Origin of the sequence: Tunturiibacter gelidiferens, from assembly GCF_013410115.1 — a bacterium.
Lineage (GTDB): Bacteria > Acidobacteriota > Terriglobia > Terriglobales > Acidobacteriaceae > Edaphobacter > Edaphobacter gelidiferens.
On record NZ_JACCCV010000001.1, the window covers coordinates 115343 to 230685 of the forward strand.

At 57.5% G+C, this 115343-nt stretch carries 101 protein-coding genes and 1 pseudogene (2 of these 102 running past the window's edge); 51 read left to right on the forward strand and 51 right to left on the reverse strand.

What is annotated here, in order from left to right:
- A protein-coding gene (locus HDF12_RS00435; protein ID WP_179580322.1) for a D-alanine--D-alanine ligase crosses the window boundary here: on the reverse strand, positions 1-286 show its start. The gene continues 929 nt to the left of window position 1, outside the view; only the first 286 of its 1215 coding nucleotides appear in the window; its start codon is at positions 284-286; the stop codon falls past the left edge of the window.
- A 232-nt stretch (positions 287-518) separates the two neighbouring features.
- On the opposite strand from HDF12_RS00435, the gene HDF12_RS00440 reads away from it, so the two are divergent.
- From HDF12_RS00440 to HDF12_RS00470, 7 genes are all read left to right on the forward strand, one after another.
- Positions 519-965, forward strand: a complete 447-nt coding sequence (locus HDF12_RS00440) for a DUF3253 domain-containing protein (protein ID WP_373563825.1) — start codon at positions 519-521, stop codon at positions 963-965.
- Positions 966-1106: 141 nt separating this feature from the next.
- Entirely contained in the window at positions 1107-1430 is a 324-nt protein-coding gene (locus HDF12_RS00445; RefSeq protein ID WP_179580324.1) for a hypothetical protein, read from the forward strand.
- 23 nt (positions 1431-1453) lie between these two features.
- A complete protein-coding gene (locus HDF12_RS00450; RefSeq protein ID WP_179580326.1) occupies positions 1454-1981 on the forward strand; it encodes a hypothetical protein in 528 nt (175 codons plus the stop codon).
- A 312-nt stretch (positions 1982-2293) separates the two neighbouring features.
- Positions 2294-2752, forward strand: a complete 459-nt coding sequence (locus HDF12_RS00455; RefSeq protein ID WP_179580328.1) for an MmcQ/YjbR family DNA-binding protein — start codon at positions 2294-2296, stop codon at positions 2750-2752.
- 138 nt (positions 2753-2890) lie between these two features.
- Positions 2891-3835, forward strand: coding sequence for an aldo/keto reductase (locus tag HDF12_RS00460; RefSeq protein ID WP_179580331.1), 945 nt, complete (start codon positions 2891-2893; stop codon positions 3833-3835).
- 25 nt (positions 3836-3860) lie between these two features.
- Complete coding sequence (locus HDF12_RS00465) at positions 3861-4244, forward strand: nuclear transport factor 2 family protein (RefSeq protein ID WP_179580333.1); 384 nt, start codon at positions 3861-3863, stop codon at positions 4242-4244.
- A gap of 148 nt (positions 4245-4392) precedes the next feature.
- Positions 4393-4794 carry a DUF1801 domain-containing protein gene (locus tag HDF12_RS00470; protein WP_179580335.1) on the forward strand — a complete coding sequence of 134 codons (402 nt, stop codon included), beginning with the start codon at positions 4393-4395 and terminating at the stop codon, positions 4792-4794.
- Between the two features lie 85 nt (positions 4795-4879).
- Here HDF12_RS00470 and HDF12_RS00475 read toward each other — a convergent pair whose 3' ends face one another.
- Complete coding sequence (locus HDF12_RS00475) at positions 4880-5269, reverse strand: DoxX family membrane protein (RefSeq protein ID WP_179580337.1); 390 nt, start codon at positions 5267-5269, stop codon at positions 4880-4882.
- Positions 5270-5340: 71 nt separating this feature from the next.
- Between HDF12_RS00475 and HDF12_RS00480 the strand changes: the two genes are divergently transcribed.
- The 8 genes from HDF12_RS00480 to HDF12_RS00515 all read left to right on the forward strand — a co-directional run bounded on the left by HDF12_RS00480 (position 5341) and on the right by HDF12_RS00515 (position 12385).
- Positions 5341-6162, forward strand: a complete 822-nt coding sequence (locus tag HDF12_RS00480; protein WP_257025280.1) for an SDR family NAD(P)-dependent oxidoreductase — start codon at positions 5341-5343, stop codon at positions 6160-6162.
- Positions 6163-6173: 11 nt separating this feature from the next.
- Positions 6174-7046 (forward strand): hypothetical protein, encoded by an 873-nt coding sequence (locus HDF12_RS00485; RefSeq protein ID WP_179580339.1) that lies wholly within the window; start codon positions 6174-6176, stop codon positions 7044-7046.
- A gap of 50 nt (positions 7047-7096) precedes the next feature.
- Entirely contained in the window at positions 7097-8152 is a 1056-nt protein-coding gene (locus HDF12_RS00490) for a PLP-dependent cysteine synthase family protein (protein WP_179580341.1), read from the forward strand.
- 160 nt (positions 8153-8312) lie between these two features.
- Complete coding sequence (gene fabZ / locus HDF12_RS00495) at positions 8313-8834, forward strand: 3-hydroxyacyl-ACP dehydratase FabZ (protein ID WP_179580343.1); 522 nt, start codon at positions 8313-8315, stop codon at positions 8832-8834.
- The gene (lpxA, locus tag HDF12_RS00500) at positions 8831-9616 is read left to right on the forward strand and encodes an acyl-ACP--UDP-N-acetylglucosamine O-acyltransferase (RefSeq protein ID WP_179580345.1); all 786 of its coding nucleotides are present in this window, start codon (positions 8831-8833) and stop codon (positions 9614-9616) included. Before fabZ ends, lpxA begins: the two co-directional genes overlap by 4 nt.
- Before the next feature lie 51 nt (positions 9617-9667).
- Positions 9668-10825, forward strand: a complete 1158-nt coding sequence (locus HDF12_RS00505) for a Gfo/Idh/MocA family protein (RefSeq protein WP_179580347.1) — start codon at positions 9668-9670, stop codon at positions 10823-10825.
- 18 nt (positions 10826-10843) lie between these two features.
- The gene (locus HDF12_RS00510) at positions 10844-11710 is read left to right on the forward strand and encodes an LpxI family protein (protein ID WP_179580349.1); all 867 of its coding nucleotides are present in this window, start codon (positions 10844-10846) and stop codon (positions 11708-11710) included.
- A 126-nt stretch (positions 11711-11836) separates the two neighbouring features.
- Positions 11837-12385 (forward strand): peroxiredoxin, encoded by a 549-nt coding sequence (locus HDF12_RS00515; protein WP_179580351.1) that lies wholly within the window; start codon positions 11837-11839, stop codon positions 12383-12385.
- A gap of 76 nt (positions 12386-12461) precedes the next feature.
- On the opposite strand, the gene HDF12_RS00520 is transcribed toward HDF12_RS00515, so the two are convergent.
- From HDF12_RS00520 to HDF12_RS00530, 3 genes are all read right to left on the reverse strand, one after another.
- Complete coding sequence (locus tag HDF12_RS00520) at positions 12462-13280, reverse strand: hypothetical protein (protein WP_179580353.1); 819 nt, start codon at positions 13278-13280, stop codon at positions 12462-12464.
- A 158-nt stretch (positions 13281-13438) separates the two neighbouring features.
- Complete coding sequence (locus HDF12_RS00525) at positions 13439-15322, reverse strand: transglycosylase SLT domain-containing protein (protein WP_179580355.1); 1884 nt, start codon at positions 15320-15322, stop codon at positions 13439-13441.
- Between the two features lie 147 nt (positions 15323-15469).
- Complete coding sequence (locus HDF12_RS00530; protein WP_179580357.1) at positions 15470-16744, reverse strand: PP2C family protein-serine/threonine phosphatase; 1275 nt, start codon at positions 16742-16744, stop codon at positions 15470-15472.
- A gap of 237 nt (positions 16745-16981) precedes the next feature.
- On the opposite strand from HDF12_RS00530, the gene lepA reads away from it, so the two are divergent.
- Positions 16982-18784, forward strand: a complete 1803-nt coding sequence (lepA, locus tag HDF12_RS00535; protein ID WP_179580359.1) for a translation elongation factor 4 — start codon at positions 16982-16984, stop codon at positions 18782-18784.
- Positions 18785-19218: 434 nt separating this feature from the next.
- Here lepA and HDF12_RS00540 read toward each other — a convergent pair whose 3' ends face one another.
- Together HDF12_RS00540 and HDF12_RS00545 are read right to left on the reverse strand one after the other, a co-directional pair.
- Positions 19219-19899, reverse strand: a complete 681-nt coding sequence (locus HDF12_RS00540; protein WP_179580361.1) for an OmpH/Skp family outer membrane protein — start codon at positions 19897-19899, stop codon at positions 19219-19221.
- Positions 19900-20065: 166 nt separating this feature from the next.
- Positions 20066-20758 (reverse strand): OmpH/Skp family outer membrane protein, encoded by a 693-nt coding sequence (locus HDF12_RS00545; RefSeq protein ID WP_179580363.1) that lies wholly within the window; start codon positions 20756-20758, stop codon positions 20066-20068.
- A 1013-nt stretch (positions 20759-21771) separates the two neighbouring features.
- On the opposite strand from HDF12_RS00545, the gene HDF12_RS00550 reads away from it, so the two are divergent.
- Positions 21772-22896 (forward strand): response regulator, encoded by a 1125-nt coding sequence (locus HDF12_RS00550; protein ID WP_179580365.1) that lies wholly within the window; start codon positions 21772-21774, stop codon positions 22894-22896.
- A gap of 128 nt (positions 22897-23024) precedes the next feature.
- On the opposite strand, the gene HDF12_RS00555 is transcribed toward HDF12_RS00550, so the two are convergent.
- The 3 genes from HDF12_RS00555 to HDF12_RS00565 form a co-directional block, all read right to left on the reverse strand.
- Positions 23025-23393: a histidine triad nucleotide-binding protein gene (locus HDF12_RS00555; protein ID WP_179580367.1), complete on the reverse strand. Its 369-nt coding sequence runs from the start codon at positions 23391-23393 to the stop codon at positions 23025-23027.
- Positions 23393-24709, reverse strand: a complete 1317-nt coding sequence (locus tag HDF12_RS00560) for a M48 family metallopeptidase (protein ID WP_257025281.1) — start codon at positions 24707-24709, stop codon at positions 23393-23395. Before HDF12_RS00560 ends, HDF12_RS00555 begins: the two co-directional genes overlap by 1 nt.
- Positions 24710-24789: 80 nt before the next feature.
- Entirely contained in the window at positions 24790-25248 is a 459-nt protein-coding gene (locus HDF12_RS00565; RefSeq protein WP_179580371.1) for a DUF6249 domain-containing protein, read from the reverse strand.
- 99 nt (positions 25249-25347) lie between these two features.
- Here HDF12_RS00565 and HDF12_RS00570 point away from each other — a divergent pair, with 99 nt between their 5' ends.
- The 5 genes from HDF12_RS00570 to HDF12_RS00590 all read left to right on the forward strand — a co-directional run bounded on the left by HDF12_RS00570 (position 25348) and on the right by HDF12_RS00590 (position 30388).
- Positions 25348-25908, forward strand: a complete 561-nt coding sequence (locus HDF12_RS00570; RefSeq protein WP_179580373.1) for an RNA polymerase sigma factor — start codon at positions 25348-25350, stop codon at positions 25906-25908.
- Positions 25890-26237, forward strand: a complete 348-nt coding sequence (locus tag HDF12_RS00575) for a hypothetical protein (protein ID WP_179580375.1) — start codon at positions 25890-25892, stop codon at positions 26235-26237. Before HDF12_RS00570 ends, HDF12_RS00575 begins: the two co-directional genes overlap by 19 nt.
- Positions 26238-26411: 174 nt before the next feature.
- Complete coding sequence (locus HDF12_RS00580) at positions 26412-28163, forward strand: metallopeptidase TldD-related protein (protein ID WP_257025282.1); 1752 nt, start codon at positions 26412-26414, stop codon at positions 28161-28163.
- A gap of 128 nt (positions 28164-28291) precedes the next feature.
- On the forward strand, positions 28292-29851 hold the full coding sequence (locus HDF12_RS00585) for a metallopeptidase TldD-related protein (protein ID WP_257025283.1): 1560 nt from the start codon (positions 28292-28294) through the stop codon (positions 29849-29851).
- A gap of 36 nt (positions 29852-29887) precedes the next feature.
- Positions 29888-30388 carry a hypothetical protein gene (locus HDF12_RS00590; protein WP_179580382.1) on the forward strand — a complete coding sequence of 167 codons (501 nt, stop codon included), beginning with the start codon at positions 29888-29890 and terminating at the stop codon, positions 30386-30388.
- A gap of 4 nt (positions 30389-30392) precedes the next feature.
- On the opposite strand, the gene HDF12_RS00595 is transcribed toward HDF12_RS00590, so the two are convergent.
- Together HDF12_RS00595 and HDF12_RS00600 are read right to left on the reverse strand one after the other, a co-directional pair.
- Positions 30393-30929 carry a septal ring lytic transglycosylase RlpA family protein gene (locus tag HDF12_RS00595; protein ID WP_257025284.1) on the reverse strand — a complete coding sequence of 179 codons (537 nt, stop codon included), beginning with the start codon at positions 30927-30929 and terminating at the stop codon, positions 30393-30395.
- 254 nt (positions 30930-31183) lie between these two features.
- Complete coding sequence (locus HDF12_RS00600; RefSeq protein ID WP_179580387.1) at positions 31184-31435, reverse strand: hypothetical protein; 252 nt, start codon at positions 31433-31435, stop codon at positions 31184-31186.
- Positions 31436-31770: 335 nt separating this feature from the next.
- On the opposite strand from HDF12_RS00600, the gene HDF12_RS00605 reads away from it, so the two are divergent.
- From HDF12_RS00605 to HDF12_RS00615, 3 genes are all read left to right on the forward strand, one after another.
- Positions 31771-32529: a hypothetical protein gene (locus HDF12_RS00605; protein ID WP_179580389.1), complete on the forward strand. Its 759-nt coding sequence runs from the start codon at positions 31771-31773 to the stop codon at positions 32527-32529.
- A gap of 52 nt (positions 32530-32581) precedes the next feature.
- Entirely contained in the window at positions 32582-33493 is a 912-nt protein-coding gene (locus HDF12_RS00610; RefSeq protein WP_179580390.1) for a hypothetical protein, read from the forward strand.
- A gap of 302 nt (positions 33494-33795) precedes the next feature.
- Complete coding sequence (locus HDF12_RS00615; protein WP_179580391.1) at positions 33796-35886, forward strand: radical SAM protein; 2091 nt, start codon at positions 33796-33798, stop codon at positions 35884-35886.
- A gap of 88 nt (positions 35887-35974) precedes the next feature.
- Here HDF12_RS00615 and HDF12_RS00620 read toward each other — a convergent pair whose 3' ends face one another.
- The 7 genes from HDF12_RS00620 to HDF12_RS00650 all read right to left on the reverse strand — a co-directional run bounded on the left by HDF12_RS00620 (position 35975) and on the right by HDF12_RS00650 (position 40155).
- On the reverse strand, positions 35975-36421 hold the full coding sequence (locus HDF12_RS00620) for an abortive infection family protein (RefSeq protein WP_179580392.1): 447 nt from the start codon (positions 36419-36421) through the stop codon (positions 35975-35977).
- Complete coding sequence (locus HDF12_RS00625; RefSeq protein WP_179580394.1) at positions 36391-36792, reverse strand: hypothetical protein; 402 nt, start codon at positions 36790-36792, stop codon at positions 36391-36393. The genes HDF12_RS00620 and HDF12_RS00625 overlap by 31 nt, the downstream gene beginning before the upstream one ends.
- A 21-nt stretch (positions 36793-36813) precedes the next feature.
- Positions 36814-37251 (reverse strand): type II toxin-antitoxin system VapC family toxin, encoded by a 438-nt coding sequence (locus HDF12_RS00630; protein ID WP_179580395.1) that lies wholly within the window; start codon positions 37249-37251, stop codon positions 36814-36816.
- Positions 37224-37475, reverse strand: coding sequence for a type II toxin-antitoxin system Phd/YefM family antitoxin (locus HDF12_RS00635; RefSeq protein ID WP_179580396.1), 252 nt, complete (start codon positions 37473-37475; stop codon positions 37224-37226). The genes HDF12_RS00630 and HDF12_RS00635 overlap by 28 nt, the downstream gene beginning before the upstream one ends.
- A 45-nt stretch (positions 37476-37520) precedes the next feature.
- Positions 37521-38030: a hypothetical protein gene (locus HDF12_RS00640; RefSeq protein ID WP_179580397.1), complete on the reverse strand. Its 510-nt coding sequence runs from the start codon at positions 38028-38030 to the stop codon at positions 37521-37523.
- Between the two features lie 256 nt (positions 38031-38286).
- Positions 38287-39051 carry a YcbK family protein gene (locus HDF12_RS00645; protein ID WP_257025285.1) on the reverse strand — a complete coding sequence of 255 codons (765 nt, stop codon included), beginning with the start codon at positions 39049-39051 and terminating at the stop codon, positions 38287-38289.
- Positions 39052-39249: 198 nt separating this feature from the next.
- The gene (locus HDF12_RS00650; protein WP_218892275.1) at positions 39250-40155 is read right to left on the reverse strand and encodes an ornithine cyclodeaminase family protein; all 906 of its coding nucleotides are present in this window, start codon (positions 40153-40155) and stop codon (positions 39250-39252) included.
- A gap of 71 nt (positions 40156-40226) precedes the next feature.
- Here HDF12_RS00650 and HDF12_RS00655 point away from each other — a divergent pair, with 71 nt between their 5' ends.
- The 3 genes from HDF12_RS00655 (at position 40227) to HDF12_RS00665 (ending at position 46005) form a co-directional block, all read left to right on the forward strand.
- A complete protein-coding gene (locus tag HDF12_RS00655) occupies positions 40227-40937 on the forward strand; it encodes a YceH family protein (RefSeq protein ID WP_179580400.1) in 711 nt (236 codons plus the stop codon).
- A 24-nt stretch (positions 40938-40961) separates the two neighbouring features.
- Entirely contained in the window at positions 40962-43973 is a 3012-nt protein-coding gene (locus HDF12_RS00660; RefSeq protein ID WP_179580402.1) for a PAS domain-containing protein, read from the forward strand.
- A 166-nt stretch (positions 43974-44139) separates the two neighbouring features.
- Positions 44140-46005, forward strand: coding sequence for a glycoside hydrolase family 2 protein (locus HDF12_RS00665; RefSeq protein ID WP_179580404.1), 1866 nt, complete (start codon positions 44140-44142; stop codon positions 46003-46005).
- A gap of 424 nt (positions 46006-46429) precedes the next feature.
- Here the strand turns inward: HDF12_RS00665 and HDF12_RS00670 are convergent, their stop codons facing one another.
- The 3 genes from HDF12_RS00670 to HDF12_RS00680 all read right to left on the reverse strand — a co-directional run bounded on the left by HDF12_RS00670 (position 46430) and on the right by HDF12_RS00680 (position 53817).
- Positions 46430-50011: a TonB-dependent receptor gene (locus HDF12_RS00670; protein ID WP_179580406.1), complete on the reverse strand. Its 3582-nt coding sequence runs from the start codon at positions 50009-50011 to the stop codon at positions 46430-46432.
- 396 nt (positions 50012-50407) lie between these two features.
- The gene (locus HDF12_RS00675) at positions 50408-51088 is read right to left on the reverse strand and encodes a Fe2+-dependent dioxygenase (protein WP_179580409.1); all 681 of its coding nucleotides are present in this window, start codon (positions 51086-51088) and stop codon (positions 50408-50410) included.
- Positions 51089-51168: 80 nt separating this feature from the next.
- Positions 51169-53817, reverse strand: a complete 2649-nt coding sequence (locus tag HDF12_RS00680) for a TonB-dependent siderophore receptor (RefSeq protein ID WP_179580411.1) — start codon at positions 53815-53817, stop codon at positions 51169-51171.
- A gap of 711 nt (positions 53818-54528) precedes the next feature.
- On the opposite strand from HDF12_RS00680, the gene HDF12_RS00685 reads away from it, so the two are divergent.
- From HDF12_RS00685 to HDF12_RS00695, 3 genes are all read left to right on the forward strand, one after another.
- A complete protein-coding gene (locus tag HDF12_RS00685) occupies positions 54529-57942 on the forward strand; it encodes a TonB-dependent receptor (RefSeq protein WP_179580413.1) in 3414 nt (1137 codons plus the stop codon).
- A gap of 179 nt (positions 57943-58121) precedes the next feature.
- Complete coding sequence (gyrA, locus tag HDF12_RS00690) at positions 58122-61025, forward strand: DNA gyrase subunit A (RefSeq protein ID WP_179580415.1); 2904 nt, start codon at positions 58122-58124, stop codon at positions 61023-61025.
- A gap of 292 nt (positions 61026-61317) precedes the next feature.
- On the forward strand, positions 61318-61863 hold the full coding sequence (locus HDF12_RS00695; RefSeq protein ID WP_179580419.1) for a hypothetical protein: 546 nt from the start codon (positions 61318-61320) through the stop codon (positions 61861-61863).
- A 175-nt stretch (positions 61864-62038) separates the two neighbouring features.
- Here HDF12_RS00695 and HDF12_RS00700 read toward each other — a convergent pair whose 3' ends face one another.
- Positions 62039-63019, reverse strand: a complete 981-nt coding sequence (locus HDF12_RS00700; RefSeq protein WP_179580421.1) for a hypothetical protein — start codon at positions 63017-63019, stop codon at positions 62039-62041.
- Positions 63020-63281: 262 nt separating this feature from the next.
- Positions 63282-63743, reverse strand: a complete 462-nt coding sequence (locus HDF12_RS00705) for a Fic family protein (protein WP_257025538.1) — start codon at positions 63741-63743, stop codon at positions 63282-63284.
- Here HDF12_RS00705 and HDF12_RS22110 point away from each other — a divergent pair.
- The gene (locus HDF12_RS22110; RefSeq protein ID WP_257025626.1) at positions 63678-63944 is read left to right on the forward strand and encodes a hypothetical protein; all 267 of its coding nucleotides are present in this window, start codon (positions 63678-63680) and stop codon (positions 63942-63944) included. The genes HDF12_RS00705 and HDF12_RS22110 overlap by 66 nt on opposite strands.
- Here HDF12_RS22110 and HDF12_RS00710 read toward each other — a convergent pair.
- Both HDF12_RS00710 and HDF12_RS00715 read right to left on the reverse strand, forming a co-directional pair.
- Positions 63941-64123 carry a hypothetical protein gene (locus tag HDF12_RS00710; protein WP_179580425.1) on the reverse strand — a complete coding sequence of 61 codons (183 nt, stop codon included), beginning with the start codon at positions 64121-64123 and terminating at the stop codon, positions 63941-63943. The two genes, HDF12_RS22110 and HDF12_RS00710, sit on opposite strands and share 4 nt — an antisense overlap.
- A 145-nt stretch (positions 64124-64268) precedes the next feature.
- Positions 64269-64868: a hypothetical protein gene (locus tag HDF12_RS00715; RefSeq protein WP_257025286.1), complete on the reverse strand. Its 600-nt coding sequence runs from the start codon at positions 64866-64868 to the stop codon at positions 64269-64271.
- A gap of 637 nt (positions 64869-65505) precedes the next feature.
- On the opposite strand from HDF12_RS00715, the gene HDF12_RS00720 reads away from it, so the two are divergent.
- The 3 genes from HDF12_RS00720 to HDF12_RS00730 all read left to right on the forward strand — a co-directional run bounded on the left by HDF12_RS00720 (position 65506) and on the right by HDF12_RS00730 (position 67222).
- The gene (locus HDF12_RS00720) at positions 65506-65715 is read left to right on the forward strand and encodes a DUF3606 domain-containing protein (RefSeq protein ID WP_179580427.1); all 210 of its coding nucleotides are present in this window, start codon (positions 65506-65508) and stop codon (positions 65713-65715) included.
- A 377-nt stretch (positions 65716-66092) separates the two neighbouring features.
- Positions 66093-66650, forward strand: a complete 558-nt coding sequence (locus HDF12_RS00725; RefSeq protein WP_179580429.1) for a hypothetical protein — start codon at positions 66093-66095, stop codon at positions 66648-66650.
- A complete protein-coding gene (locus HDF12_RS00730; RefSeq protein WP_179580431.1) occupies positions 66647-67222 on the forward strand; it encodes a hypothetical protein in 576 nt (191 codons plus the stop codon). Before HDF12_RS00725 ends, HDF12_RS00730 begins: the two co-directional genes overlap by 4 nt.
- Before the next feature lie 106 nt (positions 67223-67328).
- Here the strand turns inward: HDF12_RS00730 and HDF12_RS21945 are convergent, their stop codons facing one another.
- Both HDF12_RS21945 and HDF12_RS00740 read right to left on the reverse strand, forming a co-directional pair.
- Positions 67329-67661 (reverse strand): CsbD family protein, encoded by a 333-nt coding sequence (locus HDF12_RS21945; RefSeq protein ID WP_218892276.1) that lies wholly within the window; start codon positions 67659-67661, stop codon positions 67329-67331.
- A 165-nt stretch (positions 67662-67826) separates the two neighbouring features.
- Entirely contained in the window at positions 67827-68504 is a 678-nt protein-coding gene (locus tag HDF12_RS00740) for an LPS-assembly lipoprotein LptE (RefSeq protein ID WP_179580433.1), read from the reverse strand.
- Positions 68505-68773: 269 nt separating this feature from the next.
- Between HDF12_RS00740 and HDF12_RS00745 the strand changes: the two genes are divergently transcribed.
- The 6 genes from HDF12_RS00745 (at position 68774) to HDF12_RS00770 (ending at position 72268) form a co-directional block, all read left to right on the forward strand.
- Entirely contained in the window at positions 68774-69136 is a 363-nt protein-coding gene (locus HDF12_RS00745; protein ID WP_179580435.1) for a glycine zipper 2TM domain-containing protein, read from the forward strand.
- 36 nt (positions 69137-69172) lie between these two features.
- A complete protein-coding gene (locus tag HDF12_RS00750) occupies positions 69173-69586 on the forward strand; it encodes a hypothetical protein (RefSeq protein WP_179580436.1) in 414 nt (137 codons plus the stop codon).
- 42 nt (positions 69587-69628) lie between these two features.
- Entirely contained in the window at positions 69629-70087 is a 459-nt protein-coding gene (locus HDF12_RS00755; RefSeq protein ID WP_179580437.1) for a nuclear transport factor 2 family protein, read from the forward strand.
- A 199-nt stretch (positions 70088-70286) separates the two neighbouring features.
- Entirely contained in the window at positions 70287-71180 is an 894-nt protein-coding gene (locus tag HDF12_RS00760) for a hypothetical protein (protein WP_179580438.1), read from the forward strand.
- A complete protein-coding gene (locus HDF12_RS00765; protein ID WP_179580439.1) occupies positions 71177-71644 on the forward strand; it encodes a hypothetical protein in 468 nt (155 codons plus the stop codon). The genes HDF12_RS00760 and HDF12_RS00765 overlap by 4 nt, the downstream gene beginning before the upstream one ends.
- A gap of 390 nt (positions 71645-72034) precedes the next feature.
- A complete protein-coding gene (locus tag HDF12_RS00770; protein WP_179580440.1) occupies positions 72035-72268 on the forward strand; it encodes a hypothetical protein in 234 nt (77 codons plus the stop codon).
- Between the two features lie 21 nt (positions 72269-72289).
- Here HDF12_RS00770 and HDF12_RS00775 read toward each other — a convergent pair whose 3' ends face one another.
- Entirely contained in the window at positions 72290-72709 is a 420-nt protein-coding gene (locus tag HDF12_RS00775) for a c-type cytochrome domain-containing protein (RefSeq protein WP_257025287.1), read from the reverse strand.
- A gap of 111 nt (positions 72710-72820) precedes the next feature.
- On the opposite strand from HDF12_RS00775, the gene HDF12_RS00780 reads away from it, so the two are divergent.
- A complete protein-coding gene (locus HDF12_RS00780; protein WP_179580441.1) occupies positions 72821-74047 on the forward strand; it encodes a DUF5715 family protein in 1227 nt (408 codons plus the stop codon).
- Between the two features lie 137 nt (positions 74048-74184).
- Here HDF12_RS00780 and HDF12_RS00785 read toward each other — a convergent pair whose 3' ends face one another.
- The 4 genes from HDF12_RS00785 to HDF12_RS00800 form a co-directional block, all read right to left on the reverse strand.
- Complete coding sequence (locus tag HDF12_RS00785) at positions 74185-75186, reverse strand: Gfo/Idh/MocA family protein (protein WP_179580442.1); 1002 nt, start codon at positions 75184-75186, stop codon at positions 74185-74187.
- Between the two features lie 51 nt (positions 75187-75237).
- A complete protein-coding gene (locus tag HDF12_RS00790) occupies positions 75238-76356 on the reverse strand; it encodes a SurA N-terminal domain-containing protein (RefSeq protein WP_179580444.1) in 1119 nt (372 codons plus the stop codon).
- A gap of 22 nt (positions 76357-76378) precedes the next feature.
- Positions 76379-77365: a DsbA family protein gene (locus HDF12_RS00795; RefSeq protein WP_179580446.1), complete on the reverse strand. Its 987-nt coding sequence runs from the start codon at positions 77363-77365 to the stop codon at positions 76379-76381.
- A gap of 84 nt (positions 77366-77449) precedes the next feature.
- The gene (locus tag HDF12_RS00800) at positions 77450-79969 is read right to left on the reverse strand and encodes an LPS-assembly protein LptD (RefSeq protein WP_179580448.1); all 2520 of its coding nucleotides are present in this window, start codon (positions 79967-79969) and stop codon (positions 77450-77452) included.
- A gap of 225 nt (positions 79970-80194) precedes the next feature.
- Between HDF12_RS00800 and HDF12_RS00805 the strand changes: the two genes are divergently transcribed.
- Positions 80195-81586, forward strand: a complete 1392-nt coding sequence (locus HDF12_RS00805; protein WP_179580450.1) for an RDD family protein — start codon at positions 80195-80197, stop codon at positions 81584-81586.
- 226 nt (positions 81587-81812) lie between these two features.
- Here the strand turns inward: HDF12_RS00805 and bamA are convergent, their stop codons facing one another.
- The 5 genes from bamA to HDF12_RS00830 all read right to left on the reverse strand — a co-directional run bounded on the left by bamA (position 81813) and on the right by HDF12_RS00830 (position 90480).
- Positions 81813-84782 (reverse strand): outer membrane protein assembly factor BamA, encoded by a 2970-nt coding sequence (gene bamA / locus HDF12_RS00810; protein WP_179580452.1) that lies wholly within the window; start codon positions 84780-84782, stop codon positions 81813-81815.
- 181 nt (positions 84783-84963) lie between these two features.
- Entirely contained in the window at positions 84964-85149 is a 186-nt protein-coding gene (locus tag HDF12_RS00815) for a CPXCG motif-containing cysteine-rich protein (RefSeq protein ID WP_179580454.1), read from the reverse strand.
- 8 nt (positions 85150-85157) lie between these two features.
- A complete protein-coding gene (locus HDF12_RS00820) occupies positions 85158-87107 on the reverse strand; it encodes a S9 family peptidase (protein WP_179580456.1) in 1950 nt (649 codons plus the stop codon).
- Between the two features lie 156 nt (positions 87108-87263).
- On the reverse strand, positions 87264-88265 hold the full coding sequence (locus HDF12_RS00825; RefSeq protein WP_179580458.1) for a threonine dehydratase: 1002 nt from the start codon (positions 88263-88265) through the stop codon (positions 87264-87266).
- Positions 88252-90480 (reverse strand): molybdopterin-containing oxidoreductase family protein, encoded by a 2229-nt coding sequence (locus tag HDF12_RS00830; protein ID WP_179580460.1) that lies wholly within the window; start codon positions 90478-90480, stop codon positions 88252-88254. The genes HDF12_RS00825 and HDF12_RS00830 overlap by 14 nt, the downstream gene beginning before the upstream one ends.
- An 85-nt stretch (positions 90481-90565) precedes the next feature.
- Here HDF12_RS00830 and HDF12_RS00835 point away from each other — a divergent pair, with 85 nt between their 5' ends.
- Positions 90566-91186, forward strand: a complete 621-nt coding sequence (locus HDF12_RS00835) for a TMEM175 family protein (protein ID WP_179580461.1) — start codon at positions 90566-90568, stop codon at positions 91184-91186.
- 6 nt (positions 91187-91192) lie between these two features.
- Here the strand turns inward: HDF12_RS00835 and HDF12_RS00840 are convergent, their stop codons facing one another.
- A complete protein-coding gene (locus tag HDF12_RS00840) occupies positions 91193-92377 on the reverse strand; it encodes an acyltransferase family protein (RefSeq protein ID WP_257025288.1) in 1185 nt (394 codons plus the stop codon).
- 216 nt (positions 92378-92593) lie between these two features.
- Between HDF12_RS00840 and HDF12_RS00845 the strand changes: the two genes are divergently transcribed.
- Entirely contained in the window at positions 92594-93064 is a 471-nt protein-coding gene (locus tag HDF12_RS00845) for a YybH family protein (RefSeq protein ID WP_179580463.1), read from the forward strand.
- Between the two features lie 246 nt (positions 93065-93310).
- Here HDF12_RS00845 and HDF12_RS00850 read toward each other — a convergent pair whose 3' ends face one another.
- Positions 93311-93772 (reverse strand): PilZ domain-containing protein, encoded by a 462-nt coding sequence (locus HDF12_RS00850; protein WP_179580465.1) that lies wholly within the window; start codon positions 93770-93772, stop codon positions 93311-93313.
- A gap of 158 nt (positions 93773-93930) precedes the next feature.
- Between HDF12_RS00850 and HDF12_RS00855 the strand changes: the two genes are divergently transcribed.
- Positions 93931-94155, forward strand: coding sequence for a hypothetical protein (locus HDF12_RS00855; RefSeq protein WP_179580467.1), 225 nt, complete (start codon positions 93931-93933; stop codon positions 94153-94155).
- 44 nt (positions 94156-94199) lie between these two features.
- Here HDF12_RS00855 and frr read toward each other — a convergent pair whose 3' ends face one another.
- From frr to HDF12_RS00880, 5 genes are all read right to left on the reverse strand, one after another.
- Complete coding sequence (frr, locus tag HDF12_RS00860; RefSeq protein ID WP_179580469.1) at positions 94200-94784, reverse strand: ribosome recycling factor; 585 nt, start codon at positions 94782-94784, stop codon at positions 94200-94202.
- Positions 94785-95161: 377 nt separating this feature from the next.
- Complete coding sequence (locus HDF12_RS00865; protein WP_179580471.1) at positions 95162-96196, reverse strand: beta-propeller fold lactonase family protein; 1035 nt, start codon at positions 96194-96196, stop codon at positions 95162-95164.
- A 374-nt stretch (positions 96197-96570) separates the two neighbouring features.
- Complete coding sequence (locus HDF12_RS00870; protein WP_179580473.1) at positions 96571-96837, reverse strand: hypothetical protein; 267 nt, start codon at positions 96835-96837, stop codon at positions 96571-96573.
- 6 nt (positions 96838-96843) lie between these two features.
- A complete protein-coding gene (locus HDF12_RS00875) occupies positions 96844-97641 on the reverse strand; it encodes a tetratricopeptide repeat protein (RefSeq protein WP_179580475.1) in 798 nt (265 codons plus the stop codon).
- A 48-nt stretch (positions 97642-97689) separates the two neighbouring features.
- Positions 97690-98874: a pyridoxal phosphate-dependent aminotransferase gene (locus HDF12_RS00880; RefSeq protein ID WP_179580477.1), complete on the reverse strand. Its 1185-nt coding sequence runs from the start codon at positions 98872-98874 to the stop codon at positions 97690-97692.
- Between the two features lie 632 nt (positions 98875-99506).
- On the opposite strand from HDF12_RS00880, the gene HDF12_RS00885 reads away from it, so the two are divergent.
- The gene (locus HDF12_RS00885; protein WP_179580179.1) at positions 99507-99932 is read left to right on the forward strand and encodes a hypothetical protein; all 426 of its coding nucleotides are present in this window, start codon (positions 99507-99509) and stop codon (positions 99930-99932) included.
- 456 nt (positions 99933-100388) lie between these two features.
- On the forward strand, positions 100389-100562 hold the full coding sequence (locus tag HDF12_RS00890) for a hypothetical protein (RefSeq protein WP_179580479.1): 174 nt from the start codon (positions 100389-100391) through the stop codon (positions 100560-100562).
- Positions 100563-100857: 295 nt separating this feature from the next.
- On the opposite strand, the gene HDF12_RS00895 is transcribed toward HDF12_RS00890, so the two are convergent.
- Together HDF12_RS00895 and HDF12_RS22730 are read right to left on the reverse strand one after the other, a co-directional pair.
- Positions 100858-102204 carry a tetratricopeptide repeat protein gene (locus HDF12_RS00895; protein ID WP_257025289.1) on the reverse strand — a complete coding sequence of 449 codons (1347 nt, stop codon included), beginning with the start codon at positions 102202-102204 and terminating at the stop codon, positions 100858-100860.
- Positions 102205-102612: 408 nt separating this feature from the next.
- Positions 102613-102780: pseudogene (locus HDF12_RS22730) on the reverse strand (winged helix-turn-helix domain-containing protein); the annotation flags it as partial.
- Between HDF12_RS22730 and HDF12_RS22115 the strand changes: the two are divergent.
- Both HDF12_RS22115 and HDF12_RS00900 read left to right on the forward strand, forming a co-directional pair.
- On the forward strand, positions 102700-102864 hold the full coding sequence (locus tag HDF12_RS22115) for a hypothetical protein (protein WP_257025290.1): 165 nt from the start codon (positions 102700-102702) through the stop codon (positions 102862-102864). The pseudogene HDF12_RS22730 and the gene HDF12_RS22115 sit on opposite strands and share 81 nt — an antisense overlap.
- A 207-nt stretch (positions 102865-103071) precedes the next feature.
- On the forward strand, positions 103072-104355 hold the full coding sequence (locus HDF12_RS00900) for a vanadium-dependent haloperoxidase (RefSeq protein WP_179580481.1): 1284 nt from the start codon (positions 103072-103074) through the stop codon (positions 104353-104355).
- A 1255-nt stretch (positions 104356-105610) separates the two neighbouring features.
- Here the strand turns inward: HDF12_RS00900 and fdhA are convergent.
- Both fdhA and HDF12_RS22120 read right to left on the reverse strand, forming a co-directional pair.
- The gene (gene fdhA, locus HDF12_RS00905; RefSeq protein ID WP_179580482.1) at positions 105611-106807 is read right to left on the reverse strand and encodes a formaldehyde dehydrogenase, glutathione-independent; all 1197 of its coding nucleotides are present in this window, start codon (positions 106805-106807) and stop codon (positions 105611-105613) included.
- Positions 106808-107114: 307 nt separating this feature from the next.
- A complete protein-coding gene (locus tag HDF12_RS22120) occupies positions 107115-107390 on the reverse strand; it encodes a hypothetical protein (RefSeq protein ID WP_257025627.1) in 276 nt (91 codons plus the stop codon).
- Between HDF12_RS22120 and dhaL the strand changes: the two genes are divergently transcribed.
- Positions 107271-108932 (forward strand): dihydroxyacetone kinase subunit DhaL, encoded by a 1662-nt coding sequence (gene dhaL / locus HDF12_RS00910; RefSeq protein ID WP_246374063.1) that lies wholly within the window; start codon positions 107271-107273, stop codon positions 108930-108932. The two genes, HDF12_RS22120 and dhaL, sit on opposite strands and share 120 nt — an antisense overlap.
- 117 nt (positions 108933-109049) lie before the next feature.
- On the opposite strand, the gene HDF12_RS00915 is transcribed toward dhaL, so the two are convergent.
- Entirely contained in the window at positions 109050-109652 is a 603-nt protein-coding gene (locus tag HDF12_RS00915) for a hypothetical protein (protein WP_179580484.1), read from the reverse strand.
- Between the two features lie 1471 nt (positions 109653-111123).
- Positions 111124-115343: the 3' portion of a DUF7948 domain-containing protein gene (locus HDF12_RS00920; RefSeq protein ID WP_179580485.1), read on the reverse strand. It continues 1099 nt past the right edge of the window; the window shows 4220 of its 5319 coding nt (coding positions 1100-5319); the start codon falls outside the window, past its right edge; it ends in the stop codon at positions 111124-111126.

Genomic DNA, 115343 nt, shown 5'->3' on the forward strand with positions numbered 1-115343 from the left:
ATTTAGTGGTGGTGCGTTTCTTCTGGATTGGCGCGGGTTTTGTGTTGCCTGCGAGCAGGTGCTGGGCGTCGGTGGAGGTGAGCCACTGGCCTTGTTTTGTGATTCCGACGGGAATTACTTCGTATTTTGTCTGGTCAATGGAGTTGAGGATGGAGGCGGCGGAGAGGAGAGAGACCTCGTGTTCGCCGGAGCGGCCACCGAAGAGGATGCCGATGCGAAGTTTTTTGGGGGAGGGCCTGGTGGCCTGTTTTTTGGTCTGTTTTTTCTGTTTCGTCTGTCTGGTCATGGATAGGTACAAGTCTCTCCTAAATTGGAGAGGTTCTGCGGGAAAAAAAATGCCGGGTATCGAAGTGGTCTTTTGCTGTGGGTTTTGCTGATTCTGGTGCGTTTCGTGGTGGTTTTTTGTGGTGAGGTTGTGGTGATTTGCGTGGCTGATGTGGTGTTTTAGCAGTCACTTTTCGAGGTCAAAAAAATACGCCAACTTTTTGTAATAATTTTCCGGGATTCCGCCCGGATCGGTGAATGGTTCTGGAGCTTTCTGCATCTTTCCCTTTATGCCGGACCGGAGACGCAAACCCGAACGTACGACTCCGCACAAGGACAAGATCTGCAAGACGTGTGGGCGCTCGTTTGAGTGGCGCAAGAAGTGGGAGCGGGACTGGGATGTGATCAAGTACTGCAGCGATGAGTGCCGGGGGCATAAGCCGGGGGAGTCGGATGCTGAGCTTGAGGCGGCGATTCTTGAGTTGTTGGCGGAGCGCGGGCGGGATAAGACGATCTGTCCTTCGGAGGCGGCCAAGGCGGTGGGTGGGCTGGCGAGCCGCCGGGACTGGGAGGGCTTGATGGAACCGGCACGAGCTGCGGCGCGACACCTGGTTGCGGCAGGGAAGATCGTTATGACACAGCGTGGACATGTGGTTGATCCTTCCACTGCAAAGGGAGCCATTCGTTTACGATTGCGTTGAAATTTTTGGGGTGGGGGGCGACAAGTCTATTTTCTCGCTGCTCATCTTCGACGTGGATGCTTCTAAATGAGGATGACAATCGCAAAGAAGTCAGCAGCCAGGAGTACGCCGTCAAAGCCTTCCAGGTCTTCCAGGATAAAAGTGAGCCCGAAGCGGAACAGCTCAACGCGAACTCGCGGGGCAGGTCATAGTTCGTCCAGCGAGACGGCTCATAAGACCGGTAAGAAGACTGCGAAGGGGCAGGCGTGGACCGAGGAGCACTCTGAGAACAAGAGTTCGACCGGACACGGCAGAGCTAAGAAGCAACCAGCGAAGCAGGAGTCGCGTTGCTGGCCGGGGTATGAGCCGGTTCCGGGGAAGAGTCGAGGGGAGAAGGGGAGCTGCAAGCCTAAGGCTCGTCAGACGGCGGCCGAGAAGAAGTCGGACGCGATGGCCTCGGCGGCGAATAAGCTGCGGAAGAGTTGAACGGTGGGTTTTATACTCCGGGGATGGATCTCGAGCGAATTCGTCTCCGGGGTGCCACACAGATTCAAAAGAAAATTGCTCGAATGCCGGGGAACCGTGCTAAAAAACTAGCCATGACACCGCCGGCACGCAAATGGGTGATCGAAAAGATACAAGAGCTTGCACTTTGGACAGTGTTCGTGGTGCTGGCCGGCCTGTTTCCCATCTGGGTCGTTTACGATCACAAGCGCCTCACGAGTCTGAGTCCCGTCAGCACAACCCAGCTGATAATCCAAGGTGAGTTGTTGCTGGTCGCATTCGCAATCGCGGCAGATTCCACCTCCCGCGTAATGTCTCGAGTCTTCAACAGCGGAGGGAAGGCTAAGCGACAAACCTGGCAATTGCTTGGGATTCTGGCCAGCATCGTCTTTCTAGTCATGGCGGGGTGTGAATATACCACTGTCATAGCAGTTGGGCGAGCGATGGTGAACCCGGACTATGTCGCTAATCAGTCGCTCATTCTGTTCGTGGCGGCGCTATTTACCGGCGGCGGTCTAATTCTGCTGGATTAAGGAGAGTCCGAATGGATACTTTCACTGTTTTGGCGCTGATTGCTGGACTCGTTACGTTCGCCGCGGGGGTCGGTCGAGTGTACGAGCACGCCAGAAAAATCTCTCGAGAAGGCCCAGACACCGAATCCTCGAATAATCGATTTGGGGGCGGGGCGCCGCTCCGAAGGTGATTGCAAGTCAGGGTGACATGCCCACGGAACAAGCGGTTTTGATCGAGAGCGCGCCCGCACAGCTCTCTCAGTTCTGGAATTGGGCGGTGGAGGCGGCGAATAAGCTGCGGAAGGGCTGAGCGCCGGGTTTTATACTGCGGGGATGGATCTCGAACGGATTCGCGCTTACCTGCTGACGCTGCCCCATGTGGTGGATACGGTGCAGTGGAGTGGGAGCCTTGTCTTCTGGGTAGGAGATAAGGCGATTGGCGGCAAGATGTTTGCCATGTCGCGGGTTGATCAGGGGGGAAGCCCTGAGCGAGACGATAAGAGTCGCGTTATCTCCTACTCGGCCGGCAGGGAGCGCTACTACGAGTTGCTGGAGAGGGAGGGGATCTTTCCGGCTCCTTATGCGGCGCGGATCTTCTGGGTTGCCGTGAGGAGCTGGGACGTTTTTCGGAAGGCGGAGTGGGAGCATGAGCTGAGTGCTGGGCATGCGCTTACGTTGGCGAAGCTGCCGCCGAAGGTTCGGGCGGTGCTTGAGATGCCTGCGGGTCAGCAGAAGCGATTGATCGCGGAGCGGAGGAAGTTGCTGGCTGCGAAGAATGCTAAAGGACGGTGAACGGTCACCGGTACGCTCGCCTAATAGACTATGCCTGATTTCTCTGGCTTAATTGCTATTCAGGCGTCCTGATGAATCAGATGAGGGCGGTGGGCATCTACTTGTCGAGACACCAATTCGGTCCCAATCGAGGTTTTCATGATCGAATCTTCCGATTTTCGGACTACGAAAATATCGCTCAACCACGGAGCGGGCCATATGCCCGCACTCGGATTTGGCACTCTGATCCCCGATGCAGCAGCGACGATAAGTGCTACCAAAAACGCGCTGGAGGCCGGATTTCGACACTTCGACTGTGCGGAACGATACCGGAACGAGCGTGAGGTGGGCGAGGCCTTGCAGGCAGGACTTGCTGCTGGGGGGATTGCGCGCGAGGACATCTTCGTCACAACAAAATTGTGGAATAGCAATCATCGGCCCGAGCGCGTGGAACCGGCTTTCGAGGCGAGCCTGGACAGACTCAGGCTCAACTATCTGGATCTCTATCTCATTCACACGCCATTTGCGTTTCAACCGGGGGAGGAGCAGGATCCGCGGGATGAAAACGGCAATGTTATTTACGACCGCGATGTGACTTTGCTCGACACCTGGAGGGCGATGGAGGGTCTTGTGGATCGTGGCAGATGCCGCGCTATTGGACTGTCTGACATCACCCTGGACGGGCTTTTGCCCGTCTACGAATCGGCGAGAATCAAGCCAGCGGTCGTCCAAGTCGAGTCGCATCCGCATCTTCCGGAGACGGAGCTTCTGGAGTTCTGCAAGGAGAAGCGCATTGTGTTATTGGCTTTCGCACCTTTGGGTCATGGAATGCGGCCAGGGCCGCTTGAGGATCCAGTGATTGTGGCGATCGCCTCGCGAATTGGAAAGACGCCAGCGCAGGTGCTGCTGGCCTGGGCGGTGCAACGCGGCACGGCTTTGCTTACCACGCCAAAGACTGCGGACCGGGCGAGAGAGAATTTCAATATCTCTCCGCTTCCAGAAGACGCCTTTGACGAGATTAGCCGCATTCAGACCAGACAGAGGCTGAACGACGTGGTGAATACCGGCAGCCCAGGTTTCATTCCACGAGTTGGATCAGCATGAGAGCCAAACAGTACTGGAGCAAGCCATGCAAGAAGAACAAATACGCGAAGCATTGAACGCGCATTGGCGCGCGTCGGCAGCAGGCGATGCAAACGCAGAGCACGATATTTACGATGACGACTCGATCTGTGATTATCCGCAATCAGGCGAGCGAATCTTCGGGCGAAGCAATTTGCAGGCCTTGCGGAGTCATCATCCCGGCAAGCCGTCGGGGTTCGAGGTCAAGCGAATTGTCGGGAAAGGTGATCTCTGGGTCACGGAATACACCATCGTCTACCAGGGGCGAGCAGCATACACCGTGAGCATTATGGAGTTCCGCAACGGCAAGGTCGTGCACGAGACACAGTATTTCGCGGATCCGTTTGAGGCGCCATCCTGGCGAAGCCAATGGGTTCAGCGGATGGCGTGATGCCGGCATTGAGAATCGACTCGTACCGAGAGGGTCGGCTTATCGCAAGTGACACAGTATGGCGAGAAGGCTGTTGTAGGACCTATTTCTTTGTTTCTCGTGTAGTGGCACCACGTTACATTCGACTCAAGCCGACGGTGGAGTTCCGATGAGAACGGAGTTACTGCGATTTAACGGCGCCGTCGAACACGACCCCTCCATCGATGCGTGGATGAAAGAGCATGGAGGTGAGTTGGGAGCGATGGCGCAGCAGTGGTTTGAGAGGATGCGAAGATGCGGGGACGAAGTCCGGGAACTTCTGCATGACGGATGTCCGGTTGCATGTTTGGGAGATGCGCCTTTCGGCTATGTCAATGTATTCGCTTCGCACGTAAACATAGGATTCTTTCACGGCGCAGCGCTACCGGATCCGGCCCGCTTGTTGCAAGGTACCGGCAAGTTCATGCGCCATGTGAAGCTGAGACCGGGAACAGCAACAGACGCCGCATCGCTCAGCAGTCTGATCGAGACGGCGTACTCGGACATAAAGGCTCGCGTGGAAAACGGTTAGCTCAGAGAGATGCTCTGAGGGTCGTCGCCGGATGGGGAGCCGGCCGCAACGGCGGTGGAGTTAGCGGCAACAGCCGCGGAGGCAGTTAGGCTCGGCGGCCGTCCGGGGTGAAGATTCCTTCGAAGGCAGGCCAGTAGGCCCAGATGAGGAAGATCTCGAGGAGAGCGCAGACCAGGCCGGGTCCGATTCCTGCGCCTCCGGTCAGGGTCAGGTGAAACAGCAGGATGTTGACCAGGATGGGGCCCAAGATTACGAGTCCGACGGGGACGTATCGGCCCACGAGCAACAGGAGCCCCGCGATGGTATAGAGGATTCCGTGGAAGGTCAGCCATCCATGCGCGAACATGATGTTGGCCAAGACGCCAGCGTCGCCGGGTATCGGCGGATTGGGCATGAAGTGGAAGAAGTTGTTGAGCCCAAAGACGAAAAAGAGGAGTCCAAGCAGAATGCGGGCGATCAGGACAGCGATTTTCATGAGCGACAAACTCCTTCAGAGAGATTAGTAGAGAATTCTCTGTGTGTGCTTCAATTGCGTCAAGCAGATTGATGGGATATATCGAATCTATGTTGAATGACGGTAACGCTGGCGTTGCGATGTCGCTGGCTGGGAAGGTCGCATTGATTACGGGCGGTTCGCGCGGAATTGGCGCAGCTACGGTTCGGATGTTTTGTCGGGCAGGGGCGAAGGTGGTGTTCAACTATCGCTTTGCGGCGGAGCAGGCTAAGGCTCTCGTTGCGGAGTGCGGTGGCCCGGAGGTTTGTCGTGCGGTGGAGCAGACGCTTTCTACCCCGGAGGATGGCGCGGCGCTGGTTGCGGCGGCGGTGGCTGCGTTTGAGCGACTCGACTGCGCGATTCTGAATCACGGCATCTGGCCTGCGCATGATGCGCCGATTGCTGAGATGACGAGCGAGCAGTGGCGCACGACGCTTGGCACAAATCTGGATAGTGTCTTCGGAGTGGTGCGGTCTGCGGTGGCGCAGATGAAGGCTCAGCCGCAGATTGGGCCTGCTCGCGGGCATGTTGTTTTGATCAGTTCAACCGCCGGGCAGCGTGGCGAGGCGTTTCATGCGGACTACGCGGCTACTAAGGGGGCTCTGATCAGTTTGACCAAAAGTCTTTCGACGGAGCTGATTGGCGAGGGGATCTACTGCAACTGCGTAGCGCCTGGCTGGGTGGCGACCGATGCTACCGTTGGAGTGCTTCGCGATCCGGAGGTTTCGAAGAGGCTACTCTCTTTGATTCCGCTGGGGCGTCCGGCGCATGTGGATGAGATTGCGGCTCCTATACTTTTTCTCTGTACTCCCTTCGCGGGGTTTATCTCGGGCGAGATCTTCAACGTCAACGGTGGGGCGGTGCTGGTCGGATGAGCGGAGTCTCGATGAAACAGGTTGCGGTTAGAATCGGCGTCGGGCTTGCTCTTGGTCTGGGCCTTGGTCTGGGGACGACTCAACCGCTGTGGTCGCAGGCGAACGACATTCCCAGTGCTGCTCCTGTGATGCCTGCGGGACAGACGCCGGAGCAACATGGGCGCAAGGTGCTGGATGAGATGGTCGAGGCGCTGGGCGGGGACGCGTGGCTGCATCGGCGCAATATGCGTGAGTTGGGGCATATTGGACGCTTCTTTCGTGGCACGCCGACGGGCGTCGTGATTGATTTTACTTCGACGCGCCAGTTTGCTACTGCTGATCGCTTTGAGGCGCTGCGGGTTGGATTTATCACCGATAAGAGCATTCTTTTGCCGGGGAAGAAGATCGATATTGTGCAGATCTGGACGGCCGGGAAGGGGTATGAGGTGACTTACAAGGGGAGAGTCGAACTGCCGAAAGATCAGGTGGAGGACTTTTATCGACGCCGGGATCACTCGGTCGAAGCGGTAGTGAATACGTGGCTGAAGGCTCCGGGCGTGGTGGTGGTCTATGAAGGGACGAGCATGGTGGAGCGGCGTCTCGCCGAGAAGGTGACGATCCTGAACGATAACAATGACGCGGTGACGCTCGATCTGGACGTCACGACGCACCTGCCGCTACGCCGTACCTTCGAGTGGAGGAATGAGACGTTCAAGGACTTGGACGAAGACGCTGAGGAGTATGCGGACTATCACACGATCCAGGGGCTGCCGACGGCGTTTACGATCAGCCGATATCACAATGGCGACCTGACGAGTCAGACGTTTTTGCTGAAGGTGGAGTATGACGTGGATGCGGCTCCAGATATGTTCAACCCGGATGTGTTGTTGAAGAAAAAACAGTAGGGATAGCCGGGCGTGAGTAGACTCTGTGCAGGCCGAAGGAGCGACACGATATGAAACGGAAGTTTGCAAATATTCTGGAGACCGTGGGAAATACGCCGGTGGTTCGTATCAACAAGCTTGGGCCGCCGGATGTGAATCTGTTTGTCAAGATTGAGGCGTTCAATCCGCTGGGGTCGGTGAAGGACCGGCTTGCGCTGGGTGTGATCGAGGATGCTGAGCGACGTGGGACGCTGAAGCCGGGACAGACGGTGATTGAGGCTACGAGCGGCAATACGGGCATTGGGCTTGCTATGGTGTGTGCGCAGAAGGGATACCCGCTGGTGGTGGTGATGGCGGAGACGTTCAGCGTTGAGCGGAGAAAACTGATGCGGTTTCTCGGCGCGAAGATTGTGCTGACACCTGCGGCGGAGAGGGCGGTGGGGATGGTCAGGAAGACGGATGAACTGGCGGAGAAACATGGGTGGTTTCGGACGCGGCAGTTTGAGAATGAAGCGAATGCGGATATGCACTCGCGCACGACGGCGCAGGAGATTCTGAATGATTTTGAGGGCGATCGGCTGGACTATTGGGTGACGGGGTTCGGCACGGGTGGGACGCTGAAGGGAGTGGCGCGGGTGCTGGCGGAGAAGAGGTCGGAGACGAAGATTATTGTGTGCGAGCCGGATGCGGCACCGATGATCTCGAGCGGGGAGGCGCAGCCGCGGAATGCAGATCGAACGGCTTCGGGGAGCCATCCGGCGTGGACTCCCCATCCGCAACAGGGGTGGAGCCCGGACTTTATCTCGAGTCTGACGCAGGATGCGATCGATGAACACCGGATTGACCAGGTGCTGCGGATTACGAACGGCGATGCCATGAAGTGCAGCAGGGAGCTGGCGCTGAAGGAAGGGATCTTCGTGGGAATTACTTCAGGGGCGACCTTTGCTGGTGCGCTGCGGGTGTGTGCTGAGGCTGCGAAGGGATCGACGGTGCTGTGCATGCTGCCGGATACGGGGGAGCGGTACCTGAGTACGCCGCTGTTTGCGGATATTGCGGTGGATATGACGCCTGAGGAGCTGGAGATCTCGCGATCGACTCCGAGGGCGCAGCTTCAGCCAGCGGGGTGATGGTTCTTATGTTGCGGGTCCGCTTCGCGCGGGGCGGTCACTTCGTGACGGGTATACCCCTTCGGTTGGCGCTCCCGTTGGTCGCGAAGACAATAGCTAGGCCGACCGCTGCAGTGCGGAAATCTCTCAGCGCGGTCCGGCGTTTATACTCATCCTTGCTATGAGCGAGACGACGACGGATCCGATTGCCGACGAACAGACTGCGGCACGCACTACGATGGACATTCTCGAGATCATGTCCCTGCTGCCGCACCGCTATCCTTTTCTACTGATCGATCGCGTGATCGAGATGGAGCGGAAGCAACGGATTGTGGCGATTAAGAATGTGACGATCAACGAGCCGCACTTTCAGGGACACTTTCCAGACTATCCGATTATGCCTGGGGTTCTGATGGTGGAGGCTATCGCGCAGACGGGCGGAGCTCTGCTGCTGACCGAGATTCCTGACCGCGACCAGAAGCTGATGGTGTTTACGGGGATTGAGAATGCAAGGTTTCGGCGGCCGGTGGTGCCGGGAGATCAGCTTCGCATTGAGGTGACGGTGCTTCAGTGGAGAAGCCGCGCTGTAAAGATGTTGGGTAACATCACGGTGGATGGCAAGCTGGTCTGCGATGCTACGGTGATGTGCCAAGTGGTGCCGCGGGTTGTGAAGAAAGCTACGCGGGAGGCTCCGGCAGAGTGAGTATTCATCCCACAGCCATCGTCGCGGCGGGGGCGCAGATCCCTGGCAGCTGCACGGTTGGTCCTTATTGCACGATAGGTCCTGATGTTGTGTTTGGCGAGGAGTGTGAGCTGGTATCGCATGTTGTGCTCGACGGGCATCTTACGATGGGGCGTGGGAATCGCATCTTCTCGTTTGCCTGCCTCGGGATCTCGCCTCAGGATTTGAAGTACGCCGGCGAGCCTACGCGGCTTGAGATCGGCGATGGCAACACGATTCGGGAGTATGTGACGATCTCGCGTGGGACCAAGGGCGGCGGGGGAGTTACCAGGGTCGGGAGTGAGTGCCTGATCATGGCCTATACGCACATTGGACATGACTCGCAGATTGGGAATGGTTGTATTCTTGCGAACTCCGCTACGCTGGCGGGCCATGTGACGGTGGAAGATTACGCGGTTGTGGGTGCGCTGTGTCCGGTGCATCAGTTCTGCCGGATTGGACGGTACTCCTACATCGGTGGGGGCACAACGATTACGCAGAATGTGCTTCCCTACTCGCTGACCTCGATTGAGCGGAATAATCACGCTTACGGGTTGAACAAAGTGGGGCTGGAGCGAAAGGGGTTTACTCCGCAACAGTTGAAGGAGCTGCGCGCGGCTTATCGTACGCTGCTTGCATCGAAGCTTAATATCTCTGATGCGCTCGCGGCGATTCGGGAAACCGTTGCCTCCGGCGGAGCGGGCGAACACGTTGCCTATCTCGCGGATTTTATCGCCAACAGTGAACGTGGGATTATCAAGTAAGCGTTTCGCGAGTCTTTGATACACAGCATCAGATTGGAGTTTTGGCCCGTTATGATCTCGTCGGTTAGAAATCGTCTCCTCTTCGCAGCTTCCTTTCTGGCAGCAACCTTCTCTTTTTCTACGAGCGCAGATGCTCAGACGGCTCCGCCGACACGTGTGGCAATTGTCGGGCTGGTTCATGGCCATGTGCAGGGCTTTCTGCATAATCTCGCCGCGCACCCGGAGATTGCTCTTGTGGGCATCTCTGAACCTGATCCGGCGCTGCGCCAGAAGTATATTGCGAAGACACACCTGTCTGGCGATCTGTTCTTCGCGACTGAAGCTGAGATGCTGAAGCATACGCAGCCGCAGGCGATTCTGGTTTATACCTCGATCGCGGGACATCGAGCGGCTATTGAGGAGGCTGCGCCGTTGCACATCGCGGCCATGGTGGAGAAGCCGCTGGCCACTACGGTGGAAGACGCGCTTGCCATTCAGGCGCTCTCGGAGAGGTACAACGTTCCTGTCCTGACGAACTACGAGACGACCTGGTACAACTCGAATACTGCAGCGGTAAAGATGCTAGAAGAGGGAAAGATTGGCGATCTGCGGAAGCTGGTCGTGCATGATGGTCACGAGGGTCCGAAGGAGATTGGGGTCGATCCGGAGTTTTTGAGCTGGCTCACCGATCCGAAGCAGAATGGCGCGGGTGCTCTGTTCGACTTTGGTTGCTATGGGGTGGACCTTGCGACGTGGATCCTGCATGGGGAGCTGCCAACAACTGTGACCGCGGTTACGCTGCAGATTAAGCCGAAGATTTATCCCAACGTTGATGATGACAGCACGGTTGTGCTGACCTATCCGCATGCACAGGCGATCCTTCAGGGCTCGTGGAACTGGCCTTTTGCACGCAAGGATATGGAGATCTACGGGGCCACCGGGTATGTGGACACGGTGTATGACGATGCAGCGCCAGGTGCGAAGCTTCGCGCTCGTTTGAGCGGAGAGAAATCTGAACACGTTGAGACTGCGCCGGCGCTCCAGGCTCCGCAAAATGATTCGCTGAACTATCTTGCGGCGGTTCTGGCCGGAACGGTGAAGCCGCAGCATGATCTGAACTCGCTCGATACGAACATCACTGTCGTTCGGATTCTCGATGCTGCGCGACGTTCTGCGCAGAGCGGGAAGACGATTTATCTCGCACAGGAAGTGGCAGCGGCGGCCAAGTAGCTTTTCTCGACGTGAAAAATGACTGTACCGGGCGAACCAGAGAAGTTGGGATTGATTGCGGGGAACGGGCGCTTTCCGTTTCTCCTGCTGGACGCTGCGCGTGCGCACGGCTTGCAGGTTGTGGTCGCGGCGATCAACGAAGAGACCGACCCTGAGATGAATGAACGGGCGGCTGCTGATGCCGGCATTCGCGTGCATTGGCTGTCGCTTGGCGAGCTGTCGCGGCTGATTGAGACGTTTCGTGCGGAGGGCGTAACGAGGGCCGTGATGGCTGGTCAGGTAAAGCACAAGCAGATCTTCTCCAGCATTCGGCCGGATTGGCGGCTGGCGAAGCTGCTGCTGAACCTTCGCACTCGTAATACCGATATGCTGCTTGGCGCGGTGGCGAAGGTGCTCGGCGATGAGGGGATCGAACTAATCTCCTCGACGCAGTATCTGGAGCCGCTGCTGGCGAAGACTGGTGTGCTCACGCGGCGGGCTCCTGATGAGGAAGAGGAGAAGGACATTGTTTACGGCAGGGCTGTTGGGCAGGCGATTGCCGGTTATGATCTGGGCCAGACCGTGGTGATTGCGGCGCAGGCCTGTGTTGCGGTGGAGGCGATGGAAGGAACGGACGCGACGATCGCGCGGGCCGGCGAGCTTTTTCGGACGCTTGAGGGGGGAGATGAGACTACGCTTCGTCGCGGTCTGACGGTGGTGAAGGTCGCGAAACCCAACCAGGATATGCGCTTTGACGTGCCAGTGATTGGCGTCGCAACGATCGAGGCCATGAAAGCTGCGGGTGCTACCTGCCTGGCGATTGAGGCGGAGAGGACACTGATGTTTGATCCTGCGGCGATTGTGAGGGCGGCGGACGATGGCGGGATTGCGATCGTCGGGAAGTAAAGATATTGTCATGGCTTTGTAAAGAGCCTGCGCTCGAAGGGTAAAATTGCGGTCAGGGCGTTCAGGCGGCGTCTAACGCGGCTGCCACTCGTCTACAGCTAAGAGAAGGACATAAGGGGAACCACCATGCGCAAAGCAGTTTGGATCGCAGCAATCATCGGCGTAGCAGCGGCGTGCGGCGTAGGTATCAGGGCGCATGCAGCGCCTGCCGCAGACACAATACAGGCTGGAGCCATGGCGCCCAACTTTACCCTGCCCTCGCAGGAGGACAAGCCGGTGAGCCTGGCCGACTACAAAGGCAAGTGGGTCGTCCTCTACTTCTATCCCAAGGACCAGACTACCGGCTGCACGATTGAGGCGCATAACTTCCAACGCGACCTTGCGAAGTACGATGCTCTGAACGCGGTCGTTCTGGGCGTGAGCCTGGATACGGTGGAGGGCCATAAGACCTGGTGCTCGAAGGATACGTTTGGCTTCAAGCTGCTCGCTGACCCGGACCACAAGGTCGTCGACATGTATGGCGTGCCGGTGAAGAACTACGGCGTGATGAAGTTTGCCAACCGCGAGACCTTTTTGATCTCGCCCGACGGCAAGGTTGTGAAGGTTTGGGAGAAGGTCGATCCAAACGTCCACAGCACGGAAGTTCTGGCTGAGATCACGGCTAACAAGAAGTAGGAACTTATCAGCAGACGCAAAAAGGCCCGGGCTCTCAATTGAGGAGTCCGGGCCTATTTGCTTGCCTTGGTGTTAGTTACTTCTTTTTTGGTGCAGCCTTCTTTACAGCCTTCTTTACGGCCTTCTTTGCAGGAGCCTTCTTGGCTGCCTTCTTAGCAGGAGCCTTCTTTGCTGCTGCCTTCTTCGCTGGTGCCTTCTTTGCTGCTTTCTTAGTTGCCAAGGTAGTACCTCTCTTCTTTGGTTTTTTACTGCTTGCAGTGCCCTTGTTGCCGATCGCCTTTTTAGGAGCGACCTTACCGCCGCGCAGAGCACTGACCTTCTTCGCGGCAGATTTCGATTTGGCGGAGGCCTTCTTTGGTGCGGCCTTCTTCGCCAGAACTTTTTTCACTGCGGACTTCTTCGCCGCGACCTTCTTTGCAACGACCTTCTTGGCGGCCGGCTTTTTCGCGGCTGTTTTGCTGGCGGCGGGTTTGCTGACCTTCTTCGCCGCTGCCTTTACGGGAGTTGGCTTCTTTGCTGCTGCCTTCTTGGCGGGAGCAGCCTTCTTGGCTGGTGGTGCAGCGGCCTTCTTTGCCGCGGGCTTCGCCGGGCTTGCCGAGGACTCGCTCTTTACCGGCAACTCCGACTGTTTTGACGGCGGCTCGTAGCTGCGCACCGGCGAGGGGGGCAGCGCGAACAGCTTCGCATCTTCGGCGTGGGGGTCGTCGTCGGTATCTTCTTCGTCGAGCTGAGCTTCCTCATCGTCGTCATCCGAGGTCATCGTGACCTCTTCTTCTTCGTCGTCGTCATTGAAGCGGCCGTGGAGATCGTCCTGTTCGTCATCGGGTTCATCGCCGAAGTTATGGTTGTCATCGGCTGCAGTTGCGTGAAGCTTGATGGTGTCATCGAACATCATTGTTGTTGTCCCCTCACTGCTCTCTACTTCTATCGCTCTCTGCGTTGTCTTACCAGCTTCGATGCAGCAACAAACATCTTTACTTCCCGGCACGAGATTCTAGCAACAGGATGCATCCAAGCGCTACCGAAGGCAAGCAATCTTTTTCACGAGGAAGCTTATCGTGTAGCTTTCTTTTTCGTTTTGGTGCCTGAGCTCGGCTTCGCTGCATGTGAACTCTTCTTACCTGCGGGCTTACTAGTCGTTGACGATCCGCTTGCCTTCGAGGCTGCGCGCCCGCTGGAGGGATGCGCAGAACCCTGATGAACACTGGTTGAAACTGTACGCGAGCCACTCCTCTTTCGAGAACCTCTGCCGTGTACGTGGGTGCCGGGTGCGAGCTTAACCGGCTCCGCGACAGCGAGGGAGGCACCGGGCCGCACCGCGCTCGAAGAGAGATGGTTCCATCGCCGCAACTCTTCCACCGAGACGCCGAATCGATCGGAGACGGTGACCAGCGTGTCGCCGTGATGTACGGTGTATCGCTGCGGCCGCGTGCTTGCAGCGGCGGTAACGGGGATGACGAGTTCGTCTCCTGTATCGACACCGTCGTTCGCAGAGAGACCGTTCGCGGCGACGACATCGCTCATATGGGCATGCAGAGAGGTGACGATGCCGTCGAGCGACTCACCGGAACGGACTACGTGAAAGCGCCAGGTGCTGCGTTTGTCCTGGGGAATCTCCTTGAGGCGCTCCGTGAAGACGTCATGCGTGCCGATGGGAATGTGCAGATCGAACGGCATGTCGCCCGGCGTCGTCATGCGCAGGAGACTGGGATTGAGGGCCACGATCTCGGGCAGGGAGGAGTTGGTGACGTCGGCTACGAGACGGAGATCGATCGCGTAGTCGACGGACACGGTGTCGGAGACGACAGGTTCGTCGGGCACCATCTTGTCGAGGCCGTACTTCTCGGGGTTCTTCGCCATGATGACGGCGGCGAGGATCTTCGGGACGTAGTCGCGAGTCTCCTTTGGCAGCGCGTTGCGGCGGTAGAGCTCCCAGAAGTCCGCGTAGCCGGTTCGCTGCACGGCGCGCTGCACGTTGCCCGGGCCCCAGTCGTAGGCGGCCATCGCGAGATACCAGTCACCGAACTGGTTGTAGAGGGTCTTCATGTAGCGCGCGTAGGCTATCGAAGACTTCTCGGGATCGAAGCGCTCATCGAAGTAGCCGTTGCGAGCCAGGCCGTAGGCGCCGGTCGGCATGAACTGCCACATGCCGCCTGCGCCCGACTTCGCGTTGAGCACCTGAGGCTGAAAGCCCGACTCAGCCACGGCGAGATAGATGAGGTCCTGCGGGACGCCCTGCGCGGTCAGCGCGCTCTGAATCATAGTCTTGTATTTGCCAGCGCGCTCCATGCTGCGAAGCATATGGGCGTGGAAGGAGGGTGAGTTCGCAAAGTATCCGATGTAGCCGGCGACCTGGTCGTTAATGACGAGGGGCAGGTCGGAGGAGATCTGCAGTTCAGCCTTCAGCTTTGCAGTCAGCTCCGGGTTTGCGGGGAAGGTAAGATCTTCGGCTGTGTCGAGTGGAGCCTCCTCGATCTTTGGTGAGAACCCGTTGCCCTGCTTCAAGGCTGCCATCTCGAGCGAGTTGACCGCGTTCAAGAGATGATCGAATTCATCGGCTAGTTGCGGGTCGGCCTTCAGATCCATACCGCTGGTGAGCATGAGGTCGACCGCAGAGTCAAAGTCCAGCCGCGCTGCGTCGAGACGGCCCGCGCGATAGTTGTCTACGCCGCTGCGATAGGCGGCCTCGGCAGAGTTGATCAGCTGCTGCACCTTGAAGGCTCGAGCCGAGCTGTCGACTGACTGCTCTGTGGACGAAGCGGCCTGCCCGGACTGAGATGCGGTTGTGCTTGAGGCTTGCGTTATCGCTGGAGCGGTTGTCTGCGCAGAGGTTTTGCCAGGCGAGGCGGACTGATCCTGAGGACAGCCCGTCAGCAGTACAAGCGGCACACACGCCACCACGAGTGCTACCGTTCGCACCGAATCGCTTAAAGTCATCCGCACCATCTTCGCTTTTCATTGTAAGGGGTGCAAGAAGCAAATTCGCCGGCGCTGATGGAATAGCATCTTGTGCGGATGAGAGGCGCGTTCCGAAAGCAGCGTGAGACGACGTGCTGCCGACTTCAAATCGGCGTTTCATTCGGGTTATCGACTTCGAATCAGGACCGCGGTTGCGTCATCGATGTGGTTCGATCCATGGCTGAATCTGCTCACTTCTTCGATGAGTCCATCGACGCAGGCTAAGGGCCGCAGAAAGTGTTCGACAAGCCGTCCGGCCCCGAACTCTTCGTCGCTGCGGTTCATGGCCTCGGTAATTCCATCGGTGTAGAAGAGGAGCTGAGTGCCTGGCTTGAGGGTTACTTTGTATTCGGGATAGGTTGTCGCACCGAGTCCAAGCGGCATGCCGGTGTCGATGTCGAGGAAGGAGCACTGGCCGTTGATGAGGAGCGGACGCAGATGTCCGGCGCTGGCAATCGTGATCTCACGGGATCGCGCATCGAGCACACCGTAGATCATGGTGACAAATTTGCCCATCGGAAAGTCATCCATCAGGATTTGATTCAGCCGCATGAGCGTGCTTCCGGGCGAGGGGTCGAGCTTGACCAGCGTGCGCAGGATGGCGCGTGTTGCGGACATCAACAGGGCCGCAGGCATGCCCTTGCCGGAGACGTCGCCGAGTACGATTCCGCAGCGATCGTCGCCGAGGTCGATCAGGTCAAACCAATCGCCAGCGACGGCTCCGGCCGGATTCCACGCGGTTTCAAATGCAAAGCCACAGACCAGGGGGACAGCCTTGACGAAGAGCGATTGCTGGACGACGCGGGCGTCGTCTGCTTCGCGTTGCATGAGCTCGCGTTCGTGGCGCTCATTGCGGAACAGCCGGGCGTTTTCGATGGCCACCGCGATGTGCCCAGCCAACGCCTCCATCACGGAGATCTGGTCCTCAGAGAAGGCGTTGGTCTCCTTGTGATCCACGCACAGGACTCCAATGACCTTCCCGTCAAGCAGAAGCGGAACGGTAACCTCTGACCGGGTGTCCAACTCACACGCGATGTAGTAAGGATCGATCGTCACGTCGTGGGCGTAGCGCGTCACACCCGTTGCAGCGACGTGGCCGATCATGCCGCGGACGCCAATTTTCATGCGGTCGCCCTTCTTGTATGTGGGGCAACCTCGAACACCATGAAGCACCATCTCATCGGTGCCCGGGTCGCGCAGCCAGACGGAGACCTCTACGCAGCCGATCGCACCGGCGATATCGTTTACGACCCGATCGAACAACACATCCAGATCGAGGCTGGAGGTAATAAGTTGCGCGGCCCGCTGCAACTTCATCAAGGCCTGTACGAAATCACAGGATGAATGAATGCGCCTGGGAAGTGCTTCTAGCGCGTCGATCGAAGGGAGTTGAGTCGCCATAGTGTCCTCCTTAGCAAGGACCGGACGTGAATCTATGCCCGTTTGATGTTGCGGCCAACGCCGCGATGCAAAGTTTGATCTTCTGAATTGGCCGATTTCAGAGTGCCGTCGAACTAGATTGCCCTGTGCCTGCAAGTCGTTAGAGATCAACCCTGTCTGACCATTACCGTAAGTTGCCGGTCCCGCTCTTAGAAACGCATGGGTGTTAAGATGGATACTGAGGCTACCCAGCTACAAATGGATCCAAGTCACATCCGCAACTTCGCGATCATCGCGCATATCGACCATGGCAAGTCCACCCTTTCCGACCGGCTTCTGGAGCTGACCGGCTCGCTGACCTCGCGCGAAATGCAGGCCCAGGTGCTGGACGCCATGGATCTGGAGCGCGAGCGCGGCATCACGATCAAAGCGCACACCGTCCGCATGATGTACAAGGCGCACGATGGTGATACGTATCAGCTGAACCTGATCGATACACCGGGACATGTCGATTTTTCTTATGAGGTGTCGCGCTCGCTGGCATCGTGCGAAGGGGCGCTGCTGGTGGTGGACGCGTCGCAGGGCGTCGAGGCGCAGACGCTGGCTAATGCCTATCTTGCGATCTCGAACGGGCTCGAGATTATTCCGATCATCAATAAGATCGATCTTCCAAGTGCTGATATTGAGCGCACGAAGGAGATGATTGAGAAGTCCGTTGGGCTGCCTGCGGATGATGCCATTGCCGTCAGCGCGAAGACGGGCTTGAATGTTGCCAGCATCCTTGAAGCTGTTGTGACCCTGCTTCCGCCACCGCAGGGCGATCCCGAGGCGCCGCTGCAGGCGTTGATCTTCGATAGCTGGTTCGATGCCTACAGAGGCGTAATTGTTCTGGCGCGCATCATCAACGGCAGGCTGCGCAAGGGCATGAAGATTAAGGTGATGTCGAACGGAAAGATGTTCGATGTGGAGAGCATGGGAGTGATGACGCCGAAGCCGGTGGAGCTTGCGGAGCTGAGTGCAGGCGAGGTTGGTTTCTTTGTCGCTACGATCAAGAATGTTGCGGATACGAAAGTCGGCGACACCATTACTTCGGTGGAAAATCCCTGCGCAGAAGCGCTCCCGGGCTTCGAAGACATCAAGAGCATGGTGTTCGCAGGGCTTTACACCGTTGATTCGCATGAGCATGCGATGCTACGCGACGCGCTCGAAAAGCTTCGGCTCAACGATGCTTCGTTTTCGTTTGAGCCTGAGTCTTCTGTCGCGCTTGGGTTTGGGTTTCGCTGCGGATTCCTTGGGCTGCTGCACCTAGAGATCATTCAAGAGCGTCTGGAGCGCGAGTACGATCTCGACCTGATTACTACTGCACCGGGCGTGCGCTACAAGATCACGATGACCGACGGGAGCGTGCGCGAGGTGGATAACCCCTCGCGTTGGCCGGAGACCACCGAGATCGAACAGATCGAAGAGCCTGTGATCGTTGCGAAGATTCTGACGAACGAAGAGTACGTTGGCGGCATTCTAAAGCTCGTCGAAGAGAAGCGCGGACGGCAGCAGAACATGGAGTACGTCTCGGACACGCGGGTTCTGATTACGTATGAGCTTCCGTTGAATGAGATCGTGCTGGATTTTTACGATCGTCTGAAGACCGTCTCGCGTGGGTACGCCTCGCTTGACTACCAGCTTGCCGGGATGTGGGTTTCGCCGATGGTGAAGATGGATATTCTTATTGGCGGCGATCCCGTGGATGCGCTGTCGATCATCATCCACAAAGACTTTGCGCAGCAGCGAGGCCGGGCGCTCGTATCGAAGATGCGCGAACTGATTCCGAGACAGATGTTCGAGGTCGCCATTCAGGCCGCGATCGGTTCGAAAGTCATCGCTCGTGAGACCGTCACGGCAATCCGGAAAAACGTTATTGCCAAATGTTACGGTGGGGACATCAGCCGGAAACGTAAACTTCTCGAGAAGCAAAAAGAAGGAAAGAAGCGAATGAAACGGATTGGCAAGGTCGACATTCCGCAGGAGGCTTTCCTTGCTGTCCTCAAGGTTGGCGAGGAGTAACCTGACCTGCTACAGGTTTCAAACGGCTTCGATTTTCGACGCAACTTCTTGTCTAAATACGATTAATCGCTGAACTTTGCAGGGAGATTCCGGCACCCAGCAGCATTAGATGCGGGAATTTGTAACCTGGTCGTAACGTCGATCTGTGGAAACCCTTGAAACAGCGTTAGTTGCCGAGAGTTACCCACCTTTGAGTCTCGTAACTCTGGCGGAGGCCTCTCAATATGCTGATTTCTATGCACTTAGCGAGGAACTGTGGAAGTAGCCAGGTTGGTAGAAGCTGAGATTCGCCAATCTTCCCCTATACTTTGGTTTCCGCAATCCACAGGTTTTTCCACAGGGGTCCTGTGCTTAGTCCTGAAAACAAGCACGATGCAGCGAGGAGAGAATGTCTATTAAATCTCTCCTCGCTGCTTCATACCGTTGATTTTGAACTATTGCTTCGGTGCAGCAGGCTTCGGCGTAGTTGTTGGACGCGGGCGAGCTGTCGTGGCGGCCGGGGAAGACGGTCCAGCTGGGGGTGGCGCCGCGACACCGGACGAGGTGTTGTACGCGGTCACAATGGCCTGTGTCACATCCGTGCTCTGGTTGGCCCACATCACGTTGCTCTGCTGTCCGCTGACATCGAGCAGCAGGGTGTAGCCGTTCTTGCTCACGTAGTCCTTCAGGGTGACCGAGACCTTCGCAGCAACCTTGCCGTAGGCTTCCTGCAGATCCGCGTTGTAGGCAGTCTGGGCATCTTCGGCGTTGCGGTTCAGCTCCTTCTCTTTGGTGTCGATGTTGCGCAGGCGTGTAGCGCGCTCTTCATCGGAGAGAGTTGCGGGAGCACTCTGCAGCTGGGCCTTGAGCGAATCGACCTCCTTCGAGAGGGTGTCGATCTGATCCTTCTTTGGCTTGTACTTGTCCTGAATCTGCTGGACGGCACGTTGGCCTTCGTTAGTAGCAAAGACCGCCTGTTCAAAGGCAACGAGCGCGATCTTTGCGGGAATGGCCTGAGGCTCAACGGCAGCAGGTGCGGCGGTAGCAGGAGCTGGAGCTGCAGCGGTCTGGGAGACTCCGGCTGTGGTCATCAATCCGGCGCCAAGCGCGGAGATAAGAACAAGGGTGCGATTCATGCGGTCTGTGGTACTCCTTCAAAATTTCGATCTGTTCGATCGTCGATAGCTTGTTACAAAATATCTGAACTGATTCGGATCACCAGGCGGCATCGTTTTTTTCGAAGTCTACGGAGGTTAGCTTGCGACCAGCCAACTCTCCGTAGCCGAGTTTGTCACGTTCGCGTTACTGCTTCGGCAGCGCAGGCTTCGGAGTCGCGGAGGCGTGCGGACGAGCCGTTGGGGAAGGTGCGGAAGGCACTGGAGGTGCGACTCCCGAAGACGCGTTGTACGCATCGAGAACTGCGCGCGAGATATCTGTACCTTCGCTGGTCCAGAGCACGCTCATCGAACCGCCCTGTTGGCCGGTGATATCGAGGAGCATGGTGTAGCCGTTGTCCTCCACATATTTCTTGACGACTGGCGCGAGTTTTTTCGCAACCACAGCGATGGCCTGCTGCTGCTCACCGGTGACGGCCTGCTGTGCATCTTCGCCATCGCGCTGGAGCTGCTTTTCTTTGGTGTCGATGGCACGCAGCTTCGCGGCGCGTTCGGACTCGGTCATCGTCGCCGGAGCGCTCTGCAGCTGCTTCTTGAGGGTGTCGATCTCCTGCGCTTTGGCCTGCAGCTCAGTACCCTTGGGTTCGTACTTCTTCTGCAAGGTCTGAAGCGCGCGTTGTCCTTCGTTGGTTGCAGCGGCGACCTGCTCGAACTCGATGGTTGCAATCTTCGCGGGGACCGCGTGTGGCGCTACTGGAGCGGGGGCTGCCTGGGTGGGAGCTGCTGAGGGGGTGGCCGGCGTGCCAGCGGTCTGGGCCACTCCGGCAGCGGATAGCATTCCCGCAGCGAGAGCGGTAGCAAAAGCAAAGGTACGATTCATGCGGTGTGTGGTACTCCTTCAGGGATTGATCAAACCTTGTACGGCTTCGGGCTCACGGTCGCGTGCCGTCTGGGCCGTTCCCTCCATCCACTCGATCAACGCACCCTTGAGACAGAGCACGCCCATCTTTTGCCTCGATTGAACCGACTTCCGTGAGGGCAAATCGGCAGCAAAACGAGAGGGCTGCCGGAACACATAGATTATAGGGTCCAGCCTGAGCAGGGTCAATCGAGGTGATTCGAGGGCACTCTACAGAAAGATGGAACATGCTTGAGGCGATATACTGTTTTTCAAATCTTCCGAATAAGGCTTGGCAGCTTCTCGTCGAGATTGCCAGTGAATGGCTGACTCCCCTTTTGGCGAGCGAATTGCTTCTTCGTGGAAGGCAACACGTTGGCTCGATCCGACGTGTGCCAGATACTTGCCCCCAGCTCGCAGAATCTACACCCAACGGATGGTGTAGGCCGTAAGCCCGGAGGTCTGCTTCCTTCATCGGAAGATTTCAGGAGGCCAGTGACTGGCCATTGAGATGGAAGGGCCGCTTCCGCGAAGCGGTCCTTCTGGTTTCAAAACAGGGATCGTCCCCAGAAAGTCGTAGAAGAGAGCTCTTGCCAAGTGGCTTCTTTGGGCGTACCCTAGGAGTTGCCTTGTGAACCGGCTGTGGGTGCCGATCGCTGTGTGGCCACCAGAAAGCTACCAATTGCGTAGGTTTGGCGGCCAAAGACACAGGATTACAGTAGACCGGATTTGTCGGACTCTGTCGCAAACAGGTAGAGGGTGAAAATCAGGTTCGCCGTTGTCTGGCGCTCCAGGCTGTGCGTAACCGGCGGATTGGCCGGTGTGATTGCAGCCAAATACCAATAGAAGACGTCCGTTCGAGTAAAACTTGAGACCGTTTCATCCGACGCTGCAAAACCGGTTTGGTTCCTCCTCCGTGAGTCTCACGGGGAAGGAGAGGCCGTTTGCGTGGGAAAGAACGCTAATTGCGATCTAAAGCAATAGGAAGTGGAAGCATGACTTCAGAGCAGAATGTACCCGAGGTAGATTCTCACCAGGGTTCGACAATGTCACCCGTCCAACAGGATGGGGAGGCACAATTTGCGGGGCAGAACGTCCCGCACGGCATGGGTCAGTCCAAAAGCAGCCGCCGTCGCCGCCGCAAGCGGAAGAGTAAAGGGTCAGACGGTGCGCAGGGCACGCAGTCCGGCGAGCAGAGCGCGGGTCAACCCGTCGGCTCCATTCAGGGCTCGGCGGCTCCTCAGACCTTTCAACCGCAGGGCGGCCAAGGGTTTCAAGCAAACGCCGGCCAGCAGCAGAGCGGCTCCTCCAGCGGCAAGCGCTGGAAGAAGAAGTTCCGCGATCGTGACCGTCAACGCTCCCCGGAGAATCCGGGCAACGTCGCCAGCGGCAGCAACGGCGGCGGGTTCAGCAGCAATGGCGGCGGCTATCGCGATCGCGATACGCATCAGCCCGGCAACAACAGCGGCGGATTCAAACGCAAAGGCGGCGGCGGCAAGCAACAGCAGCGCGGTCCGCGCAGCTTTGTGGGCCCCATGGACCATAGCTATCGCGCTGTGAACGGCAACTTCGCCGACACTCCGCCCTCCACGATGGATTCGCACAACGGCAACTACCAGGGTCGCAGCAACGGCCATGGCGGCGGACGCAGCTACCAGAGCGACTCTCAGCCCATCGACTACTCGCAGGGCCGCGCCATTCCGATTGCGGAAGATGCGCCGACGAAGATCTTCTTCTTCATAGAAGATCTGTTCTTCATCGCCAAGATCTCTGAGACGGCGCGTAAGCTCGGGGTCAAGGTCGCCTTCGTCAAGAACGACAAGGAGGCGATTGCGTCGCTGGTCGGTGGCGAAGAGGAAGACCGGCCTGGCCTGATCGTCTTCGACCTCAACAATGCAAACGCCAAGCCTCTGACGCTGATTCCCAAGTTGAAGACCAAGCTGAAGCGCAGCACCTCCATCATCGGCTTCCTGTCGCATCTACAGGGAGATCTGAAGGCGAAGGCTGTTGAAGCGGGTTGCGATACCGTAATGCCGCGTGCGGCGTTCTCACAGAATCTGCCCAACTTGCTGCGACGCTATGGCATGGAAGAGGAAGAAGAGCCGAACTTCAACCAGTAAGATCCATGCGTCCTGCCGGACGGGCCTCCTACGCGGAGGGCGGTCACTTCGTGACTTGTATACCGGTCGGGGTTGGGGGAGGGTGCGGTCCTCCCGTTGGTCGGAGGAGAGTGTTCAAGGCCACCCGGCTAGCCCGGTGGCCAGTTCATGTGTCTGCCGCCCAGCAGATGAAGATGCAGGTGGTTCACGGTTTGGCCGCCATCATCGCCGGTGTTGACGACGATTCGGTAGCCTTTGCTCAACTTCTCTCGGCGCGCAATCTCGACCGCTGCAGACATCAAGGAACCTAACAGCGCGGCGTGTTCTGCCTCTGCTTTCGCGATGGAAGCGATGTGCTGCTTCGGGATGATCAACAGATGCGTTGGGGCCTGCGGATTGATGTCGGGGAAACCGATGCAGAACTCGTCCTCGTAGACGCGGTTCGCCGGAATGTCTCCGGCGACGATCTTGCAGAACAGGCACTCGGAAGATGCGAGATTACTCGGCGGTATCTTCATTATGGTTGAAAGTACTTTGGATGCTGCCCTGCTGTCCAGGGGTTATAGGCTAGTGCGAAGGCGGCGCGGCTCGCGGTTGATGGGTGGCCATCAGACCAAAAATCGATAAGGGGATGCGGCGTGGGGTCGTCGAGCGAGTTCTCGCCAAGTTTCTGGAACCCTTGCTGTGTGGTGGTTTGCGGGTCGGCGACGATGCCATGGATTGCCTCCTGACCATATACATCGGCAGCATGTTCGATCGAGCGGCTGAAGCTGTTTTCGATTGGCTCCGCGAAGAAGTTCAGCACATTCAGAACGAGCGCGAGCACCGCCAAGCAGGCCCAGTCGTTCTGCGAACGGATTTGCCAGCGTGCCCCGTACCTTGCGAGCAGCCACCACGTCATTCGCTGTCCCACGAAAAACCCGACCAGCAGGAACACCGCGCTGAACAGCAGCCCCTGCACGATGTGATGCAGCGCATAGTGGCCAAGTTCGTGCCCGAAGACACCGGCAAGTTCATCGGGAGTCGCTGCCGCGATCGTCGTGTCCCAGAGCACCAGACGCTTCGAGGGTCCGAAGCCGGTAACGTAGGCATTCATGCTTGTCACCTTGCTGCTCGCACGCATGTAAAACATTCTGTCGGGCGGTAGAGTTACGCCACTGCGGGCCACCACCTTTTCCAATTGCGTTACCAACGCTGGATCGTGTTGTTGTAATGGCTCGAATTTATTGAAAAGCGGGTCAACGAGAATCGGTGAGAGAAAGACGCCGAACAACACTGCGGCCATGGTCGGGATCCAGAACCAGAACCACCAGTGCTTCGGCGACTTCCGGATGACCCAGAAAAGCACCATCACCAACAGGCCGGCGACGAGCCATTCGAGCAGGAAGCTTTTACCGAGATCCGCGAACCAGCTCCCCCAACGCTGCACTGAGAGTCCGTACTCGAGCGAGACATGGTGTCCATAGAGCCGCAGAGGCACGTTCAACAGCGCAGTCAGAAGCAGGAAGAGAAAGACGAACACGAAGCATTGTCCCCATCGGCTCTCCGTCAATCTCTCGGCGAGGTCACGCAAGCGCGCCGGCACACCCATCGCCAACAGTAGAACGAGTTGTAGGATTCCCCACGCCTCGCCCACGAAATGGAGCGCAGTGCGACTGCGGAACAACTCCTTCGCTAATTTGAGCTTCTCCGGAGGCAGCGTATAAGCCGTTTGATTCTGCTCAGCCGCTCTCAGAGCTTGTGCCTCTGTGGGAGTCGTTTCCAGGGCTTTCGCGGAAGGGATCGCGACTGCAAAAAAACTGGTCAACAGAAGCAACGCTACACGTACATTCATCAATCATTGACTCCTGTCCTGATGAAGTCAGTGTGCATGAATCGCCTACGCAGCGCAAAGAGGAACGACAGGCTCGAAGCCTACCGATCGGATCCAATTCCCGGTGAGTCGGCACCGATCTCCAACCCGAAGCGCGATAGCTCGCGCTTCTGCAGGTTGTAGTCGATGAAAAAACCTATGCCGATAGCCAACGGAATGATGCCGACGGCGGCTCCGGTCAAGACATCACGCTCGCGGAGAATAACGCTAAGGGTGAGGAAGAAGAGCATAAGTCCTAGTCCCACCGAGACCAGAACGATTCCTGTACGGCGTGCGTTGCCGAGACTGCGCAGCGGGTCTCTAACGCGTTTCTCCTCGTCGCCACTACCTAACAGCTTCTCGATCTCGGCGATGGGAATGCCACGCGCAATCATGGCCATGCGTTGTTCTGCTTTGTTTCGGCGCTGCTGAGCCTCAAACCAGATGCCTGAGACGATGGCGATGGCACCAACGGCGCAACCTGCCACGGGCACAATAAACGGACTCATCATAAAATCCATAGACTACCTCCTCTTTCTGCCCGCGTTAGACCGGCATGCACCTGCAAAGTTTCACTCGCCTGAATGAAACTTTCGGAGCAGTCTATTGTCTAACCTCGCTTGGACATCGATCTCACCTTCGAGCAGCTGGTACGCGACCATCAGGCCATGGTCTTCCGCACCCTGCTGCGCCTGACGGGTAGCCGCGAGCACATCGATGATCTTGCCCAGGACGTGTTTCTCCGTCTTTACCGCGCGCTGCCCAGCTTTCGTGGCGAAGCCCTGATTACCACCTATCTTTACCGGATCGCCGTGAATGTTGCCCAAGATGAGTGGAAGCGGCGCCGTCGCAACGACCGTTCCCACGTCTCTCTCTCGGACGAAAGCTCGGCGTGGGAGGAGCGGCTCCCTCATCCGGACCGGAACGCTGAACAGCAGATGGAGGAACGCGAGTTCCACCAAGCTGTCGAAGAACAGCTCCAGCTTCTCAGCCATATTGAGCGAACAATTCTGATCCTCTATCATCAGGAAGAACGCAGCTACGAGCAGATCTCCTACGCGTTGGGGATGCCGATCGGCACGGTACGGACCCACCTTCACCGTGGACGCAAAAAGTTACGCGAAGCCATGCAGCAACGTCAAACGAAGGAAAGGAGAACGGCGTGTCAGACGAATCGATGAACCTCCAGGCCGCAAACAGAAACGCAGACGATGAGATGGACCGGCTCGTTCTCCATGCTCTCGAAACCGCTCCCAGGATCGACGTCCCTGCCGACTTTGCAGCGCGCGTTGCTCGACAGCTCCCGGCTCGTCGCCCAACATCGCTTACCGCTACTCATTACGGCCAGAGTGCGGTGTTCCTGGGAATGATCATCACTCTGGGAATGCTGATCGCTATCACGCTTCACAATGGCAGGCACGCTAGCTTCGGACTGGCGGAGTCTCTCCTGCTTACCCAGTTCCTGGTGTTGACCGTGTGGCTGAGCGTCCGGCGCCACGGCGCCAGGTAAGCGGCCTGTCGACGAAATTCGCGCCGCTTCGTCCAACCCTCAGTCGTCTGCGGCAAACTGCCGATGCTGCGCGAGTTGCAAGGGATTACGCGCTGCAGCGGCACTTCCGATACACTCGGCAACAGGCGTATTTCGCAGGCGAAACGAGTTCCCTTTTCCATGAAGAGACAAAGAATGGCAGTGGCCGGCGTTGGTTTTGCCGGTCTGGCAGTTGTGGCAATATCCTCTGTTGGTTACAGCGCTGCAGCGGAGAACAGAAATCCCGAACCTGCGCCGGCGTTGGTGTTGATCGACACGATGGAGGCAGAGTTGCATCGCGCGATGAGCTCGCTGGGCAACAATGCGACGGACGCGACTCAGCAGCCGAAGCCGTATTTCCTCAGCTACGCAGTCTCCGACAGTGACAGCATGAGCCTCTCCGCGCAGTTTGGCGCCATCACCGGCTCTCACGAAAACCGCCGCCGCGTAGCCGACGTACAGGTTCGCCTTGGGACCGCCGCTGAAGACAATACACACGGCGATCACCGGAATAGCGCACTTACAACCATCCCTTTGCCGCTCGCGAACGACAGCGACGCTATCGCTCGCACGCTCTGGTTCGCAACCAATCGTGGCTACGGAAAGGCGCTCGACGGCTACCTGAAGGTGAAGACGGAGCAGCAGGTCCGCGCAAAAGAAGAGGACGGCTCCGCCGATTTTTCGAGCGAGAAGCCAGCTTCGGCGATTCTTCCACCTTCGCCAGCGCTGGTCGTCGACGCTGCAGCATGGCAGATCCGTCTGCGTGAACTCTCCGGACTCTTCCGACAGTATTCCGACGTCTTCTATAACAATGTTGCGCTTGAGGCATCTACCGAGACGGACTACTTCGTCTCCTCGGAAGGCGCTAAGGTCGCTACACCAAACCAGGTGGCGCGCCTGGTCATCGTCGCGCGGACACGCGCCGCCGACGGTATGGATCTCTTCCGTGCCGAGACCTTCGAAGCCGACGAAGTTGCGCATCTGCCCGATCAGAAGACGCTGATCGACAAGACCGTCGCCATGGCCAAAAATCTCGAAGCCTTGCGCGAGGCGCCCGTTACCGAACCGTTCAACGGTCCTGCAATCCTGAGCGGCCGCGCATCTGCCGTCTTCTTTCACGAGGTCCTTGGACACCGGCTCGAAGGACAGCGCCAACGTGGGGACGACGAAGGACAGACCTTCACCAAGCTGCTTGGCAAACAGATTCTTCCGCCGTTTCTTAGCGTGTCCGACGATCCGACGCTTGCCGACTTTCACGGCATGCCGCTCAGCGGCCACTATAGCTACGACGACGAAGGTCAGCAGGCGCGTCGTGTGGACCTCATCAAAGATGGCGTTCTCGACACCTTTCTAATGTCGCGCCTTCCTATTGCCAGCTTCTCCACCTCGAACGGACACGGTCGCGCTGAGGCAGGCCACATGCCTACCGGCCGTCAGGGAAACCTCATCGTCACTTCCTCGAAGACTGTCAGCGATACCGAATTGCGCGAGATGTTGAGGGCTGAGGCGAAGAAGCAAGGCAAAGCCTACGGTCTCTACTTTGAAGACATCTCTTCGGGTTTTGCCGTTACCACCCGGCGGTCGCCGCAAGCCTTTCAGGTGATTCCGCTGGTTGTCTACCGCGTCTACGTCGATGGGCGCCCCGATGAACTCGTTCGCGGCGTCAGCATTGTGGGCACACCGCAGGCCGCACTGAACCGCATCCTCGCCACCAACGACAAGCAGGACATCTTCAACGGCATCTGCGGAGCCGAGTCGGGCAGTATTCCCGTCAGCGCCGTCGCCCCGGCCATGCTGGTCAGCGAGATTGAAACCCAGCGTCAGGCTCAGGGTACGGCGCGGCCACCGATTCTCCCACCGCCTGGAGCAGATTCCACTTCGGCTAGTGGGAAGGGTGGCCAACAATGAATTTAGGTCATAATAGGTTACAAATTGGAAGATTTTGGTCCGCGGCTATCTGGTTTATCTCTTTATCCGGCACAATTGCAGTTACAAATAACGTTTTTGCGCAAACGCCTTCCACAGGGAACGATCCCTTGCTCCGCGCGATGCAGGAAGAACTCGACCGCGAGAAGGCGCTGCTGCTTCCAAATATGCAACGCCCCTACTTTGTGGAGTACCGGCTGGACGACATGGCCTCCTACGAGGCCGTGGCCAACTATGGCGCGTTGACCCGCGAAGAAGAGAATCGCCAACGCATCGTCCGCGTTACCGTTCGCATTGGAGACTATGCGGTGGACAGCAGCACCAGCCGCGGCGACGGCACCCTGGAGCTTGCGCCCACCGACGATAACCCCGAAGCGCTACGGTACGCGCTCTGGACAGCGACCGACACCGCGTATAAGAACGCGCTGCGTGCTTATTCTGCCAAGCAGGCCGCATTGAAGCAGTTTCAATCCATGCAGGCCCAACCCGACTTTGCGCAGGCCAAGGCGGTCATCCAGATCTCACCCCTAGTCGCTCTCGACCTGGATCGCGCCGAGTGGAAGCGCCGCATCGTCGAAGCCAGTGGCCTCTTCGTTTCGGACCCCCAGGTTCGTTCCTTCGCTGAGCACGTCCAGTATTCCACTGCGAACATCCGCGGCATTGCACTCAACCGCTACCTGGTCAACACCGAAGGAACCGTGTTGCGCCAGGGCTATACAGGCTATGACGGAGCCATCAGCGTTGGTGGCCAGGCGGCGGATGGCATGCGCCTGAGTCGCGACAACGGTACCGTCGCCGTTAGCGCCAAAGAACTTGAGAGCGCCGGAGCTTTTCGAAAGCGTGCGATTGAAGATCTCAAGAGCTTTGAGGAGCTACGCAATGCCCCGGTAGTTTCAGCCGACGACTATCATGGGCCTGTGCTCTTCAGCGGTGACGCTTCGGCAGACGTCATCGATCGCCTGCTCGTGCCCAACGTCGAAGCCGATCGACCCGAGATGGGCACAACTGCACGCACCACCGGCGCATATTCCTCGAGCTTCAAGGCCCGTGTCCTTCCCGAGATGCTCAGCGTCACCGACGATCCTCTGCAGGCGAAGTTCGACGGTAAAGCTCTTCTTGGGGCCTACACAATCGACGACGAGGGCGTTCCTGCGCAGTCAGTCGATATCATCGTCAACGGCAAGCTCGAAAACTTTCTCATTGGTCGCGAGCCCGTTAAAGACTTTGACATCTCGAATGGGCATGGTCGCGCCGCTCCTGCGCAGGCCGCCCATTCGCGCGCCGGTGTTATTTTGGTCAAATCCAGCCAGCCTCTGTCGCGAGGCGAGCTCAACAAGCGCCTCCTTACTATGGCGAAGGAGCAGGGCCGCGACGTCTACTCTGTCGAAACCCTCGGCGGCGAACTTCTACCGCGCCTGCTTTACCTGGTACATCCTGATGGAACACGCAAACTTGTGCGCGGCGCGATCTTCGACGAACTCGATAACCGTAGTCTTCGCTCCGATATCGTCGCTGTCGGCAATGACCCCTATGTTTCGAACTCGCTTGGTACCGTTCCCCAGACCACCATCGCACCAAGCATGCTCTTTGACGACATCGGCGTGAAGCGTGCGACGCTGGAGCAACAGAAGCTTCCCTACTACGCGCCGCCTACGCTCCCGGGCAAGTAGGGTTCGCATCCACTCGAAATGATTCAGGAAGACTTGATGCATCTTGATACCCACATACTTCGTGCCGTTGCGGTCGGCCTCGCCATCGTGCTGCTCTACGGCAGCCGTCTGACCAAGGGCTCGGTCAGCCAGGCTCCTGATGGTATCGTCTTCCGTATCAAGCCGCTCTTCGCCTGGTCGCGCGCCATCGCTCTTCCGGCCTACATCCTCTTCTTTCTCTATATGGCTGCGACGCAAAAACAGCAGGTGCCTTGGTGGATGGCGGTGTTGCTCCTCGCAGCCATCGCGCTCGGCGTGATGCAGATGCCCGGAACCATCACGCTGACCCCCACAGCGATCAAGCAACGATTCTGGTTTCAGCCTTCGAAGTCGATTCAATACGGCGAGGTGATGGCGATTCAGGCGATGCAGGGAGGCCGCATGACGCGCGTTGCCGGCGACAATCGCGTCACAATCACACACACTTCGAACCATTGTGCCGCGATGGAGTTTCAACAGGAGATCGAGCGGCGCACCGGAAAACGCATCCTCCTCTAGGCGTCTAATCGGTTCGAATCAGATAGGGTGCAGCAGCAGGATCCTTGGAGTGAATGCTGTCGGCTACCTCGCTGGCGTTGCTCTTGTTCGGCAGCTTCGGACTGATCCTGACCCAGTGCCCTGTTGGTCCGGGGAACTCAATGACCTTGGCAGTGGCATAGCGCCGAATCATCTCTTCTTTCAGCTTCAGCGCGTCCGACTCTCGCGCGAAGGCTCCGACTTGCACGCACCAATGGCCGCCCGGGTCAGCATTAGCACGAAGCGGCGCGGCGAATGCCTCTACCTTCACTTTGGCGACTCCGGCGCGATACACTCCAGTCGCCTTCGCAGCGGCCAGCGAGAGATCGATGATGCGGCCATGCACAAAGGGCCCGCGATCCGTGATCTTCACCACTACCGACTCGTTGTTGGTCAGATTCGTCACACGCACCATGGTCCCCATTGGCAGAGTGAGGTGCGCGGCGGTCATCGCGTTCTGGTCATACACCGTGCCGTCAGCGCCTTTTCGACCGGCGTAGGGAGGTCCGTACCAACTGGCCATTCCGACCTCGCTTGAGATGGGTTTCCCTAGATTGCCCGGGGGCTGCGCAGGAGCGGGTGGGGATGAACCTTGGGCAGTAGCGACATCTGCGGTTGGGTTGGGCCGCGCGGAGCGAGAGTTTTTGCCGTGACTTGAAGCAGTCGTTGTCGGCGGTGGAGGCGGTGGCCGGTATGCTCGTGTTGTTTCTTTATGACAGCCGCTCGCCATCAGCGCGAACGCAGACAGCACTGTGACACTGCCAAGCCGGCCCCTCATCACGGCTTCGAGGTATCTTTCGGTGGCGGCGGGGGAGGAGCAGACGATCTTCGCGCATGATCATCCATTCGCGAGGCGAGCTTGTGCAACTCTGCCGCAGCGGTTCGCAGCGCCTCCGAACTATTGCGACGAACGCCCGGCACCACCTCGTCGTTGATGTACTTCACGACGTTCTTCAGGTCTGTCTCCAGATGTGTCGCCGCATCCCGCAACTGCTGCTCCCACGGTCGCTTCGGCTCTTCGGTTGACATACGGGCACCTCTTCCTCTTGATTAGATGACGCAGAAAACGCGAGGTCAACGCCCATCGCGTTCACGTGCCGGGATGGTAACGACGGTCTGCCTCGACCTGCCCGGCAAATGCAACTTGCCGCAACGTTCCTGCGTCCGTTATACATAGGCAAACGCTCACATCATGTCGTTCACGCCATGGACCAGCCGCTGCTCTTTAGTCAGGCGCGGTACCAGAAGTCTACAAGGGAGTTCTTTTGACGATCGCAAAGGTACGTTTGATTTCGAGAACATCGTCCAAACTGATCCTATTTCTGGCTGTCCCGGCGTGCCTGGCATTTGCTGCGACCTTTGTCATGGCACAAACTGACCCGCTTCAGGCACCTGATGCAGAAGCGAAGCTTTCATGGCCAGACGCTCCTGCATTGCCGGAGAGTCCTGCTGCTTCAACCAGCGGCGCGCCCGTTGGCGAATCCAGTTTGGCCGGAGAGCCAACAGGAAGCGCAGGTAATTTTATTCCGGATCCAGAAGAACATCTGAGTCTGCCAACTCGTCGTGACATGACGATTCTTCCAGCGGAGACAGCTCACCCCCTTACTTCTCATGAGAAGGTGCTTCTTGGCCTCAAAGAGTCCGTGTCGCTGTTTTCTATCGTCGGATGGTCTGCATCGGCTGGATACAGCCACCTCATTAACAGTAGCCCCAACTATGGCACCGACAAGGCGGCTTTCGGCGAACGGCTAGGTGCGGCTGCTCTACGCAGCGTAACTGACAATCTTTTCAGCGTTGCCCTGTTTGCTCCGCTGCTCCACGAAGATCCACGCTACTACGAACTCGGCGCAGGCCATAGCTTCTTCAAGCGCTTTTTGCACGGCGTAGAGAGGCCCCTCATTACAAAGTCTGACGATGGACGCCCGACGGCCAACTTCTCGCTTATTGCAGGTAATCTCGTCGGATCGGCTCTCACAAACGCCTACTATCCCGAACGCAACCGGAGCGCAGGCCAGACGATGGTAACCTTCGGTGCCTCGATGGGTGGATCCGCCCTGGGTTACGTCGTTAACGAGTTTCTTAACGATGCCCTCGCGGCCGCTCACATTCGAAAGGTTGACTGATCTTACTTGCATGGGATGGTCGGATGAAGACACTGACTGGGATCGCGTAAGTATGCGTTGGTTGCTGACCATGACGTTGTTGTTGGTTGCGGCGATCGCCCACCCGCAGGCACCGTCCCCGATGAACCCGAAGACACTCGCCACCTTCTCTGAATCCACCTCAACCGATCTTCCCGATGCACCAAGCGCAGTCGATACACCTCAGAGCAATGTCGTCGCCGTAGCCCAGGCCTCCTTCCAACAGACCGGCGACGGGGTCAAGCCCTGCAACGCCTTTCGCGCCATGAAGGTCATCTACTACAACCCCAATCGCGTCGATGAGATCCCAAAACCCTGCGCCAATCTTGTCTATCCGTATCAAAAGTTTCTCGGCACGAACATCATCATCCCAATGACATGGCAGGAGAAGGGTTACCTCGCGCTTCACGACCTGGCCGACCCCGCTAACTTTGGCACCATCGTTGGCATCTCCGCGATCTCAGTCGCTGCCGACTCTCACTCTGCCTACGGCCCTGGCCTGAAGGGGTTCGGCAAATCAGTTGGCGTCAGCTATCTACAGGACGTCACCGGCCAGTTTTTTGGAGCCTTCACCTTCCCAGTCCTCTTCCATCAGGATCCACGCTACTTCCGCATGCCACACGCTCCATTGACGAAGCGCATCCTCTACTCGGTCTCCCGTACGGTGATATCGCGCCACGACGACGGCAGTTCCATGCCGAACTACTCTGTTCTCCTCAACTACCCCGTGGGCGCGATTTTATCCAATCAGTACGTGCCTGGGATCCACAGCGATGCTTCCTCTACCGCGATTCGCATCGTCACCGGATACGCTCTCGACCCCGCCAACAATCTGCTCAACGAGTTCCTCCCCGATGTGGCCAGCCGTGTCCACGTCCGCATCATCTTCGTGCAACGAATCCTGAACAACGTCGCTAACGGAACCAGCGGCGTTAGCCTGCAGTGATTTATTTGTCGCTAAAACTAGGTCCCGTCCACCGCGTTTACGTCGCCATTCAATGCAGATTATCGCCATTCGATACCACATGCTTCGGTATGGCCCTTTGGCTGGGTACTGTTAAGGGGTGAGTCGAACGGGATTGCAGCTGCATCTGACAGGAAAAGCAATAGATAGCTCGAATCAAGATGCATACCTCTCAAGGCGCAAAGCATCGGATCAACAGCTAAAAAGTCGGCCCTAGTAGATAAAATCAGGTTACAAATCCAGAAGATATAAGACATCAGACGGACATTCAGGAGACAAAGTAAATGCCGAAGGCCAAAATAGCCGAAAAAGCTCTCACCTATGGAGCAAAAGCAGGTTGGGCAGTATTCAACAAGCTGAACTCATTCAGCCCCAACGCAAGCTTCACTCCAAAGTGGAGCGACAAGCCGCTTCTCAAGAGCTATCAGAAAGAGAAGCCACCCCTCGGCTGGCCTCGCACCACTGACTCCCTTTGCCCGAAGTGCATTCCGGAAATTCGTCAGCAGATTGTTGACGGCAAGCTGCCTCACGAGATCCTTCTCAACGAGAAGGTCGGCGAGATCAAGGCACAGATCATCGAGCGCAACGGCGAGATCCTGATGGTCAAGGACTGCCCGATCCACGGCCACTTTGAAGACCTGATGTCGATCGATACCGCCTTCTTCAAGCACCTCGAAGAGGTCTTCCCTGGTCGCGACATCCGCGCCCACAATGACGAGAAGCTGCACAACCACGGCACCTCCACCGTCACCCACGGCCGCGGCTCGGTTCTCACCATTGACCTCACCAATCGCTGCAACATGATGTGCGATCCCTGCTTCATGGACGCCAACCAGGTCGGCTTCGTCCACGAACTGACGTGGGACGAGATCAAGACCATGCTCGACAACGCGGTCACCATCAAGCCTCGTCGTCAGATGTCGGTCCAGTTCTCCGGCGGTGAGCCCACGCTCTCCCCGTACTTCCTCGACGCCGTCTCCTACGCCCGCAAGGTTGGTTACACCTCAGTTCAGGCCGCGACCAACGGCATCGAGTTCGCCAAGTCGAAGGAGTTCGCGAAGGCCGCTGCTGAAGCCGGTCTGCGCTACGCTTACCTCCAGTTCGATGGCATCGGCAACGCAGCCAACTCGCACCGCAAGGTCGGCAACGCATTCGACGTAAAGCTCCAGGCCATTCACAATCTGCACGAGGCTGGCGTCGATATCGTTCCCGTCACCACCATCGTCAATGGCATCAACAACGAGCAAGTTGGCCGCATCATCGAGTTCGCGCTCGACAACCCGAAGAAGATCAACTTCCTCTCCTTCCAGCCCGTCAGCTTTACCGGCCGTGACGAAGACATCTCGGACGAGCGTCGTCAGGCCCAACGCTACACCCTCTCGCACCTCGCGCACGATGTGAAGAACCAGACCGGCCTCGGCGAACCGACCCGCGACTGGTTCCCCATCTCCTTCATGTCCACCTTCTCCGACTGGGCCGACCTCGTCCACGGGCCGGACCGCGACTGGGGCCAACTGTCCTGCGGCTGCCATCCGAACTGCGGTATCTCGATGGCCCTGATGATCGACAAGGAGACCAAGGAAGCAGTTCCCGTAACAGCGTTCATCAATGCAGACCGCCTTGCGAAGGATGTCGCCCGCATCAACGACGCCGCCCGCGGCAAATGGCTCTCTATCATCGGCGTCACGCTCGCGCTTCTCCGCAACTACAAGCCCGAAGCTGCACCGACCCACTTCAAGATCAAGGACCTGCTGCAGAAGTTCGACAAGAGCTTCGGCGCAACCGGTCGCAGCTACGGCAAAGTCACTGCAGACCGCACCATGGCCGACATCGAGAAGCGCCGCGGCGATCGTTGGAACTTCCTCTTCATCGCCGGCATGTGGTTCCAGGATCTCTTCAACTATGACTTCCGCCGCACCGAGCAGTGCATCATCCCCTACGCCACGCAAGAGGGTGAGATCAGCTTCTGCGCTTACAACACCGGGGTGGGCTGGCGCAATATCATCGAGAAGATGCACATGACCTCCACCCTCACCAAGTGGTACGAGGAGCATGGCCGCCACGAGATCTTCGCCGGCGGTAAGAAAGTCGGTCTCGAAGCCGAGATGAAGTACGACCTGATCCTCAACGACGAGCACGTCAACGCCGCCGCCAACGACACCTTCGACAAGTCCGGCATCGCGAAGAACTCTCGCGAAGAAAAGATCCGCGCACGTGATGCGAAGATCAAGCAGGACGCCGAAAACGCCCGCATGGCTAAGCTCTACCGCAAAGAAATCCTCCAGGAGCCCGATGCCCCTGCCGGATTCATCTCCATCGGCGAGATCAAGGCCGCGCCGGCACCGAAGGTCGAAGAGACCGTCTCCGGCGACTAGCAGTCCAGGCAAACGCGCTTCGCGCAAAAACAACTACAAAGGCCGCCATCACTGGCGGCCCTTCTGTTTAATCCTTAGATTGTTTGGCTTATTGCCGCGCTTTCTTCGTTTCGGCGACCTCAATGAAAAACGTTGCCAGAGTAAACGCACCGTGTGAAGCAAGGCGTGCATGACGCGGTTCCAAGCGGAAGCTCGTTCGTCCGTCATGTCCATGGGCGGAACCCCGCTTTGTCCGAAGCGATGCAATCCCGTCAACGATTGATGCCAGCCCACTCAGGATTTTCTTCAAGCCCTCGTCCTGCATATCCGCTGGATCGAGCTGTAAATGACTCCTAACAACCTTCCACAGTGGCAAGATGCTTTGGTCAGACGGAAGAGTTAGTTTCTTGTCTGCGATGTATGTCTTGAATAGTGCTTCTAAGAGCGCACATGACGCAGTTACAGCTGCTGCTGGATCACTTTCTAAATTTGCGAAGATGCGATCAAATTCCAAATGAACGCCTTTTAGATCGCGATCATGCACAATCTGCTGCAAAGTCCGGCTCGCAGCACTGGTCCCCAATTGAAGAAGTGTCCACCTATCTGATAGCACAGCCCGAGAGCACTCAATTGAGCGGAAATTCTTGCACGATGGGCTTCTAGCGGACTTTCTCCGCCGCCCCAGGTCGGAGGAGGTACCGTCTCCATTAGTTCTTCGATTAAATGACCAACCATCAATAATGGTGCTTCAATCTGTTGATTCGCGCGCAATAGCCATGCGTGGCATTTTTGCTGCTTATTTCCCGGTGGTACATCAGCAGGGAACCCAGCAGCGAAGAAGCGGGAGTCTATTTCAGTGTGGGTGTAATGGCTACTGAATACATCCGCAATCACAGCCACGAGCGGGACAGGGATTTTATATTCCAACAGTGTTCACCTGCTTTCGGTCTAAAACTCCACTAACTCCACACCCAGCCGTTCAAAATGCTTCCGGTTCAACGTCGCCAGCCACATCCCATGAACTCTGGCCGTCGCCGCGATATAAGCATCGCTAACATCCGGATGGCGGCCTTCCTTCTCTTCTGCCGCCAGAATCCGTCCACAAAGATCGGCGATCTCGACTCCAACCGGTAAAATGCGCGCCCGATAGTCAATCAACACTTCATCGGTAAGCCATTGATCCAGTCTGCGCTTCTTGCGTCCAGTATCCATCATCTCGATTCCTTCACGAATCTCTTCCACGCTAATCGCGCTCAAATACAGATCCTCATTGATAGCACCTCTCAACCAGGCGTGAACCCCAGGGTGTGGCACGTCTTTGGTGAACTGCGAGATGACATCCGTATCGAGCAATATCTTCAAAACTTCACCGGCCTTGTCTTCCATCTGCTTCGCTTGGGAATCGTCAAGCCCGATCCACGCAAAGGAGAATTAAGCAGAAACTCCCCCAAGGACTGCTCCGGCTTCCGCAGCTTCTCCAACTCCTTCGTCGCAATCACTGTCACCGCCTGCTTACCATTCCTGGTAATCTCCTGCGGGCCTTCGCTCAGTGCCTGCTCTACAACCTTGCTAAATCTCGCTTTCGCCTCTGCAACAGCCCAACTCGCCATTTCACACCTCCGGCATGACCATTCTAGTCATGATGACCATAATAGTCATTTCTTTCTACGTTCGCTCGTCGCCCAAATCCGCATCACCGCTCGCGCACGGCACTTCATCGCCTTGGTCCCCTCGCGCAAAAATCTCTCGATCATCTCCTCCGCCTCATCCCGCAGCGACGCTTCCTGCATCGCTAACAGCCCAAGCCCCTCCACCGCGGAGCACCTCACCACGTTGCTCTCATCCTGAGCCAGCAATGACATCGTCCGCGCGGCCCTTAGCCGCTGTATACGAGTATGCGCAACCCTTGGAACCACCAACCCGAGATGCCATCGTGTTCGCGACTCTTCGATCGGCAGCCCCTCCAGCAGGCCAGCCAGTTCGTCGGCGTAAGGCTCCAGCAATTTGTCGTTCTTCTCTGTGATCCGCCGCGCAACATCGGCTGCGCGTTTACGTACCTCGACGTCGTCGCCGAAGAGCTCCCGCACCATAGAACGAACCGCAGATTTGTCGACAAGAATCTCCGCGGCGAGGTCGCGAGCAATCGGCAGACCCCATCGCTTCACCCTGAGCCGTTGCCCCAGAGACTCCATGCGGCGAAGTATAGTCGAGCGCTCTCACCGGATACCCGCCGGCACATCGACTAGCCAAACAGTCTTGACACCCCTGCTACAATTAATTCAGGAAGAGCAGAAGGCCCGGCACAATGCCGGGCCTTTCCTGTTTAACTTAGGTTACCTGTAGGTCCAGACTCAAAGTCTCTGTTTTGAAGACTTTGCACACTTTCGGACGGGAGGGGGGATGACAATCAAGTCAAGAAAGCTACATCCCGATCGCGCGCGCGCCATGCGTCCTACGTCCTGGACGATGGGGAGTTACGCCAAACGCCCACTCTCGCACCGGCCCCACGTCTACGTGAACAAACTGCGACACCGGGTAGTATCCAACCCCACCGGCGTGCAGCGAAAGCGCGGTATTCCGCAACTGCACCGTCGAAACACCGGGTACGCGAAGGTCGATCGCATGACCTTCCATGTGCTGGCTATGCTCGGCGACCCCGGTCTTCACAGACGCGTGCCGCAGCGCCTCATTGGTCTCCGGCGTCCGGTACCCGCAGACAACCTGGATAACGCCACTCGCCTGTCCCAGCCGCGACATCATCGCGTGCAGCACATCGAACTCCTTTGGCTCGTAGTGGACTACGTCCTGCGTATAGTGATCGCGCAGGAAATAGTTCAGCTTGTCCAGCGCCTCCGGAATATAGGTGTCTCCGACCCGGTAGACAATATCCAGACTCTCGCCGGTATGGAGGTTCGTCATCCGCAGCTGATACGGCTTTCCGTCGTCCGGCAGTTCGCCCGAGACCGCACCCGAAGAGATCTCGTCGGGCATCACACCGGGCACAACCTCTTCGCCCGTGATCGCCACCGAATGCGTTTTGCTTCGCGAGGAGGTATGGAGAGTGCTGTGCAGCCCGGCGTGTACTCGGGTACGCACCGACTTGGCCCACGAAAGACCGGTTACCCCCAACATCAACATCGTAGTGGCCGCAACCGCCGCAAAACCTTTCGCGCACAATCTCTGCATCCAAACTCTCCTGGTCCCAGTGTTCGAAATGCGAATCCCCAAATGCGGTCCGCGATTCGTCATTTCCTTCTTCTAGTTTATCGGACTCATCTCCAAATCACTGATAGCACTTCTGTAACTTTAGTGTCATATTTGGATCGGCTTTCGAACTGCCTCAACCGTTCCCGTCAAAGACCGTAACCAGATGTATATCAACAATTAGCTGCGCTCAGCGGCAATCAACGTGTCGTAGACCAGTCTCGCCGAAGCTACGTCTTCGATCGCAATCCCGACGGATTTGAACACCACGGGACGATCTCTTCTTTCCAAAGCCTTTCCCAGCAGCAACTCTCCAATCTCAGCACTTACCTGCGCCTTCGCCAGAAGAATATCTCCCGGTTCTCGCAGCGCAGCCTCTCGAGATTCGACCACAACCGCTCCTTGCATCGCCTCTTCGTCGAGCTCCCTGCGATTTGGCGTCACGGCACCGACTGCACACACCATCGCGTCCTTCTTGAGCCATCGACCGAACAGGACCGGCTCCGGCGAACTTGTCAGCGTCAGCACAACGTCCGCGCCGGATACCACCTCCTCCGCTGTCCTTACTTGTGCCCCAACGTCCGCGGCGAACCTCCTTGCATTGCTTTGTGTACGGCTCCAAACGCGAATCTCTTCAAACTTCCGAACCCGCGACAGCGCCCGCAGATGGGACCGAGCCTGAACACCGCTTCCCAGAATGCCCAGCACTCTCGCCTCGGGTCGCGCGAGCAGATCGACAGCCACAGCCGATACCGCCGCCGTCCTCATCTCCGTGATCAGCCGTCCGTCCATCATGGCCAGCGGCTCGCCCGTTTCCGCACGAAACAGTTGAATCACTGCCTGATGCGTATGCTTCCCTCTATCGGCGTTGCCGGGGTAAAACGTGACCATCTTCGCCCCCATCACGTCTCCGTAGACGGCGGGCATCACGGCAAACCATCCGGAATGTGCGGCCACCGACATTACCGTTCGCAGCGGTTGCACCACGCGTCCGGCAGAAAAATCCATCAACGCCTGCCGCATGGCTGGGATCAGCTCTTCATACGAGAGCGACGCCCTCACCTGTTCTTCATCGATAAATAACACTTGGCCACCTCTTAAATCGTTCTCCATTATCCAACGAGCCAGACTAGCGTGCATGTGGCACCCTAGTAGATATGCAGCTTGATCCCATTCAGCTTCGCGTCGTCGGCTCGCTCATCGAAAAAGAGATCACCACTCCTGAGAACTATCCGCTCTCGCTTAACGCATTGGTCAATGCGTGTAATCAGCGCTCCAGCCGCGAGCCCGTCCTCGAGCTGACGGAGGAGGAGGTTCGGCAGGCGCTCCACACGCTTGAAGATCTCGCTCTCACCAACCCTGTCCGCGACGCCCGCGTTCCAAAGTACGAGCATCGTGTCCGGACCGTCCTCAACCTCCGCCGCGACGAGACTACTGTCCTTTGCCTGCTGCTGCTGCGCGGTCCACAGACACCCGGCGAGCTTCGCAGCCGCGCCGACCGCCTCTACACCTTCGACGACCTTGCAGCTGTCCAATCCACCCTCGAACGCCTCGCCACTCGCACAGCGGCGGACGATTCGACTCCGGAAAAGACCGGACCTCTCGTAACCATCCTCCCTCGCCAGCCCGGCTCCCGCGAAGCGCGCTACGCTCATCTCCTCGGAACGCCACCGGACCTTACCGCCTACCCTGCCGAACGAGCCGAATCGGTCACCTCAACCACTCAACGCATTACTCAATTGGAAGCTGAAATCGCAACGCTTTCCGCTGCCATAAAGGCTCTCCAGACACGCGTTGACTACCTCGAAGTTCGCCTCGGATCGCAAGCAGAAGTGCCTGTGTCTCCCGACGATTCCTCTGTAAGATGAAGCTTCGTCCGTACTTTCGCTACCATGTCTGACTCCATCGTCTCCAAAGCGCCAGTGACTCTCAATCGCCGTGCTCAGTTTCGGCGTGAGAGCGATGCCGAGAACGACAACCTCGCACGCCTGGTTGCGCAACTGCCGGAAGCGATTCTCTGCTTCAACCACAATTGGATCGTCACCTATGCCAACGCGGAAGCTGTTCGAGTCAGCCGCATCCAGCCCTCCGATATAAACTCCAAAAGCCACTGGCAGCTCTTCCCGGAGACCGTTGGCACGGCTCTGGAACGCACCTACCGCACCGTTATGCAGACTCGCCTTCCTCAGCACATCGAGCACTTCTACGCTCCATTCGATGTCTGGGTCGACGTGCACATCCTCCCTACCGACGAAGGCGTCGCTCTCTACTACCGAGACGTTACCGACCGCAAACGCGCCGAAGGCCTTCGCGACTCGGCCGTCCGCCAGCTGCGGCAGATTTTCGACGCATCCCCCGACTCCATCGTTTGCATCGATCGCAACTGGAACTGTACCTTCGCCAACCGCGCGGCGCTCGACATTCTCAAAACGGACACACTCATCGGTGAGAACCTATGGGAGCGCTTCCCGTCGAACCAGAAGGAGCCTTTTCGCTCTCACTATCGCACGACGATGGACCGGCGCATCGCCACCGAGTTCGAGGCCTACTACCCGGCGCCGCTCGACATCTGGTTCCGCGTCTCCGCACGACCCTTCGAAGACGGCATCATCATCTTCTCGAGCGACATCACCGACCGCAAGGGCGCAGAGCTTCTTCGTGATGCCGCCGCGCGCCAGCTCCGCCAGGTTCTCGAAACCACCACCGATGCCGTCGTAAGCCTGAACCGGGATTGGAATTTTACCTTTCTCAATCGCCGCGCCAGGAAGCTTCTCAGCCCCATAGGCGAACTCCTCGGAAAGAATCTCTGGAAGGAATTTCCCGCCGCGGCGGAGCCGGGCAGCGATTTCCGTTATCACTACCATCGAGCGATGGAGGAAGGAATTCCCGGTGAGTTCGAGGCCTATTATCCGGAGCCCTTCAACCTCTGGCTCTCGGTTCAATGCCGGCCTTACGACGACGGTATGGTCCTCTTCTTCCGCGACGTCACCGCACGGCATCAATCCGATCAGGTTCTCAAGCGGCAGCAGGATCTTCTCGCCTCCGTCCAGCAGACCGCTCGCGCCGCCACCTGGGACGTGGATTACGCAACCGGCAAGGCCACCTACGGAGCCGGCTCATATCCAGTCTTTGGCCATCCCCTCGCCGAAATCCCCGACGCTCGCTCCTTCAAGAAATTCCTTCTCCCCAAATATCTGCCTACGATTGCTTCGGCCGTGCAAGCCGCGGTCGAGACAGGTCAGATGATCGTGGTGGAGTGTCAGATACAAGCTGCAGATGGTCGCATTCTCTGGATCGAGAACCGGGGCCAGATCGTCTCGGTTGCCGGCAAACCTGTCAGCCTTTGCGGCCTCTCCATCGACATCACGGATCGCAAGAAGAGCGAAGAAGCTTTGGTCACAAGTGAAGCCCGGTACCGTGTCCTGGCCGATCTCAATCCACAGGCCATCTGGATGGGAGCACCAGACGGCAGCATTACCTATGCCAACCAGGGATTCCTCGACTACATCGGACTCACCATCGAAACCCTCGGCGGCCACAACTGGCTCAATGCCTTCGACCCCGAAGATCGGCAGCGCGTCACGGAAGCCTGGACTCATTCCGTCGCCACCGGAGCCGAATATGATATCGAGGCACGTCTTCTACGTGCTAGAGACGGTTCTGCTCGCTGGTGGTGGCTTCGCGCCCAGGCGGTTCGCGACGAGTCCGGACAAATCCTCCATTGGCTTGGGGTGGCCATCGACATCGACGACCGCAAGAGGTTCGCTGAAACCCTCCAGCAACGCCAGGAAGAGACCGAACGCCAGCGTTCCGAACTCGAATCCATCTACCAGACCGCTCCCGTAGGGCTCGCTCTCTTCGATGCCGCCACGCTTCGCTATCTCCGCATCAACGATCGTCAGGTGGAGATCATCGGTCTACCCCGCGAGAAGATCCTCGGCCAGGTCATTACTGACGTCGTCGCAATTCCCGGGCTCAAAGAACTGCTCCAGACGGCTGCTTCCGGCCGGCCGGTGCGCAGTCATCTCCTCCATGGCGAACTTCCCGGACGTCCTGGCGAACAACGTTCTTTCAATGTCAGCTACTCTCCCGTCTTCGCGGCAGACGGTTCGGTCGAGGCTATCGCCGCTGTCGTCCTCGAGGTCACCCTTCAGAAAAAAGCTGAGGCTGCCCTTATTCAGAGCGAAAAACTGGCCGCCGTCGGTCGTCTGGCCAGCTCCATCTCCCACGAGATCAATAATCCGCTGGAGGCCATCACCAACCTGCTCTACCTTATCAACCTCTCTGCCGATCTGCCCGAAAACACACGCGAGTATCTCCACACGGCACAGAGCGAACTCTCCCGCGTCTGTCAGATCGCCACGCAAACCCTCCGCTTCCATCGTCAGGCCGTCCGTGCTACCCACGTCAGTGCAGCCGATCTCGTCAACGCCGTCCTCAATCTCTATCAGGGCCGCCTCGCCAACTCGCATATCAAGGTGGAGGCCTCCTACAAGACCAGCACCACCGTACTCTGCTTCGAAAACGACATCCGGCAGGTCCTCAACAACCTGATTGCCAATGCAATTGACGCCATGCGCGGCAACGGGGGACGTCTCATCGTCAGAGCCCACGACGCCACCGACTGCTCCTCCGACTCGCAGCCGCCGCGTCAAGGCATTCGCATTACAATCGCCGACACCGGGCATGGCATGTCCCCCGCGGTAAAGGCTCGTCTCTTCGAGCCCTTCTACACCACCAAAGACCTCAATGGCACGGGACTTGGCCTTTGGATCTCCGCCGGCATCGTCACACGCCACCAGGGCAGACTCACCTACCGCAGCAGTGAGCACCCCATCCACCACGGCACAATCTTCTCCCTGTTTCTTCCCTTGGCAGAGGTCGATGCGACCATCCCCACCTAGCTCATCGTTGCCGGCGACAGGACACTTCCAGCCGGTTGAAGAATTCACCATCTTCACTGGCGACCCACGGCATTGCGTAATTGTTCAAAGACCGAAGTATTATGACTCGATAGCTTTTTTCTGCGCATACCTCACCGACACGCGCACCACTACCGGAGAACACCTCATGCAGAAGTTCGCAATCCGTCACATCCTGACCGCCGCACTCCTTCTCGCCGCGCCTGCCTTCTCCCAAACGAATCCCCAGACCGATCCCCAAACAAACACCACCCTCCTCGTTGACATCGACCATCGCCCCGCCACCTCTCTTGACGGCGACTGGCACACCATCGTCGACCAGTATTCGACCGGCGTCTACACCCTGCATCAGGAGCTCCGCAAAGACGGCTTCTTCATGAACGCCCCCTTTGATCCGAATGGCCATCCGCAGGACTATAATTTCGCCAACGCTCCCACCCTTCGCGTTCCTGGCGACTGGAACACGCAGCGTCCCGAACTCTTCTACTACGAGGGTCCCATATGGTATGAGAAGGACTTCCAGCACACCGCCGCTCCCAACACCCGCACCTTCCTTCACATCGGCGCAGCCAACTACCGCACCCTGGTGTGGGTCAACACCAGGAAAATCTGCGAGCACGAGGGTGGATTCACTCCCTTCGATTGCGACATCACGGCTGCCCTCCACGATGGCAACAACTTCGTGGTCTTGTCGGTTGACAGCACCCGCATCGCTGACGGAGTTCCCACGCTCCAGACCGATTGGTGGAACTATGGTGGCCTTACTCGTGACGTATCCCTCGTAGAGGTTCCCGATCAGTTCATCGATGACTACGACCTTCACCTCAGCCGCACGGACCGATCCGTTATCGAAGGCTACGTCCACGTGGCGAGTGCACCGGCAGGCACCCCGGTTACCGTCACCATCGCCGAATTGCATGCGAAGGTCGAATCAACGGTAGACGCGAATTCACGCGCCGTCATCAGCATTCCCACGAAGTCCCTCAGCCTCTGGTCGCCCGAAAATCCCAAACTGTACAAGGTCGAGATCTCCTCGGGCCCCGACAAGATCGAAGACACCATCGGCTTCCGCACCATCGAAACCCGCGGCACGCAGATCCTCCTCAACGGCCAACCCGTCTTTCTTCGTGGTATCTCCATCCACGCCGAAGCCCCCTTCCGCACCGGCCGCGCTTACACACAAAAAGATGTCGACACCCTCCTCGGTTGGGCCAAAGAACTTGGCTGCAACTACGTTCGACTCGCCCACTACCCGCACGACGAGCGCATGACCCGCACCGCCGACCGCCTCGGCCTCATGGTGTGGTCTGAGATTCCAGACTATTGGGCCCTCCAGTTCGACAACCCCGCTGTCCTCGCAAAGTCCAAGCAACAGCTCTCCGAGATGATCCGGCGCGATCGCGACAAGGCTTCGATCGTGCTATGGTCCGTTGCCAACGAGACGCCGAACACTGAGGCCCGCACGAAATACCTCACCGCAATGGTCGATCTCGCGCATCAGCTCGATCCCACTCGTCTCGTCACTGCGGCTCTTCTTGTTCGCACGGAGAAGACCGCAACCGGTTCGAATAAAATCGTCGACGACCCGCTTGGCAAAGCGCTTGATGTTATTGGCACGAACGAATACATCGGCTGGTACGAACAACACGCAGAGGGTGCCGACACCACAACATGGGACATTCGCTATGACAAGCCTCTGATCATGTCTGAGTGGGGTGGTGACGCAAAAGCAGGCAACCACGCGCCCTCCGGCGATACTCACCCGGCGTTATGGACCGAGGAGTATCAGGCCGAAATCTATCGCCATCAGATCGCGATGCTGAACAAAATCCCTCAGCTTCGCGGCACCAGCCCTTGGATTCTGATGGACTTTCGCTCCACCCGTCGCGTCAACCCGGGCCTGCAGGACAACTTCAACCGCAAGGGCTTAGTCTCCGATCAAGGCGTCAGGAAGCAGGCCTTCTTTGTCCTTCAAAAGGCCTACAAAGACAAAACTCTTGGCAAAGCGGAGTAGCGGGACTGAACCTGGCGCGGAAAAAATGTGAGACCTCGGCCAGGCCGGGGTTTCGCATTTTTACTGGCTTTTTGAGGGGTGTTTTGGAAAAACCTGGTACGTAGACGTGGTTTTCTGGTGGTGTAATCGTGGTGAAATGCATGGTAAACGTGGAGGAAAAACTGTCTCTCATGCATGGCCGAAAAATACGACACCAATCTCAACTTTATTTTGACGGTCCGGGATGGAGGTTCCGTTCTGACGTCGCGTTGTGCTTCCCCCGGATACCGGCCCTCGGTTCCAGCTAAAGGATGCCCTGAAGCTGTTTGCTCAAACACCTCCGGGATGTTTCTACAAACGGGGGAGCCGAAGTGACAGTGACTTGGACCGCAAGAACAAGGGTGGAGACGAGTCTCCACCCTTGTTTGTAAGGACTGTTTTGGGGTTAGAAGTTGAGCTTGAGCTGGAACTCGGTCGTGCGTGGGCCACCCTGATCGAAGGTACCCGAGTTGCGCACTACACGAGCAGAGTTGGCCGTAGCCTGATCGGATGGACCGTTGAAGTATCCGCCTGGAACACCGCCAACAGCATTAGCCTGGTTGATCAAGACTCCTGTTCCATTGCCAGGGATAGAAGGAATGTCGTTGAAGTTGCTCATGTTGAAGACGTTGTACATCGCAACTCCCGGGACCAGGCTGAAACTTTCGCCGAGTTTGCGGATGTGGATCGGATAGTTCGCGCTGAGATCGAAGGTGCGGAGAGCTGCATTGTTCAGGGGTTTGTTGGGACCCAGAGCAATTGCTTGTTGAACTCCGTTCAATGCAGTCAACTGTCCCGGTGTGAAGAGGCCAGCGGCAACCACCGCCTGGCCAGCCGGAGTCAGCGTACCTGCCTGAGTGGCGTTGTAGTTGTTGATCAGCCGGTTGAGTCCTGCACCTTTGACCTCGTGCTCGTAGGCTCCAGGAATAGTTCCCGGAACCAGGTCGCCTACGGTTCCATCGCCATCGACGTCCGTCTGGAAGAGTTGTCCAGTGGTCCCGCTCGTAGTGTCGAGGGTAAGCGAAGACGCAGGTGCGGAGAAGAAGTGACCGATTGCGGAGACGTTCAGACCGTATTTGATAGCCAGAGTGCCGCCGAAGCTCAGCTCGTTGGAGTGGTCGAGCGGACTGCGACCAATGTAGCGGTTTGGGTCGTCGTTGTTGAAGGACTGGCCACCCGCGAAGAACTGATCGGTGGGAGACGCTGATCCATTGGACGTTACGATGCGGGAGAGGCTATAGGATACCTGGTAGTTGGTGCTTAGGATGCCGGGAACAGGGTGCGATCTCTGCCCCTGGAGAACTGCCTGCAGTGCATCATATCCAGAACGGCCGATGGGAAGGATGAAGAGTCCCGTGCCGACATTTGGGTTGGTGCCCGCAAACGCCGCGCCGGTGTCCGGGGTAAGACCAAAATAGGAAGCTGATGGTCCACCGAGATAGGTAGTGCCTGAATCGAGACCGTTGCCTGCGAAGTCTGTGATGTGAGCTCCAGCCGCGATGGCGCAGGTGATGGCCGCCGAAGTGGAGCCTCCAGCGCAACCAAAGCTTGAGGTGGTGGCCGCAATGGCGTTCTTGGCCGCATTGACATTCAACGTACGCGCTGCACCGCTGTGGTTGACGTCTTGCGAGATGGGAAGCTTGAGTGTCGCGTTGTGGACGTAATCGACGCTGAGCACCAGACCTTTGGCGATTTCACGCTGAATTCCGCCATTGAACTGGATGGAGTAGGGGCTCTTGTAGGGGCCAGCGTAGATGCTGTTGGCGAAGAGACCGCTTCCACCGCCGATATACGAAGGGTTAGTGCCGGCAACGTTCTTCACCTTCGCCTGATACTCCGCCTTGATCGCATTTACTTCAAATGCAGCCTGACCGATTGACTCGCTCAGGATGGTCGAGACAGGTGTTCCGTCTGGCGCCGCAGTGACCGTGCCGAAGCCAGGCAGAGCTATCTTCGTTCCGCCCTTGGAGGCGACGCCGTAGTTGAAGGCGGGGAAGTCAGCCTGTACGGTCTCTGTGCGGGCATTTCCAGTGTTGTTGAAGACACTGCTCTCGTAGAAGATACCGATACCGCCGCGGAAGGAGGTCTTGTGGTCCCCAGGGCTGAAGTTGAAGCCTGCCTGCGGTCCGAAGTTGGCGTAGGGTTGATGGGTCCGGACCCCGAGGCCTTGCTGATACTGGTCGAAGAGCGGAGTGTTGCCGGTGCAGCCGGGAAATTGAAGCGACGGATCTACGCTGGAACAGAGCGGGGTTGCCAGATCCTGATTGGCGCGGTCAGTATCGACACTCCAGCGGAGACCTGCGGTAAGCGTGAGTGACGGTGAAGCCTTCCAGGTGTCGGCCGCGTATGCTCCAAAGCGCCAGCTGGGAGATAGACCACCGAGGAGGCCGAAGCCGGGACGCTCAGAGAACAAGCCGTTACCGTTACCGATGGCGTACAACGAAGCGACATAGTCAAGCGGGTTTGCAGGATCCCCGCCCGCCACCAGATTGCCCGGGGTAGCCGAGATCCTGGTGTAGAGACTCTCGCCATAGAACTCGGCGAAGCCTCCGCTGGCCAAGCGGTTCAGGTCGAAGCCAAACTTGAAGGTGTGGGCTCCCTTGGTCCATGTACCGTCGTAGCGGAACTGCTTGTCAGTCTGGAAGGTGCCCTGCGGTGCCAGGTAATTTGGCCCGGCGTTCATGCTGCCTCGGAGCGTAACATTGCCGCCTACGGAGGGTCCGGAGGGGTTGTAGATGGAGTTTCCCAATCCATGGGTTCCATCCTCGAGGAGGTTATGGAACTTCTCATACCCGCCACGGAACGAGTGGGTAAAGTGGCCGGTGGTGAAGTCGGCTCCGCCAACGATCCCTGGGACGTTGTCTCTGTTCTGATAGACCTGGTAGGGGGTTAGACCGAAGGTGGCATCGGCGGCGTTGACGCTGTAGGCTCCGCGCACGAAGAAATGGATTCCCTTGGGGCCGTTGTAGTCGAAACGGAGCATGCTGAAAGTGTCGGTAAAGGGAGCTGGCACGAAGGGAAATTGGGTGAGGATAGGTTGGAAGACCGGGCTGGCGCCAAGAGCAGCGTCCAACTCGGACTGCTTGATTCGCTCGATACCACCGAAGAAGAAGAGCTTGTCCTTAATAATGGGGCCGCCGACATAACCGCCGAACTGATTGCGCTGGAAGGGGGCAGTTGCTCCAGCGACATCTGCAGCGCCTGCGCGGGCGTCCTGGAAGTTGTAGAAGGCGTTGCCGTGGAAGCCGTTGGTTCCAGACTGAGTCGAGACGAGAACCTGGCCGGTCGAGGTTACTTCGCCAGAGACGTCCTGAGTGGAGCGGTTGAGCTGAAACTCCTGAATAGCGCCTGACGGAACGTTGTAGATAGTTGTTCCGACGGTCTCGTCGGTGATGTCCTGACCGTCGAGAAGAATGCGGGTAGTACGTCCGCCTACGCCGCTAACAGAGATGGCGGAGTAACCTGCTTTGGTGGGGTCGAAGGACTGGCCGGACTGGAGGATGACACCCGGCTGGAGCTGAGCATAGTCCAGAATGTTTCGACCGTTTACCGGAAGAGCATCGATCTGTTCGCGAGTAATGACGCCGGAGACGCCGATCTGCTCTGTATTTACCTGGAGGGCGCCTGCGTTCACCTCTACGGTTTCAGCAGAAGAGCCGAGTGTGAGCTTGAAGCTTCCTGGCGTCGCTGTTCCTGTTCGAACCACAGTTGTAACTGAGAGCTTTTGAAACCCAGACGCGCTGACAGTAACGGTATAGTTGCCGGGATTTAGCGGTCCGACACTATATAGTCCTGCGCTATCCGTGGTGATCGTCTTGGAAGAGCCGGTATCAACCGCAAGGATCGTGACGGTGGCGTTTGGCACGATGGCGCCCGAAGGATCCGTGATCGTTCCTTGGATCGATCCGCCGTTCACCGAGGTGGCTTGCCCGTGGCTCAGCACTGCGGTGGCGAATAACAACATAATTAGCGCAAAAAGCTTCTTCATCTTTTCTGCTCCTGGTTCGGGTCCGGAATATTCCGTGAGACGGGGAGATTCAGGCGGCCGGCTCCAAGGGACATGCATCTTTAGGGCCATTGCAATAAAAATCTTTCTGACCGAAATCTTCGCAATAACAAAGGCTTTTCCCGAACCTCGGATCCAGACCCGACTCTCTCCGCGATCCTCTTTATGGAATAAGAGATTTTCTTATCCAAAAAAATGGATCATCAAAGAATCCAAGCTCTTGAGATATGTCGGGACGATTGTAGACACGTATTGAATAAATAAGTTGCTGACTATTTTCCTAGATTTGCCAGGCTAAATGGAAGGTGCGCCGAAAGAGACAATCGAGGAGGTCAATATAGGTTATTGCCATTCGGAAGATAGGACTCCCGGAAGAAGCTAGATCTCCGCCCAGCGGCGCAACAGATTGTGATAGACCCCTGTCAGTTGCACACCCGCAGCGTTTTTGGGACTTTCGACCGCCAACCGCTGAATTGCGGTGTCGAGGTCGTAGAGCAGCGTTCTGTCGCCATCGTTCCGGATCATGCTCTGCACCCAGAAGAAGGATGCCACGCGCGCGCCTCGTGTTACCGAAGTGACGCGATGGAGGCTGGTCGCCGGATAGAGCACCATGTGGCCGGCGGGAAGTTTGACGGAGTGAACGCCGTAGGTGTCCTCGACGGCCAGTTCGCCGCCGTCATACTCCTCCGGTTCTGAGAGAAAGAGCGTCGCCGAAACATCGGTCCGGATGCGCTGGCCGGTGGAGGCGTTGGCGCGAATCGCGGTGTCGACATGGGTGCCGAAGTGGCCGCCGCCGGTGTAGCGGTTGAACATCGGCGGAAATACCCGCAGGGGCAGCGCTGCCGACATAAAGAGCGGCGATCGTGCCAGTGCTGCCAGAACCATCTCGCCTAGCTTGACCGCTACGGGATGACCCTCCGGCAGCTGAAGGTTCTCCTTTACGCTCTGGGCCTGGTACCCGGCTGTGACCCTTCCATCGATCCACTCCGCTGCATCGAGCGCTGCCCTTGCCTGCTTCAGCTCACTGGCAGTCAATATATCAGGAATCGTAATTAACATTGTCTTGCTCCTTCGCCTACGGCCTCCAGGAGAGAAAAGTGGGGGCCAGTCTTTAGACCGACTCTGATGCTTCGCTCAACTTAGAACTTGAAGTTGATTCCGATCTGCGCATTGGCTCCGGCGCCGGGAATCAGGTGGCTCGGATGGGGCAGGTCAATATAGTAGCGATTGAGAAGGTTATTAACGTTCGCTTGCAGCTCCAGGCGATCGGTCAATGGTCGCCGCACCATTGCGTTGAAGATCCAGTAGCCGGGGACCTGCTTCAACTCGGTTGCGAGTACCTGGTAGTGAACGGCCGGTGCGCCTGTTGCAGTGAGATAGCTGATCGGACCCGAGTAGGCGGTCGGGACATAGGGGACCGTGGAGCTGGCTGTGCGACTGGCCACATAGTTTCCGCCCAATCCGACGTTGAGCCGCAATGGCAGGCGATGCGTCACAAAGAGATTGAAGGTCTGCTTGGGCACGTTTGCCAGGGGGTATCCGACGGAGGTTGGAAAGAACTTCGAGAAGATAACTTCGCTATCCAGATACGCGTAGCCGGCGACGATATCCATTCCTTCCGGCAGCCTTCCGACGAGGGAGAACTGCACGCCCTTCACGAGTTGATTTCCGGCTGCAACGATATTGTTTGAGTTTGTTGGGTCGGTCTCGCGGGCGTTGTCCTTCTCGGTCCTGAACCACGAAGCTTCGGCGAGAAGCCGCTCATTCAGGAAGCTCCACTTCGCGCCGACCTCGTAGGTCTGGTTCTCTTCGGGAGCAGCGGAGCTGTTCGCCAGGCCAATGCTCAAGCTCAACGATTCGGCTGCGGGGTTGAAGCTGGTTCCGTAGTCGAAGTACACGCTTCCTCGGCTGGAGGGCTTGTAGACAAATGCTGCGCGGTAACTTGGCTGCTCATCGATGCGGCTGATTGGAGCCACAGGAGCGGTGACGGTTCCACCTGCTGGAGGAGTGGGTTGATATAAATTGTAACCAGTATCGAACCTATCCCATCTCACACCGCCGCTCGCCTCAAACAGTCGCCCGAGCTTGATCGTGTCGACGAAGTAGAGTCCAACGCTCTCCGACTTGGTATGCACAATCGAGGTGATGTACCCTGTTCCCCCGAAGGGCTGCTGTGCATTTGGCTCGATCAGGGTAGCCGTCGGCACGGTGTTGATCTTGTTGATGGTGTAGCTTGTCCTGATCGGGTTCGAGATCTCCTGGCCGCCTTCAACTCCAGCCACCAGGGCGTGCTTTATGCCGAACGTTTTGAAGCGCGCCGAGACCTCGGTCTGGTCCCACAGATCGCCTTCGACGCTCTTTACCTGTATCTGATTCCGGTTGACGATGATCGTGCTCAGATCGCTTGCAGCGGTGTAGGCACAGGGTAATGCTGTATTTACCGCGGAGGTGGGCAACGACGACACGAACCCGCCAACCGGCACGCTCGCCGGCGCGTTTGAGCAGATCTGCGGCTCCGTGATCTGCGCCTGCCGGGGATAATTGGCTGCCCGCGCAATCGTGTGCAGATTCAGGTTGGGCGAAAATTCGTGTTCGACCTTAAGGGTCAAAATATCGTCGTTCGTGTTCAGGTAGTTCTCATCGGGGAAGCCGTAGTAGTCATGCCGAATCGACCCGGGTGCCACGGCGTTATTGAACCATGGCAGTCCATAGTCCGGCGTGTCGCTCTCGGTCATGTGCAGATAGCTCAGGGTCGCGCGCGTTTGCGTGTTCAATCCGACTGAAACTGTTGGCGCAATACCGAACCTTCGTATCTCCGCGTAGTCCCGTCCGGCGACTCCGCCCTCCTGCCCCATGAGGTTGACACGATAGGCTGTACCGCCCAGCACATCGAGCTCCGGTTCGTTGATGTCTGCCGTGATCCTGCGCGTCTTGTCGGTTCCGAACTGCGTCTGCACATTCACGAACTGCTGCACCACCGGAACCTTGCTCTCCTGATTGATCACGCCTCCGGTTGAACCGCGCCCGAACTGAACTCCGGCCGGACCTTCCAGTGCCTCGACCTGCTCGTAGTTGAACGAATCACGATAGTAGCTTCCGAAGTCGCGGATACCGTCGAGAAAGATATCGTTGCGCGCGGTAAAGCCGCGAATCGTCAGATTGTCTCCCTGTGCACCTGCCTCGCCCGCCGCCAAACTGATGCCGGGCACATTGCGCAGAGCATCGCGCAGAGTTGAAACGCCCTGATCCTTCAGGACAAACTGCGGCACCACGTTGATGCTCTGTGGAGTATCGATCAGCGGTTCAGTGAATTTCGAGAGCGAAACCGAGTTAGTAACCGAATCAGTTACAGAAACAGTGTCTTTCGCCTGCACCCCTACGAGCATCGTAGTGGCATCCTCCGCACGGTAGTTCAGACCGGTGCCTTCCAGCAGCAGACGCAGCGCTTCATCCTCTCGATATAGCCCCACGACACCCTGCGAGTTGAACCCTGCCACTGTTCCCGCCGGCAGCACGATCTTCACGGTCAGACCGGTGGCCTCCTCAAAAGCCTTCACCGCCGCATCCAACGGGCCTGCCGGAATATCAAACTTCTTCAGCGGCATCGTTGCTTCGGCCGCTCCACTCGCCGCCGGATCTGCCTTCTCGACCGAGGCCATCGCCGTCTTCGTGCCTCCCATCGCCGCATAAGCGGCCAGCGTTCCTGCCGCGATCCACCCGCGACTCCCGCCAATCGGTGCCCGGCTCTTCCTCTTGCTTGGTGTCGTCTTACGCGTCGCCTGCTTCATGCTTGTCTCCCGATAAAGTTCCGTGCTCCGTGAGACCGATCGCGTTCTCTTCTTTTTCAGAACGGCGTCGATCTTCATGTCCATCTGTCAGATCGAAGGCTGAGGGCAAAAACGGGCGCACCTCATCGTCGACCGCTAGTCCCCAAAATCCCCGGCGAGACCTGAATCGCCGGAAAAGTTTTGAGGGGCTTACTGATATGCAATGGAGTTTCGAGCCGAAGTAGAACGATCCGCAGATCGAACCTTATAATGCAGATAATCTGCAGTCACTCGGCTGTAGCTTCCAGGTCCTCGCGGTCTCCGCCAAGAGATATCCCGCGGGGATCTGGTCAAACACTCCAACTCCCAATCAAACTCCTGACATCCAGTCCTGAAGCTGCGATCAGTTGAATATACGACGGTATAGGTCCGATATCAAGTGATAGGCGACAAATTTAGTCGCAAATACATGACCATCTTGCGTAGGGTCCGCCACCAGTACATTCCGCCATCAATCCCTATATAAATTCATAGATATTTAGCAATTCTTATTGAAAGTAGGTGTTGGTGATGAGAAGAATAAGGCACTTACGACGACGCGCAGAATCTTGAGTGTTTGGTGGATAAATTGCTCTCTCTATATTCACGCGACCTAATCGAAAAATGACTTCGGTAAGCCATTCGATGGCCATCCGCGGTGTTTCGGTTTTGGTCAACCCTTGGAGAGAAGACATGCGACGAATTTCCCTTTTTGTTCCCGCTATAACGATGGCCTTTATAGGCGCTGCATTTGGTCAAACCACTAGCGGAGATTTAGTCGGCACCGTAAAAGATCCATCAGGTGCTGCCATTGCGAGCGCAGCTGTTGTCGTGACCAACGAAGACACTGGCGTGGCTACCAGTGTTAAGGCCGGAACTGCGGGCGAATTCCGTGTGGGCAACCTTCTTCCTGGTAAGTATGATCTCGTCGTAAGTTCTTCAGGTTTTCAGCCGTTTACGCTCCGCGGAATCGTCATCGAGCTCAATAAGACCTCTACTACCAACGTTGGTCTCTCGATTGGCGCCAGCACTACAGTGGAAGTCGCGGCAGAGGCCGGCGCCGCGCTGGATACTACCAGCACCAACCTCACCCAGACCTTTAGCAATGTCGAACTCACCGATCTTCCGTCGACGGCATCGGGTGGGTCGGCCGGCTTCGGCGTGTTGAACGCTTCGCTCTTGAGTCCCGGGGTGGCGTCAAGCGGAGGTATCGGTATCGGCGTAGGACCTTCGATTGGAGGTCAGCGCCCACGCAATAACAACTTCACCATTGAAGGAATTGACAACAATAACAAAGCTGTAACCGGCCCCCTTATCTATCTTCCGAACGATTCGGTTGAGAGCTTTACTCTGATTACAAACCAGTTTTCCCCGGAGTTCGGTCACTCTTCAGGGGGGCAGTTCAACACCAACGTCCTCTCCGGAACGAACAAGTTCCACGGGCGCCTGTATGAGTACTTTCAGAATCGCAATCTGAACGCCGAATCCGGCACTCAGGGCGGAAAGCCCGCCATCAACCCCCGCTACGATAATAACCGCTACGGCGGACAGGTTGGCGGACCGATCTTGCGCGATAAGCTCTTCTTTTTTGTCAACTTCGAACGTAACTCGATTGGGTCGAACCCGGCCATTTTCTCCTGCGTGCCAACCGCCGCAGGACTCACAACTCTTCAGTCGCTGGGTTCGCCTTACGGCCTGAATGGAACCAACCTGGCTCAGTACCTTAAGTACACCCCCGCAGCGACAACGTCGGGGCCAAACGGGACAGGAATTGACGCGTCGGCCGACGTCGCCTGCGGAAGTGAGGCAACAGGGCCGCAATTCCTTACCGTCAACTCAGCGGTTTCAGGTGCATCAACCAATATTCCTTTAGGTAATTACCAGAGCACAGCAAGCACACCGTCAAACTTCGACGTCCTGACAACAAGTGTCGACTACACGATCTCTAACAAAGACAGCTTCCGCGGACGTTATTTGTACAACCGGCTCACTGATACGGATACGGCAACCAATACGGTCCCATTCCCAGTTTTCTTCACGCAACAGCCGTTCCGTTTCCAGCTCGTTGCACTTAGCGAATTTCACACGTTTACACCAAACCTCACCAACGAATTCCGCATTGGCTTCAATCGGTATTCGAACACCGTGACTGCGGGAAACTTTAGCTATCCCGGGCTCGATCAATTCCCCAACCTGGTCTTTGATGATCAAGGCTTTGTCAATCTTGGACCGGATCCGAATGCACCGCAGTTCACGATTCAGAATCTGTATCAGGTCGTCGACAACGTCAGCTACGTTAAAGGAAAGCATACCCTCAAGATCGGATTTGACGGTCGCAAGTACATCTCTCCTCAAGGATTCACGCAGCGAGCGCGAGGAGACTACGAGTGGAATGCCCTCTCAGAGTTTCTTCAGGATCTCGCACCTACGAGCTTCGGAGAGCGTTCTACTGGCAACCTGACCTACTACGGCGATCAGACCGCGCTCTATGGCTATGTCAACGATACCTGGCGGGTTAGCCCCAGGGTTACACTCAACGGTGGCCTTCGGTATGAGTTCACCGCCGTTCCTGTCGGCGAGCGGGCACAAGCGCTGAATTCTGCTGCCTCCGTTCCTGGCCTGATCAGCTTCGGGAAGCCGTCACCAGCCTACAAGAGCTTTGCGCCTCGCTTTGGCGTCAACTTTGCACCCGATGACAAGACCTCTATTCGCGCAGGTTTCGGGCTGTCCTACGATGTGCTGTTTGACAACCTTGGTACCCTCTCCTTTCCTCCGCAGTATTCGGCCACCAATGATGTCGGCAACCCTGGCAACCCTGCACCAGGAGACCCGAACTTCCTCGCGAACGGAGGTCTTCCTCCCGGCAAGGGCGGCATCCTGGTCTTCCCGAACACACCGGCTGGCCTCGCAGATCAGCGCGCGTCCACTGCTGCATACATTCCCAACCAGACGGTCCCCTATTCGGAGACCTACACGCTCACCATTCAGCGCACCTTTGCGACCAACTACACAGCCGAGATTGGATATGTCGGTACCCGAGGCATTCATCTACCGACGCAGATCCAACTCAACATTCAACCGCGGGTCAATGCATCGAATGTGCTTCCCACCTCGTTGAACGGCGGTACTTCGGTCATCGCTCCTGCAGGTGCCAGCACGTTGGCTGCGATCAACAGCCTGTCAAATATCCGCCCGGATTTCCTCGCCGCTGGCTTTACGAGCAAGATGACTTCTTATCAGCCTTATTCCAGTTCCAACTACAACGCTCTGGTTGCGAACGTGACTCGCCAGTTCACCGGTGGATTGCAGACCAATCTTTCCTACACCTACAGCAAGACGATGGATGACGCAACGGCGGAAGTCTTCGCGACTACGCTCACTCCGCGACGTCCACAGAATTCGCAGAACGTAGCGGCCGACTACAGCCGTTCAGCGCTTGACCGTACGCATCGCATCTCGCTCGAAGCGGTCTACGATCTGCAGCTTTACAAGCATGCCCACTCGTTTCTTCTAAGGAATGTCGTTGGTAACTGGACCATTGCACCCATCTACACCTACGAATCGCCCGAGTACGCCACTGTGCTCTCCGGCATCAATTCAAACCTGAACGGCGACAGCACCGCAATCGATCGCTCGATCATCAACCCGAACGGTGTGAAGGGGACAGCAAGTACGGTATCGGCTCAACATGCTACCAATCTCGATAGCCTCTGCACGCCGGGGACAGAAACGACAACTTGCACTGCGAACATCGTCGGCTATGTAGCCGACAACCCAAACGCTTATTACATCCAGGGTGGAAAGGGAACGCTCCCGAACGGTGCGCGTAATACTTTGCCTACTCGTCCAATTAATAACTTCGATATGTCACTTTTGAAGCGCGTCACATTCCGCGAACGATACTCAATCGAGTTCGGAGCGCAGGCTTATAACGTACTCAACCATGCTCAATACACTCCCGGCACGGTGAATAACATCAACTCGACCTCCAATACAACGACGTATATCAACTTCCAAAGGGTTGATAACGCGTTCTTCAATCAGCCCGGCAAGGTCTTCGCCAACAATGCCCGCACAATGCAACTGTCCGGGAAACTCTTCTTCTAACTGAAGATTGCAACAAAAAAGGGATGGGCTAAAGCCCGTCCCTTTTTTTGTCGATAAAACGGCTGCGCTAGCAAAAGTCTGTAAGTCTTGCATTTTCTGCGTGTGTTTGCCCACCTACAATCTGTTTGCCGAGGACCGCTTTACCCCGCCAAATCAAGCATTTATCATTGAAGTACACCATGGCTGATGATCTGTTTCCGCAAGACCCGAAGAACCCTGACGCACCCTCCCCGCAGGACGCGAACTCCAACAACCCTCCCCCCGCAGGATCTCCTCCGGACGGCTCGACCGTCCAGGGCCGGGGTGCTGCGTTTATGCTCTCCATCAATATAGAAGAGGAGATGCGGAGGTCGTATCTCGACTACTCCATGTCCGTCATCATCGGCCGCGCTCTGCCCGATGTGCGCGACGGTCTCAAGCCTGTTCATCGCCGTATCCTCTACGGCATGCAGGAGATGGGTCTCCAGTTCAACAAGAAGTACACCAAGTCCGCCAAGGTCGTCGGCCACGTGATGGGTAACTACCATCCCCATGGCGACTCCGCCATCTACGACACCATGGTCCGGCTCGCCCAGCCATTTTCTCTCCGCTATCTATTAGTAGACGGTCAGGGAAACTTTGGCTCCGTGGACGGTGACTCCGCCGCGGCCATGCGGTACACCGAATCCCGCCTCACCCGGCTTGCCGGTGAGATGCTCGCGGACATCGACTACGACACGGTCGACTTCTCTCCGAACTATGATGAGTCGTCGCTTGAACCTACCGTGCTCCCGGCCCGCATTCCGAACCTTATCGTCAACGGCAGCTCCGGCATTGCCGTCGGTATGGCGACGAACATTCCGCCGCACAATCTCACCGAGATCGTGAACGCGTGTATCTCGCTGCTGCAGAAGTCCCCGCAGGATCATCGACCAGATCTCGACCTCGTCCTGGAGCACGTGCTTGGACCGGACTTCCCGACTGGCGGCTACCTGTTCGGCAAGACGAATATCCCCCAGGCCTACCGCACTGGCCGCGGGCGCTTCATGATGCGCGCCAAAGCGTCCATCGAGAACATCTCCGGCGGGCGTCAGGCCATCATCGTCACGGAGATTCCTTACCAGGTCAACAAGTCCAAGCTCATCGAACGTATCGCCGAACTCGTCAATGAAGGCGTCATCACCGACATCGCACGCGACGAGTTCCGTGACGAGTCCGATCGCGACGGGATGCGCATCGTCATCGGGCTGAAGCGCGGCGCCGAGCACCAGATCGTTCTCAACCAGCTCCATAAGCACACCCAGATGCAGGAGTCGTTCTCGATGATCTTCCTGGCCGTCCACAATGGTCAGCCGAAGGAACTCCCGCTCGACCAGGCGATCCGGGCGTTCCTCGATCACCGCACAGAAGTAGTCCGCCGCCGGACTGCCTTCCTGCTCGCGAAGGCTCGCGACCGCGAACACATTCTGCTTGGATATCAGATCGCGCTCGATCATCTCGACAACGTCATCAAGATTATTCGCCAGTCGTCCAGCCGTGCCGATGCTCGCGAGAACCTCTTCTCCTACTTCTCGAACAAACGCATCAACCTGCGTGGCACCGAGCTCGCCGGCATCACACTCGACCCCGTGAAGTACAACATCGACATGACGTTCTCCACCACGGGCACGTTGATCCTTTCCTACAAGCAGATCGACGCGATCCTCGAACTGCAGCTGTACCGCCTCACGCAGCTTTCTATTGATGAGTTGCTCAAGGAACTTGCCGAGGTTCGCGACAACATCACAGAGTTCGAGTCAATCCTGGCTTCACCGGCGAAGTTGCGCAAGGTCATCGTCAAGGAGCTTACCGAGATTCGCGACAAGTACGGCGATGCTCGCCGCACTACCATCATTGATGAGACTGCCGAGCTGCAGCTGGAAGATCTAATCACCGATGAGCAGGTGGCAGTCACGGTATCGAACACCGGTTATCTCAAGCGCACGCCTATCTCGATCTACCGGCAGCAGCGTCGTGGCGGCACGGGGCGGCTTGGTATGAAGACTCGCGAAGAGGACTTTGTCGCGCAGCTCATCATCGACTCGACCCATGCGTATCTTCTCTGCTTCACGAATACGGGTCGCGTCTACTGGCTGAAGGTGTATGAGGTTCCTGATGTTGGCGCGGCGGGCAAGGGTAAAGCCATGGCTTCGCTGGTCGCTCTGCAGCCTGGCGAGAAGGTGGTGACGATTCTGCCGGTTCGCGATCTTGAAGAGGACTCGAAGTACATCCTGTTTGCGACGCGCAATGGAACGGTGAAGAAGACAGCGCTGAAGGACTTCTCGAATGTGATGGCGCGCGGGATTATCGCGATCAATATCGAGAAGGATGATGAGCTGATCATTGCGCGGATTACGGATGGGCAGCAGGTGATCTTCCTGGCTACGCATGATGGCATGGCTATCCGGTTCAATGAGCAGGACTTACGCCCGATGGGGCGGCCGGCTACGGGAAATCGCGGAATTACGCTGAAGAAGGGCGACTATGTGATCGGAGCGGCGGTGACGCCTTCGAACGAGGCGCGCAACAAGCAACGGCTGGAACGTGCTGCTCAGAAAGGGCTTACGGATCAGGTGGAAGCGGCGATTGACGAGGCTACCGAGTCGACTGAGGGGCAGCCGCTGGAGCTGGCTGAGCCTGGTGAGCTGGCTGCTCCAGTGGCTTCGGCTGAGGTTGCGGCTAAGCTTGAAAAGCTTGATAAACAGCTGGGTTTGACGCCTTGCCTGGTGCTTACGGTGAGTGAGAATGGGTTTGGCAAGCGGACCGATGTGGATCAATATCGCCTGCAGTCGCGTGGCGGTAAAGGGGTCATCAACATGAAGACGACCCCTAAGATCGGCAAGGTTACGAGCATTCAGCTGGTCGATGACACGACGGAGATGATGGTGATCAGCCAGTTTGGCAAGATCATTCGCATTGATACTAAGAGCGTTAGGGCCGCGGGGCGGAGTACGCAGGGGGTGAAGCTGCTGGATCTTGAGGATCAGGATAAGGTGGCGGCTGCGGTGGTGATTCCTCCGGAGGAGGCTAAGACTCAGCCGGAAGAGGGAACTTTGCTGCAGTAGTTTTTTGTTTGCGGTAATTTTTTATGATGTGGTGGCGCCCGTTTTTGCTGGGGTTTTTGGCAAAAACGGGCGTTTTCGCGTGGTGAATTGGTGGTGAGAACGTGGTGGATTGCGTGGTGAGCGTGGTGTTTTAGCAGCGTGTTTTTTGGGCTCTAAAGATGCGCCACCTCTTCCGGGTTTATTTTTGGGTTTCCCGTTTTGGGAATGCGGGTGGGTTGGAGGCTGCTATTCTTTTCTGGCTTTCGTGGCAGCGCCCTGGATTGATTGGGCTGGCTGCGTAGGAGAACTTGCCATGAGCAGCAATGAGAAGACGCGGGGCAGCTTCACGCAGAGGGTCAAGCACGAGCTTATTGAGTTCTGGATGATCGCCTTGTACCTGATGTTCTTCTTCTGTGCGCTGGTGACGTACACGATGCTGCTGTTGAAGAAGTATGAGGTCAGCAACGATGTACTGAACTACGGCTTTGCGGTGATGAATGCGCTGGTGATCGGCAAGGTGATTCTGGTGGGGGAGATGATGCGCGTGGGCAGGGGCTACGAGAAGAGGCCGCTGTACCAGTCTGTCCTGTTGAAGTCGATTGTCTTCGCGGGGCTTGTGCTGGTGTTCCATATCCTCGAGGAGACGGTGAAGCGGGTGATTGCGGGGAAGCCGTTTGGTACGGTCTGGCACCATCTGCAGTGGGAGGACATGGTCTCGCGGGCGCTCGTCATCTTCTGCGCGTTCGTTCCGCTGTTTGCGTTCAGGGAGATTCGCCGGGTGCTTGGTGAGGAGAAGCTCTACGCTCTGTTGCGCGGGCGAGGAGTCGCCGACATGCCGGATTCTCCTGTCGGACGCTAGCTGTTGCTGAGCGCAGAATTGCGTAGGCGATCAACGAGATGACGCCCGTTTTTGCTGGTGTTTTTGGCAAAAACGGGCGTTTTCTACGTGGTGTTTTGGTGGTGTAGATGCCGGAGTATTACCAAAACTCGCGTTCTGGGTGGTGTTTTGGTGATGTCTGAAGTGAATTCTTAAACTAGCCGCCGAAGACTGCCATCGTTAAGGATTTTCCGAATGGTATGCCGAAATTCCCCGTTTTGTCACTGAATCCCACAGGATTTGACTCCGAAAAAAACGTAATTTCCTCACGGACTTTTTCGTTAAGGAGAGACTGAAGATAAACGATGAACGCAATCACCTTCGGCGGGCACGCCAAAGCTTCTTGCCGCCTAGGCAGAATCGAATCCACTCCGCATTGGTAAGGAATGTAGGATTCGGTTCTTGGCAATAACGGTATCCTATCGTCGAACCAGATTTCAGCTGAGCATAGATCTTCGGGGTCAGGATACGAATGGGCAATCTTATTTCGAAGTCTGAAGACGCTTTCTATGTCTCGAACTTGTTGATCGGTCTCGCGAGGAGTTTTGGCTATTTCACGGCAGTGGAGCGGGAGACGCAAGAGCTTGTCTTTCCATGTTTCTCTTAATGCTTCTTGAAGAATTACCTTATTTTCAAGAAGTGTTTTATTGCGTAGAACAGCAATGAGCATATTTAGGTAGGACTCCGCCGTATAGGCACATTCCATCACCAACGCTGTTGCAATACAATTCTGATGCTCCATCTGTTTCATGTATCGGTCTATATCTTTCGCATGTTTGTCGCTGTCGCCTTTCTTGACCACTATGCTCTGCGGTACATCAATGTCTTTTACCTTTATCTTTCGTAACTCTCCTTCGAAATAGGTCATCATACGGCGGTGCCAATAGTGAGGATTGATTACAAGTCGATACTTCTCTAGCGACTCAAAGGATTCCTTGAGTCCTTTCTCGTGAAGTGCGAAATTGTGCGTAAACATTTTGAGTACTTCTTGCGAAGTAATCTTTCCACCGAAGCGGCGGACCTCTAGATTCAACCAACTTCGAACTATCGAAAGATAGGTCGAGTCAGGAAGTTGTAAGAAATATTCATATTTAAAAGGAGCATCAGGATCTCCGTGCACACCTAGCGCGAGGGACATTAGTCCTTGCGGCCTCCCAAAAAGACTCTTCAGTAGCGCAAATAGATAAGCTTCCGGAAAAACTCAACGGAAGCCGAATAGACTGAGCTCCCATTCCTTTTATAGGTATAGGCCGTACTGCCTTCGCGAGGGATAAGTCAAAATCGGTGAGCAGTATTGGCGTACTCATCTAATGAACATATTAGGTGACGCAGGCCGCATCTAAAAATCTAAATGTAGATGCCTCGCAGGCGCACAAATGAATGTTGTCGCGCGAGGAGTCTTATTCGCCGCCCAACTTTGAGTCCTCGTGAACCGCCACTAGTTGCGCAGCTAGCATTGAGCCAAGCAGTTCCTTCATGGCGGTCAAATCAATCTTTCCTTCGCGCCACGCAATGTCAGCTTCCTCAAGCGCCTTATAGTATGGCCTCTTGTCGGCAGAGATTTGTTCGGGAATGGTCAGCTTACCGGGTAGTAGATAGCCCAGCTTCACGCAGAGAATCAGATATGAGGCCGCACGCGAAGTCCTTCCGTTTCCGTCAGTGAAGGGATGAATCCAGTTCAGCCTCCACATGACATAGGAAGCAAGATGTAGTGGACTCTTCTCGTTCCACCTTTCGTTCACGTAGTCGCATAGCTCTTCGATCATTTCCGGAATCCGGAAAGGGTCTGGAGGGGTATGGCCGCTTCCCTGAATCTCGATTCCAGAGGGTCGCCAGTTTCCGGCGTACCCCGAGAGACCCATCAGCGCCACGCGATGAAGAGTCTGAAGATGAGAGGGACGAAACTTGAAGGGCCGCTCAGGGTCGAGGAAGCTCTGGATCATCTCGACGACAACCTGAAATTGCTTCAGGCCATTGAGGACCTCTTGCTGCGCTTTAAGCGCGGGATCGGTGATCAGCTCAGCTTCGAAAGCCTGACTGTGCCGAACCTCATCCGCCATTAAAGTGCCTTGGCTTCGATCTGTAAAAGTTCGTCTTGCTCGGCAACCATCTCGCGCGTTACGCGGTCGTTTTCAATCTTCGTATTGCCATACGCGAAGCTCCGCCGTTGAGCCTGCAATTCATCCGGTGAGACAGGGCGCGAACGAGCTGCATCTATGAGCATTTGAAGATTTTTCGGCATGACGGTTTCCTCTGTCTTTTTGAGGTTATCACTTAAGCAGCTTCGCGTTCCAGCATGCGAAAGAGGGGTACGCAGTGGATAAACAGGATAATCTCGCTCTGGTGGATTAGTGCCGTCTTTCCCATGGAGGAACCCAAGACTGTGGCTAGGTCGCAGGCACCAATGCGATGTCGTCGCCGACAAAGGCGTGCAGCGATTGGCCTTGTTTGATTTCGACGTTCTTGCCGTGTTTGATCAGGCCGATGGGTCCGAAGAGCACTGTGAGGACTACGGCGCCGGTGGTTCCGCTTTCGCCTTCTTTGCCTTTTGTGCCGCGTAGCTTGATCTTGGTGTCGCCTGCCTTGAGGTAGTTGAGGCGAATGTTCAGATCGCCGGCTTTGCCCATCATTCCTGACTTCTCGGCTTTGGTGACCTCGCCGATTGCTTTATCTCCGGCTTTTGCGACTACGATGTCTCCGACCTTGAGGTCATCGACGAGCGTTAGCGTCACCGGATCGCCTTCGGATGCGGTCTTTGAGCTGAGGTCCTGTGCAAACTGGAGATTCACGTCCGTGCCATCACGCAGCATGTACCTGCCTGAGGCGTCCGGAGCATTTGGGTTGGGAGGAGTTACAGGTGCTGGGGTGACTGCGGCGGCGAGTGGGGATGATGCGGGAGCGGATGTTCCAGTTACAGCTTGTTGCGCTTGGGCGAGATTGCCGAATCCAGAGAGAACCAAGAAAAGTGAAGCAAGGGGGTAACGCATTTTTTTCGTACGACCTGATCTCAACAAGTTTGAAGTCAAGACGAAAGCTATCTTCATTCGTGTGACAAAACAAGGGGGAAAATCGCGATACTCCACTAAAGTCGCAGCTGGAGGGAATTGTTTGCGTTGGTGTGAAGCTGCGGGAGGAGGGTAAAAGCAGATTCCTCCGCTTCGCTGCGGAATGACAACAAGAGGGCGAGCAAGGACAACTGCAACTGCAGCTACAACCGCAGATTCCTCCGCTTCGCTGCGGAATGACAACAAAAAGGCAAACAACGACAACTGCAGCTGCAACGGCAGCTGCAACGGCAACTGCAACGAACTGCAACGAACTGCAACGACAACGACAACCGCAGATTCCTCCGCTTCGCTGCGGAATGACAACAAAAAGGCAAGCAACGACAACTGCAGCTGCAACGGCAACAGCAACAGCAACGAACTGCAACGACAACGACAACGACAACCGCAGATTCCTCCGCTTCGCTGCGGAATGACAACAAAAGGGCAAGCAACGACAACTCCTTGGTTGGGTCGGTAGATTTTGGGGGCGACGGGGGGCGCGGTACATCCCCAGGCTTCGGAACCTCATCCACCTGTGGAGTGCACCTAGGGGAGTACATGGAAAGAGGACTGAACTATGGCTGACAACATTATTGCTAGCGCAGAGCCGATTGAGCATCCGAAGGCTCCGCATGACCCCAAAGAGATCAATCCGAAGATGTCGTCCGATATTCACTACTGGGCGAAGGAGTTTGGGGTGACCGGCGACGCGCTGCATGAGGCGATCCGGGTGCATGGGACGCATGTGGATAAGGTTCGCGCCGCGCTGAATCATCACAAGGGCTAGGCAAGCGGCGTTCGCATGGACGTGCGTGGAGATTCTTGCAAAAAGGACGTTGCCTTCGACAGATAGCCGTTTGCGCGGATTGAAACGTTCGTACCGATAGACGTTCGCACGGATAGGGACGTTCGTGCAGAAAGACGTTCGCATAGATAGACGTTCGCACAGGGAAGACGAGCGACTTTGCGGCTAAGCCGTGGGTCGCTCGTTTGCGTTGCCGGTCTTGCGTTGCCGGTCGTGTGTTGGCGGTCGTGTGTTATCAGCGATGTTTGCGTGGCAGTGTGGATTGGTTTGGCGGGACGGAAAATCTTTTTTACTGCCGTTTTGTTTTTGCACAACGCGGCGGGTTGCAGGCGGCATCAAGGGATGCAAGGGGGTAGGCTATGGACCCAAAGATCGTAACCGCTATTGTGATTGCTGTTGCTGTGCTGATAGTTGTCGGGGTGATTTTATATACCAGACGCAACCGATCGGCGCAGCTGAAACAGAAGTTTGGCCCGGAGTATGACCGGGTTGTGAGTCAACAGGGCGACCCGAAGCTCGCCGAGAACGTTCTCGCCGAGAGGGAGCGGCGGGTGTCGAGCCTGAAACTACGTTCGCTGCCTGAGGCGGAGCGTGATCGTTATATGCATCAGTGGACCTTTGTTCAGAAGCAGTTTGTGGATGATCCACGTGGTGCGGTGAACGAAGCGGATCGGCTGGTGACGGATGTGATGAATTCGCGTGGCTATCCGATGAGTGAGTTTGCCCAGCGTGCCGATGACATCTCGGTTCATTATCCCGAGACGGTGGGCAACTACAGGGTGGCGCACGATATTGTTCTGCGCCATGCCAAGGGCCAGTCCACTACTGAAGACCTGCGGAGAGCGATGGTGCACTTCCGTTCGCTGTTCGACGAATTGCTTGGCGTGACAGCCACGACCCACAAGGAGGTAGCATGATAGGCGAAGTTCGCGATGACGCAAGATTGACTGCAGATGAGATCGCAAATCGAGTACCGGGATCTCGGTATGAGCATACGAATTATCCAACAAGTACGGAGGTGATCGATGATTCGCGGAATGATCCGCGGATCGGCTCGCGCGAAGTTGTGCGGGATGTGGATGTCGATCGTGAGGTTGCAGCGCAGAGGCTGCAGGTTGTGGATGAGAGAGTTGCGGACCAGAGAGTTGGCGACGAGCGAGCGGCTGCGGATCAGAGACCCGTGGAGCAGAGAATGGATTCGGGGCTTGGGAACGATCAGCCTGGGCCGCTGTTTCCAAGCAACGAGCTGAACGATCTTCGCGCGCGCTGGGACAAGGCTCAGATCGGGTTTGTCGATGAGCCGAGGACCGCGGTAAAACAGGCGGATGAGCTGGTTGCGACCGTGGTGAAGCGGATCTCGGAGCAGTTCGCGACGGAGCGGTCGGAGCTGGAGCATCAGTGGGATCGCGGAGACAATGTGTCGACCGAGGATCTGCGACAGGCGCTGCGGCGGTATCGTTCGTTTTTTGATCGCCTGCTGGCATTCTGACGACGCACGAAAAAACTGCCCATCTTCGCAACTTGAAGTCTGCGAAGATGGGCGTTTTTTTGTTACATGAGAACCAACGGGCCTAGCTAATACAGCAGCTTTGTTTCTATTTGTTCAAATCGTGAATGGTCTGCCCCACGGCCTGTCCGACGCGCCCTGCGGCATCCTTCACATCTCCAACGACGCGATCCGCGGTGCCCTCATCGGCCAGGTTCTGGTTGCCGGTGAGATTGCCTACGCCTTCTTTGATGGCGCCGGCGACCGAACCCAGCTTGCCCTCGGCCTGTTTCCTGGTGCCCCAGGCGTAGGTCTTGCGGGCTGCATCGGTGAATCCGTCATAACTGGTGTCATAGGCCGGCTCTGGTTCGTTGACGAAAAGCAGGTACGTGACCGCGACGCCGACTCCGATACCGGCAAGGATCCAGGGGAATCCCCTCATAGCAAAAACCTCCAATGAGTAGGATGCAGTTTTCGCCTGTCGGGGAAACGGAAACTTCTCTGGTGTGGACCTTATTCGGTCGCGGGTTGAGTGTCCGAAGCGCTGCGGCGGTCTATGGGCTAAGAGTGGGGCTAAGAGTGGGCTAAGAGTGCGTCCTAGCGTGTCTTAGCGTGTTGAGGCGGCGCTACGGAGGGGCTGCAGATCCTGATCTAGCATTCCGGCCAGATCCGTCGCCAGGCCGGAGCCTTTCGCGTCGGTGTAGGTGCCTAGCGTGCCCTTCAACTCCACATCGGTCTTCTTGCCGGCGACCTCCTCGGTGCAAGGAGTTCCTGTGAGGTAGGAGGCGGTGAAGCCGATGGTGCGCTTGGCCGTGGTCTGCTCCTGAATGACGACGTGCAGCGTGCGGTCTGCGTTGGCGGCGGTGTCGACTACGGTGACGCCGGTGAGCGAACTTATCGCCTGGCGGATCTGGCCTGCGATTGCGCCGGTGGAGTCATCCCCCGCTACGGTCAGCAGCACGTGAATCTGTCCGGACGGCGTGGTTCCGCTCGCAGGACATACGAGCCAGTGCTTCTTCGGATCGGGCTTGGCCGAGTTCATCAGGTTCGTCAGCTGTACCTGGGTCAGCTTGTTGAGTCCGTCGGCCTTGAAGTCATCTGAAGAGATGCCGAGGGTCTTCTGCACGTCCGGCGACCAGACTGCCATGGCTGACTTGGCCGAGGTCTTCGGCTTGTGCGGAGCAGTCGGGGGAGCTGTTTGCGCCGCCGCAAGGGAACCGGCGATCGCCAGCCCCATAAGCCCCGCGACTAGCCCTCCAGAGATGCCATAGATCAGATCCTTCACAGACTCTCCAATCCCATTCTTTTGAAGCTACTGCAAGAAGAGACGATGCTGCACGCCAATTAGACGAAAATCGGTTTCTATTCTTTAGGCCAGGGGGAGCTGACTCCGGAGTGGATGGACGAATTCCTGTTATACCGCATTGAGAAGACGACCTTTGGCCGTCATAGGTTGCACGACTCCTTCAAAAAGACGCTGTTCGATACCTGGATTCTGTTGGCCCCGGCTCGATTTGGCCCCACGCGGGGCGGAGATCTCGCATCTAACCGGAAATGACCAAGCTACGAAACGCGGTCCTTCTTACGCCTCTTCTCTTTGCGGCCGGAATAGCTCCGGCGTTTGCACAACATTACGATAACAACAGTGCCTACTACAGCGGTATGCGTAACGGCGGCCATGGCGGCAACTACTATAACAATCGCGATCGCCCCTACCATGACGACCATCGTCGGGATCAGGGCGGCATCGGGCCTGGCAAGGGCGCGCTTATCGGTGCAGGCGGCGGGGCGGTTCTCGGAGCAGTCTTCGGTGGCGGCCTCAAGGGTACCCTTATTGGCGGAGCAGCCGGCGCGGGCATCGGAGCCGTAGTAGGCAAGGCCGCCCAGAACAAACGCGACGATCGCCGCTACTACTAGCGCTTTCTAACCTACGAACGTAAAGGAACGATCCCCATGCGCCTCATCTATCGCCTCGCACTCTGCTTCGCTCTCGCCGCCGTCGCCCTTAGTGCTTCTGCCCAGCAACCCTCGGCTCAGCAACCCTCGGCCGTTACCATCACACCTTCGGCAGACGCTGCTGCCCCCCACAACTGGACGAACGAGCAGATCCTGACCTGCCCCGTCTCCGATTGCTGGCAGCTCGCAGGCAAGAACGAAGCCACCTTCTTCGACATCATCCAGCAGCTTGCCGCGATCTCCGCGCAGGCTCGGGGCCTGACCCTTCCGGATAACGCCGAGGCTGGCAGACGCGCCGGCGAGTATATCAAGGCAAAGGCTAAGTCCGATCATCGGCAGCTGCTTTATGCAATCGTCGACGCCTCCGTCCGACGGGTAGGGACCAGACCTCCGACCGCTCCGGCGAACTAACTCTGGGTTCAGCAGCGGGAGGCAGACGCTAAGATAATTCCCATGCGTCTCCTCCTGCTGGTTACCGCCTCGCTCCTTGCGTCCAGAGCACTCTCTCAGACACCTACGGCACCGCCTCCGCCTCCTGCCCCCGTCGATATCGTCAAGCTGGAACAGAATCTCTGGACGACGATGGCCGAAGGCGACTTCGCGGCTGTTCACGCCTTGTTTACGCCGGACTTCATCCAGGTCGACAAACACATTCAGGCCCTCGACACGCTTCTGATCACCCTGAAGCACTGCAAACTCGAGTCGTACGAACTTCGCGATCTCCAGGTTCGCATTCTGACGCCGGACTCTGCGCTCACCGCTTATCACGTGGTCAACACATTCAACTGTGGCACCTCGGACAAGCCCTCTCTCATGAATAATGACAACAACTCCGTCACCGTCTGGGTTCGGCAGCCTAAGAGCGGGAGTTGGCTTGCCCAGGCCCATACGGAGACACCTGCGAAACCCTGACGATGGGCTGACGGGCTTGTCCTGCCGGACGGGCTCCCTGCGTGGGAGCGGTCACTTCGTGACGCGTGTACCGGTCTGGGTTCGGGAAGAACCGGGGCCCTCCCGTTGGTCGGGCGCGGCAGCGTCGCGTCTCATGGTCCGGGATGCAAAACCCGGAGACTTGGCATACATTCGATCTGCCTGAGAAAAAGAGGTGTTTGTGTCCGTATTCGGAAGTAGTTGCAAATTCTGCTTTCAGATAGCCGGCCTCGCAGTGTTGTGCGCGTCGTTGAACGGCTGTGTCGATCTTGATGACGCGGCGGGTCTTTCAAAACTCTCCGACGAAGCACGAGTCGCGCTTCCTAAGGTTTCTAACGATGTCGCGGCAACCTGTGCGCGCCAGAACACACTGTTCGAGAACACTCCGGCCGCAGAGCGCCCTAAGGCGGAACAGGCGCAGGACTGCAAGCCCTACCAGGAGCTGGCCGATCATCTGGCGAAGGATCAGAACGTGCTTATCGCCTACTTTGACGCCCTCGGCAAGCTCTCCTCGAACAAGCCGATGGGATACGATGCAACCATCGATCAGAATGTAACTACTTCCAGCATAAATACCACCTTCTCCGCGAGCGCGATTGCCGCTGGCAACGACGCGCAAAACATCTTGAAGTCCCTGGCGGACGCAGCCACCAGCGGCTACCGCGAAAAGCAGCTCGGACAACTGATCAGCGCCAACGATGCCGCTGTTCAATCTCTCACACAGTCACTCAAGAAAGTCATCACCGCCGATTATGCCGTGCTTCTCGCCAACGAGGAACTGAGCCTCGACACCTTCTACCAAGGTCCGATGGCCAGCGCTCAACCGAATGAACGACTCGCTCTCATCCTTGTGCAGAGGCAGTACGCCCACGACAAAACTGCCCTGCAATCTCGCAAAGATGGCATTGTCAGCTACGGCAAATCGATGGACGACTTAGCCGCCTTGCACACGAAGCTAAGGCAGGAGGCGGGCAAGCGGGCAAACATGGTGGAGGTTTCAAAACAAATCGGGCCTATCGTCGAATCGCTCAAGACGGCACTCTCAGATATCCAGTCGAGGTCGAATCAGCCATGAAGAAATCTGCTAAACCGGTCGTAAGCGTGACCCCGAAGGCGGTCCCTGCGGCGTCCGCTACAACCCTCAGCGACGATCAGATGCAGGCGCTCGCCCAGTCTTTTCACGACATCGCCGTAGAGATAGGACAGGTTCGCCTGGACGCGATCAGCGCTGGCAGCAAGCTCACCGATTCTGCGATCGTTCAACTGCAAGGCTACGTTTATTCCCTGATGAGCGCGGCGGGGAACTTCGCTCTGCAAGCGGCGAACCTGACTCTCGCCGACGCCGATCAAGCCGTCAGTGAGATCTCCCTGGCCACTCAAGCAGCGGACAAGGCGCTCGATAAGCTTCAGGATATCGACAAAGCGGTCAAGATAGCCTCTTCGGTGATCGTTCTGGCGATGGCCATCTCCACGAAGGACATGGGCCAGATTGCAGCGGCGGCCAAATCGGTCGTCACGGCGGCCGGCGTGTCGGTGTAGCGTCGCCATAAAGACCGAATAGGGGTTTTACCCCTTGGGATAGTCCGGACAGCGAGGCGACTGTTGGATTGCGGTGCGAGTTCCTCCTTCGCGAGGCAAACTGCCTTGCTTCGTCGTGACTATCATTCCCTGTCGGAACAGACTGCAAACATCCCGATATGGTACGAGCACGGATTTACCGACGGCTTTATTTGGTAAAAAACGGCTCCTAGTCAAGACCGCGAACTAGAATTCTTTATAGAACTTCAAGACGAAACGCAAACCAAAAAAGGATCTTGAGATTCGGTAAGCGAAAGTATTAATCGAATCGAAACTTTTGTCTGCACTTTGCGTCTTCATTTTATGTGAGATTGTGCCCGTCGAGGCGCACCCTCCCCAGAGGAAACAAGAATGACTCACAGGTTCAAGCGGTTCGCGATCACGCTGATGCTTCTTATAGCGCTCAGCTTTACCTTCGAGCGCCAGGCCCACGCCTACGTCGATCCCGGCTCAGGTCTGCTCTTGTTTCAAGGCATCAGCGCGGCAATCTCAGGAGCTCTCTTCTACTTCCGCCGCCGGCTCAAGAGTCTCTTCGTCAAACCTCAAGCAAAGTCGGAGCACGGAACAACACCGTTCAGCTCGTAGGCGAATTGTCCAGGCTAAAACTTACTGCTGCGGGTCCTCCGGCATAATCGCCCCTGCCTTGACCCATCGCTCCACCGTCGCGATATCCGCATCAGAGAGCTTCGGCTGCTTCGGAGGCATCGGCATCGGATCCTTCGCTGGCCCCTCATGACGGATCAGCCGCACGAGCAGACTGTTTGCCGGATCTCCCGGTATCAGCACCGGACCTTCATGTCCACCCTTCAACATCCCCGCCCGCGTTTGAATACTCAACCCGCCGCGATGGTTCGTCCCGCCATGACACCGGTAGCAGTTCGCCTGAAGGATCGGCTGAACCTTCGTTGTGTAGAACTCGGGCTTTGCTGCCTCATCGGGCCCCGCAGCCTGCACCGCTCTCACTCGTAATCCCCACCCCAGCAACGCGATGGTGACCAGCCCCAAGGCCGCCGACATTCTCTTCATTCATTCCTCCCTGTTAATCGACAAGTATACGGAACCCACCTCGTCACTTACACACTGTCTCATCAACGATTAACTTAGAAATTGCTCTGGCGTCTCCGCGCCTCCGAAAACATGATGCGTTTGAACGCCCCCATACCGGCCCTTCTGGCGCTTGCAGCCCTGTCTTTGTCTTCTGCAAGCAGCCTCGCCAAACCGACGCATCACCCCTCGGCCCATAAAAAGACCGTTGCCGCTGCAGCTGCAAAGCATCCAAAGAGACAAAAGGCCGCCGCCAAGCCGACGCACGCCCACGGCTCCAAACACCACAGCGTGTCAAAGGCCGATGCGCCCGTGACTGCGCGCGTTCATGCGCGGAGTACGACCGCACACCACCGCCTGCGGCACGCCGTCAGCGCCCCGGTGCCGAGGAGCACGCAGCCTGAGCTGACAGCCTCCGCAGCCGCACCACAAAAGGCGACGTCGGAGGACTTCCTCAAAGCTGCTGCGTCCACCCAGGTGGAGACGCAGGCCGCGGTCGCGATTCACGGAACATCTCGCCCGGAGGAACTCAACGAGACGCGTGATGCGCCGGTTGCGCCTGTGCGCAAACCCACCGCAAAGCCCGTCTCCGTGGCCAAGCCAGTTCCTGTGATCAGCGTTGTCCGCCCGGCTGCGGAGAGGCCACAGCTGGCCAGCGTCGAAGAGGTCGCATCGACTCCGGTCATCCTACCCAATCTCTACAACAAGCGCGGCCGCCTCATCGTCCCTCCGCCGCTGAAGGGCTCTCACGAGATCCTCGTCCACCAGAACGAGGTTGCCGATCGCGATGGACTCTCTCGCATTCAGGATGACGGCGACCTTCTCGACATGCGCAACAAGAGGCTGCTCGTAGCTCTCCCCGATAACGAAGGTCTCCAGGTGGACGACCGTCTGCCCACAAATCGGCGGTACTGCCGTCCCTGGACGGCGCAGTTTCTCGCGACCCTGGCGCGCGCACACTACGCTCGCTTCCACACGCCACTGCAGGTCAACTCTGCAGTACGAACGGTCGAATTTCAGCAGCACCTGATGCACATCAACGGCAACGCCGCTCCAGCCGAAGGCGACACCGCGTCTCCTCACCTTACCGGTCAGGCCATCGACATTGCGAAACACGGCCTCTCGCTGGCGGAGATTGCGTGGCTTCGCGGATACCTTCTTCCGCTCGTGCAGGAGGGAAAAGTTGATGTCGAAGAGGAGTTTCAGCAGTCCTGCTTCCACGTCAGCGTGTACAAAAAGTATCTGCCGCCTGCGCCTGAGCGCGACCTCGCCATCCTGCATCACGGGGGAACGTCTGCACTGGCTACGGCGTTACGCTAGAGCCCAGCCTTCCGACCAACGGGAGGACCGCAGCCGAGCGATTCGGCAACCAGGAAAAACGCCATGCAATGGCCGCCCTCCGCGCAGGAGGCCCGTCCGGCAGGACAGAGTCGCGCGGTTTCTCTATAAGAAGAGGACTATAAGCTCTCGCGAGTCCCAGTTCGCCAACTCTTGATCGCCGCATCGAGCGCCTGCATATTGTGAAAGCCATCTTTTCCAGTAGCCGCGAAGTTGCTACCGCCGCGCAGCGCCATGGCAAAGTTGTCAAGCATCCGGGTGTAGCCGTCACCGTTGTCCACGGTGACGCTCTCCACCACCTCCCCGGCCCGACGCACTACGATCTGCACGGGCCGGTCCACCGTCAGACCACCTTCGGAGGTCATCACCCCATTGCTGCCATTCACCTCAACCAGCGATCGATAGGGCGCGCGCGCACTCGTCGTTACAGTGGCAAAGACGTCGCCCGTCATCTCCATCTGCAGCGACGCGACGGCTTCCACTTCGCCTGATGAAGCATCCTTCCGAGCCAGAGTGCCGACACTCACCACATCCTCGCCGAGGACGAAGCGCAGCGCATCGATGCAGTGCACACCAACATCCCCGATGGGGCCGCCGTAAGCGAGCTTCGCGTCGATAATCCACTTTCTCGCAGAGTTTGTAGCCGGGTAGCAGTACTCCGCGCGCGCCAGCTGTGGCTTCCCGATCACCCCAGCGGCTATCTGCTCCCGCATCAACTCCAGGCTTCGGTTGTAGCGAAAGTTTTGTGCCACCCCAAACAACAACCCTGCGGCCAAAGCGGCAGCATTCATCTCCTCGGCCTCAGCCGCGCTCATCGCCAGCGGCTTCTCGCAGAGCACTGCCTTGCCATGCTTCAGCGCCAGCAGCGTGTCGTCGCGGTGCATCGCGTCCGGCGATGTGATGAACACAACATCCACATCCGGCGAAGAACAGAGTTCCTCCCGCGTGGCAAAGCAGTGAGGTATCTGGTACTCCGCGCAGTTCGTGAGCGCAGCAGCGTGGTCTCGCCGCCACATCCCGCTCAACGTCGAATGCTCGCACTTCGGAAACGCCGGCAATAATCGACGGACCGCATGATGACCAAAGCCGAGAATCGCGTACCGCACAGGCGACTGCGTCATGAGAACTCCCAGAGAAAGAAGAGAGATGAGTGGCGATATCCGGTTGAAGAGTTAGTGAGCGTCCGTCTTGAAGATCTGTTCGGCGAAGAAGTTCTCCACCTTGGCCTGATCGTGCACCATCTCAAGGTAGGCGCTCTTCAACAGCTGCGAGCGTACGTCGCGCAACTGCTGGCGGATAGCCTGCTGCACCCGAGGATCGTTCACATCGCGCTGCCCTGCGGGGTCGCGCGAGATCAGCTTGTAGATCGCATACCCCGCCGGCCGCTTGCTCTGTGCATCGAGCAGCGGAAGGATTTCGGTGATCTGCCCTGCCTTCAGCTTCATCACCGCGGTGAAGACCGACGGATCCGAGTGTAGCTGCGACTCGCCGACGAAGCCCATATCTCCCCCGTTGGGGGCAGTCTCCGGCTGCTCCGACCAGTTGCTCGCGATCGTGGCGAAGTCCTCACCGCTGTCGAGACGATTCTTCAACGCCTGGATCTTCTTCTTCGCCTCGACGTCGTTGGTCGCTTTGCTTCCCTGCAGGTTGCCCGGCTGCGGCGACGGCTGATCGGTGACCTGAATCGTCGCCAGGTGATACTTCGTCTCAAGCAGGTTGAACTCGGCTTTGTGCTGGTTGTAGTAGTTCGCTACATCCGCGTCGGTCACGGTGATCTTCGAGTTGATCTCTTTGTTCAGCAGCTTGTTGATCGTGAGATTTCGTCGTAGCGCGTGCTTCAGATCATCGACCGTCTGATTGCTCGCCTTCAGCCGCTGCTGAAACTGCTCCTCGGTATAGGGAGCCTTCATCTCGGCGAGCTTCGCATCGACCTCTTCGCTGGTCGCAGTAAGATTCATCTTTGTGGCGCGCTGCTCGACAATCTCTTCGTCGATCAGCTCGCGCAGAACATTCAAACGCAGCGAGTCGGCCTGCTCCTGCGACGGCTGCTGTTGTTGCTGAGCGGCATCTCCAAGCTGCGCCTTGTAGGCCTTGTCCAGATCAGCCTGCATAATGGCATGGCCATTCACCGTCGCGACTACATCCGCACTATGTCCGCGATTGCATCCAGCAACAGGCAACAGACCTGAAGCCAGAATCAGCACTGCCAGAAGAGAGACGGCACGAAAGGAGCGCGTTGTAAAAGTACGTTCGGTATCGGTCGACAAGCTCGGCACGTCCGTGTTCGGCATCCAAATCTCCTGCATTCTTCTGCTAGTTGCCGGGTTTGGTCGCCGGCGGGGTTTGAGGCTGAGCCTGAATTGGTGTCGGTGGCGGTGGCGGCGTCTGCCCGGAGGCAATCAGCGCGCTATCGATCATACGATACACATCCTCCAACGGCTGCGCTCCCTCCACCTTTTCTCCATTAATGAATAGCGCCGGGGTCGAATCCACGCCCAGGCTCTCGCCCAACTTGATCGACGCTTTGATCGCCGTGTCATCCTGCTTCGCGAGGCACGCGTTCAGGGCGTCCGCGTTCAAGTTCTGTTTCTTCCCCTCATCGCGCGCCAGCGTATCGAGGTTCTCGTTGGCCTTTGCGAGACTCTTCTCCGTACCGCCAAGGTCTCCCGCGTGCGCGTGGATGTAATCCACCAGATTCCAGTAGCCCACCGGGCTCTGGGCACCCACGCAGTTCGTGTCGATCGCCGCGCGCATCGCCCACGGATGCTGATCCAGCGGAAAGTCACGATAGACGATATGAATCTGGTTCTTGTAACGCTCGGTCAGCGCAGGAAACAGCTGTTCATGCATCTTCGCGCAGTATGGGCACTCCAGGTCGTCGAACCCGACGATCAGCACCGGCGCATTCGCCGGACCACCCCGCGCCGGTCTTCCATCGCCACTCACCAGCAGCTTCGGATCCTTGCTGATATCGAACTTGCTAAACTGTGCCAGAGTGTTGCCGTCCGTCGAGATCAGAAAGTCCGTCGGCTTGCTCGACTTGCCGTCGGCCAGAAACGACACGCTGATCCTGTCAAAGCCCGGCACCTCGCTCCTGGTGCGCGATCCAACCTGAATCACATAGCCGGCTGGAATCGACGCACGCGAACGGATCAGCACCTCCACACGTCGCACGGCCTCAGGAGAGAGCTTCCCCGAAGTGTCGCTCGTCGTCGGAGTCGGAGTCTGGGCGTGGCAACCAAGGGCAGCCAGCGCAAAGGCAAAGATCAGGGTTCGGAACGGCTTCACAGCAATCAGCACAATACCTCGATTATCTCACGCAGAGGCGATTTACAAGGCCGCGGACCCCTCTGAGCGGCCCCAGGAACACACGCACAGCCACGCCTAGAACAGACTCGCAGCACGCCGCAGATTGCCCGCAGTCCCGATGTTCAACAACGTAAAGTTGAATCTCTCGGTGGTTTCATTTCGTACCGAGCCCAGCTCGTACTTCCGAACCTCTACGCTGAATCCGCAGCAGTCCCAGTTATACGACCCCTGCACCGCCCCGTACTGTACCAGGCCGGTATTGTTCGCGTTCAGATCCAGTCCAACATTCCCCGCAAGACCCAGCCCAGGCTTGGTCGGCGACCCGTACCCCAGCAGCAGCCGCAGCTGGTCGAAGTTCGAGACGGGAGAACTCACGCCCTCCGTGTAGAAACGCCCCGGAGCGTTCAGCCGCGCATAGCTCAATCCGGCAAAGACGTTGTTTTGATGCACGTCCACGAACACATTGTTAGACGTAAACTTCTTCGCTCCGGTATCGAAGTCGAAGTCCCACTCAACATCCATATGCGCTGAGGTCCGCAGACGCAGGCGCGAGATCAGCGGCGAGATCGCCCGCGGCTCGGTCAGAAACGCAATCCCGGAGAAGTTCAACGTCGTGTCGAAGATATTTCGCCGGCCATTAATTACGGCACCGCCAAAGTTCTCGTTGAAGAAGTACTTCTGCGTCAGCCGCCAGCTGATCAGCGGATGACTGCCGCAGCTGGGCAGCTTATCCTTTGGCTCAACGCTTGCTCCCCTGGTCTGAACCTTGCCGCTATCCTCGTCCCAGTACTGTGTCTGCGCCGTGCTCACCGGCCTCTCCTTGCAGGGCCGATCCTTCACCGGCCGCAAGAACAACCGTTGCGTCGCTCCATACTCCAGCTCATTCGTATCGCTCACAATATCGACATCGTCGAAGCGCAACACGCTCAAAAAGTTATTCACTCCGGTCACGTACCGGTAGGTCAGCTCCGGTTCGATCGTGTGCTTCACATCGTTGCCGTAGAACAGCTTCTCCACGCGCGGCGAATCGAAGGTCCGCTCCACCACAGGAGCCCGCAGATCAGCTTCAACCTCCACGTCCGAGCGGTGCAACGCATCCGGAAGCTCGACCGGCACCCCCGTCTCTGCGTAGGGAACCTGCCTGCTTCTGCTGTACGCCGTCTCGCGCACGCCAACCGACGACAACACTCGCCATCCATCAAAGCCCAGCCGATACGAGAGCGCCGGGTGCACATCGAAGCGCTGCGTTAAACCGCCAGTAGAAAAGCCCGGCTCCACCCGCGACAGTCCGGCATGCGAAGCCTCCACGCTCCACAGCAATCCGGTCCTGCCGATCTCATGCTCGGTACTGCCGAAGTCCAGCGACGGCGCATGAAAGATCTTCACCTCTTCTTCCGGAATCGCGGGAGCGGTCGGGGTCGCAGCCACACCCGCCTGTTTCAACCCCTGGTAGCGATCCACACGCGCCGAAGCGGCATAGCCGTCCCACTCGTGCACGCCATACACGATCGAAAGGATGTCGCTCGACACCGCCACGCTGAAGTTCTCCGCAAACGCCTCACGATAGGCATACGAACTCAGATACTCAACATCCCCCGCCACTCTCGTCTGCGAACTGAAGTCGTGCCGTCCCGAAACCGTCACATCTTCTCCGCCCTGATTTACATACACGCCGTTGGTATAAATTCCACGGTCAATCAGCCCTGTATATCTCGCCTTCCCGAAGTCATTGCCCAGCCCGCGATATCGAAACGTCGCCGACTGCTCCCACCCTCGCAGCGAATAATACTGGGCACCTACCATCAGATCGGTGCTGCGATTGATCGCCCAGTAGAACTCCTCGCCCAGCGTAAATCCCTTCGTCGACGAGTACCCCGGCACCGGGATCATGAAGCCTGTCTGCCTCTGCTCCGAATCGACCGGATGCGTGACATACGGCAAAAACAGCACAGGAATATTCATCAATCGAAAGGTACTGTTCTGCGCCTTCGCCTTCTCGCTGTCCACGGCAAACTTTCCCGCGTAGAGCATCCAGTCCGGGTGCGGCAACTGACAAGTCGTCAACGTGCCCTCGTAGATCTCGTACGACTGCGGCCCCGTCCGCACCACCATCCGCCCCGTAAACAAAAATGGATTACTGCTCGAATACGTCAGCGTGTGCCCTGCGCTCTTCATCCCCACGGAGCCGACTACGTCGTAAAAAGTCGCCGTCTGCTGCTTCAGATTCATCGTGCCGTGTCTGGCGGTCAGGTCCTCGTGGTTCGCGCCCCCGCTCACATGCAGATGCCCTGTCGCCGTCAAATCCCCGGTGTCCTGATCGAATTCGATGTGGTCCGCTTCTACGACTCGGTCGCGGTAGGTAACCTTGACATCGCCATCCAAGGTGACGACGCTTCCGTTCCTCAGCAGAGTGTCTTCCTCTGTCTTCACATCGGTCGTGTCGTCGGTCGCAGGCTGCACCTCCGCTACCGGATATTGCGTCGCTCCCGGCGCGTCCGGCAGGCTCGAAGACGTCTGCTGCTCTTCCGTCTGGGGGGTTGCCTGACTCGTCACCTGCTGTCCCCACAGATGTGGATGACTTGCCGCGAGCACCATGATAGTTATCAAGAGGTAAACAGTCGTCCGGACGCTCCTGGAGCCACTTCCGCGAGCCTTCGGGACTGGATGCAACGGCTTCAATCCGCCGGACAGCAAAGCCAGCAAAGGCAGTCGGCGCTGCCAATGGGTCTTCCTCCCAGGTTCGTTCGGTTTGAAACTTGTCAGACGTGCCACCCTTTGAGGCTAAACGATTTTACGGAAGCGAGTTTGGAATTGAGCACAATGAGCTCTGCACAGCGTGACCTGCTACCACTGGACGAAGCCCCGGACGAAACGGGAGCCGCTGCGCCCTTTGCGCTTAAGGAACAAGTAGCCCAGCGCCTGGCCGCCCACCGTGCCCGCCGCAACCAGCAATCGGGTTCCGCGGTCACTCCCATCGCGCAACCCGGCCCCGAAAAGTCCCGCTCCTCCCGCATCGCCGCCGCGGTCGCCGAGCGCTACGCCAACTCCCCCAGCTACCGCACCTTCCTCGCGGAGCAGGCCGAAGCCGCCATTCGCGAGGCCGAAGCCGCAGCCGAGATCGCCGCCCTCAGCGCCAAGGCCGTAGCCGATGCTCAATACCAACTCCTGGCCGATCTCGATCAATGGACCCTGACGCCCCCAACGCCTTCACCAGTCCCGGCGCCAAAACTCGCCTCTGCGGAACCCTCGGACGCCGAACCGCTCCCACTCAGTTCTCCCACCGGCGCCCAGACGACGGCCCCCGCACTCACCGTGAGACTCTACGAAGACGGAACTCGCGGCCGCCTTCCGGAACAGGTCTCTACCCCCAGCCGCCCGCTGATCTACGAGGCCTATGAAGCGTCGAACGAAGCTGAAACCCTGGCGCTTGACGAGGAGATCGCCTTCCGCCAGGCTCCTGTCTTCGAAGAGTCCGGCCCTCCCATCGAGATTCCGGCTAACCTTATCGAGTTTCCTCGTCAGCTGGTAGCCGCTCGTAAAGCCCGCCCGCGACTGGCGGAAGGTCCGCTCCGCGAAGATGCCGATCAGGTCCCCCACAATGTGCCGGCAGCGCAGCTCCGCATCTTCGAAGTTGAAGCGGCCCAGATCTCCACCTCCCCGGTCGTAGAATCCATCGCGCCCGAGTGGTCCTCCATCCTGCTCGCGGCCCACCCAGTCGCGGCCCCGGTGGAATCGGCTGAGGCGCCCTTCCAGCTCGAGCACCGACCCGAAGCCGCGCCTCTCAACCTGCGCCTCATGGCCGCTATCGTCGATGGCTGCATCATTACAGCCTCGTTCCTGTGCTTCGTCGCGGCCTTCGCCGTCACGGTTGGCAAGCTCTCAACCAATCCCGTGAGCTTCGCCCCTCATATTGTTCCGATGAGCCTGCAGACCGCCGCCATCGGTACAGCCGGGACTCTGGCCGCCCTTGCCTTGATCTACCAGCTTCTGTTCTTCACCTTCAGCGAAGCCACCCCTGGTATGCGCTATGCCCGCATCGGCCTCTGCACTCTTGCCGACGACAACCCAACCCGCTCTGCCATGCGCCGCCGCATCTTCGCGTCTGTCCTTGCGGCGTGTCCGCTGGGCATCGGCTTCCTCTGGGCATGGATGGATGAAGACGGCCTGGGCTGGCACGACCGTATCTCCCGCATGTATCAACGAAGCTATTAGAAGATTCTGTCCTGCCGGACGGGCCTCCTGCGCGGAGGGCGCCCACTTCGTGGGGCGTATATCTTGTTTGGGTGAATTGACTGCAGCGGTCCTCGCGATGCTCGGAAGGAAGATCATGCCGACCAACGGGAGGCCCTGCGCAGATCATCCTGCCCAGACAAGGTATACAAGTCACGAAGTGACCGCCTCCCGCGCAGGGAGCCCGTCCGGCAGGACATAATCTTCCTTAGAAGGTCGTACTCACCGTCAAGCGGAACGTCTTCCTGGGCTCGCGCAGGATGTAATCCGCTCCATAGAACTGCAGCGCCTGCTGATAACTGAACTGTCCAGCTCCATCGCTCGGGAAGTAGCTCTTGAAGGTATTCACGTTGTCCGGACCGGAGTTCGGCACCGCCAGCTGCTGCGGAACCGTCTTGTAAAGACGCAGCGGATTGTAAGCGTAGAAGATACGGAACGGCGCATTGACGACCGGCAGGATCACCTGCAGCTCGGCGCCGAGGGAGTCCCGCGGAACATAGTTTGTTCCCGGCACAATCGTTAGCAGGTTCGGGAACTTCACCGACTGGCCGCCAAAGCAGGCGCCGTTGACGATCGTCGGACATCCATACTGCGCGCCATCGATCAGCGACTGACCCGCGGTGCTCTGGCGCAACTGGCCATGCAGCGCGTCGAAGGTCATGCCGAAGTCGTTGAAGAACGCGAACGTGACCTGGTTCACAATCGGAATCCGGTACTCCAGGTTCGCGACGATCTGCGTATCGCCACCGATGGATACCATGCGGTAGATCGGCAGCGGAATCTGCACCGGACCCAGCGCCGGGTTCGTCGGATCGCGCGGAACCGAGGTCCCATCCGGGTTCGTCAGGATGTACTGAACTTTATTCGGAATGAACGTGTACGGACCGACCGACCGGATGTCGAACCCGCGAAGATCCGACTCGCCACCGCTATACAGACGATGCGTCGGCGGAGCAACCTCGCCGCCAAAGCCCGACGTATGAGCCAGCTGGATGCGATAACCCAGCACGTTGTGGCCCTCGTTGTTTACCCGCAGTCCCTTCATCGGGAAGAACTGACGATAGCTGGCAATCGGCGAGATGTACTTCACATTACCGCCCACCCCTGCCACCTGCATCGAAACGTTGAAGTCCTTGCCGTGATGCGGTCCAACCGCACGATCGAGGCTTGAGAAGGTAAAGCTCGGCGTCACAACCGAAGTAATGATGCCGCTCAACTGATTCTGTCCCGCGACACCGGACCGGAACGCGAGCGATTGAAATACATTGGTCGTGTTCTGATTGAACGTCGTAACCGAAGACCGCGACAACGAGTACGACAGACCGATACGCGTTACGCCGGTTCGTGAAAACAGATGTCGCAGCGGCTCGCTGGCCGAGACCGTCAACCCTGTCGTCGACTGGTTATAGTTCGTCAGCAGCGACTGTTGCGCCGTCGTCAGATTTCCCGCCGCCTGGCCGGTCGCCGACTGGCTCTTCGAAGGATTGAAGTCATACTTGCTGGCAAAGATCTGCGCGCCCAGCGAGATCGGCTTGTCCCGCAGATAAGGCTCGGTAAATCCAAGACTCAGATTGCGGGAAAGGTCGCCGATATTTGCCTGCACCGAGAGCGTCTCGCCCAGTCCCAGAAAGTTATTGGTCTCGTAGTTCAAACCAACAAAGGTGCCCGACAATCCGCTGATGCCGCCGTTCAGGCCGATCGAGTTCTTGCCCTTCTCCTTCAGCTTCAGCAGCAGATCGACCGTTCCGTCATCCGTATTCTGACGGCTCTCCGAGTCTTGCTCCGCCTTCAACGCCTCGAAGTAGTTCAGCTGATTCAACCGCAGAATCGAAAGATCCCAGAGCCTGCTGTTATAGACCTGCCCTTCTTCGAGCAACAGCTCGCGCCGAATCACCTTGTCGCGCGTAATCGTATTACCCGTAAACTCGATCCGCGAAACGTAAAACGCCTTGCCTTCATCGATATCGATATTCAGCTTGATTGTCTTATTCGCTTCATCGATCGTCGGTACCGGCGTTCCCACGAAGTTGATGAATCCCCCTTCGCCAAACGCCTTCCGCAGCTGATCCAAACCTTTGCCGAATAAGGTCGCGTTGAAGTACTCGCCATCTTTCTGCGCAAACTGCGCACGCAGAGCCTTGGTATTCGTGAAGTGGGTATTACCGGAAAAGGTGATGCCCGCCAGCTTGTAGCGTGCACCCTCTTCCACCGGCATCAGGATGTCGATCCGTTTGCCCTTGGACGGGTGAAGCGTAAACGGGTTGATGCCGCCCGCATCGCGGATGTGCGTCGTCGGCTCGCTGGTAAGAGCCTTGAAGTAGCCGCGGTCCCGGTAAGCCTGGCGCACGCGCTCGGTGTCTTCATCGAGCTTGCTCGCGTCGAAGGTGCGTGCAAACAGATTCTCCAGGATGATCGAATGCGGAATCCCGATCGGCCGAAGGTTCTTCATTGCGGCACGCAGGGTGCGATCGTTCAGGCTGTTGTTGCCCTGAAACGCGATCTTGCCCACCTTTACGGTCGGCCCTTCTTTAATGTTGAACGTAATCGCTACAGCCGCCGGCGGAATCGTCTTCACTTCGGTCCGGATCGTGGCGAACTGGTGCCCGTGCTCTGCCAGCAGATCCCTCAGCACAACCTCGGCCCGCTTGATCTTCGTCGGGTCGTACTGGCTCTCGACCGAAAGCGGAACCTTCGCCTTCTTGAACCGGTCCAGAATGTCCGACTGCGTCACCGCGCCGAGACCCTTGTAGTTGATCTCGCGAATCGTCGGCTTCTCTTTGACGTAAATGATCAACTGCACGCACTTCGGGCTGTCGACGCGCTCAATCCGCACATCGTCGAAGTAGCCGGTATTCCAAAGCGAGTTGAAGTCCCGCTCCACCACCAGCGGGTCGTACAGGTCGTTCTGCCGGCTGTACAGCCTGGCCAGCACCGACTCCTTGGGAATTCGTCGATTACCGATCACCTGAGGCTGGCACAGCGTCTCCACATTGCCCGATACCGATCCCACGGCCTGGGCCGAAAGCGACGGGGCCGAGAGCGACGAAGCGGCCAGCGCCGTAAACGCAATCATGTACGCGGCATAAGCGATGCGGGAGCGTCTGGAGCGCGTGCACACAGTCTTGGTCTTGCTTTTCAGGGAGCTTCCGCTCTCTCGATTCACGGTAAAGATACGCACACCCTCACTGCTCTAAAAATGACGCTCGCCAGCAAAGTCAGCGAAGTCCTGATTATATGGGAGCGGCCAGCGGTTAGCGAGTTCGCCCCGTGGTTCTGGCCGGACGAACCTCAATCCAACCAACGAATTCCAGCGTGATCGTTGGACGAATGCGCCCACCCAACGGCACCCGCCAGTGGAATTAACTCTCCAACTCCGCCGTAATTGTGAACTCCTGCGCCGACCCGTCCCACCGCACAGTCAGCACATTCGGCTGGCAGCAGACCTGGCAGTCCTCCACATACTGCTGCTTCGAGCCGCCCGACTCATCCACCGTCGTCTCCACCCACTCTCCACAACCCGCGCACTGAAAACCTGCTGCATGCATCGCCAACCTCACTGAGCCTTCGCCTCTCCTTTAAGATACTTGTCGAACCACCCCACCGACCGCGTCAGTTCATCCAACTGATGCTCCCGCTTGATAAAGCCATGCCCTTCTTCGGGGTAGTACACCGCATCCACCGTGCGTCCCTCCTTCTTCAAAATATCCACCACCTGCTCAGCCTCCTCCTTCGGCACGCGAATGTCCCGCTCCCCCTGCAGCACCAGCAGCGGAGCCTTCTCCTCCCGAATGTACTTCAGCGGGGACGAAGCCTCATACACCGCCTTGTCCGCCACGGGATCGCCCAGCAGCGACTTCTCATACTCCTGCAGCTGCGCATCCTCATGCGCCAGCATCGTGTACCAGTCCAGAATCCCGTACTCATCCACCGCCGCCGCCCACATCTCCGGATTCTTTCCGATCGCCATCAGCGTCATGAACCCGCCATACGAGCCGCCCCAGATCCCCACCTTCTTCGCGTCGACAAATCCCGTGGCCTTCAAGAAATCGACGCCGGCAATCTCATCCTTCAGATCCGCGCCGCCAAGGTCTTTGTAGTTCGCCTTCTGGAACTCCATCCCATAGCCCGTCGATCCGCGCACATTCGGCGCAATCACCACGTACCCGCGCGACACCAGCAGAATCGCCCGCGGACTGAAGCTGTCCAGCGTCTGTCCCGTAGGCCCGCCATGCGGCATCACCACCACTGGTGCGGTCCCATCCCGCTTCAAATTAAACGGCACCCATACCAGCGCCGAGATCATCTTCCCATCGAAGCTCTTATACGTCACAAGCTGCGACGAGGGCAGCGTAGCAGAAGTCAACACCGGGCTCTCGTTATGCGTCACCTGCGTCACAGTCCCGCCTGCGCTCAACAAATAAAGATTCGGCGCATGCGTCGAGTCCTGATGCGAAAACAGGTAGCTTCCATCTTCACGAAACGCAGTCGGGCCCGCACCCGGAGTGTTCAACCCGGCGGGCACTCCTCGATCGCTCGCCTTCAGCGTCTTTCCATCCACAAAGTTGATCGTCGCCCGTCCATCCGCATTCAGGATGTAGGTAAACGTGTCGCCCCTTGGCGAAAATCCTCCCGCATGCGCCTCCCACTGCGTATCCGTCACCCACCGCCTCTTCTTCGACGCCACATCGAGCAACGCAACATTCGCGTACCCGCCCTTCTCATTCGAAGTCATCAGCAGCGTCTTCCCATCCGGCGATACCTCGGACGCCAGCATCAACACCTTCCCCGTATGCGCGGTCAGATTCTCTGCCGCCCCGCTCTTGACCTCCACGCGATACACATCGGCATCCTCCGTCCCCACCTCCCGCACCGCGTACAGATACCGTCCGTCCGGGCTCCAGTCCACGCCACTCCACGAGGCCTTCGGATCCTTCTCGTGCGTCAACAACCGCGCCGTTCCCGCAGGCCACTCCATCACCGCAAGATTGGTCGAAGACTCCACCTTCTCCTTGCTGCCAAACGCCAACCACTTGCCGTCTTTGGAAAACAGAGGCCCACTCTCACTGGTCTTGTCGGTATTGGTCAGGTTCTTGGGCTCGCCGCCACCCACCGAAACAGCGTACAGGTCATACAGCTCATCGCCGCCCTTGTCCTGCTCAAACACAATCTCTTTGCCGTCTTTGGTGAACGCCGGACTCGACTGACGGTCATTGGACTTCAACAACTGCCGCGCACCCGTGCCATCCGCCTGCATCACCCAGAGATTCAGCCGCCCCGAAGCATTGCTGATGTATCCAATCTGCTTGCCATCCGGGGACCACGTAGAACCCGCCAGTCGCACCGTCTGCAACAACTCAGCCACCGGCATCGGAGAACCCCCAGCCGCACTCTCTGCCGAAATCACGCTCTTGGGATCCGTCGCCACCCTGTCACCCGGCCCCGAAGCAAATCCCGAAACCGAAGCCAGCAAAATCAACCCAGGCAACAAGCAGAAGCGTGTCATCGCGAACTCCATAACAAATCGAAGTGAACACCAGAGACCAACCGCGCCAGACTAGCACGCCTCTAGCTTCGACGTTTCGGGAAATCCGTCTGCTCTAACCCCAACGAGTGATCTTGAGGAGGCTCTAGAACCCGCAGCGCGACTTGAGTTTTAGACTCAGCTCAACCCGCCGTCGCACAACACGCTGCCAAACACGTCGCTATCCACATTCCCGCCACACAAGACTGTCCCCACGCGCTTTCCACCCTTCGGCCGGTCCATAAGCAGCGCCGCCAGCCCAATCGCGCCCGCACCCTCCGCAACGTTATGCGTGTCGACGAAGTAAGCGCGCATCGCCTCCTTCACCGCCTTGTCATCGACCATCAGAATCCGATCCATCCCCGCCTTCAAGATCTCCAGCGTCGTCTCGTCCGGCTTCCTGCAAGCGACGCCATCGGCGATCTCGGTGGTCGACTCATGCTCCCGCACATGCCCCGCCGCAAACGACAACGCATAGGCAGGTGCATGGGTCGACACCACACCCACCACCTTCGTCTTCAACCCCAGCGCATTCCGCGCCGCAATCGTCCCGCACACACCCGACCCCATCCCAATCGGCACATAGAACGTCTCAAGCTCCGGGCAAGCAGTAAACATCTCCCACGCATACGTCGACACGCCCGTTACCAGCCGCAGATCAAAGCTCGGCACGCGATGCCAGCCAAACTTCCCCTCCAGATAAGCCGCATGTTCGCTTGCCTCCTGAAAGTCGTTGCCAAACTCCACCAGCTCCGCACCCAGACACCGCATCGAACGGTTCTTCTCCGGGCTGTTTCCAAACGGCACCACGATCACCACCCGCAGTCCAAGCTGCTTGCCGGCAAACGCCATCGACTGACCATGATTCCCGCGCGTCGCCGACACCACCGTCTTCACCTCTGGCCGCTCATGCCGCAGCCAGTCCATATACACCAACCCGCCGCGAACCTTGAACGCGCCCACCGGCGTATGGTTCTCATGCTTCACCCAAACCTCAACCGCCCCGGCGATCTGCGAAGCCCGTTCATTCAGCAGCGGCCAGCTGTACTGTGGCGTAGCCGGCATCGTCTTGTAGATCAACTCGGCCGCAGCCTTAATCTCATCTAGCCCCGGCAGTACCTTCACATCACCTAACGTCATCGTGCCCTTTCCTTACCTCAACCAAAGTCGAATAAAACGTTGCGCCGCCACCAATATCGGTCAGCGTCTCCGACGTCAGCGCATTCACGTTGGCGCGGTTCCCCGAGAGATCGTTGCCCAGCTTACTCCAATCCAGCCGCGCCGCCACCACGCCCGCCGACACCTGCGCGTTCACCAGCGCCCTCAGCGTAATGCTGCCGCGCCCGTTGAACACCTCCACCGCATCGCCAGTCGCAATCTGTCGCGCCGCCGCATCGGTCGCGTGCATCTCCAGTACGCCCGCCGTGCGCTTCTCCATCCGCTGATGCAGAGGAATATTCGCAAACGTCGAGTTCATATAGTTATCCGCCTTCCTCGGCAGAAACTCCAGCGGATACGGCCCCTTCGCAGCGTTCGCGCGAGACTCCGTAGGCGCAGCAAACACCGGCACCGGTAACAACTCACCCCGCCCACTCGCTGTCTTGAACCACACCGCCGTGCTGAACGGCAACACGTCGCCCTTCGCATCAACAGGAAGCCGAAGCGCAACATGCCCCTCCCGCTCCAACCGCTCCCGCGTAATCCCGGCAAACCACGGATGCTCCGTCTCGAGCGCCTGATCGATCAACTCGTCCTCGCGATCGTCAAAGCACGCCTCTTCAAATCCCATGCGCCGCCCCAACTCACCAAACATCGCGACGTTGCTCCGCGCCTCGCCCAGCGGCGCAATCGCCCGCTCGCTCACCTGCGCAAACAGATGCCCATACGCACCCTGCACATCCTTCACCTCAAGAAACGTCGGCGCCGGCAGCAGCACATCCGCATAGTCCGCCGTGTCAGTAAAGAACTGCTCATGCACCACCGTAAACAGATCGTCACGCCTCATGCCGCGCAGCACATCGTTCTGGTTCGGAGCCACCGCCGCCGGATTCGAGTTATACACAAACAGCGCCTTCACGCGCGGCCCAGTTTGAGCCCCAGCCTTCGCATCGTTCCCAAGCGTAGTCAACGCCTGACCAAGCTGGCTCATATTCACGACACGCGCCGGCCGTCCCAACGGACTCGCCAGCATCAACTCCGGCATCTGCAGCGCCCTCTCGTTGAACGGAAATGAACCCGACGTAGAGAGCAGCAATCCGCCGCCTTTGTACTTCCACGCACCGGTTAACAACGGCAGCATACAAACCGCCCGCGCCGCCGTCCCGCCATTCTCACTCCGCTGAATCCCGTAGTTCAACCGAATCACCGCCGGCCCGGCGACGTTTGAGCCCTCAGCGTTATTCCCTGCGTCCGCACGCCCCGCCGCAGCATAAGCCCGAGCCAGCCGCACAATCGCCCCCGCATCGATCCCCGTAGCCTTCGCCACACTCTCCGGCGAGTACTCCGGCTTCAGTGCATGCGCCCGCAGCTCCTCAAATCCGTTCGTGCACGCATCCACATACTCGCGATCCTCCAGCCCCATGCTCAGAATCACGTGCATCAACCCCAACGCCAGCGCCGTATCGGTCCCGGGATTAATCGCCAGATGCTCATCCGCCAGCGCCGCCGTCCGCGTCCTGTACGGATCGATCACCACCAGCCGCGCCCCTTTGCGCCGTGCCTCTTCAATAAACGGCCACAGGTGCACATTGTTCCCATGAATATTCGCACCCCAGGCAATCACCAGCCCGGCATGCGCGAAGTCCTGCGGAACCGTCCCCAGCTTCACTCCATACACAGCCTTCAGCGCCGTCCCACCCGCCTCCGCGCAGATCGTCCGCGCCAACTGCGAAGCCCCAAGTCGATGAAAGAATCTCCGATCCATCGACCCATACCCAAGCTGCCCAATCGTCCCCGCATAGCTGTAAGGCAGCACACTCTCCGGCCCAAACTCCGCCGCAATCTTCGTCAGCTTCGCGGCAATCTCGTCCAGCGCCTCATCCCAGGAGACCCGCTCAAACGCATCCGCCTCACGCCCCTGCGGCAGCGACCCCTTCGCCACGCCCTTTCGCCGACGCATCGGATACAACAGCCTGTCCGGCGAATAAACGCGGTCCAGATACTTCGCCACCTTGCCGCACAAAAACCCGCGCGTCACCGGATGCGAGGGATCACCCTGCACCTTCACCGCCCGGCCCGTCAGCTCATCCACCGTCACCAGCACGCCGCACGAATCCGGGCAGTCATGCGAACAAACCGCATGAACAACCTTCATCGCGCTGGAAGGCGCGGTCGTTTCCAGAGGATTTGCAGCCATTCCACTATTTTAGTCTCAATAGCCTGCTACCCTGCGCAATCACCGTTGTATGCTGCTCCCAACACCGCAGCCCAGCGACAAACCCATGCCCCGCCATCACCTCTCCTCCCCAGCCCGTCTCGAAGCCTTCTCCGACGGAGTCATCGCCGTCATCATCACCATCATGGTGCTCGAGCTCAAGGTCCCCCGCCAGGAGGGCGTCGCCGGACTCTACTCCGTTCTCCCCACCCTCGCCATCTACGCCATCTCCTTCGCCTTCACCGGCATTTACTGGATCAACCACCACCACCTCGTTCACCGCACCGAAGAAGCCGACGAGCTCGTCCTCTATGCCAACCTCTTCTTCCTCTTCTGGCTCTCGCTCCTGCCCTTCTTCACCTCTTACGTCCTCGAGAAAAAACTCGACTCCTTCTCCGTCTTCCTCTACATCGCCTCGATGATCTTTACCGGGTTCAGCTTCCTTCTGCTGCGCCTCTCCATCGCCCGCCGACTCCGCATCGCCAACAAGCTCGAAGCGGAGGACACCTCCGTCCAGCGCAAAAACCAGCTCTCCCTCTTCGTCTATCTTGTCGCCTTATTCCTTGCCTTCTCCCACCCTCACCTGGCCCTCGGCCTCTGCGCCTTCGTCACGATCATCTGGATCACCCCCACCGTAGGCGTCAAGCCAACCGAAGACCTCGACAACACCCACTTCAACCGCGATTAGCCTCCGCTACAAAGCCGGCTCGCGAAGCATCTCCGCATCCACCGTCTTGGCAGTTCGCCGTTCGAAGCGATCCCGAAGCACCATAAACGGGCGCTCCACCAACCCGTACAACACCCCGGCCCCCAGCAGACATGTCACCGCATAGACCACTACGGTCTTCGCATCCCGAGCCTCAGTAAGCGAGATCAGGTACCTCCGATCCAGATGCGCGACCTCTTTATGTGTGAGATAAAGACTGAACGCAAGCGTAGCCAGCAGCCGCGACCCAGGCACTCTAAACCGACTCAGCCATCCATCGCTGCTTACGCTCGAAACCACCAGCAACCCCAGCCCGGCTGCAAGCAGCGGGTACCCAATCACCGTCCCCCATGCCGCAGCCTTCGTCGCATCGCCCATCCCATCGCTTCGGAACATCCAGCAAACGGCGCCCGTAAAGGCGATCCCTACAACCAACGCCGCGTGCCCTCTGCGGGCCAGCCACGACCACCCTGCAGGCCGGAAGATCCGTACCAGCGCCAGCGTCACCCCCACCACCAGCCCATCAAGCCGCGAGTACGTTGGATAGTAGAGATACCTGTAGTAAAACGTTCCGAAGTCATCCGGCACCACGCGTCCACTCCATCCCGACGGCGCAATCAGAGGCAACAACTTGTAGCCGCGAAAGCAGATCCCAAACAAAACGACGCCGCCGATCAACAATGCCGTCTTCCGCAAAGATGGCCTCCGCATCACCCAGATCACCAGCAGCGGAAGCACCAGATAAAAATGCTCCTCCACACACAGCGACCAGACATGCGAAAAAGCATGCTGACTAAAATCGACGAAAAACAAATTGACGGTAAACGTCAAAAACTGCCACAGCGGCGGCAATACCGAAGACTCCCGCCACCCGGGAAACACAAGATAGATCCACAAAACAACAACATAGGCCGGAAGAATCCGATACGCTCTGCGCCGATAAAAACTCCAGATCGAAGGTCTATCCCCAGACGCGTACGGCTTCAGCAACTGCAGGCCGATCAGATATCCGCTCAGCACAAAGAACAGATCGACCCCCATCCAGCCAAACTGCGCAACCACCGCCATGCTCTCGGGAAGAAATGGTTTCAGGTGATACAACATCACAGCCACAATCGCGACCGCCCGCAACGTGTCCAGCCCCGGCAATCGCCCTGAGTTCGATCGTGTCATTAACATCCTTGTCAAAACAATAACCGGCAACTCCTCTTCTCTCCGAAGACAGATCGAAGACTATCCGGTGGGTGCTCAGACAGTTACTGTAGAAGATCCGGGAAACCAAATCTTCCACCGACATGGTCTACTATCAATCCAAACTTGACACGGCATTCTATGAAGCAACCACACGAAGCAACGCTAAACCAGACAGCTCCCCCTTCGAGGTCTCCCATGCCACTGCGTTCCTCTCTCCGCCTTGCTGCCGTCTTATTCGTTCTCCTCGCACCGCTCACCCTCACCGCGCAAAACCCGGATCGTCTCCACACCGCCTCCCGCCAGGAGCTCGACGTCATCAAGGTCCTCCTCGCCCAGGAGGCAGCCTGGAACCGGGGCGACCTCCCCGCCTTCGCCAACGGCTACAAAGACTCCCCCGACACCCTCTTCATCACTCACCAGATCTCCCGCGGCTACGCCGGCCTCCTCGACCAGTACAAGCGCGACTACCCCACCCGAGCCGCCATGGGCACCCTCTCCTTCTCCGAGCTTGAGGTCCACCCCCTCGACGAAAACTACGCCGTCTGCATCGGCAAGTACCACCTCGAGCGAGGCAAGAAAGACGGCGGCAACGCCGGAGGCATCTTCTCCCTCATCTTCGAAAAAACCACCGACGGCTGGAAGATCATCATCGACCACACCACGTAGTGCAATCGTTCGACCTCATCGCCCTCTCCTACTCCAACTTGAGATCCGTCATCTCGACTCTCCTGCTTGAAAGCCGTTATCTCGACCGAAGCGGCGGACAGCTTCATCGTCCGCCGCGCACTGGAGAGACCCCCGCATTTGCCTTGCTCCGCTGTGCTTCTCCTTTGGTGTCATTTTGAGCGAAACAAAGAACTCCCCGCGTCCCATCTCTCTACCTCCGATCGAAGGCCGACAGTACGAGACCCGCTAAGCCTCCCCACTCAACTCCGCGATCAATCCCTCCAGCCCAGCCCGCACCTTCGCACTCATCCCCTCAAACAAGAACCCCGCCCCCCGCGTCCTCACCATCCTGCTGGTCCCTTCACACCGCAGCACCCGCTCATGCGCCCGAAAGATAATCTCAACCGGCGTACCCGGGGCCAGCCGCAGCCGAGCCTCCGTCTCGATGTAGCACCCACCCTGGCTCACATCCAGCACCCGCCCGCGAAACAGCATCGTCCCATCCTTCACCATCACCTCGGCCCATGCATCCACGGCGTAGCGCGTATGCTCCCGCCGCTCGACGACCCCCTCCAACGCCACACTCCGCCGCTCCTCCTTGCCCTCAAACTGGCCCTCAATCTCGTCCACGCCCGCCTCCCAGAGATCTCGCTCATCCCGCAAAGCGAGGACGGCTGATCCAGTCATCGGCGCAAATCGCAAAAACATTACAGCTTCGAAGCTTCCTGCGTCCACTGCTTTCAACCCACCACCCACCCATCAAACCCGCTCCGCAAAATCACCCACACCCGGCAATCCAACCCCAACCATCCGCCGTACCTCTTACTAGCGTGTGGCTGTGCAAGTCGAGCCCAGCGGAGGCACCGATGAAATGCACAAAATGCCATCACGGCAAGCTCTCGCGGACCAAGCGCATCGGACTCCTCGAGGACAACCTTCTCCCCCTCTTCGGCTACTTCCCCTGGATTTGTTCCACCTGCAAGCAGCGAGTCCTTCTCAAAAATCGGGGCGAACGCAGACGCGTCAGCCGTGACGAAGATCCGACTCCATCCGCCCATCCACAAAAAAACGGCCTCCACCAGGTACAGTGAAGGCCGTTCAATCTCAACTCTGAAACTCTCAGATCTGAAGACTCTCAGACCGTCATAATCTCTTTTTCCTTGGCCTTGAAGAGATCCTCCACCCGCTTGATCTCCGCATCGGTCAACTGCTGAACCTCTTCGTTCGCGCGCTTCTCGTCATCGGCCGAGATCAGCTTGTCCTTCGCCGCCTTCTTGATCTGGTCGTTCCCATCGCGCCGGATATTCCGGATCGCGGTCTTATGGTCCTCCAACGTCTTGTTCAGCTGCTTCACCACATCTTTTCGCCGCTCCTCGGTCATCGGCGGCACCGGCACCCGAATCACCTTCCCATCGGTCATCGGATTCAGTCCCGTCCCCGACGTGCGAATCGCCTTCTCGATCGCCGACACCATCCCCCCGTCATAAGGCTGTACCAGAATCAGCGTCGGCTCTGGCGTCGACACCTGCCCCATCTGGGCCACCGGCGTATCCGTGCCGTAGTAATCCACCTTGATCTGGTCGAGCATATGTACATTCGCCCGCCCCGTCCGCGCCGACAGCAGATGTCCACGGAAGTCTTCCACCGTGCTCTCCATCTTCGTCTTCAGCTGCTGATGCGTGCCCTTCAACGCCTCGATCCCTGCCATTGCCGATGCCATACGTTCTCCTCCACTGCCATCCGATATTTTACAGAGACGCAACCAACCATGCGAGGCGAGCTGCGAAAACCTAATGACAGTGTCCTGCCGGACGGGCCTCCTGCGCGGAGGGCGGTCACTTCGTGACGCGTATACCGGTCTTGACAGGATGATAAGCATAGGGCCTCCCGCTGGTCGGCGCGATCTTCCCCTCCGAGCATCGCGAGGACCCAGGCAATTCAATTCACCCAAACAAGGTACACAAGTCACGAAGTGACCGCCCCACGCGCAGTGGGCCCGTCCGGCAGGACACAGGTTTCTGCGGTCGATCCCCAAACAACGCGTACGCCAACAGCGTAATCAGCAACGCCGCCTGATCCGGGCTGATCTACCGCTATCTACTGCGCCGCCCCAACCTCCACAATCATGAAGCTCCCCGGCTTTGCCTTCGGACGCCCAGAAGCCGCTCCAGGCTTGACCTCTTCAAACTCCATCGTCGGCAGATAGATCTTGTTGGTCGTTGGATCGATCCCCAGCGTCTTCGCTCCATAGGGAGTCTTGACGATCTGCTCAACCTCAAATTTCCCCGATCGCTCGCCAGTAACTACAAGGGAACCATCGCGACAGCTTGCGAATCCCTGCCCCGCCTCGAACACAGTCGCATCGACGCCCGCTCCGATTGGCAGATCGGAGAGGACCTTGCCGTCTTCCGTGCTCATGACGATCATCTTCTGGGGCTTGCGGCAGCCGATAAACAAGCGGTGCGTCTTCTTGTCCAACGCCATCCCCACGGGGTGGCCGCCGGGCGTAACCGGCCAGCGTGCAACTACCTTCTTTGCCTCAAGATCGACCTCCGCGACTACGTCCTTGTCCTCCAGGTTGATGTAGACCTTTCCGGTTCCATCCGAGGCGAGAAACTCCGGCGCCCCGCCCAGCTCCAGCGGCGGATCGATCTTGCCGCTCTTCGGATCGATATCCGGTTTGAACGACATCAGCACGCCCTTGTCTCCCGAGACAGCCAGAATGCGGTCGAGTGCAGCGTCGTAAATAATGCCGTCCGAATCGGGCACCGTTGCCAGCGTGCCAAGCACGGCATACGTCTTCAGATCGAAGATAACGATAGCACCCTCTCCGCCGCCATCCGTGATGAAGCCGCGCCCCAGCGACGGGACGATCGCCACGCCATGCGCAACCTTCTGCCCCGGAATATCTCCCAGTACCTTCCCTGAGCCGGCGTCGATCACCATCGTGTGGGTCCCGCGCGGGACAAACAAGCGGTGTGTCTCGGGATCGACCGTCAGATAGTCCATTGCGCCTTCTCCGCCAATGTGCCATGTTTTGGTCACCTCCCACTTTGTCTGCGCCATAGCGGGCAGAAAACCGGCGATCAACAGCACCGCCAGTGACATTACAACCATTCGCATCGTTCGCATTGATATCTCCTGGCTGGATCCGATGCACCCAATCAACAGCCAAAGTGCATTCGATCGACAGCAGAAGCAAGGTAGCATTGAATGCTTAATTTTCGCTGAATGCGCGAGGCGAGCCGCAGAAACCTATGTCCTGCCGGACGGGGCTTACTGCGCGTGGGCCCCGTCCGGCAGGACACAGGTTTTTACGGTCGATCACCAAACAACGCGTACGCCAAACAGCGTAATCAGCAACGCCGCCTGATCCGGGCTGATGATAAAACGTCACCATTCGTCCAGACTACATTCGTCCAGACTAAAGGAGCACTAAGTTCGGTGTCGATCTCCCCCAGTCTCGCGAGATCAGAACCACCCTACTCCCTTCAGCCTGAAAAGGCTTAGGAGTCCGCTTCCGGATCCACTGGTCCCATCCCCAACCCACGCCCCGCCTTCTTCTTCTTTACCGGAAAAGCCTTCGCCGCCGCCGGCGGAGCCATCGTCTCCTTCACCAGCGCCTCAATCCCGCGCCAGTACTTCAAATCCGCCGGCCGCGCGCTCGGCACCGCCTGCCGCATCCGGCAGTACCACAGCGACCACTCCAGCTCCTTCGAGCTCTTGTTCTTGATCGCAGCTTCAATCCGCGTCACTTCAGAAAATGGCGGCATATAAGATCACTGAACTAAGCGCGAGCCCGTTGAGGGGTGCATTTGCACGTTTCCGCCCTGTTCCAACTTCGAATAAGCAGAGCTAAGAATCTCCAACACTTCACTCTTAAGTGAAGGATAATCTTCATACTTGTCTTTGATTAGTTCAAGGCAATCGATAGCTTTAGCGTATTCACCTAGATCGTAAAAGGCAGAGCCGGTATTCCTAATTGCTGCGTCGAGAAAAATGGGATGAACCTCTTTGCCTCGAGAGATTACGTCGCCATAGTTCTTGATTGCTTCTCCGTAGAGTCTTTTTTTGTACTTACAGTCGCCCAACTTGAGGGTTGCTTCTGCCCATCCAGGATCTTCGACCGGGACCTTTTCTAGAACTGGAATCGCTTCGTCGCATTTCCCAGTCTCTGCAAGCAAAATCCCGGAAAGCGTACTCAAATTCATTGCAACAGTCGAATTTCTTGAGTCTTTATCATCCTCAATTGATTTGAGCGCGTTCCGTGAAAGATCCAGAGCAACTTGTAAATATTCGTCAGCACGCATAATCCGGGCGTACTCATACTCATAACCAATTTGATCTACGGATCCAAGTTGGTTCTTCTGAATCGTACCGATCCTGTTTCGTGCTTCGCTCTTCTCTCCCATATCAGTCAGACATGAAGTTTGAAAAAGGCGCAGCAGCGCAATGTCGGATGGATGCTCTGACAAAGACTCCAAAAGCTCAAATTCAGCTAGAGCTGCCGAATAGTCCCCGGATTCCATCTTTCGCACTGCGGCTTCGAATCGCTCAAGGAGTCCCTGAGTTTCCATACTTTGATCTCCCAAAAATGTTAGCTACTCTGCTCGAACACTGACTGACTAAACAGCCTTCATCCCGCGCAGCCTCCTGCAAGCCTCCATCAGATCCCTATCCTTCTTCGCAAAACAAAACCGCAGCAGATCCTCACCCCTCCCCGGCCTGAAGAAAGCCGCCCCCGCCACCGAAGCCACTCCCGTCTTCGCCAACAACGCCCGCGCCTTCTCCGCCGCCGTAGCCCCCGGCAGCCCAGCCGCCGAAGCCAGCACGTAATAGGCACCGTCCGGCACATGGGGCGTCATGTGAGCCTCCCGCAGCGCCTGCACAATCATCGTCCGCTTCACCTCATGCTCCATCGCCAGCCCGCTGTAAAAATCCTCACCCAGCTGCTCCACCCCATCCGCCACCCCCTGCTGCATCGGAGCAGGCGCACACACATACGTCAGATCATGAAAGTACCCAATCGACCCCAGCCACCTGGCATCCGCGATCAGATACCCCACCCTCCACCCGGTCACCGAAAACGTCTTCGAAAACCCCGACATCAAAATCGTCCGCTCCCGCATCCCCGGAATCGACGCCATACTAAGATGCGTAGCTCCTCCATAAACAAAGTGCTCATAGATCTCATCCGTAAACACGAACAGATCGAACTCCTCTGCAATCTTTGCCAGCCCCTCCAGCTCAAAGCGCGTAAACACCTTCCCCGCCGGATTCGAAGGCGTATTAATCACCATGCCCCGAGTCTTCGGCGTAATTGCTGACCGCACCGCCGCCAGATCCAGCCCCCAGTCTGGCGCAGTCAACGCCACTGCCACCGCCGCCACCCGCATCGAGCTCAGCGTATTCACGTGATACCCATAGAACGGCTCAAACACCAGCACCTCATCACCAGGATTCAGCAGCGCCATCGCCGCCGCCTGAAACGCCCCCGTCACCCCACTGGTGACCAGCACCTCACGCTCCGGATCAACCACAATCCCCAGCGTCCGTTCCACCTTCCCCGCAATCGCCTTCCGCAACCGTGGAATCCCATCCAGCCGCGTATAGATATTCAACCCATCGCGAATCGCACGAATCGCCCCTTCGACCACCACCTCCGGCACCTCCGTGTCGCACACTCCCTGCGCCAGATTCACTCCACCCATCGCATCGCACGCCACACTCATCGCGCGAATCTCCGACTGCACCAGCCGCGGAGCCAGTTCACTCAGCCCCAACCTTGCCGAAACCTCAACCTGTCCCATAGCCCGATCCCCCTTTTGAGCCCATAGCCCAGAGTGAAATCATCTTACGTCCAACCGCCAACAAGCAATCCAATCCCGACCAGCGGGAGGACCACGGAAGGTCAATCTCACGCAAGGAGAAAATTGCATAGATCTCGCGGCTGGGGAGTCACACTGCACTTTGACCTTCCAAATCACTGCTGGAACCGGCCGTTTCAAGGATGCTTCCGGGACTCTTACGTTGAACGAGAGGGTAGTGCCAGTGTTGGCCGATGCCCTTAACAACCCTGTCTTTTTTGCCGCTACGGGAGAGTTCACAGGAACGGTCTCCGGAGTAGGCAGAGAGGCGGATTACCAAGAGGATCGACAATAGGAAGTCATATTCCTTGGAAGTTGCGCTCGCTCCGGGCGTAGCTTCCATGGCGAATCGCCAATGCCTCATCGACAAACGAAGGTCGCTCACTTGTCCGTGTAGTCGGCTTCTCGGATAAGTGGTTCCCCTGTAGTTCCTTGAAAACGGGATTATAGGAAACGTCGATGATTGAACTTGCCGAAATCCTGACTTTGCGTGAACCTCGGCCAGCCGGACTTCCCGAGTGTTTTCATCTAAGCATCGGTTGACTTGCCTAAACTTGGTGCGAGGTCCGACCGTCGTGAAACTTGCCTCATGTGTATTGCTGTTCACTGCGTTTTTCCGCATTCCTGAACTGGGGACACAATCAGCACCGAAGTCCGAACGGCCAACCGAATCGGAGCATCTTCTAGGGACAAACGGCATGGCCGGATGGACGCTGAACTATCCCAATCCCGACCGACCCGACGAGCGTTATCCACGAACCTTGATACTGAGCCGACACGGGCGCATCATTCGTCGATTTGTAGGTGAGCATTACTTTTGGAAATGGATCTTCTGGGCGGATGGTCATCAAGTCGCCTATGAAGATGGTCCTCCCTACTTTGTAATGCGCTGCGTTCTCGCCGACGTCGCCACAGGCCGCAGGATAGCCGATGTGGACTGTTTCAGTGAACTACCTAGTGATGCCCCACACTGGTTGAGGAAACTGGAGGACGCAAGGTAGCTCGCTACAACGATAGGCCGATTGGACCAAGGGCTGCATCGCCGTCAACGATAGCGAGATCGAGGAAATCTGGCCTCTGTTCCTGACGGTACGTCACTGAACATATTGAACGAAGTTCGCGTAAAACGAGGTTATCGGCAACTTCACACTGAATCAGCTCTCTTTTCGCGGCCGGTTAGCTCTCAGCAATAAAGCGATACCCAATGCAATGGCTATACCACCATAAACCGTCCACCTAGTCTGTCCAGTCATGAAACTACCAGGCAGTACATTGATCCCTTGCAGGAACCAAATGACGCCCGCTAGAACCAGAAGACTAGCAACGATATTCAGTGTGATCCTCATCATTCCTCCCGTGCCCGCACTTCGGAACAAAGGCCATTGTGGCCGCACAGCTGTACATATTACGGAAGCGCAATTTAAGCTCTCCAAGATGAATCGCTTGGAAAACCTCGGATGCAGTTAAAGAAATACCAGTTTTCCGGCAATTTCGACTGGTTCGTAACCGGACTTGCCGCAAACCGGACTTTGCGGGAACTACGGATTACTTCCGGTTTGCCCGTCACTCGGGACAATCGCCAGACGCCAGAAAATGCTTTCGCCTCCGGTTTTGCAGAACACCCGGGGTAACGTAAGATTCCCCAGGAGAAGGGTCGGCCATCCTTCTGACGGCTTCTTCGAACGCGCGCTCCTATCCTCTGTTCCGCTCCACTCTGCGCACCAGCGCGCGCCCGAAAAAGCACTAGCGTCATCCAGACACAATTCATGTCCGGAAGGTACTTTCTGGCGGGAGCTACAAAGGCTGTTCTCGCAGCCTATTTGTCGCTGAAGGACTTGTTGCTTTCTTGGTTTGTCTACTTCGACAAGTAACTGGATGCAGACGGCCACGCTTGGCGGTAGAGTATCGGGAATTTCGTAATCTAACTCAGAGCAGGTCGATTCGCCGGAGGAGCTCTTGAAAACGATGGTCGGAGCGATAGCGATCAAAGATCGGATCGACGGCGAGGTATTCCATCCAGACAGCGTGATCGCGATACGCGGCTTGCAGCCATTTGAATGTGTCTTCATCGCTTTTCAACGCTGCGTAGATCTGAGCCAACCCGTAGGGCGAAACGTAACGCTTCCTCGAGATTGTCTCCAGTTCGTGTGCGATTCGGAGTGCTTCACGCCTCCGCCCTGCCGCTGCAAGGGCAACCACGACCTGGGCCGTGTAAAGTGGGCTACCCCCTGACAGACTCGCAGCCAGCTTCAGCTCACTAACGCCCTCGCTGCGTAAGCCTGCCTGAACGTAGCCCTCGCCCAGCAGAAGGTGTGCAGCTGCGAAGTTCGAGTCCTGCTCAACAGAGTTTCGACCTTGTTCGATTGCATGGGAATAGTCACGGGCCTGATAGTATCGCAGTGCCACCCATGTGCTGATCATGAGATTAAGTGGATCGAGTTCCAGTGCACGGCTGGCTTCGGCAAGCGCCTCGTCATGGCGGCTCTTGATGGAAAGATAGTCTCCGTACCAGTGGTGCGCATTTGCATATTGAGGATCCAACTCCAGAGCACGCTTGAACTCGGCCTCGGCTCCGGCCCAATTCCAACCATGGCTGAACACAAGTCCCAGGGAGGCATGGGACTCAGCCGATTGTGGGTCGATCTCCACTGCCTTGCGAGCGGCCGCGTAAGCTTTCGGAAGCGCCTCGGCCGGGGATTTGAACCCGTGCCACGCAAGTCCGCTGTTGCAGTCGGCCAACCCGGAATATGCCGCGGCGTAGGTTGGATCGTTGTCAATGGCCTGCTGAAAATAATCCTCCGCCTTTTGCATGCCGTCGGCTGTTCGCTTGTTCCAGTGGTAGCGACCTTTCAAATACGCCTCGTATGCTTCAGGCCTTGGCTGCCGCGGATTTGCTAAACGTGTTTTCTGTTCTTCCGTGAGAGCGATGTGTATTTGGCTCGCGATGCTCTGCACGACGGAGTCCTGCACAGCTAGCAGATCTTTGAGTTCGCGGTCGTAACTCTCGGTCCAGAGGTCTGTCTGATTTTGAGCCTCGACGAGTTGGACGGTGATGCGTACACGGTCCGACGAGCGGCGGACGGTGCCCTGGAGAAGATAGTCCGCGTTCAGTTCTTTACCGATCTCTTTCGCGGCCAGAGTGGTGCCTTTGTACTTTGCAACCGAACTGCGGGCTATCACGGTGAGTCGATCCCGATTCAGCTTTCCGGTCTGGGCGATCATTTCTTCAGTCAGACCGTCACTGAAAAACTCCTGGTCGGGATCGCGACTCAAGTTCTCGAATGGCAGAACAGCAAGGACTATCTTGCCCTGGGAATGGGTGGGCGGGTTCGATGCTCGTCGCCAGCCCCAAGCTACCAGGAATGACAGAAGGCACGCGACTGAGAGCAAAGCGGCTGCTCCAACGAAAAGCCACCTGAAGGACTTGCGATTCGCCTGTCCGCTTCCGGCATCCGTCGTCTTTTCCGCCGTGCGATCCTGATCTGGCTCGACTAAACGCAGTCTTCGGGCTTGTAACCAACTATCGAGTTCCGACACGAAATCCCGGTCGCTGGTGAGAACACCCGCTGCCTCTGGTTCGGAAGCTGCGCTTGGTTCTTTGGGAGTAATAACCAGCGCGACGAAGCGATACCCCTGCCCGGTCACGGTTTGTATGAACCGTGGGGTCTCGGCGTCATCCTTCAGGACTTGGCGAAGCTTGCGGATCGCGCCCCGGATACTGTTGTCGGTATCCAGGAAAACACCCTGGCCCCAAACCCTGGAGACGATTTGATCCCGAGTAACAATCTCGTCCCGGTGTTCAAGCAGCAGGAGAAGGATCTCGAACGGGATACGCTCAAGCTTCAGCACATGACTACCATGGCGAAGCCTCCGAGGACGCAGATCAACCTCGTAGCCCTCGCCGAACCGGATCGGTTGCTCCACTCCAGCTAGCTCGGAAGCCATGGCACACCCCATGGAAGCTGAGTGATTCTACACCACATCGGTAGAGGCTGACGCAAGTGCAACCCACGCTTGTCTTTAGAGCGACACAAAACATAACGCGGCGACACACTCTCCGATATGGACAACCGCCTTCGTTGCCGCAAATATCCCGATCACCACTGCCCGAAAGCCAGTGAAGAATCAGGAGGAAGCACAATGAAAAAGATACATGGCGACACAAAGAACCGGGTTCTCGGGCTATGCATGTTGATCGCGACTCTATTCGGGTCTGCCGTCGCGAAAGCCGATGCCGTATTGGACTGGAACGTGATCGCAGTGAACACAGCGGTCACGAACCGCCAGAACCCATTCGCCCAAGCACGATACGCAGCAATCGTACAACTCGCTGTATTCGAATCCGTGAACGCCATCACGGGCGAGTATCATCCCTATCTCGGAACGATCGTAGCACCGCCAGGTGCATCCCCCGAGGCTGCAGCCATCCAAGCTGCCTATCGCGTGCTTAGCACCTATTTTCTAGCTAGCGCCTCGACCCTCGACGCCGACCGCGCCAACTCCCTCGCGTTTATACCGGACGGTCAAGCCAAGACCGACGGCATTGCCACGGGTGAAGCCGCAGCTGTGGCCATGATCGCTCTGCGCGCAAACGACGGATCGTCGCCTCCGCAATTCAAGATACCGGGGCCGCCGGTTCCGGGGGAATGGCAAGCCACACCGAGTTGTCCAATTGTGAATGGAGTCGCTGTCGGAATTGCGTTTCAATGGCAAAACATAACTCCGTTCGGCATCTCGAGTGTTAGGGAGTATCTCCTCGACCCACCGCCAGTGCTCACGAGCCGCGAATATGCGAAAACGTACAACGAGGTGATGACGGTGGGAAGCATCGACAGCACAGAGCGACCACAAGATCGCGCGAATGTCGCGCTCTTCTATGCCGCAGCCTCGCCAACTCAGGTGTTCAATCAGGTCGTCCAGCAGGTTGCGCAGGAGCGGTGGCATTCTCTGACCGAAAATGCTCGTGCGCTGGCCGTAATGAACATGGCTATGAATGACAGCTTGGTCGCGGCATTCTTCAACAAGTATCACTACAATTTCTGGCGACCCGAAACAGCGATCCATGCTGGTGACACAGACGGCAATCCGAAAACCGATCCTGATCCCAGCTTTGTCCCGTTTGTCACGACTCCATGTTTCCCGAGTTATCCCTCCAACCACGGCAGCGCGGCGAATGGCGCAGCCCAGATTCTTAAACGCATATACGGTGAAGGTGAGCATTTCATAACGTTGTCAAATCCCGCCGTGCCCAACATTGTGTTGCAATACACCACCTTCGACCAGATCACCGACGACATCTCCGACGCACGTGTTTACGGTGGGATACATTTTCGAACCGATCAGGTCGCAGGCGAGCGCCTGGGAAACGCGATAGGCAAGGCCGTGTACAAGAACAACCTACGTCGCATGCACGATGACGACTGAGCGCTCAGTTCGAGAGCGATTCGCCATTCGTGTCCTGCGATAGACCACCGCATTCGATGGTAAACCGCTGAAATCGCTGCGAAACAGCCCATTACCGCTTGCATCCCTGCCCCGGCCCACGTATACACGGGCTTTAGGCGACGAGAATCCTTTGGTAACGTCGGGCCGACTTTAAGAGCAACTCTGAAGGAGGGTTTATGCAAATAAACCTACAGCGAGTGTCAACCGACACGCAAGAAAATGAGTTTTCATGCGCATAGTCTCTCGCGTCTCCGAAAGACCTACTCATCTCACTTTTCGGAAACTACGATTTTGAACTTGCCACAAACCGGACTTTTCGGGAGCTAATGTCGATTCATGAAGGTCTCGGTTGTTGATGTTGGGCATCGAACCGGACATTGGTTCGAACTGAGCGAGATGCTGAATCGGCATTTTGGAATTGGGCTCGGGACTCGGGAACAACCGGTAGTCATTTCATCGCAATGCCGTGGGGACGTGAGGTGGTGGCGGTGCTGACGCTCATTCGGGCAAGGACCGTACTGCTTCCAGTTCCTGGCGCAAGGCACGAACTCGTGGCGAAGCGGAATCACGATGAGGTGCCGAAGCTAGTCGTGGAGGCATTCCGATTATTCGCTTCCGGTTCTAGATCGGTCACCGAACCTGAACAAGCGCCATGAGTGCTTTTCCGAGACACTTCCCAAACGAGGACTTCTAGGGCGCTCAGTGGCGCGAAAGCAATCCGCACTCACTGAAGCACGGTCTGTCCCCAGAAATTGACCTTAATGCTACTCGAAGAGGGAGATGGCGACTCGGAGATCGGCGGCCAGGCGCCTGAATAGCTCCTGTACGGTGCGGAGCGCCAGGAACTGGTCTGTGACGGCTCCGAGGCGATCATTTTTTCGATGGCCTCAATGTCGGACGCGACAGATGCAAGCTTTTCGTTCAAGAGATCCACGGGGGCTTGTTGCATGGCGAACAACTACGTGTTCTTATCGAACGCTGTCCGCATTCCATAGATGGGCGTTTTTGATGAGCGGAGCATATACATGCTTTATCGCTATCGGCATTCCCATAGCTGTACGCACTCATTTTGTCGGCGCGTAGGCGTTCATGCAGTTCTCAATCGTTCCAAGATTACCATTCATCTATAGGACGTATCTCGAAGTGTCTGCTGTTCTCGTCATCGTGCCGACGAGACACCAACCTGCTGGGCACACAGATCCTTCCGCGCTGGATCTGTGTGCCTGGTCGGGTACTAGGCTGACTTCGGGATCAAACCATGTGGATCGATCACGAACTTCTTCGCCGCCCCCTTATCGAAGTCCTTGTATCCCTGAGGAGCATCGTCGAGGCTGATGACCGTTGCATTTACGATTCTCGCGATCGGAAGCCGATCGTGGAGAATCGCCTGCATGAGCTGCCGGTTGTATTTGAGCACGGGAGTTTGACCGGTATAGAAACGGTGCGATTTCGCCCAGCCGAGTCCGAACCTCATGCTCAGATTCCCGGTCTTTGCTGCCTGCTCTTTAGCGCCCGGATCTTCGGTGACGTAAAGGCCAGGAATGCCGATAGAGCCAGCGGCTCGCGTGATCGTCATGAGGGAGTTGAGGACGGTTGCAGGCGCCTCTTCTCCGTGCTGGCCGTGCGACTTTGCCTCGAAGCCGACTGCGTCGATGGCCGCGTCTACTTCGGGCTTCCCCACGATCTGGGCGATCTGATCTTCGAGAGAGGCGTCTTTGGTCAAATCGATAGGCTCGTAACCAACCGACTTGGCATGAGCCAGCCGCTCAGGGTTCATATCGCCGACCATGACGACAGCGGCACCAAGAATATAGGCCGATGCGGCTGCGGCCATGCCAACGGGACCGGCCCCGGCAACATAGACAGTTGAACCGACGCCGACGCCTGCATTGACCGCACCGTGAAAGCCGGTAGGAAGGATATCGGTCAGCATCGTGAGATCTCTTAGCTTCTCCATGGCCTGGGCCTTATCAGGAAATGGAATCAGATTGAAATCAGCGTAAGGCACCATGACGTATTCCGCTTGACCGCCTACCCAGCCCCCCATGTCGACGTAGCCGTATGCTCCACCGGCCCGGCCAGGATTCACATTCAGGCAGACGCCCGTCTCCTGAGCCCTACAGGTGCGACAGCGGCCGCATGCAACGTTGAACGGGACGGTGACGAGATCGCCCATCTTGATGTACTCGACGTCGGTCCCAAGTTCTACGACTTCTCCTGTGATCTCGTGACCAAGGACCATGCCAGTCGGAGCAGTCGTCCGACCTCGGACCATATGCTGGTCGGAACCGCAGATGTTGGTGGAAACAACTTTGAGAATAACTCCATGATTGATCTTCTTACCGTTCGGATTTTCGAGCTTGGGATAGTCGATGGATTGAATTTCGACGTGGTTCGGTCCGAGAAAGACCACTCCGCGATTGGAGGCCATAAAGAATCCTTTTCTGCTGCTAGAGCAAGTGCGGGTTGCGTTGCGATAAGAATTAATCCGGCGATGCTCTGCTGCGGTTGCAGCTCGACCGCCAGACACCTTAAGCTTGGATGCTTCGGGAAAGCAGATGGACCAGGAATGCCCTTACCCAAGCGAAATGGCTCGCATGCTAGGCATCCTGGCAGTCCCATATCTCAGATGCCCATATATTCCGATGTATAGTCCCGAAACAGTCCTTTGCCGGAATACATGATGCGAACGCGAAGACCTTCGTCGACTTTGCTCATCTTGACCCAATGCCAGGCATCTAGACTTCTGAGACATCGAAGTAAAGGGTTTCGGCCTTGCTTTCTGGCGAATAGCTACTTGGGAAATAGGCCTGCGATTCACGCTGTACATTGGCTTTGTCATGAAAAAATTCATCAACCGTCCCGAAGATGTCGTGGAAGAAATGATGCAAGGCCTGGCCGCGCTTCACCCAAGTGCGGCCCGTTTGTTGGGGCACAAGGTTATGGTCCGAGCAGATGCGGAACGAGCCCGTGACCAACAGGTTGCTGTACTCTCTGGCGGAGGAAGCGGCCATGAACCAGCTCACGAGGGCTACATTGGCGTTGGTATGCTGAGCGCTGCTGTGGTAGGAGAAGTCTTCACCTCGCCGAGCAGTGACTCCGTCTTCGCCGCTATCAAGGCGGTCTCCGGAGAGGGCGGTGCGCTCCTGGTTGTCAAGAACTATACCGGCGACCGGCTGAACTTCGGTTTGGCGGCGGAGATGGTGCGTGCGGAAGGTATTTCCGTCGAAATGATCGTCGTGGATGATGACGTTGCCCTAAAGGGAACAGAGCAGGCTACGGGTGCGCGTGGTCTCGCCGGCACCATTTTCATTCACAAACTGGTGGGGGCTGCCGCGGCTGAAGGCAAGAGCCTGGCCGATTTAGCGGCAATGGGAAGAGCGGCGGTTGAGTCCCTAGCGACCATGGGCGTCTCGCTTTCCGCCGGAACTTCACCTGCAGTCGGAAAACTCAACTTTGAACTCGGCGAGCATGAGATGGAGCTTGGCCTCGGTATTCACGGAGAACGCGGCGTGAAGCGGACGCAACTGCAGACTGCGGACAAGCTGACAGAGACGCTCCTGTCCCAAATCCTCAAGCACGGAAGGTTTGGCGACGAGAAGCGCGTGGCAGTAATGGTGAACAATCTGGGCGCAACCACAGAGATGGAGCTGGCGATTGTAGCCCGCCATGCGATGCGCTTTCTCGAAAGCAACGGAATTACGGTGGAGCGAATGTATGCCGGAACATTTCTTTCATCACTTGATATGGCGGGGATCTCGATCACTGTTCTCGGTGTCAACGATGAGTGGCTGCGCTGGCTAGATGCAGTTACTACGGCTCCCGCATGGCCCAACGAGATGAAACAACGCCCGAGACAACCCCAAGCGCAGATCGCAGCGGAGCTCGGCAGGAAGGCGAGTTCGCCGACCGGCAAGGGCGCGCAATCGGAGGCAGGCAGAATAACAAAGCAGGCCATCGAGGCTGCGTGCAAGGCGCTGTTAGGCGCAGAAGGTGAGCTTACTGAAATGGACCGCGTTACAGGTGACGGCGACCTCGGCACCAGCATGGAGCGCGCGGCCAAGGCCGTGCAAGGTGCGGTAGGTTCGTATCCTTTGGACGACGTTCCAGCCACGATTAGAGCAATAGGTCATACCCTACGGCGCGAGTTGGGTGGATCGTCAGGACCGCTCTATGGGGTGCTTTTTCTGCGTTGCGGCAGCGTCCTGGAGAAATCGGGCGCAATGGGATTGACGCAGTGGGCCGGGGCGCTCGATCAGGGCTGTCGCGCCATCAGTGAATTAGGTGGCGCGAAGCCCGGCGATCGGACCATGCTGGATGCGCTCGATCCATTCGTGATGGCTTTGAGAAAAGGGGTCGGCGGAAAGGCGTCGCGCGAGGTAATCCTGGCCGCGGTTGAAGCAGCGGAACGCGGCGTCGAAGCGACGGCCCGAATGAAAGCCCGTCTGGGGCGGTCCAGTTATCTTGGAGATCGCGTGCTCGGCTATCCGGATCCAGGAGCGAAGGCAGTCGCCGTCTGGTTGCGTGCAGCCTCCGAAGCGCTCTTCGCACGCTAAGCCTTAAAATCGAATCTGAGCGTTCGCTGCGCAGCGAACAGCTCGAAGTTGCCGATAACGTGACTTTCGAGAAGTTTGCACTAGAACGTGATTTGCCCTAGTTTCACTACGACGTTCTTAGTGCGCGGGCTGATCGCCGATCGGTGAGGTAAGCGTGAACACCATAACATTAGAGTCAACGGTCCCAATCCAGAAATTTTGGGTGTACTGATGAGCAGGCGGTTGTGCTGGCGCTGGGATAAATTCTTCATTGGGATTGTGGCCCGTGTACTCTGCGGTCAACAAGTAGCGGCCGGCAGGAAGCGCCAGAGCGGCGATCTTTGGTTCGTAGGACCAATAATCCACTAGATCGATAGCCGGTAGCTCGAATGTGCCACCTTCGGGAATCGTCACGATGTAAGGCCCCAGTGTGCCAGCGACAAACATGGGATCTCTTTTCACCAAGTGCCGCATTCGACCGCGCTCATCCGTAATCGAAAACTTGATCTCTCCTGCATACTCTTTGCCACCCACGTTCGTGCCCAAGTCAAGGATGAGCGGTCGAGCGGTCTTGTTATAGAGTTCGACCTTGAAGAGCGGTCGACCGGACTGCGCAGCCCCGTCCCGGGCGACTTCGAGTTGGAGAGCGTCCGAGGAGGCATTCTGGGCTACCGCTTGAAGGAACAGAAAGGGGCAGACAGCGAGAATCAAGGCTAGCTGGTTTTCTATGAGTAGACGCATCACTTCCTCACTCTGTAGTTACGAATGGTAAACGGGGTTTGCGACAACTTGAACTGAACTTGCCGCAAAGACGACTTCCCGAGAACGATCTACGGAAATCGGAGAGTGCCTACCGCAAGCTTGAGACAGCACTTGCGGCGACAATGTTGCACCCGGGGGTCTCGATCAAGCCCGGAATCGGGGGGACAGAGGATGTTCAGCTCTATACGCTTTTCACTCGGGACAGTAACCGAAGCTGTATGAGATGGAGCAATCAACCAAGCAGAGATTTGCAGCGCGATCTCATCGCTGAGAGATTTGCTCGGAGTACCCGCGATTTCGACATCTTCGGGCGACAGTAAACTTCGTTATCACACCTTTGATGGTGGCCGCCCTTCCCGCTAGGAAGGAAGGTGAAGAAACCTGAGTAAACTGACAGTCGAGACAGCCGTCAATTAGCGATTCCGAACGACCTAGTTGGAACGTCATCGAGCCCGCGGCAGGCGGCGGTTGCGGAGCATCAGAAGGGATCGCCTTGCCGCACTTGAGTCCTCGATCTATTGTGCACAGAGTATCCCCAACCATCGCCCACTTGTTGGTCATCGCAGAATCTTGCGGCAGTGACCAAACTTTCTCGGACTTCCCGTAGAGGTCTTCGAGCACCCCATATCGCAAGTAACATCCTTGCATTGTGCACCCGTCAAATTCAGTACTGGCACGGACGCCATATTCCCATACCTGCCCGTCTCGAGAATGCAATACCACGGGCGCACTGTAGCCGCCGCTAGGATCATGCTCTCGCCCAAGATACTCAATGCCAAATGCCCAGTATTCTCCTTCGTGGGGTAAAAGAATACCGGCAAACGTATTCACAATATGCGTTGGAATCCAGCTCTTGCCGCCGTCGGTTGTTGAGACAATGATGTTTTCACCTTGCTCTTGATGGGCCGCTACAGCATAGTGTGTCGTGCTCAAGGCGGCTATCGACTCTATCTGCGAAACTGTCGTAGTTTGGGATCAGTCATCATCGCGCTGATCTCCTGCCAATGCACTCCCCCGTCTGATGTCAAAGAGGCGTGCCCACCTACTTTAGCGATACCGTCATTTGGACCTGAAAACGAGAAATCATCTATCGTAGAGCCGCCCGAATGAGAGGACCAAGTATGCCCGCCATTCGTCGTCGAAAGTACTATCCCTCCGGTTCCTGCTGCATGCCCGGTGTTTTGGTCTATGAATGCAATCTTCTAAAGAACCTCACCGTCTTGCCTCCGGCGGCGGACCATCTCAGTAATCCCGTTTTCAAGGAATCACGTTATTGCTTCCGAGAAGCCGTCAATCTTCGAAAGCGTTCGTTTGGAAATCGGCCATAGTGTGTGATCTCTCAACTTTCGAACCGCAGCCTTCTTGCATCCTCATCTCACTGAGATGAGAGCTTCAGAGTTCAACCCGGAGCGAACGTAGTAGCTGATTGAGCGGCGTTGCCACAGAGCAATCATTGCACTATGAGCGTTATCTGATCGTTATGACTGAGGGAACCACTGGAAGCGACGACCGTGATGGTGTATGTGCCGGCTGGGGTGTTCCGCCGGGTTTGGGCCGGAGGACTGCCAGATCCCGGACTGCCGCCGCACCCGTTGAGCAACAGGGCGCCAGAGAAGATCCCCAGCAGACAAAGAAGGAGCGTTAACCTGTTCAGACGTCGACGTGTACGTCGCGAAATTGCAGGTAATGCAAATACTGCCAGTGCGGGCAGGTAAGCGGGCCAACCCGGTGTCGCCGGTCTTCGTCGAAATAATGACGTAGAAGTCTGCTGCGTATTGATACTCAGGGATACAGGTGTGGAGCTCGACCCAACGGTGACGCTCGATGGAGTAAAGGTACATGTCGCATACGTCGGTAGATTGGCGCAGCTCATAGTGACGACACCGGTAAATGTACCGACAGTGCCGATGCTGAAGTTGAAGTTCGCCGCCTGGCCCGCGGAGATGGTGGCAGTGGATGCACCTGTGGGTGGGGGCAGGACAAAGTCCGATGCTACTACAATACCTCCCAAACTGACGCTCTGCGGCATTGCGCCGACGGAGCCTACGGTCAGCACTGCGCTTTCGTCACCGGTACTGGTGGGCTTGAACGAGACAGTCAGGCTGCACGTTGCGTTCACCGCAACGGTCGCCCCACAGGCAGAAGTCACCGTGAAGTCGGTAGAGTTCTGCCCGGCGACCGCTAACACGACGTTTGCGAGCGGGATGCTTCCGGAGTTGCGGAGTGCCAGTGTCTGCTGCGTCAAGGTGCCGGTGGATATAGTGCCGAACGAAAGAGACTGACTGGAGAGCGTGAACACGGGAGCCGAACCAGTGCCAGTGAGCGTAACGGTCTGTGGACTGTCGGGAGCATTGTCGGTGATCAGCAGATTCGCGTTGTTGGAGCCGGCCACGGACGGCGTGAACACCACGCTCACTATGCAGCTCGAACCAGCCGCCAGCGTGTTGCTACAGGTTGAAGTTGTCGCGAAGCTAGATGCATTCATTCCGCTAAGCGAAATAACTAATCCCGTCAGAGGCGACGCGCCGGTGTTTTGTATCATGACGGTCTGGGCTGCCGATGCGAGACCCTCCGCCTGCAAAGGAAACGTGATTGCCTTCGTGGAGAGACTAACAGCAGCACCACCGGCGGCCGAAGGAGTCGCCAGACTGCTGCGGACCAGTATGATCTGCGATGTAGATACGGGATTGGTCCAGAAATCAGCCGGGTAAGATTCGTTGTTGCGGAATGCGAACCCATCGGCCCCCCAACGCAACAGTTCGTTCTCACTGGGAGGGCTGTTCAGAGCGAACGAGAGCACTCCCGACAGCTTGAAGGTCGACGGGTCATAGCTAAGGATCTGCGGATCTCCGTATGGCGCCCCTGCACCGATCAGTCCATCGTCCAGGATAAAGGTGCGCTTTGCGACACTGTCAGCCGTAACCGCCGCTTCGTAGAACAGATTTGTGTCGTAGCGGCCAAGAAGCTTCTGCGCTTTCGGGTCCCATACCTCGCCGCTGTTGGTGTAGAGAAGAGTCCCGTCCGTCGCCAACTCCGAGCCTGTAGTTTGGTCACAACAACCTGCGCCTCCAGGCAAACCAGGTGTTATTCCAGTCGCAGATACGGAGGTGGCGCTGAAGAAGCCGCTGGTACCGATCGGATAACCGTAAAACGTCGTTGGGTCCGACGTAAAGATGAAGCTGTCCAAAGTATAGTTGGCAGGATAGGTATTAGCGATGTACTGCACCAGACCGGCGTCGTTGAACAGCGCGACACCATTCTCTGACGGCGAGGCTGCCTGCGACAGCGAAGCGACCAGCAGTTGAGGCGAACCCGGAACGACATGCATATCAATGACACCGGCGGAGGAATTCGGCAGTGTGAAGGTGCGATCCACAGCCCTTGCGGCCAAATCGATTCGCTGCAACATCGCTCCGTTCGGATTGTAGTTTGCACTTGCGCCGACGTTGTCCACGAAGGCCACATACAGATAATGTCCATCGTCGGAAAGAGCGAGCCGTGTCGGATTTGTAAGGACAGGGATCGGCGTGCCCAATGCGCCGGTAGTCGGGTCAACTGAGATCATTGTGTTCGGATTCGAAGCTGATGTTGCGGGGATTGCCGCGTACAACAACTTCGAGGCAGGTTCGTAAACGAGTTGAGTCGCGTTGAGATTGACCACATGGAAGGTTGTCAGCATCTCCGCGTTGCCGGTTCCTCCCGGAGCAGGGTTTACGACCTGCACCGGGAATTCACCCATCGCCCCGAGGGTACTTGGATCGACCGTAACTTGGATCGACACGCTGCCCGCGGCCGTCACGGGCACACTCACACCGTTCACAACTACGGTGGACTGTGGAAAGAAGTTTGTGCCGTTAATGGAGATCGTTACCGGGCCGCCGTCGAGCGAGATCGTTGCCGGCGAGAGGCTGGTGATGGCCGGTGCGGGGAATGAAGCCAGTGCCGTGCCTGTGATTGCGACGGTGAGGATTGGCGTAACGGGATCGTTGGTGTATATCGTCAGCGTTCCGGTTGCCGCGCCCGCTACCGTGGGATTGAAGGCGAATTGAAAGGCGCATGTCGACGATGGTGGGACCGGGTTGCTGCTGCACGGCGTGCCTATGAGAGTGAACGGTCCCGTTATCGTGGCGGGTGAGCTATTCACGACCAGCGGCGCGGTCCCTGTGTTTTGAAGCAATACCGCACCGGTTTGCGAAGTCGTTCCCAGCACCTGTGGGGCGAACGAATAGCTGCTTCCTAGAATGAGAGAGGCTACAGGTGCGGTAGCGGTCGCATATATCGTCTCGAGGTTCGCTGCCATTGGAGCATTCGAGCCGATGGCAACTGCTGCGCTGAAACTACCTGCCGAGGTTGGACTGAAGGTGTAAGCCAAAGTGCAGGAGGCGCCTGCTGTGAGCGCTCCCGTGCAGATATTTGCCGAAGCAAAGGCAAATCCATTCGAGGTAAGTTGCACGGAGGAGATTGTCAAAGGCCCATTGCCGCAGTTGACAATGTCGAACGATCCGCTGCCGGTTGTGCCTACCTGCGCCGTCACGCCGGTCGAGTTGGCGAAACAGATGCTCGGACCTGGCTTCGACGCATCGATCAGCGCGGCAAAACCGTAGTTATAGGTGTAGTTCGGCGGCGGTGGCGTTACCGCTCCGAGCAACGCACCGGGCGTCGTTGGGAAGTCCTGCGACGCGATCCCAACTACATGAGCCAATCCGGTTGAATCGATCGCCATACCATTCACCTGCGAGAAGCCGGCGGTGCTGTTCACATAGCTCGAAAAAAGCAGGTTATGCATCGGGGGATCGAACTCTGCGATAAAGCCGCTCCCGCTGAACTGATAGTTAAAAGCCGACTGCAACGGATTCACTAGCGGGAGGGCGCCTTTGGTTGTACCCGCAAGCCACACATTGCCGCTCGGGTCTTGTCCGATTCCGCTGATACTGATTAAAGAATAGTTAGGACCAAATGCACTCGAATAAAGAAGCTGTGTACCGTCTTCACTTACCTTTGCGAAGAAGCCGAGGGCTCCGAGGGTTGTTACACCGTTGATGCTCGTACTAGTGTTGCTGCTATAGGCATCCGGGGTGACCGGGAAGTTGTAACCGGCGTCGCCGGCAATCAGTACGTCGTGGGTAGGGGTCAGGGACATGGATGAGACAGAGCCCGTGCCAACCAGGGTAGAGCTCAGAATTGTGCTGCCATCTGCAGAGATTCTCGTGACGAACGGTCCACCGTCGGACGAACTCGTCTGATAAGCACCGGAGGTCGTAGGCCATGGGGTCGTTCCTGTGTTTATGGAAACGCCCGCCGTTCCTGCCATGTAAATGATGCCCGTACCGTCCACAGCAAGCCCCGTCGGACCGGTACTGCCAGAAGCCTCACCGATCTCGCCAACGATTGCGCCATAACTCAGCGAACCAGTTGGCGAAAGCTTGAGCAGGAATGCACCCGTATCACCATAGCTGGGAGAAAACGCATGCAGGGCGCCCGGTGTGACGGGCAGGCTGGTAGATTCCGAGAGGCCCGCAACATAGACATTCCCGGTGGTGTCGGTTGTCAAAGACTCGGGATAGACCATATCCGACTGCGATACAGAAGAACCGCCCCCCAGACGGCTGGAGAAGTTGAACGCCGACCCATCCGGTGTGAGCGACAGCACAAAGCCATTGTCAAAGTTGG

Coding starts and splice junctions, on each gene's coding strand:
- HDF12_RS00565 (WP_179580371.1), bottom strand. CDS start 25,248: ATGGATTTTATGATGAGTCCGTTTATTGTGCCCGTGGCAGGTTGCGCC.
- HDF12_RS00855 (WP_179580467.1), top strand. CDS start 93,931: ATGAAATGCACAAAATGCCATCACGGCAAGCTCTCGCGGACCAAGCGC.
- HDF12_RS00785 (WP_179580442.1), bottom strand. CDS start 75,186: ATGACGCAGTCGCCTGTGCGGTACGCGATTCTCGGCTTTGGTCATCAT.
- HDF12_RS00610 (WP_179580390.1), top strand. CDS start 32,582: ATGCGTTGGTTGCTGACCATGACGTTGTTGTTGGTTGCGGCGATCGCC.
- HDF12_RS00460 (WP_179580331.1), top strand. CDS start 2,891: ATGATCGAATCTTCCGATTTTCGGACTACGAAAATATCGCTCAACCAC.
- HDF12_RS00835 (WP_179580461.1), top strand. CDS start 90,566: ATGCCCCGCCATCACCTCTCCTCCCCAGCCCGTCTCGAAGCCTTCTCC.
- fabZ (WP_179580343.1), top strand. CDS start 8,313: ATGAGCGAGACGACGACGGATCCGATTGCCGACGAACAGACTGCGGCA.
- HDF12_RS00695 (WP_179580419.1), top strand. CDS start 61,318: ATGAGCAGCAATGAGAAGACGCGGGGCAGCTTCACGCAGAGGGTCAAG.
- HDF12_RS00655 (WP_179580400.1), top strand. CDS start 40,227: ATGCAGCTTGATCCCATTCAGCTTCGCGTCGTCGGCTCGCTCATCGAA.
- HDF12_RS00845 (WP_179580463.1), top strand. CDS start 92,594: ATGCCACTGCGTTCCTCTCTCCGCCTTGCTGCCGTCTTATTCGTTCTC.
- HDF12_RS00605 (WP_179580389.1), top strand. CDS start 31,771: ATGGCACAAACTGACCCGCTTCAGGCACCTGATGCAGAAGCGAAGCTT.
- HDF12_RS00560 (WP_257025281.1), bottom strand. CDS start 24,709: ATGAATGTACGTGTAGCGTTGCTTCTGTTGACCAGTTTTTTTGCAGTC.
- HDF12_RS00710 (WP_179580425.1), bottom strand. CDS start 64,123: ATGCCGAAAAATCTTCAAATGCTCATAGATGCAGCTCGTTCGCGCCCT.
- HDF12_RS00805 (WP_179580450.1), top strand. CDS start 80,195: ATGAGCTCTGCACAGCGTGACCTGCTACCACTGGACGAAGCCCCGGAC.
- HDF12_RS00590 (WP_179580382.1), top strand. CDS start 29,888: ATGCATCTTGATACCCACATACTTCGTGCCGTTGCGGTCGGCCTCGCC.
- HDF12_RS22110 (WP_257025626.1), top strand. CDS start 63,678: ATGGCCGCTTCCCTGAATCTCGATTCCAGAGGGTCGCCAGTTTCCGGC.
- HDF12_RS00770 (WP_179580440.1), top strand. CDS start 72,035: ATGACTCACAGGTTCAAGCGGTTCGCGATCACGCTGATGCTTCTTATA.
- HDF12_RS00645 (WP_257025285.1), bottom strand. CDS start 39,051: ATGCAGAGATTGTGCGCGAAAGGTTTTGCGGCGGTTGCGGCCACTACG.
- HDF12_RS00510 (WP_179580349.1), top strand. CDS start 10,844: ATGACTGTACCGGGCGAACCAGAGAAGTTGGGATTGATTGCGGGGAAC.
- HDF12_RS00475 (WP_179580337.1), bottom strand. CDS start 5,269: ATGAAAATCGCTGTCCTGATCGCCCGCATTCTGCTTGGACTCCTCTTT.
- HDF12_RS00635 (WP_179580396.1), bottom strand. CDS start 37,475: ATGGCGAGTTGGGCTGTTGCAGAGGCGAAAGCGAGATTTAGCAAGGTT.
- HDF12_RS00880 (WP_179580477.1), bottom strand. CDS start 98,874: ATGGGACAGGTTGAGGTTTCGGCAAGGTTGGGGCTGAGTGAACTGGCT.
- HDF12_RS00665 (WP_179580404.1), top strand. CDS start 44,140: ATGCAGAAGTTCGCAATCCGTCACATCCTGACCGCCGCACTCCTTCTC.
- HDF12_RS00630 (WP_179580395.1), bottom strand. CDS start 37,251: ATGGAAGACAAGGCCGGTGAAGTTTTGAAGATATTGCTCGATACGGAT.
- HDF12_RS00680 (WP_179580411.1), bottom strand. CDS start 53,817: ATGAAGCAGGCGACGCGTAAGACGACACCAAGCAAGAGGAAGAGCCGG.
- HDF12_RS00550 (WP_179580365.1), top strand. CDS start 21,772: ATGACTTCAGAGCAGAATGTACCCGAGGTAGATTCTCACCAGGGTTCG.
- HDF12_RS00915 (WP_179580484.1), bottom strand. CDS start 109,652: ATGCGTCTACTCATAGAAAACCAGCTAGCCTTGATTCTCGCTGTCTGC.
- HDF12_RS00715 (WP_257025286.1), bottom strand. CDS start 64,868: ATGCGTTACCCCCTTGCTTCACTTTTCTTGGTTCTCTCTGGATTCGGC.
- HDF12_RS00765 (WP_179580439.1), top strand. CDS start 71,177: ATGAAGAAATCTGCTAAACCGGTCGTAAGCGTGACCCCGAAGGCGGTC.
- HDF12_RS00615 (WP_179580391.1), top strand. CDS start 33,796: ATGCCGAAGGCCAAAATAGCCGAAAAAGCTCTCACCTATGGAGCAAAA.
- HDF12_RS00830 (WP_179580460.1), bottom strand. CDS start 90,480: ATGGCTGCAAATCCTCTGGAAACGACCGCGCCTTCCAGCGCGATGAAG.
- HDF12_RS22120 (WP_257025627.1), bottom strand. CDS start 107,390: ATGGCCGCTTCCTCCGCCAGAGAGTACAGCAACCTGTTGGTCACGGGC.
- HDF12_RS00870 (WP_179580473.1), bottom strand. CDS start 96,837: ATGCCGCCATTTTCTGAAGTGACGCGGATTGAAGCTGCGATCAAGAAC.
- HDF12_RS00875 (WP_179580475.1), bottom strand. CDS start 97,641: ATGGAAACTCAGGGACTCCTTGAGCGATTCGAAGCCGCAGTGCGAAAG.
- HDF12_RS00705 (WP_257025538.1), bottom strand. CDS start 63,743: ATGGGTCTCTCGGGGTACGCCGGAAACTGGCGACCCTCTGGAATCGAG.
- HDF12_RS00750 (WP_179580436.1), top strand. CDS start 69,173: ATGCGCCTCATCTATCGCCTCGCACTCTGCTTCGCTCTCGCCGCCGTC.
- HDF12_RS00600 (WP_179580387.1), bottom strand. CDS start 31,435: ATGTCAACCGAAGAGCCGAAGCGACCGTGGGAGCAGCAGTTGCGGGAT.
- HDF12_RS00815 (WP_179580454.1), bottom strand. CDS start 85,149: ATGCATGCAGCAGGTTTTCAGTGCGCGGGTTGTGGAGAGTGGGTGGAG.
- HDF12_RS00850 (WP_179580465.1), bottom strand. CDS start 93,772: ATGTTTTTGCGATTTGCGCCGATGACTGGATCAGCCGTCCTCGCTTTG.
- HDF12_RS00450 (WP_179580326.1), top strand. CDS start 1,454: ATGGATCTCGAGCGAATTCGTCTCCGGGGTGCCACACAGATTCAAAAG.
- HDF12_RS00790 (WP_179580444.1), bottom strand. CDS start 76,356: ATGCCGAACACGGACGTGCCGAGCTTGTCGACCGATACCGAACGTACT.
- HDF12_RS21945 (WP_218892276.1), bottom strand. CDS start 67,661: ATGAGGGGATTCCCCTGGATCCTTGCCGGTATCGGAGTCGGCGTCGCG.
- HDF12_RS00840 (WP_257025288.1), bottom strand. CDS start 92,377: ATGACACGATCGAACTCAGGGCGATTGCCGGGGCTGGACACGTTGCGG.
- HDF12_RS00480 (WP_257025280.1), top strand. CDS start 5,341: ATGGGATATATCGAATCTATGTTGAATGACGGTAACGCTGGCGTTGCG.
- HDF12_RS00780 (WP_179580441.1), top strand. CDS start 72,821: ATGATGCGTTTGAACGCCCCCATACCGGCCCTTCTGGCGCTTGCAGCC.
- HDF12_RS00525 (WP_179580355.1), bottom strand. CDS start 15,322: ATGACTTTAAGCGATTCGGTGCGAACGGTAGCACTCGTGGTGGCGTGT.
- HDF12_RS00730 (WP_179580431.1), top strand. CDS start 66,647: ATGATAGGCGAAGTTCGCGATGACGCAAGATTGACTGCAGATGAGATC.
- HDF12_RS00660 (WP_179580402.1), top strand. CDS start 40,962: ATGTCTGACTCCATCGTCTCCAAAGCGCCAGTGACTCTCAATCGCCGT.
- HDF12_RS00490 (WP_179580341.1), top strand. CDS start 7,097: ATGAAACGGAAGTTTGCAAATATTCTGGAGACCGTGGGAAATACGCCG.
- HDF12_RS00900 (WP_179580481.1), top strand. CDS start 103,072: ATGAAAAAGATACATGGCGACACAAAGAACCGGGTTCTCGGGCTATGC.
- HDF12_RS00545 (WP_179580363.1), bottom strand. CDS start 20,758: ATGAATCGTACCTTTGCTTTTGCTACCGCTCTCGCTGCGGGAATGCTA.
- HDF12_RS00685 (WP_179580413.1), top strand. CDS start 54,529: ATGCGACGAATTTCCCTTTTTGTTCCCGCTATAACGATGGCCTTTATA.
- HDF12_RS00675 (WP_179580409.1), bottom strand. CDS start 51,088: ATGTTAATTACGATTCCTGATATATTGACTGCCAGTGAGCTGAAGCAG.
- HDF12_RS00725 (WP_179580429.1), top strand. CDS start 66,093: ATGGACCCAAAGATCGTAACCGCTATTGTGATTGCTGTTGCTGTGCTG.
- HDF12_RS00890 (WP_179580479.1), top strand. CDS start 100,389: ATGCAGTTAAAGAAATACCAGTTTTCCGGCAATTTCGACTGGTTCGTA.
- HDF12_RS00700 (WP_179580421.1), bottom strand. CDS start 63,019: ATGTCCCTCGCGCTAGGTGTGCACGGAGATCCTGATGCTCCTTTTAAA.
- HDF12_RS00775 (WP_257025287.1), bottom strand. CDS start 72,709: ATGAAGAGAATGTCGGCGGCCTTGGGGCTGGTCACCATCGCGTTGCTG.
- HDF12_RS00745 (WP_179580435.1), top strand. CDS start 68,774: ATGACCAAGCTACGAAACGCGGTCCTTCTTACGCCTCTTCTCTTTGCG.
- HDF12_RS00515 (WP_179580351.1), top strand. CDS start 11,837: ATGCGCAAAGCAGTTTGGATCGCAGCAATCATCGGCGTAGCAGCGGCG.
- frr (WP_179580469.1), bottom strand. CDS start 94,784: ATGGCATCGGCAATGGCAGGGATCGAGGCGTTGAAGGGCACGCATCAG.
- HDF12_RS00800 (WP_179580448.1), bottom strand. CDS start 79,969: ATGGTGCTCGCGGCAAGTCATCCACATCTGTGGGGACAGCAGGTGACG.
- HDF12_RS00540 (WP_179580361.1), bottom strand. CDS start 19,899: ATGAATCGCACCCTTGTTCTTATCTCCGCGCTTGGCGCCGGATTGATG.
- HDF12_RS00505 (WP_179580347.1), top strand. CDS start 9,668: ATGATCTCGTCGGTTAGAAATCGTCTCCTCTTCGCAGCTTCCTTTCTG.
- HDF12_RS00580 (WP_257025282.1), top strand. CDS start 26,412: ATGGCAGTGGCCGGCGTTGGTTTTGCCGGTCTGGCAGTTGTGGCAATA.
- HDF12_RS00865 (WP_179580471.1), bottom strand. CDS start 96,196: ATGCGAACGATGCGAATGGTTGTAATGTCACTGGCGGTGCTGTTGATC.
- HDF12_RS00825 (WP_179580458.1), bottom strand. CDS start 88,265: ATGACGTTAGGTGATGTGAAGGTACTGCCGGGGCTAGATGAGATTAAG.
- HDF12_RS00455 (WP_179580328.1), top strand. CDS start 2,294: ATGGATCTCGAACGGATTCGCGCTTACCTGCTGACGCTGCCCCATGTG.
- HDF12_RS00470 (WP_179580335.1), top strand. CDS start 4,393: ATGAGAACGGAGTTACTGCGATTTAACGGCGCCGTCGAACACGACCCC.
- HDF12_RS00820 (WP_179580456.1), bottom strand. CDS start 87,107: ATGACACGCTTCTGCTTGTTGCCTGGGTTGATTTTGCTGGCTTCGGTT.
- gyrA (WP_179580415.1), top strand. CDS start 58,122: ATGGCTGATGATCTGTTTCCGCAAGACCCGAAGAACCCTGACGCACCC.
- HDF12_RS00465 (WP_179580333.1), top strand. CDS start 3,861: ATGCAAGAAGAACAAATACGCGAAGCATTGAACGCGCATTGGCGCGCG.
- lepA (WP_179580359.1), top strand. CDS start 16,982: ATGGATCCAAGTCACATCCGCAACTTCGCGATCATCGCGCATATCGAC.
- HDF12_RS00520 (WP_179580353.1), bottom strand. CDS start 13,280: ATGATGTTCGATGACACCATCAAGCTTCACGCAACTGCAGCCGATGAC.
- HDF12_RS00485 (WP_179580339.1), top strand. CDS start 6,174: ATGAAACAGGTTGCGGTTAGAATCGGCGTCGGGCTTGCTCTTGGTCTG.
- fdhA (WP_179580482.1), bottom strand. CDS start 106,807: ATGGCCTCCAATCGCGGAGTGGTCTTTCTCGGACCGAACCACGTCGAA.
- HDF12_RS00755 (WP_179580437.1), top strand. CDS start 69,629: ATGCGTCTCCTCCTGCTGGTTACCGCCTCGCTCCTTGCGTCCAGAGCA.
- HDF12_RS00555 (WP_179580367.1), bottom strand. CDS start 23,393: ATGAAGATACCGCCGAGTAATCTCGCATCTTCCGAGTGCCTGTTCTGC.
- HDF12_RS00595 (WP_257025284.1), bottom strand. CDS start 30,929: ATGGCCAGTTGGTACGGACCTCCCTACGCCGGTCGAAAAGGCGCTGAC.
- HDF12_RS00720 (WP_179580427.1), top strand. CDS start 65,506: ATGGCTGACAACATTATTGCTAGCGCAGAGCCGATTGAGCATCCGAAG.
- HDF12_RS00530 (WP_179580357.1), bottom strand. CDS start 16,744: ATGGCGACTCAACTCCCTTCGATCGACGCGCTAGAAGCACTTCCCAGG.
- HDF12_RS00670 (WP_179580406.1), bottom strand. CDS start 50,011: ATGAAGAAGCTTTTTGCGCTAATTATGTTGTTATTCGCCACCGCAGTG.